This window comes from Roseomonas populi (genome assembly GCF_024594815.1).
Lineage (GTDB): Bacteria > Pseudomonadota > Alphaproteobacteria > Acetobacterales > Acetobacteraceae > Roseomonas > Roseomonas populi.
This window is the reverse complement of sequence record NZ_JANJOU010000012.1, coordinates 1-110,885: the sequence shown is the minus strand read 5'-3', so window position 1 is coordinate 110,885 and position 110,885 is coordinate 1. Positions and strand designations below refer to the sequence as shown.

Here is a 110,885-nt window from a genome sequence, read left to right as displayed (position 1 = left end):
TGAAGGTCAACGCGCCGGAGGAAGTGGCCTGGCGCATGGGCTTCATCGACGACGCCACCCTCCGCGCCCTGGCCGCGAAGCAGAGCAAGAGCGGCTACGGCACCTACCTGGAAGGGCTGCTGAACCAGCGGCGCTGATAGGGTAACGGGGGCCGGGCGCTACCAGCCCGGCATCGCCCTGCCATCCACGGGATTGCCGGCCGGCAATGGCACGGCGGCGATCCGCCGCGCCACTTCCGCCGCCTCGGCGGGGTCGCCGCGCCGGATGTCGTAATCCGCCCCGCCGGGATAGGCGCCCACCACCTCGAAATCGTCGCTCGCCCATTCCCGGCAATGCCCAACCCCGGCCGGGATCACCAGGGCATCGCCCGCGCGCAGCTCCACCACCTCGCCCGAAGGCCCGCCGAAGCGCACCCGCGCGGTGCCGCGGGAGACGCCCAGCACCTCATGCGCGTTGCTGTGGAAGTGATGGTAGCCGAACACGCCGTCCGTCCAGGCGTTGGACCAGCCATGCCCCGCGAAATGCCGGGCGATGGCCCCGGCATCCGCGCCCAGCGCCCCGCGCCAGACCACAAGCGGCAACCGGGAGTTCGGGATGCCGCCGTCCGGCGCGAAGCGGTGCGCCTCAGTCATCCGCCCCCACCCGCTGCAGCACCTCGCGCTTGCCCACATGGTTCGCGGGCCCCACCACGCCCTCGCGCTCCATCTGCTCGATGAGCTTCGCCGCGCGGTTGTAGCCGATGTTGAGGTGACGCTGGACGAAGCTGGTGCTCGCCTTGCCCTCGCGGGACACGAGCGCGACGGCCTGCTCGTAAAGCCCCTTCTCGCCGCCGTTGGCGGTGGCGTCGAAGACGGGGCCGGAATCCTCCTCGTCCTCGGTCTCCGTGACCTCCTCGATATAGGCGGGCTCGCCCTGCTCGCGCAGGTACTCCACCACGCGCTCCACCTCCTCGTCGGAGACGAAGGGGCCGTGCACGCGGTTCACGCGCCCGCCGCCGGCCATGTGCAGCATGTCGCCCTGGCCCAGCAGCTGCTCCGCCCCCTGCTCGCCGAGGATGGTGCGGCTGTCGATCTTCGACGTCACGGCGAAGGAGATGCGCGTCGGGAAGTTCGCCTTGATGGTGCCGGTGATCACGTCCACCGAAGGCCGCTGCGTGGCCATGATCACGTGGATGCCGGCCGCGCGCGCCATCTGCGCCAGGCGCTGCACCGCCGCCTCGATCTCCTTGCCCGCCACGATCATCAGGTCCGCCATCTCGTCGATCACCACGACGATCATGGGAAGCGAGACGAGGTTCAGCGGCTGCTCCTCGAACACGGGCTTGCCCGTCTCGGGGTCGAAGCCCGTCTGCACGCGGCGGGTGATCTGCTCGCCCCGGGCATTTGCCGCCACCACCTTCTCGTTGTAGCCGCCGATGTTGCGGACGCCGAGCTGGGACATCGCCTTGTAGCGGCGCTCCATCTCCCGCACCGTCCACTTCAGCGCGCCGATCGCCTTCGGCGGCTCCGTCACCACGGGCGCCAGCAGATGCGGGATCCGGTCATAGACCGAGAGCTCCAGCATCTTCGGGTCGATCATGATGAAGCGGCACTCGTCCGGCCCGAAGCGGTAGAGCAGCGAGAGGATCATCGTGTTGATCCCCACCGACTTACCGGAACCGGTGGTGCCCGCGATCAGCAGGTGCGGCATCCGCGCCAGGTCCGCCACCACGGGCGCCCCGCCGATGTCCTTACCCAGCGCCAGCGGCAGCTTGCCCGGGTTCCGCGCCCAGTCCTCCGCCTCCATCATCTCGGAGAAGAACACCATCTCCCGCTTGGTGTTCGGCAGCTCGATGCCGATCACGTTGCGCCCGGGCACGGTGGCGATGCGCACGGCCAGCACGGACATGCTGCGCGCGATGTCGTCCGCCAGCCCGATCACGCGGGCTGACTTGGTCCCCGGCGCCGGCTCCAGCTCGTACAGCGTCACCACCGGGCCGGGGCGGATATCCGCGATCCGCCCGCGCACGCCGTAATCCTCCAGCACGGATTCCAGCATCCGCGCATTCTCCTCCAGCGCCTCGCGGGAGGGGCCGCTGTCCCGCCGGGGTGGCGCCGGGGCGAGCAGCGAGAGAGGCGGCAGGCGGAACTTGCCGTCATCGCCCTTCTTCACCGTCTCCCCGATCGGCAGGCGCCGCGGCGGCAGCACCCGGTCGGCGATGCGCGGGCTCTCGCTCCCCGTCTTGTCGCCCCCGATCTTGTCGCCCTTCATCTCCTCCGCCGCGCGCCCGGCCACGACCTCCGGCTCAAGCTTCGGCGCCTTGCGCGGCGCGGGGCGCGAAGCCGGCGCCTCCTCGGCCGCGGCATCGGCCGCCCGCAGCAGCTGAGAGAGCTGGGGCGAGGGCTCCTGCCGCCGCCGGATCATCCCGGCCAGGGATTCGCCCAGGCGCGTCGGCGCCCCGAAGACCCGCGCCAGCAGCCCCTGCGGCTCCGCCGGCTCCTCATGCCCGTGATGCAGCCGCGCCCGCGCCATGCGGGCCTCCGCCGCGCGCGCCCGCGCCTCGGACCGGCGGCGCAGGATGTTCCCGGCCAGCCCATGGCTCCGCCGCGCCGCCACCCCGCCCGCGCGCCGCCAGGAGGAGAGCGGGATGGCCAGCGCCAGCACCGTCGCCGCCACCGCCATGGCCGCCAGCGCCGAATTCCCCAGCGCCGATCCCAGCGGCCCGAAAACGGCGCCGATCGTCTCGTCCACCGCGTCCCGCATCAGCGGCCCGACAGCACCGCCCGCCGTGCCGCCCGGGAAGGGCGCCGGCAGCGGCGTGGTGGAGAAAACGGCCGCCAGCAGCGGCAGCCCCGCCAGCAGCGCAGCCACCCGCAGCGGGAAGGGCGAGAGCCCGCGATGGGTGGAGAGCCGCAGCGCCCAGGTCAGCAGGCAGGCCGCCGGCAGCAGCCCCGCCCAGCCGAAGCCCTGCAACAGCACGTCGGACACCATGGCGCCGAAGGGCCCTGCCAGGTTCGCCGGCGCCCGGCTGGTCGCGGTGGAGAGGGAGGGGTCGCCCGGGTCGTGGCTGGCCAGCGCCACCAGCACCGCCAGCCCCAGCAGCCCCGCGATCATGCCGAGAAGCTGCCCGCCCCGCCGCATCAGCGCCGCCTTCACGGCGGGGGAGGCGAAGCGGCGGATCCCGGCCGGGGTGCCGAAGGGATTCATGCCCACCTCGGCCTCGACCGGAGTACTGGAGGCGGATCGGCTTGCGCGCGGCATGGTCTTCCCGGTCAAGTTAAGGGGCCGGGGTAAGGCTACACGACAAACCCTTGGTTTGTGCGCCACAGTCGGAAAACAAAAAGAGCCCGGGGGGAGTTCCCTCCCCCCGGGCTCGAACCAGGGCTCGCGCCCGGCTCAGTAGCGGTACAACTCGGCCTTGAAAGGCCCCTGCTGCGCCACGCCGATATACTCGGCCTGCTGCTGGGTCAGCTTCGTCAGCTTCGCGCCCACCTTCTCCAGGTGCAGGAAGGCCACCTTCTCATCCAGGTGCTTCGGCAGGGTATAGACCTGCTTCCCGTAGGCCGCGCCGTTCGTCCACAGCTCGATCTGCGCCAGCGTCTGGTTGGTGAAGGAGGCGGACATCACGAAGGAGGGGTGACCCGTGGCGTTGCCCAGGTTCACCAGCCGCCCCTCGGAGAGCAGCGTGATCTTCTTCCCGTCGGGGAACTCGATCTCGTCCACCTGCGGCTTGATGTTCGTCCACTTGTAGTTGCGCAGCGCCGCCACCTGGATCTCGCTGTCGAAGTGGCCGATGTTGCAGACGATCGCGCGATGCTTCATCGCGCGCATGTGGTCGGCGGTGATCACGTCCACATTGCCGGTGGCCGTCACGAAGATGTCGGCGCGCGGGGCGGCCTCCTCCATCGTCACGACGTCATAGCCCTCCATCGCCGCCTGCAGCGCGCAGATCGGATCGACCTCCGTCACCATCACGCGGCAGCCCGCGTTGCGGAGGGAGGCGGCCGAGCCCTTGCCCACGTCGCCGTAGCCGGCGATGCAGGCGATCTTGCCGGCCATCATCACGTCCGTGCCGCGGCGGATGCCGTCCACCAGGGACTCGCGGCAGCCGTAGAGGTTGTCGAACTTCGACTTGGTTACGCTGTCGTTCACGTTGATCGCGGGGAAGAGCAGCTTGCCCTCCTTCGCCATCACGTAGAGGCGGTGCACGCCCGTCGTCGTCTCCTCCGACACGCCCTTGATGGAGGCCGCCAGCTTGGCGAACCAGCCCGGCTTCTCGGTCAGCGTGCGCTTGATGAGGGCGAAGAACACCGTCTCCTCCTCGTTCGTCGCCTTGTCGAGGAAGGCGATGTCGCCCTGCTCCGCCCGCAGCCCGTAATGGACCAGCAGCGTCATGTCGCCGCCATCGTCCAGCAGCAGGTTCGGCTCCCCGCCGTCCGCCCACTCGAGGGTGCGGCGCACGTAGTTCCAGTAATCCTCCAGGCTCTCGCCTTTGATGGCGAAAACCGGGGTGCCGGAAGCGGCGATCGCCGCCGCCGCATGATCCTGCGTGGAGAAGATGTTGCAGGAGGACCAGCGCACGTCCGCGCCCAGCGCCTTCAGCGTCTCGATCAGCACGGCCGTCTGGATCGTCATGTGCAGGCAGCCGGCAATGCGGGCGCCCTTCAGCGGCTGGCTGTTCCCGTACTCGCGGCGGGTCGCCATCAGGCCGGGCATCTCATCCTCGGCCATCTCGATCTCCTTGCGGCCCCACTGGGCGAGGGAGAGGTCGGCGACGACGTAGTCAGTCTTCGGGGGCAGGGTATCGGGCATGTCTGGCGGGCCTTCCGGAATCGGGAAGGCGCGTATCACGGGAGGGCACCCCAGGCCAAGTGGATAAGCCATATCAGGATATGTTTATGTCATTCTGAATGCACTGCACCAATCCGTGTTTTTCATGGCCTGAACCTCATCCGTTCGCCCATGGAAGCGTCATCCGCCGCTCCCCCCATCAGGACGGCACGGCCGCGGGCCGCGCACCGAGAACCTGAACAGCGAGCGAAAGCGACCCCCAATGACCGATCCGGTATCCCGCCGCGCCATGATCGCCAGCGCCGCCGCGGCGGGAGCCCTCGCCCCGGCCCTGGCACGTGCCCAGAGCCCGGACGGCGCCCCGCAGCCCAGCCGCGGCCCCGGGCGCGGCGGCACCGATCCCGGCCCGCGCAACCTCGCGCGAGACCGGGCCAACCCGGACATGCTCAACCCGCCTGCCACCGATCACGGCACCCTGCCCAACCTCCGCTTCTCCTACGCCGATGCCCATGTGCGGCAGGAGAGCGGCGGCTGGACCCGCCAGGTCACGGTGCGCGAGCTCGGCGTTTCCAACGACATCGCCGGCGTGAACATGCGCCTCAACGCCAGCGGCGTGCGGGAGCTCCACTGGCACAAGGAAGCGGAGTGGGCCTACATGCTCTACGGCCGCGCCCGCATCACCGCCATCGACGCGCAGGGTCGCCAGTTCGTGGACGATGTCGGCGTCGGCGACCTCTGGTACTTCCCCGGCGGCACCCCGCACTCCATCCAGGGCCTCGGCGAGGACGGCTGCGAGTTCCTCCTCGTCTTCGATGACGGCCATTTCGACGAGGACAGCACCTTCCTCATCAGCGACTGGTTCCGCCGCGTGCCGCCCGAGGTGCTGGGCAAGAACTTCGGCGTCCCCGCCAACCTCTTCGGCCACACGCCGAGCCCCGACGAACTCTACATCTTCAAGGCCCCGCTCCCCGGCCCGCTGGACGCGGACCGCATGCCCGTCCCGCAGGTTCCCTCGGACGCGAACTTCAGCCACCGCATGCTCGCGCAGGACCCGATCCGCACGCGCAGCGGCACCGTCCGCATCACCGACTCCTCGGTCTTCAAAGCCTCCAAGACCATCGCCGCCGCGCTGGTGGAGCTGGAGCCCGGCGGCCTGCGCGAGCTGCACTGGCACCCCAACACGAACGAGTGGCAGTACTACATCGAAGGCCAGGGCCGCATGGGCGTCTTCGCCGCCTCCGGCCAGGCCCGCACCTTCGACTTCGCGGCGGGCGACGTCGGCTACGTCCCCTTCGCCACCGGCCACTATATCGAGAACACCGGCACCACCCCGCTGCGCTTCCTCGAGATGTTCCGCAGCGACTATTACGCCGACTTCTCGCTGAACCAGTGGATGGCGCTGACGCCACCGCAGTTGCTCCAGTCGCACCTGAAGCTGGACGACCAGGTCATGAAGGCGCTGAAGCGCGACAAGTCGCCGGTGGTGCCGGCCTGATCCTGCGATGGTGGTCCGTGGCCAGGGAGAGGAAGAAGGAATTCTTCCTCTCCCCGGACCCCTCACCATCATCTTCTTTTGGAAGTTGGAATCACTTCGCTGACGGTGCGCCTCGGCTCATGGAGCCGAGGCGACTGCAAGGGCAGGAAAGAGCCCTTCACGCCGAGACCCCGCGTCAGGACGGCGCAGCGGTAGCCAGATGGGGATACAAGGGCCTCAGGCCCTTGGCTCGGGACAAACGCTGCGCGTTTGCCCGAGGGTCCAGGGGGCAGCGCCCCCTGGGGCCACCCGGAACCTACCCGATCGTCTCTCCGCCGCGCTCCCGAAGCAGCGTCCGCAGGTTGCGGATCACCGGGAAGACCTCCTGGTTCCAGTCCTCCCCCTGCGCGTCGTGGGCGGCCTGCTCCATCTCCACGATCTCGCGGTCCTCCTTGAAGATCCGCTCGGTGAAGAGGATCAGGATCGGCCAGCCCGCCTCCAGCAGCCCGGGGATCTTCGGCTTCTTGATGGAGAGCAGGCCGAAGGTGCGGTTCCGCTTCTGCTCCGCGTCGGTCGGCACGTAGGAGATCCACAGATCCATCACCGGCGCGTCGTCCCCGGTCTGGATGCGCAAGGTCTGGTACGGATACTCCGTCCGGATCGTCATCAGGTCCTTCTGCGCGGTGGAGGCCTCGGTCCCGACCGCCCGGCGCTCCCCGAAGATCGCCGCCTCCGCCCAGGGCTGCTTCCCGCCGACGCGGGAAAAGGTGTAGCGCGCCTCGACGAAGTCCTCGCCCTTGGCCCCGCCCATGTAGCGCGGGACCATGTTCCCCATCTGCTTCCGGTGCAGGAACTGATGGTTCATGTCCATCAGGTTCTCATGCATGAAGCTGTAGTGGCAGCCCACCTCGCGCCCGAAGCGCCGCGTCTTGTAGGCGGGGTTCGCGACCGAACCGAGCCCGGGCAGCGGCACGGAATCCGCCAGCGCCGGATCGCCGGGGAAGACCAGGATCAGCCCCTCCACCTCGCGGCAGGGATAGGCGCGCACGCCGTTGGGCAGCTTCCCCTTGCCGAGATAGGGAACGTCCGTGCACTGCCCGGACTGGTCATAGGCCCAGCCGTGGTAGCCGCAGCGGATCGCGCAGCCCTCCACCACCCCCTTGCTCAGCAGCACCTGCCGGTGGGCGCAGCGGTCCTCCAGCGCAAAGACCGGCCCCTGCTTCGGCCGCACCAGCACGATCGGATCGCCTGCGAAGCCCACGGCCAGCGCCTTGCCCGGCTTCAGCTCCGTGGACCAGGCCAGGGGATACCAGTAGTCCCTGTGCACGCCGACGCGTCGCAGGTCCCGTTCCCGGTCGCGCCCGTTGCGGGCCTCCGGGACGACAGACAAGCCCTGATCCATTGAACCTCGCTTCCTAGGACCCGGCCGGGGCGCCCCGGCCCCGCGATCCAGGCCCCGAAAGTGGCACGGATCGCGCGCGGCGTCAGGGCACTAGGCCATCGTTGCCCCGTCAGCCCTTCTCCCCGGGCAGGAACTCCATCACCAGCTCCTGGATCCGCTTCGGGTCGCTCTGCTCCATCACCCGCCGCGCGAAGCGGGCGCAGTCGTCCACGTTCAGGCTCCGCACCATCTGCTTCACCCGCGGGATGGCACTGGCGTTCATGGAAAGGCTGCGCAGCCCCAGCCCCATCAGCAGCGGCACCAGCCGGGGATTCCCCGCCATCTCCCCGCACACAGAAACCGGCATCCGCAGCCGCAGCGCCGCCTCCGTCGCGAACTGGATCAGCCGCAGCACAGCCGGGTGCAAGGGGTCGTACAGGTGGGCGACCTCCGCCTCCGCCCGGTCCACCGCCAGCGTGTACATGGCCAGGTCGTTGGTGCCGATCGCGAAGAAATCCGCCTCCAGCGCGATGGCGTCCGCCGCCAGCGCCGCGCCCGGCGTCTCGATCATCGCGCCCAGCGGCGGCAGCTTCTCCGGCAGGGCCACGCCGCGGCGCCGCACGCGCTTCACCACGCGGTCGTAGATCTCCCGCGCCTCCCGCACCTCCTCGGGGATCGTCACCATCGGAAGCAGCACACGCACCGGCCCCATGGCCGCCACGCGCAGGATGGCCGCGAACTGCACCTCCAGCAGCTCCGGCCGCCGCAGCAGCATGCGGATGCCGCGCAGGCCCAACGCCGGGTTCGGCCCGGCATGGAAGGGCTCCACCCCCTCGGCCAGCGCCTCCATGTCCTTCTCGCCGCCCCAGTCCAGCACGCGGATGGTCACGCCCGCCCCGTCCGTGCCCTCCACGATCTGGCGATAGGCCTCGAAATGCGCCTCCTCGTCCGGCAGGCCCTGGCGGTTCATGAACAGGAACTCGGTCCGCAGCAGCCCGATCCCGGCTGCACCGGCCTGGGCGATCAGCGGCAGCTCCGCCGGGATCTCCAGGTTCGCCTGGAGTTCCATCTCCTCGCCGTCGGTGGTCACGGAGGGCAGGCGCCGCAGCTTCCCCAGCCGCGTGCGCTCCCGCGCATAGGCCGCGATCCCCTGGCGCCCCTCGGCCACCGCCTCCCGGCCCGGCCGCAGCACGATCGTGCCCGCGCGCCCGTCCAGCACCGCCTGGTCGCCGCGCGCCAGCGCATTGGTCAGCCCGGGTAGCCCCAGCACGCTCGGAATGCCGAGCGCCCGCAGCATGATGGCCGTGTGCCCGTCCGCCCCGCCCTCCTCAGTCGCCACCCCGGCGATGCGGGAGGGATCGAGCAGCGCCGCATCCGCCGGCGTCAGCTCCTCCGCCACGAGGATGGAGCCCTCCGGCACCTCCTTGAAGGAGCGGAACCCGGATTGCGTGAGGTTGCGCGTCAGGCGGCGCGCGATCTCGTGCACCTCGCCCGCGCGGCGCCGCAGCCCGGCCTTGTCGTCGTCCTTGGCGGCCAGGATGGCGCCCGCGATCGCGTCCGCCTCGTCGCTCACCGCCGTCTCGGCCGAGAGCAGCTCCGCCTCGATCCGCTTGCGCGCCCCGCGGATCAGCCGGCTCTCGCCCAGCATCATCGCATAGGCGTCCAGCAGCGGCTCCAGCTCCTCCTGCGCCTCCTCGGGCAGGATCGCCAGCCGTGACTTCAGCTTGCCCACCTGCTTGCGGGAGGTGGAGACGGCCTCTGTCAGCCGGTTCCTCTCCCCCTCCACCTGCGCCTCCTTGATGGCGCGGCGGGGCGCGGCCGCCGGGGCCGCATCCACGTCGAAGACCGGCCCGATGGCGACACCGGGGGAGATGGCGATGCCCTTGATCGTCAGCTCGCGCGCCCGCCGCCCGCTCTTGCGCGCCTCGGCCGCCTTCAGCTCGGCGGCCTTCTCGGGGGCCTTCCCCTCGGCGGACTTGCCGTCGCGCATCTCCCCGGACTTTCCGTCCGTGGGGCGCGGTGCGGCAGGTCCGTCCGTCTTCATCAATCCTCCATCCCGGCCTCCTGCCGGGGCTGGCCGCGCCAGCGGCCCTCAACAGCGGGCGCGAAGCCCGTCAGTCCTCGTGGAAGCCAGCCTCGATCAGCGCGGCCACCTCGTCCAGCGCCTCCCGCGCATCCCAGCCCTCGGCCTCCAGCACGATCGTGGCACCCTTGCCCGCGCCGAGCATCATCAGCCCCATGATGGAGCAGGCCGGCACCGTCTGCCCCCCATGCGAGACGGACAGGCAGGAGCAGTGCTTCTCCGCCAGCGTCACCAGCTTCGCGGCGGCGCGCGCGTGCAGGCCGCGCTGGTTGCGGATCACGAGGCTGCGTCGCAGCGGCATGGGCGCGCCCTCCGGCTTCGGTGCCCCCGAAAGCTTCGGCGCAGACGTGGTGTTCCCGCTCATCGCTTTCCTCTCCCCCTCAGCCCCGCCGCGCGCCGCAGAGCTCACCGGCGGTGGCCATGTACTTGCGCCCGGCATTCACGGCATGGTCCACCGCCTCGGCCAGCGGCTCCGTCCCGCGCACGCGGGCCAGCTTCACCAGCAACGGCAAATTCACGCCCGCGATCACCTCAACCTGGTGCCCGCCACAATCGGATCCGTTGCACAGGCTCTTCATGGAGGCGGCGAGGTTGGAGGGCGTGCCGCCGAACATGTCGGTCAGCACCACCACCCCGTCGCCCTGGTCAACCTGGTCCACCGCCGCGCGGATGTCGCCGCGGCGGCCCTCCATGTCGTCCTCGGGACCGATGCAGATGGTCGAGACGTGCTTCTGGGGCCCCATGACATGCTCCATGGCGAGGCGAAGCTCCTCGGCCAGGCGGCCATGGGTGACAAGGACGAATCCGATCATCGGCGGTCCAGCGCGGCCGCCCGCAGCAGGCGGGGTTGGGCCGAAAGGGGGATGGTCATGGGGGTGGGGGCCGCGGCAGGCGCGGCCGGAATGGTTTCGATCATGCTCTGAGCATCGATATGGTGTGCGGGTGGGCCCCTTGGGAGTCGGCGGCGGGGATCGCCTCCCGAATTCCCAGCTCCCGATGGGTCAGCTCCACCGGCCAGCCGGCCCCGGCCAGGTGCCGCGCCAGCCGCTCCGCCGCGAGGACCGAGCGGTGCTTGCCGCCGGTGCAACCCAGGGCCAGCGTCAGGTACTTCTTGCCCCCCGTTTCATAGGCCGGCAAGAGCGGGTCCAGCAGCGCCGTCATGCGCCCCCAGAATGGGCCCCACTCCGGATCCGCCTCGATATAGGCGGCCACCGGGGCATCCCGCCCGGTCATCGGCCGCAGCGCCGGGTCGTAATGCGGGTTCCGCAGGAAGCGCAGGTCGATCACCAGGTCCGCCTCCCGCGGCAGCCCGCGCGGATAGGCGAAGGACCCAACCGTGACGGACATCCCCGCCACCCCCGCCGCGCCGTAGCGCCGCTCGATCATCCGCCGCAGCTCCGGCAGGGGCAGGCCGGAGGTGTCGATCACCCAATCCGCCGCCTCGCGCAGCGGGGCCAGCATGGCCGCCTCCCGCGCGATGCCGTCCGCCACGCCGCCCCCCGCCGCGCCGGCCGGCGCCAGCGGGTGCCGCCTGCGCGTCTCGGAGAAGCGGCGCAGCAGCACCTCCTCGGCGGCATCCACGAAGACCAGCTCCGGCGAGGCCGCGCCCCGCGCCCGCAGCGCGTCCAGCCCGGCCAGCAGCGCGGTGGCGTCGAAGCCCCGCGTCCGCGTATCCACCCCGATCGCCAGCGGCCCCGTCCCGGTGCCGGAGAGCAGCTCGCCCAGCATGGCCAGCGGCGGGTTGTCCACCGTCTCCATCCCGAGATCCTCCAGCACCCGCAGGGCAGAGGACTTCCCCGCCCCGGAAAGGCCGGTGAGGACCACCACCGGGCGCGGCACCGAGTGTGCGGGCGCGATCAGGGTGCACGCTCCGGATAGGGCACCCGTTCCAGGGCGCCGGCGCGGCAGCCGATCCGCCCGGCGATCGCGTCCAGGGCCAGTTCGAGCTTGCGGGGCGCGGAGGCGTCCGGCGCGTGGATCGCGATCCGCGGCAGGGCATGGCCCAGCGCCTCGAAGCGGGCCGGCTCCGGCAGGCGGGGCACCTCCCCCCGCGCGACGCAGTCCACGGCGAGCGCCAGCGGCGCCTCCGCCTCCGAGTCCAGCCCTTCCATCAGCCCCAGGCCGCGCACCTCGATCATGCCCCGCAGCACCTCGGGCGCGGCCGCCCGCAGCGCGCCGCCCCCGTCCCGCAGCACCACCTGGTCATCGGCCACCAGCCGCCATCCCCCGCCCGTCAGGCGGAGGAGAAGGTCGGACTTGCCCGCACCCGGCGGGCCCAGCAGGAGCACCCCCTGGAGGAGGCCCCCCGCATCGCGTGCGGCACAACTGCCGTGTTGCAGCATGGCTGGACGGTGACACCCCGGACAGGCGCGGGAACGTGGCAGAAATCCGGCGGCGGCGGAAGCGGGACCCATGGGAGGGCCCAAGGGTGGCCCTAGGGTGGCCCGAGGGTGGACAGGCCGGCATCGCGGGGCCATGCCACCGGCATGACCAGCCGCCCCGCCATCGAAGCCGCCGCCGCCCGCATCGCCGCGCATATCCGCCGCACCCCCGTCCTCACCCTGCCTGGCGCGGCCCTGGGCGCCCCTTCCGACGTGGCGCTGAAGCTCGAGTCGATGCAGGTCAGCGGCTCCTTCAAGGCGCGCGGGGCCTTCAACGCCCTGCTCCAGGCCGGCAACCCCGCCCGGGGCGTCATCGCGGCCTCCGGCGGCAATCACGGCGCGGCGGTGGCCCACGCCGCCGGCGCCCTCGGCATCCCCGCGGAGATCTACGTTCCCGCCATCGCCGCCCCCGCCAAGGTTGCCCGCATCGCGGAGGCCGGGGCGCGGGTGGTCCAGGGCGGGGACACCTACGCGGAAGCCTTCGCCGCCAGCGAGTCCCGCCGCGCCGAGACCGGCGCCCTCTCCGTCCACGCCTATGACCAAGCGGAGGTCCTGGCCGGCCAGGGCACCGCCGCGCGCGAGTTCGAGGCCGATTTCCCCGGCCTGACCCATGTTCTGGTGGCGGTCGGCGGCGGCGGCCTCATCGGCGGCGTCGCCTCCTGGTTCGCCGGAACCGGCGTCGCCGTCGTGGCCGTGGAACCGGAAGGCTGCCCCACCCTCCACGAAGCCCTTGCCGCCGGGCACCCCGTGGACGCACCCGTCGGCGGCCTGGCCGCGGACAGCCTCGGCGCCCGCCGCGTCGGGGGCCTCATGTTCCCCATCGCCCAGGGCGCGATCCGCGAATCCGTCCTGGTGACGGACGAGGCCATCCGCACCGCCCAGCGCCGCCTCTGGTCCGCCGCCCGCGTGGTGGCGGAACCCGGCGGCGCCACGGCCCTGGCCGCCCTCCTCTCCGGCGCCTGGACCCCACCCCCGGGGGCGCGGGTCGGCGTGCTGGTCTGCGGCGGGAACTGCGACCCCGGCTCGGTGGCCTGATCCGGCGGCCTGTCCCTGGCCGGGCGAGCCCGGGCGAAGGAGGACCGCCCTAGTCCGCCGGCGCGGCCGCCTCCACCACCCGGGGCCGCATCACCACGGGCGGCACCAGGAACCCTACCACCAGACAGCCCAGCGAGAGTGCCAGCACCGCCCAGAAGGTCAGGTGCAGCGCCCCGTCCAGCGCGGCCCGCACCGCCGCATCCCCCACCGCGCCGCCCCCGCCCTCCAGCAGGCGCCGGAGGGCCTCGGAGTCCATCCCCCCGGCCAGGCTGCGCGAGAGGCTGAGGTTCAGCACCCCGCCCAGCACCGCCGCCCCCAGCGCGCTGCCCAGGTTGCGCGAGAAGATGGCGGAGGCCGTGGCCGCCCCCCGCTGGGACCAGCCCACCACCTCCTGCACCATCACCACCGCCGCGGTGTTCAGGAAGCCCATCCCCAGCCCGATCACGAAGGACCCCGCCCCCGCCAGTACCGGGGAGGAGCCGGGGCCGAGCAGCACGAAGGCCACCGCCCCCACCGGCATCAGCGCGGCCCCCAGCAGCAGGCACCCGCGCAGCCCCAGCCGGCCGAAGGAGCGCGCGCCGACCGCGGCGCCCACCGGCCAGCCCAGCACCGTCATCGTCAGCGCGAAGCCGGCGGTGAGGGCGGAGCGTCCGAGCACGCCCTGCACGTACATCGGCAGGAAGGTGGTCAGCCCGATCAGCGCCGCCCCGCCGAGGAAGACGACGATGTTGTTCATCGCGATCGCCCGCCGCGCCCAGAGCGCGATGTCCAGCACCGGGTCCGCCGCCCGCGTTTCCCACCACAGGAAGGTCGCCAGCGCCGGCAGGAACACGGCCGCGGCCGCGATCGAGAGCGGCGTGCCGGGATCCGTCACCGCCGCCATCAGCGCGGCGACCGCAAGGGTCAGCAGCGCCGCCCCCGCCACGTCCACCGGGCGCCGCTCCCGCCTCACCGTCTCCTGCAGGAAGCGCGCGAAGCCCGCGGCGGCGAGGATGCCGATCGGCAGGTTGATCCAGAAGATCCAGGGCCAGCTCGCCCTCTCCACGATGATGCCGCCCGCGAGCGGCCCGAGCACGGAGGAAAGCCCCCAGACGCTCGCCAGGAATCCCTGGATCTTCCCCCGCTCCTGCGCGGAGTAGAGGTCGCCCACCACCGTCTGCGCCATCGGCAGCACCGCCCCCGCCCCCACCCCCTGCACCAGCCGGAAGACGATGAGCGAGGGGATGGACCAGGCGAAGCCGCAGAGCAGCGATCCCACAAGGAAGATCCCGATCCCCACCAGCATCACCGGCCGGCGGCCATAGAGGTCCGCCAGCTTGCCGAAGACCACCGTCGTCGCCGTCTGGGTCAGCAGGAAGGCCGCGAAGACCCAGGAGTAGAGGTGCACGTCCCCCAGCCGCCCCGCGATCTGCGGCATGGCCGTGGAGACGATGGTGGACTCGATCGAGACCATGAACAGCGCGACCATGACGGAGGCCAGGATCAGCGGTCGGCGCGGCGGCGGGGCGGTCATGCGGCCGGGTTACGCCGTTTCGCAGCCGCGAGAAACCCGGAAGCCCTCACCTTCGGGAGAGGCGCGTTACCCCACCTCCATCACCGCGCAGTAGCTCTGCAGCGGGTGCCGGGTCAGCCGGCAATTCCCCAGGCCCAGCACCTCCGCCACCGCCGCCGTCTCCCCGGGAAAGAACGGGCAGTTCAGCTCGTCGAAGACAAGAAGCGATCCCTTCACCAGCCGGGGCCGGATCGCCTGCAGCACGTCCCGCGTCGGCCGGTAGAGGTCCATGTCGAACAGGGCCAGGGCGACCACCGCGTGCGGGTTCCTCTCCAGCCACGGCCCGATCGTCAGGGAGGCGTCGCCCTTCACCAGCGCGTGCCGCCGGTGCTCCGGGAAGGCGTTGATGGACTGGTGGTAACCCAGGATGTCGTCCAGCCCTTCCTCATGCCCGGGCCGGGCGCGAAAATCGCCCTCCCGGACCCCCGCCCCGTCCTCGGGATCAACCGCCGCGAACCCCTTGAAGGTGTCGAAGCCGTAGATCATGCGGGATGCGTTGTAGGGCTCGTGCAGCGCCCGCAGGTTCAGCAGCGTCGCCAGCGTCGCGCCCCACTGCACCCCGAACTCGAGCACCACGCCCGGCACGGGCAGGATGCGCCGGTACAGATCGTCCAGGTACAGCACCCGCGCCAGCGCGTTCCGCTTCGTCACGGCCAGGGCGTGCACCGCCCAGTTCTCCCCGGACTCCTCGATCAGCCGCAGTGCCGTCCTCTTGAAGCGCGCGTCGCGCTCCACCTGCGCACCGGTCCGCAGCCCGATGAACTCGCCCGCCTCGTTCTTCCGCACCGCCCCCTCCGTCATCGCAGCAGGAACTCCACCGCATCCACGTCCAGCACCGGGATGCCCCGCGCCGCGGCCACCGCCGCGCGCTCGGGGAAGTGGTTGTCCACGAAGATCGCCCGCTCCCCGATCACCCCCGCCTTCGGCTCGCCCGCCCGCAGGTGGTGGATGGCGTCGAACAGCCCCGGCGCGATCCGCGCCCGCCGCAACGCCTCCTCCGGGTCGCCCGCGTGCCGGGTGACGAGGTGCAGCCGCTTCCCCTCCCCCGCGCACTGGTAAAGGAAGGCCACCACGCCCGGCACCGCCCGCCCGTCGGCCACCAGCGTGTCGTCCAGGTCCACGAAGACCTCGTCGAAGGCCCAGTCCAGCCGCGCCCGCGTGGCGATCCGCCGCTCCACCAGCCGCACATGCGGGCTGGGCAGCGGCACCACGTCGCGCCCCATGAAGTCGTGCACCGCCATCAGCGGCAGGTTCACCCCGCGGGCCCGCTGCGCCACCATGGTGCCCGCCACGCGGCAGGCCACCTCCAGCAGCTTCCAGCGCCCATCGCGATCCTGCCGCAGCTGGAAGAACCAGGGCCCGCGCATCACCAGCCGCGCGTTGATCCTCTCCGCGATGCCGGTGATCGCCTCGTCCGGCTCCACCGCCTCGGACCGCATCGCGATCCCGGCCCGCACCCGCTCCCGCGTGCGGGGCCCGGCCCAGACCAGCCGCCGGTGGCGGTCCGTGAAGCAGTCCACTGTCACCTCCGCGCCCGGCAGGTGCTCCATCACCACGGGCTCCTCCAGCGCGGCCATGGCCAGCCGCGCCTCCCAGATATCCCGCGCCACGGCCACGCCCTGCCCGCCCTGCCCGCGATCCGGCTTCACCACCGCCGGCCAGTCCGTGACCGCCTCCGGCGTGTCGAAGACGCGCGGCGCCCAGCCGCAATCCGCGAAAAGGCGATAGGTCCTGCTCTTCCGCCGCGTGACCGATGCCGTCTCCGGGTCGCCGTTCACCAAATGCGTGCCCATGCCCTGCACGCGCGGCGCCAGGTACTCCGCCACCGTGTCGTGGGTGGCGAAAACCATCCCCACGCCTTCCCGGCGCAGCAGCGCGGAAAAGGCCTCGTCGAACCCTGCCTCCCCGATCCGGGGCAGCCCGCCGAAGTAGCGCGGGAATCGGAACCGGCCGTGATCCTCCAGGCTGGAGGCGCCGATCATATCGACATGCAGGGAGTGCCGCAGCGCGTCGTGGATCTCTCCCCCATTCTCCGTCCCGCAGGGAAAGACCAGCGCCTTGATTCGCGCCCCCATCTCAGCCGGCCCCAGTGCCGGCGGGGAGGGGCGGATCCCTCCGTCCCGACCGGAAGCAGGCCGCCGCGAAGGCATGGCCGCTCATTCCCGGGAAGAGGGCGCTCCCCCTCGGCGCCCTGCCCGGCCAGAACTCAGGCCGGACAGGGGCTTCACACAGCGCGGCATCTGGCATGCGGGCCTCCGGCAGGCGCTTTTGCCTGCCCTCGCCCGCAAGTCTGCCGAGAAGCCCTTAAGGCGCGATGAATCGCAGGGCCGCCACCTCGCGCCAGAATCCGCCCTTACGGCGGGGCGCCGGACACTCCTCCGCCCCGCCCGGCCGCCTCACTGCACGCGGATGTTGCGGGCCCGCACGAAGTCCCGCCACTTCGCGTTCTCCGCCGCGAAGTAGGCCGGCCATTCCGCCACGGGCCGCACGTCGGGCGTGACGGCGATCGCGTCCAGGCGAGGCTTCAGTTCCGGCGCCGCCAGGGCCTTGGCGCAGGCGGCGTTCATGCGCTCCAGGATCGCGGGCGGCGTGCCGGCGGGCGCCAGCAGGCCGGCGTGCTCCACCACCTCGAAGCCCCCGTAGCCGAGCTCCTCGAAGGTCGACACCTCGGGCAGGAGGGGGCTGCGGACCCGCATGGTATTGGCCAGCGGGCGCAGGTCGCCCGATTGGATGAAGGACATCACCGCGGCGGCGGGCATGAAGAACATGTCGGCCTCGCCGGCCATCACGCCCTGGATCGCGGGGCCGCCGCCGCGATAGCCCACCTCGGTCACTTGGATGCCGGCCATCTGCAGGAAGAGCTCCGTCGCCAGGTGCGACGTCGCGCCGACGCCGGCATTGGCATAGACCTTCGGCGTGCGGGACGCCTTCACCTGGGCCACGTAGTCCGCGACGCTGCGCACGGGCGAGCTGCGCGGCACGAGCATGAGGAGCGGCATGGAGCCGAGCAGGCCGACGCCCACGAAGTCGCGCTCCTGGTTATAGTTGGTCTGATAGAGATGCGGCGCGACCGCATAGGTGGAGTTCGGCGCGAAGACGAAGGTATAGCCGTCCGGCCGCGCGCGAGCGGCGCTGCCCATGCCGATGGTGCCGTTGGCGCCGCCGCGGTTGTCCACCACGAAGGACTTGCCGGTATCCTGCGAGAGACGGGCGGCGAGGACGCGCGCGAAGGTGTCGGTCGGCCCGCCCGCGGGCCAGGGCACGATGATGGTCACGGGGCGGCTGGGCCAGTCGGCCTCCTGCGCGCGGACAATGGCGGGGGCGCCGAGGGCGAGCGAGGCCAGGCCGAGGGTGCGGCGGGTGAGCATGGGCGATCCTCCAGTGTTCGTTTGCTTGCCGCGGCCGCCCATCACGGCTGGCCGCGGCGGGGTGTTGCAGTCAGGGCCGCGTGCCTGCGCCCCGCGGGCCGAAGCGCTCGGCGCCGAGGAAGGCAGGTAACGGGCGGCCCTCGGCGGCGGCCAGCGGCAGCACCAGTGCGGCGAGGAGGAAGCGCATCACGACTCCTCGCCGAAGTCGGGCAGCGGGTCCGGAAGCGGCGGCGTGCCGTGGGTGTGGAAGCTCTCGATCGTCTTCAGCCCCCAGGCCTGGCCCTTCCGCCGCTCCGTCTCCGTCCAGGTGATCGTCTTCCAGTCCGGCGCCAGGATCAGCCGCGCGCCGGCATGGGCCACCTCCACCCGGTTGCCACCGGGCTCGTAGACGTAGAGGAAGAAGGTCTGCTGCACGGCGTGCTTGTGCGGCCCCGTCTCGATATGCACGCCGGCTTCCAGGAAGGTGTCGGCGGCCTGCAGCACCGCCTCGCGGCTGTCGAGCGCGAAAGTGACGTGGTGGAAGCGCCCGGGCACGCCGTGCGCCTCCTTCGTGAAGGCGAAGTCGTAGGACTTGTTGTTGGAGGTGAGCCACATGCCCGCCTCCTCGCCGCTGTCCAGCTCGATCCGCTCCGTGCAGCGAAGGCCGAGGTTGCGCTGGAAGAACTCGCGGTTGGCGCGCACGTCCACGGCCAGGCAGTTGAAGTGGTCGATGCGCCGCACGTTCACGCCGCGCGCCGGGTAGCGCTCCGCCTGGTTCTTCAGCGAGGGGCGGCGATCCGCGGGCGGGTCGTACCACTCCGTGTCCCAGTAGAGCTCGAAGACGTGGCCGTCCGGGTCGCGGAAGTGCCAGCCCGTGCCGTGGCCGAGATTGTCCTCATGGGCCACCACCTCCACCCCGTCCGCCCGCAGCGCGGCCAGGCGCCGCTCCAGGGCGGCCGCGCTGCGCGTGCGGAAGGCGGCATGGCCCAGGCCGGAGGTGTTCGAGGCGGTGAGCTGGAGGGAGTAGCGCTCGTAGTCGTCCCAGCCGCGCAGGAAGACGCTGTCGCCCTGCCGGCCGCTCTCGGTCATGCCCATCACCTCGGTGAAGAAGCGCAGGCTCTCCTCGGGCTTCGGCGTCAGCAGCTCGACATGGCCGAGATGCGCAACATCCATGACCGGCTCGTCGGCCCCCATCGCTTCCTCCATTTTCCACCCTGGACGGGGCGGAACCTAGGCGGGCCGGGACAGGCGCGTCGTATCAAATCCTCTTTCTCGGCTATGCCGTCCGCTTATAGCCGGGACGGCATGGCGGACCGGGCAGCGCACCCCCTCACGCTTGCAGGCGGCCATCCCCCGTCATCCCGCCGCGCCGGAACCGCCGGAGCTAGTTCCGCCGCCGCCGCTCCGAAGCCTCCGCCCGGCGCATGTCCACGAACACCGCGTAGTCCTCGTGCCGCGTCGGCTGCCAGCCCACCGCGCTGCCCCGCTCCACCGCGCGGTGGATGTCCGGGTGCGCCGCCGGCAGCGCCAGGTGGAAGTCCACTATGTCCTTCTTGAAGGCCGCCGGAAGATCGCTCCGCACCACGATCGGCCCGTTCTGGATGGGGCGGGACCGCCAGATGATGCGGATGTCCTTCATGTCCAGCAGCTGCTTCTCCACCGCCGCCGTCAGCACCCCGCGGGAGAAGCCCTTGCTCTCATCCCCCTGGCCGGAGGACCAGCACACCCCCGCGTCGTACTGCTTCTGCAGCACGGCCACCAAGGCCTGGTCGTGCCCGCCCGCGAAGCCCGTGCGGCCGAAGAAGCTCTCGGGGTTGATCCCCGCCGCCCGCAGTTCCGCCCGCGGGATCAGGTAGCCGGAGGCCGAGTTGGGATCGGACCAGGCCATCGCCTTGCCGCGCATCTCCTCCAGCCTCGTGATCCCGGAATCCGCCCGCACATACATCAGCGCCACGTAGCTCGTGGTGCCGTCCGGCTCCTTCGTCACGAGGATCGGCTCCACGCCGCCATTCGTCTCCAGCCACACGCCGGCATAGGCGGCCGGCGACATGTTCGCGATCTCCAGCTGCCTCGCCCCGAAGGCCTGCTGCACCCCCGCGTAGTCGGAGGCGAAGAACATGCGCGCCGGCACGCCGAAGGTATCCTCGAACAGCTTGCGGTAACCCTCGTAGCGGCCCAGCCGGTCGCTCTCGGATTCGCCGCCCAGCACGCCCAGCCGGATCTGCGGCACCTGCGCCGCCCAGTCCCGCCGGCCCGGCGCCGGCATGGCCGGCGCCTGTGCTGTCCCTTGGGCCCGCGCCGCCAGCGGCAGCAGGGCACCGGCCGCGACGAGGGAACGGCGACGGATCATCGGGCGGCTCCGGCAGGAATGGCCCGCCAGCCTCTCACGGCGCGGCGCGCCCGGCCAGAAGCGCTGTCATAAAGTGGTAGGTTGCACATACCCGGCCGCCCCATCACCCTGCGGCCATGGCAAGGCGACAGGAAGGCGCGCCAGGGAAGGAGGCGCGGCACGCGGCCATCCTCCAGGCGCTGAACACGGACCCCACGGTGCGGATCAGCACCCTGGCAACCCGCTTCGGCGTCTCCGGGGAGACGGTGCGGCGGGATATCGAGGCCCTCTCGGCCAAGGGCGCGGTCCGCCGTACCTATGGCGGCGCCTCCGTCACCCATGCTGGGGTGCAGCCCGACCTCCTGGCGCGGGAAGCCATGGCGGGGGCGGAACGCGCCCGGATCGGCGCCGCGGCCGCGGCCCTGGTGCAGCCCGGCGCCGTGGTGATGGTGGATGCCGGCAGCACCACCGCCCGCTTCGCCGGCGCCCTCGCCGCCCGCGGCACGGCCGCCACCCTCATTACCAATTCCCTGCCCGTCGCCGCCGTGGCCGGCGACGCGCCGGCGCTGCGCGTGCTCGTCGCCCCCGGTGAGTTCCACGCGCCGGAGCGCGCCCTCTACGGCGCGGAGACGGACGCTTTCCTCCGCCGCTTCAGCGCGGATGTGGCGATGATCGGCGCCTCCGGCCTCACCCTGGAAGGCCCGACGGATGCGGAAAGCCGAGCCGCCTGGGTGAAGCGCGCCATGCTGGACCGCTGCCCCCGCCGGATCCTGCTCCTCGATTCCGGCAAATTCGGCCGCGGCTACCTGGAGCGCGTGGCCGACCTCTCCACCATCACCGACCTCGTCACCGACACCGCGCCACCCCCGCCGCTCGCCGCCGCCCTGGCCCGGGCGGGTGTGGCGGTGCATGTCGCAGAGAGTGTTTGACCTTCCACATCTCACTTGGCATCCTCCACACCAATTGGAGGACGCTTCTTGGCCCAGGCCCCAGCCCGGCAGCCCATCCCGCAGCCCCTGCAGCAGGCGCCCAGCGCGCGCCTGACCGCGCTGCGCTACGTGCTGACGGATATCGACGACACCCTCACCGAGGAAGGCCGCCTGCCCGCACTGGCCTACGCCGCCATGGAGTCGCTGGCGGAGGCCGGCCTGCACGTCATCCCCGTCACCGGCCGCCCCGCCGGCTGGTGTGACGCCATCGCCCGCCAGTGGCCCGTCTCCGCCGTGGTGGGGGAGAACGGCGCCCTCTGGTACGCCGAGGATCGCGCCAACCGCCGCATGATCCGTTGGCACGCGCAGGACGACGCCGCCCGCCTCGCCAACCGCGATCGCCTGATGGAACTGGCCGCGCAGGCCATGGAAGCCGTCCCCGGCACGCGCATGGCGGCGGACCAGCCCTTCCGCCTCTTCGACGCCGCCGTGGACTTCGCCGAGGATGCCGGCCCCCTGCCCCTGGACCAGGCCGCCCGCATCGCCGCGGTGTTCGAGGCGGGCGGCGCGCAGGCCAAGGTCTCCTCCATTCATGTCAACGCCTGGTTCGGTGCCTGGGACAAGCGCGCGGGGGTGGAATCCCTCTTCACCGCCCGCTTTGCCCCGCTGGAGAGCGTGATCGGGGAGGTCGCCTTCCTCGGCGACAGCCCGAACGACGCCCCGATGTTCGCGGCTATCCCCTTCTCGGTCGGGGTGGCGAACGTGCTGCCCCACCTGCCGGGGATCGCCGCCGCGCCGGCCTATGTCACCCGCGCCCCGGGCGGGCGCGGCTTCGCGGAATTCGCCAGCGCGCTGCTCGCCGCGCGAGGCAACGGAATGGAGGAGAACGCCGCATGAGACACCTGCTTCTGGCCACGATCCCCGCGGGGCCCCTGGCCCTCGCCGCGGGGCTGCTCGCCCTCGCGGCCCTGCCCGCCGCCGCCCAGGCCCCCACCGCGCAGGCCCCCACCGCCAACCCGGGCGGCTGCTTCCGCGGCCAGCTCGACGAGGGCTACTGCGACACCAACCGCGACCTCGTCGCCGACGCGCCGGAAGCGTCCCGCCAGCGCGACCCCTCCACCCTCGTCTTCGCCTATACCCCGGTGGAGGACCCCGCCCTCTACGCCAACCAGTTCCGCCCCTTCGTCGATCACCTGACGCGCTGCACGGGCAAGCGCACCGTCTACTTCCAGGTCACCAGCAACGCGGCCCAGGTGGAGGCCATGCGCTCCGGCCGCCTCCATATCGCCGGCTTCTCCACCGGCCCCACCGCCTTCGCCGTGAACCTCGCGGGCGCCTTGCCTTTCGCCATCAAGGGCGGGCCGGAGGGCTTCGAGAGCTACCGCGTGGTGATGCTCGTGCGCGCCGACAGCAACATCCGCACCATGGCGGACCTGAAGGGCCGGCGCGTGGCGCATACCTCCGCCACCTCCAACTCCGGCAACCTCGCCCCGCGCGCCTTCTTCCCCGGCCTGGGCCTGACGCCGGACACGGATTACCGCGTGGTCTATTCCGGCGGGCATGACCGCAGCGTGATGGGCGTGAACGCCGGCGACTACGATGCCGCGCCGGTGGCCTCCGACGTCTACTCCCGCATGGTCGCGCGCGGCCAGGTGAAGGGCGAGAACTTCCGCGTCATCTGGGAGAGCGACCCCTTCCCCACCTCCTCCTTCGCCTATTCGCACGACCTGAAGCCCGAGTTGCAGGCGAAGATCCGCGAGTGCTTCATGAGCTACCGCTTCCCGGAGGCCATGGCGCGCGACCTCGGCGGCAATGACCGCTTCTGGCCCGCCACCTACGCGGAGCAGTGGGCGCCCGTGCGCGCCGTGGCCGATGCCGTGAACGCCCCCTATAGCCGCGCCGCCTTCGACGAGGAGAGCCGCAAGGAACTGGAGGCTGAGGCCCGCCGCAACGCGCAGCGCGCCCCGCAGACCCAGAGCGGCGGCGTGCACAACGTGCCCCAAGCTTCTGGTGCTCAGGGCGGGGCCCGCCCGTGAGCGCTGCCCTCGACATCCGCGGTCTCACCAAGGAATACACGGCCGGCAAGCCGGTGCTGCGGAGCCTGGACCTGTCCATCGGGGCGGAGGGGATCACGGCCATCATCGGCCCCTCCGGCACCGGCAAGTCCACGCTCCTCCGCTGCATCAACCGCCTCGTCGAGCCCACCCGTGGCGAGATTCGTCTGAAGGGCGGTGTCGGGGGCGACGTCGACATGGCGAAGCTGAGCGGGCGGGCCCTGCGCCTCGCCCGCCGGCGGATCGGAATGGTGTTCCAGGAGTACAACCTCGTGGAACGCCTCTCCGTGATGGAGAACGTGCTGTCCGGCCGCCTGGGCTATGTCCCGCTCTGGCGCGCCTGGCTGCGGAAGTACCCGGAAGCCGACATCGAGCGCGCCTTCCAGCTGCTCGACGCGGTGGGCCTGCCCGAGCACGCCACGCGCCGCGCCGATGCCCTCTCCGGCGGCCAGCGCCAGCGCGTCGGCATCGCCCGCGCCCTGATGCAGCGCCCCGACCTGCTGCTGGCGGACGAGCCCACCTCCTCCCTCGATCCCCGCACCTCGGTGGAGGTGCTGGAGATGCTGACGCGCCTCGCCGCGGCGGAGGGCGTGCCCGTCATCATCAACATCCACAACGTGGCCCTCGCCAAGCGCTACGCCCGCCGCATCGTCGGCATGTCCGGCGGCAGCATCATCTTCGACGGCAAGCCCGAGGACCTGCAGGACAGCCACCTCAGCCAGATCTACGGCGGTGAGGACTGGCTGTGAGCGACGCCACCCTCCCCGCCCCCGCACGCCGGGCCGCCTTCGCGCCCGACTGGGGCATGCGGATCTTCGGCCTGCTGGTCGTCGCCTACCTGATCTACGCCGCCTCCCAGCTCGATCTCGGCCTCGGCCGCCTCGTCACCGGGCTGGGCGAGGGCGCGCGCTTCCTGGCGCGCATGGTCCCGCCCAACTTCGAGCGCTGGGAGCTGCTGGTCGAAGGCCTGCTGGAGAGCATCCAGATCGCCGTGCTCGCCACGGTGATCGGCCTTGTCCTCTCCCTTCCCGTCGGCCTCATGGCGGCGCGCAACATCGCGCCCTGGTGGCTCTCCGGCCCCGTCCGCGCCTTCATCGCGGTCTGCCGCAGCCTGCACTACGTGATCGTCGCCATCCTCTTCGTGAAGGCGGTCGGCTTCGGCGCACTCGCGGGCGTCTTCGCCCTCGTCATCGCCTCCGTCGGCTTCGTCTCCAAGCTCTTCGCGGAAGCGGTGGAGGAGATCTCCATGAAGCAGGTGGAGGCCGTGCGCGCCACCGGCGCGGGAACGCTGGCCGTGCTGCTCTACGCCGTGCTGCCGCAGGTGGCCTCCCGCTTCGTCGGCTTCAGCCTGTATCAGCTGGACAGCAACCTGCGGAACTCCACGCTGGTCGGCATCGTCGGCGCGGGCGGCATCGGCGGCACGCTCTTCGCCGCCTTCAAGCGCTTCGACTACGACTTCGTCTCGGCGATCCTGATCGCCATCATCGCCCTCATCCTTCTGGCCGAGCTGATCTCCGGCCGCATCCGGGCCGCCATGCGATGAGCGCCACGACTCATGACACCCTCGCCCCGCTCCGGCGCGAGTGGATCCGCCACACCCCTGCCGAGCGCCTGACCCGCTGGCTGGCCTTCCTGATCATCGTCGCCGCCGTGGTCTGGGCGGTGCAGACGATCGAGATCATCCCGGAATTCCTGGCCGACGCGCCGGAGCAGATGGCGGACCTGCTGGTGCGGATGTGGCCGCCCGACCTCGCCGCCTATCCGAAGACCGTGCACGCCGCGCTGATGGAGACGCTGCACATCGCCTCCCTCGGCACGGTCTTCGGCTTCGTCCTCGCCATCCCGCTGGCCCTCATGGCCGCGCGGAACATCTGCCGGATCAAGGCGCTGAACTTCCTGGCGCAGGTGCTGCTGGTTGCCTCCCGCTCCGTCAATTCCCTTGTCTGGGCGCTGATCTTCGTCGCCGTCTTCGGCCCGGGGCCTGCCGCCGGCGTCTTCGCCATCGCCTTCCGCTCCATCGGCTTCGTCGGCAAGCTGCTGGCGGAAGCGCTGGAGGAGATGAACCCCGGCCCGCGCGAGGCGCTCCGCGCCGCCGGCGCCCCCTGGGGGGCGGAGATGCTGAAGGCCGTCTGGCCGCAGGTCCGCCCGGCCTTCTGGGGCGTCGCCCTCTTCCGCTGGGACATCAACGTCCGTGAATCCGCCGTGCTCGGCCTCGTCGGGGCCGGCGGCATCGGCGTGGTGCTGGAGGACGCGATCAACTTCTTCCAATGGGACCAGGTGGCGACGATCCTCCTCGCCATCCTAGCCGTTGTCCTCGTCGCGGAAGTCGTCGTGACCCGCGTGCGCGCAAGGCTCCTCTAGAATGGATACGAACGAAAGCGTCGATCTCCTCGTCATCGGCGGCGGCGTGAACGGCTGCGGCATCGCGCGCGACGCCGTGGGCCGCGGCCTCTCCGTGATGCTGGTGGAGAAGAACGACATCGCGGAGGCCACCTCCTCCTCCTCCTCCAAGCTGATCCACGGCGGCATCCGCTACCTCGAGACCTACGAGTTCCGCCTGGTGCGCGAAGCCCTCGCGGAGCGCGAGGTGCTGATGGGCATCGCGCCCCACATCATCTGGCCCATGCGCTTCGTCCTGCCCCACCGGCCGGAGATGCGCCCGCGCTGGATGATCCGCGCCGGCCTCTTCCTCTACGACAACCTGGCCCGCCGGAAGTCCCTGCCCGCCAGCGAGGCGCTGAACCTCGACGCCCTGCCCCAGGGCGAGCCGCTGAAGCAGCCCGAATTCTCCCGCGGCTTCGCCTACTCGGACTGCTGGGTGGAGGACAGCCGCCTCGTCCTGCTCAACGCGCGGGACGCCGCGGACCGCGGCGCCACCGTGCTCACTCACACCGAGTTCCTGCGCGCCAGCCGCGCCCCGGACGCCTGGACCTGCACCCTGCGCGGCCAGGACGGCGCGGAGCGGGTCGTGCGCGCCCGCGCCATCGCCAATGCCGCCGGCCCCTGGGTCATGCCCACGCAGCAGGAGACCGGCACCGCCCTGCGGGGGCGCGTGCGCCTCGTCCGCGGCAGCCACATCGTCGTCCCCGCCCTCTATGACGGCCCCCAGGCCTACATCCTGCAGAACGACGACCGCCGCGTCGTCTTCGTCATCCCCTACGAGGAGCGCTACTCCCTCATCGGCACCACCGACGTGCCGCACGACCCCGCCATGGGCCGCCCCCACTGCACGCCGGAGGAGGCCGCCTATCTCTGCAAGGCCGTCTCCCGCCAGTTCCGCGCGCCCGTGACCCCGGAGGCGATCGCCTGGACCTATTCCGGCGTGCGGCCGCTGCATGACGACGGCTCGGACAACCCCTCCGCCGTCACGCGGGACTACACGCTGCAGATGGACCGCGCCGGCGCGCCGCTGCTCTCCGTCCTCGGTGGCAAGATCACCACCTACCGCAAGCTGGCCGAGGACGCGGTGCAGCAGATCGGCCAGGCCCTGGGCCGCACCGCCCCCTCCTGGACCGGCGGGGCCAGCCTGCCCGGCGGCGACCTCGGCGGCCTGACCCGCGCTGCCTTCACGGAGAGCATGGCCCGCGCCCATCCCTGGCTGCCCCGCCCCCTGCTGGACCGCCTGATCCGCACCCATGGCGGCATGCTCGAGCGCATGATCGACGGCGCCACCTCCATCGAGGCCATGGGGGGCGACCTCGGCGGCGGGATCACCGCCCGCGAACTCGAGTGGATGCGCGCCCGCGAGTGGGTGACCCAGCCGGACGACGTGCTGTGGCGCCGCACCAAGCGCGGCCTGCACATGACCCCCGCCGAGCGCGAGGCCTTCGCCGCCCGTTTCGGTAGCCTCGCCGCGGCCGCCTAGCCAATCCGGCCGGCGTCGCGCATCACCCCCCGATGCGCCGACGCCGCCTTGCCCTCCTCCTCGCCGCGCTCCCCCTGGCCGGCGCCGGTCCCGCCGAGCTGGACCTGGCCCGCGACTACATTGCCTGCTACCGCGCCACCCTGCCCGACCTGCGCCGCCTCGCCCTCGGCGCCGCGGCGGGCGGCGACGCGCCCGAGGCCGCCGAAGTCCAGGCCGCCATCGACGCCGAGCTGGCCACCGCCGAACCCGCCTACCGCGAGGCCATGGCCCAGGCCCTGGCCGAGGGCCTGCCCCCAGAAGCCCTGCGCCGCGCTGTTGCCAACGGCTCCATCCGCGCGGAAATCGGGGCCAGCCCGAACGCCGCCCGCCTGAGCGGCACGCTCAACCGCCTGACCTTCGAGGCGGTGACGGGGATGGCGGAACGCGCCCTCAGGCCGCGCTGAAGCGGTGCTCCGATTCTGAACTGTCCGGAGCAAGGGGACTGGTTGGACCTATCGATCCAACCCTGGACCTGCATCGGGCTGCCGCGGGACTGACTTGAGGCGTTGCGCCGAAGATCGGGTCCCGTCCTGCCCTTGCAGTCGCCTCGGCTCCACGAGCCGAGGCGCACCATCAGCGAAGCCCAGACCAACCGATAGAAGAAGATGATGGAGAGGGGTCCGGGGAGAGGAAGAATTCCTTCTTCCTCTCCCCGGGACAGACCATCAGCCGAGGCTCAGGACGAAGCCTTGCCGCCGTCCCGCGCCAGCATCGCCCGCGCCAGCGCCTCGAACTCCGCGACGGAGAGCGTCTCCGCCCGCCGCGTCGGCTCGATCCCCGCGGCCGCCAGCAGCGCCTCCGCCTCGCCCAGGGACTTCAACGATCCCCGCAGCATCTTCCGCCGCTGCCCGAAGGCCGCCGCCGTCACCCGCTCCATCGCCCGCGCCAGGACGGAATCCGGCTGCACGGCGCGGGGCACCAGGTGCACCACGGCAGACCACACCTTCGGCGGCGGGCTGAAGGCCCCGGGGGGCAGGCGCAGCACCATCTGCGCCTCGCAGCGCCACTGGGCCGCCACGGCCAGTCGGCCATAGGCGGAGGTGTCGGGCGCGGCCACGATCCGCTCCGCCACCTCCTGCTGGAACATTAGCGTCATGCTCTCGAAGGCGTCCGCCTTCGCCAGCCAGCCGATCAGCAGGGGCGACCCGACATTGTAGGGCAGGTTCGCCACGATCCGCCGGGGCGCCGGCATCATCGCCACCGGGTCCACCCCCAGCGCGTCCGCCTCGGTCACGGTCAGCCGGCCGGGATAGGCCGCTTCCAGCTCCGCCAGCGCCGCGATGGCCCGGGAATCCAGCTCCACGGCGTGGACATGATCGGCCCCGTTCGCCAGCAGGGCCCGCGTCAGCCCGCCCGGCCCCGGCCCCACCTCCAGTACCTGCCGGCCGGAGAGATCCCCCGCCAGCCGCGCGATCCGGCCGCACAGCGCCTCGTCCAGCAGGAAGTGCTGGCCCAGCGCCTTGCGCGCGGCCAGCCCGTGGCGGTGGATCGTCTCGGAGAGGGAGGGCAGCCCGGCCGGGCCCGCGCCCGGCCCGCCGGGGCCTGCCGGATCCACGCCCCCGGCCTCCCGGCTCAGCCGCGCATCTCGATCGTCGCGCGGCGGCGCAGGTCGCGGCTCTGCTGGCGGGAAAGATTCTCCGCCCGGTCGCGCATGATCTGCTGCTTCGCCATCTCGGGCGTGAAGGTGGCGAGGTTCTTCGTCTCCTTCGCGCAGACGGCGATCACCAGGATCCCGTCCGGCGTCACGATGGGCTGGCTCGTCCGCCCGGGCGCCAGGCCCGCCACCAGCTGCCGCAGCGCCGGCGGGCCCAGCGTCTCCAGCCGCACCTCCCCGCCCGGATCGGCCGGGCGCACGTTGCCGGCGGCGCGGTTCGCCGCCTCCACCGCGTCGCAGCCGCCCTTGATCGCCTGGGCGCGCGTCAGCACCGCCCGCTGCTGCTCCGTCGGGTTCTGGGGATCCAGCGGCGTGGAGAAGGGCAGGAAGGCCTGGCGCAGCGTCACCATCGTCGCGTTCTCGCGCCCCGTCTCGCGCTTGGCGCGGAGCTGGACGATCTGGTAGCCCCCCGGCACCTCCACGGCGTTGGAGACGGCGCCGGGCGGCATGCGCTGCACCACCGCGGCCACCTCCGGGTCCAGCTGGTTCGCGCTGATCCAGCCGAGGTCGCCGCCCTGCAGCGCCGTCTGGCTCTGGCTGAACTGGGTGGCGGCCAGCGCGAAGGGCAGGCCCTGGCGCAGCCGGGTGATCACGTCGTCCACGAAGCGCTTCGTCTCCCCGGCGGAGGAAGGGTTCTCCACGGGCACGAAGATCTCGGACACCTGGTACTCCGGCTGGCCCACCCGCGCGGCATGGGCCGCCACCGCCTCCTGCACCGCCTCCGGCGAGGGCTCGGCGTTCGGGCCCAGCATCCCGCGGATCAGCCGGCCCCAGCCCAGCTGGGACCGGAGCTGGTCGTACAGCACCCGCGGCTCGATCCCTGCCTCGCGCAGCTGGGCCCGCAGGCCCCCGGGCGGCAGGCCGTTGCGCTTCTCGATGTCGCCGATCGCCTCGGCCACCTCGTCGTCGCCCACGGGGATGCGGCGGCGGCGGATGTCCTGCAGCCGCAGCCGCTCCTCGATGATCTGGCGCAGGATCTGCGGCCGGATCCGGGCCGTCAGGTCCGGCGCGGGCTGCAGCCCCACGTTCAGCGCGAAGAGCCGGGCGCGGGACCGCACCTCGGCCTCCGTCACCACGTCGCCGTTCACCACGGCGACGATCCGGTTCGTCTCCGCGGGCGTGGGGGCGGGCGCCGCGGCGCTCCCCGGGCGGGGCGCGGGCTGCCGGGCCGAGGGCTGGGCCAGGGCCGCGCCGCCCGCGAGGAGAAGGGCGGGCAGCGCCATGACGAGACCGGCAGAGGCCGGGCGGAGACGGGGGAAACGTCGCATGGCCGGGTTCCTAGACCATGCAGCCCGGGGTTTGAAGCGACCCGGTGGGCGCACGGCGTGGCATTTCGTTTCTGTGGGCGCCCTGAAGGCATCCCTTGAGGGCATTCACAGCGCAGGGCTCACAGGGCCCGGGCCGAGAAGTCGCCCACCGTCTTCAGCGAGATGCGGAAGATCAGGGTGGTGGCACCGGGATAGGTGGTGCCCGTGACCGCGTTCTCCGCCAGGGAACGGAAGAAGCGCCCCTCGAGGATGAAGCACTCATCCTCGTAGGCCGCGCTCGTGCCGTAGGAGACGCCGCGGTCCAGCTCCAGGTCGTAGCGCCCGAAGGCGCTGGCGCGCCAGTACTTGCCGAACCGCGTGCTCGCCCCCGCATAGACCTCGCGCGTGTAGCGGGAGGGCGACTGGAGGGGGTTGGGGATGTGGTAGATGTAGCCCGTGGTCAGCCGCGTGCGCGGCAGGCCGATCGGGTCCAGCCCGAAGCCCGCGGCGGTGTCGATCATCCGCCGGTCCCCCGTGTCCCCGTCGAAGCGCCCGCGGGCGGTCAGGTCGAGCCAGGGGGTGGGGGCGACCGTGACCCGCCCCACCCAGTCCGAGGCGCGCTTCTCCAGCCCGGAATTCTCCGTGAACAGCGCCTCGTCCGAGGCCCGGAAGGACCGCCCGGCGAGGCCTTCCAGCGAGCCGCCATTGGGGAAGAACCAGGCGCCCCGCATCGCCGCGTCCACCCGCGTCCCACCCTCCTGCCGGTCCCGCCCGTTGAAGCGGTTGAGGGAGAAGAGGTTCGTGTCCGTGAACTCGAAGTCCAGGCTCTCCTCGTTCGGGATCCGCGTCTGTCGCCCGGTATTCGGCCCCGTCACCAGCTGCACCCGCGGCTCGATGAGCTGGCTGCCCAGGCTCCCGGCGGAGCGCACCAGGGGCAGCCGCCAGTCCAGCGCCACGCGGATGTTGCCGGTGGCCGTCGTCACGCTGCTGACATCGCTGAAGTTCGGCACCTGGTCCAGCTTGTCGGCGTTGTAGCCCAGCCCGTCCGCCTGCATGCGGAAGGTCCACTGCGCGCCCAGCCCGTCCGTGCGCGGCAGCTCGTAGCGCAGCCGCGTGCCGGCCCGGCGGGTCCGCGTGCCCTCGCTGCGGTAGATCGAGAAGGCGGTGGCGTCCGCCACCAGCGTGCCGCCCAGCGAATCCCGCCCGAACACGTGCTCGTAGTACAGGTTCGGCAGCACGAAGGGCGTGCGCCCCACGTCGTCCGTCTCGCGCAGGCCCTGGAAGGCCAGGGCGTTGATCCGGGCGTAGCTGTTGTAGCCCCAGTACCCTTCAGCATAGGCGGTGCTCGCCAGCACCGCCGGGGAGGGTAGCCGGAAGGAGCGCAGGTAGGTCTGGCTGGAGGCCCGGTTGATGCTGAAGCCGGCGTTCCAGTTCTCGTCGATCGTGAAGTTCCCGCGGGAGAAGATGCTGCCGCCAAGCCCCTTCTCCGGGCTGTTGCCCCGCTCCTCCAGATAGGCGGCGGAGGCCGCGATGTTCACCTCGCCGAAGTTGAAGCGCTGCCGGTACACGCCGTGCGCGAAGGGCGCGGTGTTCGTGGTCACCACCGGGGTTACGGTCAGGTCGCTCGAATCGTTGATCGCCCAGTAGTAGGGCGTCTCCAGGAAGCCGCCGAGGTACTTCGTCTGCCCGAAGGAGGGCGAGAGGAAGCCCGAGGACCGCGGCGTGGAGGGGTCCGGCATGGACATGTAGGGGGTGTAGAAGGCCGGCACCCCGCTGAAGTCCACGGTCGCGTCGCGGAAACGGATGCGCCGCGCCTCCCCGTCCTGCGTCGCCAGGCGGGAGCGGAGCTGCCACAGCGGCGGCTCCATCGGGTTCTCCTCGCAGAGATCGCAGGAGGAGTACACGACGCGGGACAGGTCCATCACCACCGCCCCGCCCTCCAGCGTGCGGCGCCGGGCGCCGTTGGCGGCCAGGCGGCCGTTCTGCGCCAGGAGCCCGCGCAGCCCCTCCACGATGGCGTCCCGCATGCCGCCCTGCAGCTCCGCCCGCTCGGCGAACAGGACCTGCCCGTCCGCTTCCAGCAGCTGCACGTTGCCCTCAGCGGTGGAGACGCCGGTGTCGCGGTCGTAGGTGAAGCGGTCGGCGCGCAGGATGCGCTCGTTCTGCCAGGCCTCCACATGGCCCCTGGCGGTCACCCGGTTCTCGTTCTGGTCGTACTCCACCTCGTCGGCCGTGAAGGTCACGGGCGCGCTGCGGTCCACCGGCGCCACGCCGCCGCGCAGCACGCCGGCCGTGGTGGGGGCCGCCGGGCCGGCGGGCGAGGACGGGGTGCCGCGCGCCCCGCCCGGCCCGACCCCGGAACCGAGCTGGTCCGGCCGGATGTCCATCGGCCCGCCCTGCGCCGCGGCGGGCACGGGAAGGGCCGCCGGGATGACGAGCGTGGCCGCCAGCGCCACGCCGCCGAGCAGCCGCGCGCGGCGGGACACCGCGCGGCCCGGCATCCGCCCCCGGGAGCCCCACTTGCCTCCGGTCACGTCGGTCATCCGTCCTCCAGGTGAAGCAGCAGCGCGACCGCGCACATCAGGCCGGCCATGGCGGGCGCCCAGGCGGCCAGGACCACGGGCAGCGTGCCCGTCTCGCCGAACTCGCCCGTCACGCGGTCCAGCAGGAACAGGGCGAAGCCCGCCGCCACGCCCGCCCCCAGCATCTGGGCGACGCCGCCCTTGCGGGCCTCGCGCATCGAGAATCCGGCGGAGAGAAGGGCCATGGCGACCGCCAGCATGGGCAGGGCCAGCAAGGAATGGAACTGCAGCCGGTGCCGAACCGCCGAGAAGCCCGAATTCTCCAGCACGGCGATGAAGTCCGGCAACACCCAGAAGGAGAGGGTGTCGGGGCTGGCGAAGCTGTCCTCGATCCGCTCGGGCGTCAGCTCCGTGGGGAAGCGGACCGTGCGGGCGGGGCTGGCCTGCCGGTCGGGCCCGAAGGCGATGGCATCCTCCAGCACCCAGGCGCCGTTCGTCAGTGCCGCCCGCGGCGCCTCCACCCGCCCGAGGAAGCGGTCCCCGGAGGAGATGCGCCAGAGCGAAACCTCCTCCAGCCCGAAGAAGCCCGGCGTTCCGCCGGTCCCGGGCGCGCCGCCGCTGCCAGGTGCCACCGGCCGGCCGGTGAGGATGGCCACCCCCTGCGGATCCAGCTCCCGGTCCGCCTGGCGCAGCCAGAGCCGCCCGCCCGCCAACGCGCTGGTGCCGGACTGGTTCCGCAGCACCGCCGCGTCCAGCCGCTCCGCCCGCGCCAGCATGGCGGCCGAAAGGGGGGAGAGGCCGGCCGTGGCCCCCGCGCCGATCAGCGTGGCCACGATCACCGGCCCCGTCAGGAAGCCCCAGGCGGAGATCCCCGCCGCCCGCGCCACCACCAGCTCCGAGGAGCGGGCCAGGCGCCAGAAGGCCAGGATCCCCCCCAGCAGGATGGCGAAGGGCAGCACCTGCGTGGCCACGAAGGGCACGCGCAGCCCCGCGATGGTGGCCACGGTCGCAAAGCCCACCTCGCGCGTGGCGGCGCGGCGCAGCAGTTCGATGAAGTCGAACAGCGCCACCAGCCCTGTCAGCGCCGCCAGCATGACGAGGCACATGACGAAGAAGCGGCGGGCGACGTAGAGCCCGAAGGTGAAGGGAAAGGTCACTCCGCGGCGGCCCCTCGGGGCAGCACGATTCCCGCCGGCCGGGCCGCGGGCATGGGCGGGGCGCGGCGCGGCCAGCCCGGCGCGCCGGAGAGCACCCAGGCCGCCGTCAGCCCCGGCCCGATCGCGTGGATCCAGATCAGCGGGATGAAGCGGTTGTCTCGCGCGGCCAGGTTCCCCACGGCCAGCCCCAGGGCCAGCAGCCCCACCACCGCGCCCACCGCCACCATCGCGGTCATGCCCCCGCCATGGCGCCGGAAGGCGCTGGCCAGCGCCGCCGCCAGCCCCACCATCGCGAAGGACAGGGCGGTGAAGGGCGAGGCGAGGCGGCCATGCCCCTCCGCCCGGAACTTGCGGATGTCCCGCTCCTGCAGCCCCTCCTCGGGGTTGGGGTTCAGCAGCTCGCCCACGAAGCGCTCCCGGCTGTCGCGGTTCCGGGAATCCTCGGTCCGGTTGCTGCGGGCCAGGTCCACGCTGTTCTCCCCGAAGGCGAGGACCGTGAGGCGTGGCTGCGCCGGGGTTCCCGGCGGGGAATTCGGCGGCACGGCCCGCTCCATCTGCTGGCGCTGGCCGTTCAGCAGGATCACGCGCGGCCCGTTGTTGCTCGGCAGGATCACCCCGCGCTCCGCCAGGATGGTCACGGGCGCCCCGGGCTCACGCATGTCGTGGATCAGGATGCCGCGCAGGGTCCCGTCCCGCTCCCTCGCCCGCGCATAGACGGTCAGGTCACTGGAGACGCTGCTGAACACCCCCTCCTGCACGAGGATGGCGGCCATCTGATTGCGGATCTCGTACTGCCACTCCCGGAAGGCGGCGTGGGAGATCGGCACCAGCCAGGTCTGCAGCACCAGCCCCACCACGGTCGCCAGGGTGGCCACGAGCAGGGCCGGCCGCGCCAGCCGCCAGTCGGACAGCCCGGCCGCCCGCATCACCACAAGCTCCCGGTCCGAGGAGAGGCGGACATAGGTGAAGAGCGTCACCACGAAGGTCGTGATGGGCAGGATCACCGCGAAGAAGGAGGGCAGCAGCAGCCCCGTCAGTTCCAGGAAGACGGCGAAGGACAGGCCGCGGTCCAGCACCAGCTCGATGAAGCGGAGCGACTGGGTCAGCCAGATCAGCGCCGCCAGCCCGACCGTGACGGCCAGGAGGGAAAGGGCGATCTGCTTCGAGATGTAGCGCGTGACGCGGCTCATGGGGCGCGCAAACTATCCATCCGTCCATCCCGGGGCAAATGGCCTGATGTGACGAAGGGCGGCGCCCGCCCCCCTCACCATCATCTTTTTCTATCTGCTTGAAATAATTTACTTCACGGCACGCCCCGAACCCAGGTCCCGGGGCGACCGCGAGGGCAGGAAAGGGGAAGTCCCCACGGGGACATCGCGTCAGGACGGCGCAGCGGCAGCCCGATGCAGGTCCAAGAGGCTCAGCCTCCTGGCGGGGGTTCAAGGGGGCGGAGCCCCCTGGGGGCTCCACTGGGGCTCCCGCTGGGGCCGGACAGGTCCGCCACCCCCTCCGCCCCCAGGAAGGTCCGGATGGTGCTGGCGGGAACGATGCGGGAGTGGTCGGGCGTGGAATCCGGCCGGTGGCTGACGATGCCCAGCAGGCAGTTCGTATCCGGGTCGAAGACCCCCGCCCCGGACTCCCCCTCGGCCATGGGCAGGGCGATGTCGGCATAGGCGCCGTCCGCCTTCCGGGTCTCCGGCACCATCGCCCCCGCCTTCGCCAGCCCCTGCTGGGAGGAGGAGGAGATCCGCACGGCCTGCCCCGGCGCCGGCCCCGCCCCGCAGGGCCGCGCCGCGGGCCCGGGCGGGCTGGCTGAGGCCTGGAGCAGCGCCAGGTCCTCCCCCCCCTTGTAGAGGGGCCCCACGCCGGGCTCCAGATAACCCTCCCCCACCCGCAGGGGCCGCACGGCCAGGGTACGGCCGGCGTAGCGCACGGTGGTGGGGATGGGGGTGCCCCCGCAGTGGCGCAGGCGCGGCACGATGCCATCCACCAGATGCGCCGCCGTCAGGAAACGCCCATCCCCGAGATAGACGGCGTTGCCCCGCAGGGGGCAGCCGGGCGCGTGCCCGCCGCGCAGCTCCGCGCGGAAGGCATCGGGCAGGTCGGGCAGGCGCTCGCCCGGCTCCGGCGTCCGGGTCGGCGTGCTCTCCGTCCAGGGCCGCGGCGCCCGCTCCGCGCAGGCGGAAAGAAGAAGGGCGACCAGGCTGGCCGCCCCGAACGCCGTGGCGATGCGCATCAGGCCGGCAGCACCTTGCCGGGGTTCAGAAGCCCCTTGGGGTCCAGCGCCGCCTTGATCCGCAGCATCGCCCCCAGCTCCGCTCCCCCGCGCCAGTCGGCCAGCATGTCCGGCTTCAGCCGGCCGATGCCGTGCTCCGCGCTGAAGGAGCCGTCCAGCTCCCGCACGATGGCGTTCACGCAGTCCATAATGTCGTGGGATCGCGCCAGGAACTCGGCGGGATCCATCCCCTCCGGCTGCTCCAGGTTCATGTGGATGTTGCCGTCGCCCATATGGCCGAAGGGCACGGGGCGGCTGCCCGGGATCAGTTCCCGCAGCGCATCGCTGCAGCGGCGGATCATCTCCGGCACCTTGGAGACGGGCACGGAGACGTCGTTCTTCACGCTCGCCCCTTCCCGCTTCTGCGCCTCCGGGTGCTCCTCGCGCAGGCGCCAGATGGCGTGGCGCTGGGCCTCGCTCTCGGCCAGGGCCGCGTCCAGCACCTCGCCCGCGTCCAGCGCCTCCTCCAGCACCGCCTCCATCAGCCCGCGCAGGTCGGCGTCGGGGCGGGAGGAGGCAAGGTCCACCAGCACGTAGTGGTCGGCCCGCTCGGAGAGCGGCAGGGTCGCCCCCTCGATGTGCTTCAGGGCGAAGTCCATCCCCGTGCCGGACATGTACTCGAAGGCCCGCACCGCGGTCTCGTCCCGGTCCCGGAAGCGGCGGAACAGGGAGAGGGCGGCATCCTCGCTCTCCACGGCGCAGAGGGCGATCGCCTCCGCCCGCGGGCGTGGAAACAGCCGCAGCACCGCGGCCGTGATGATCCCCAGCGAACCCTCCGCCCCCACCATCAGGTGGCGCAGCGCGTAACCCGTGTTGTCTTTCCGCAGCCGCCGCAGCCCGTTGATCACGCCGCCATCGGGCAGCACGATCTCCAGCCCCAGCATCAGCTCCCGCGCATTGCCATAGCGGACCGTGGTGTTGCCCCCGGCATTGGTGGAGAGCACGCCGCCGATCGTCGCCGTGCCCTCGGCGCCGAGGGAGAGGGGGAACAGGCACCCCGCCCCCGCCGCCGCGTCCTGCGCCGTCTTCAGCACCACCCCCGCCTCGGCCACCATCGTCATGTCCACGGGGTCGATGTCGCGGATCCGGTTCATGCGGGACAGCGACAGGATCACCTGCCGCCCGCTCTCGTCCGGCATGGCCCCGCCGACCATGGAGGTGTTCCCGCCCTGCGGCACCACCGGGATGTCCGCGTCGTAGAGCAGCTTCAGCGCCGCCGAGAGCTCCTCGGTGGAGGCCGGCCGGATCAGCGCCGGGGAGGCGCCGCGATAGAGGCCGCGCCAGTCCGACAGGTGCGGCTCCAGGTCCGCGGGATCGGTGATGATGCCGCGCGGGCCGAGGATGGCCCGCAGCGCCGCCATCAGCGGCTCGGCGAGGGGGGCGACCTCGTGGGGCATGGCGGTTCGGGGCGGGATCGTATCGGGCATGGCAGGGGGACCAAACGCCGCCCCGGGGGGCCGGGTCAAGGGCGGATACAGCCTGTATCGAAGCCGGCCCGCCGGCCCCCTTCAGCGCGGCGCCGCCGCCCGCCGCAGGCGGTCGTTCACCGCCTCCCCCAGCCCATCCTCCGGCACCGGCATCGCCGCGATCCCCCGCAGCCCCAGCCGCGCCCCCTCCGCGTCCAGCCAGCGCAATCCGGCGAAGAGCCGCGCCGCCGCCTCCGTCGGATCCCCGGCCTCCGAGAGGTTCCACACGGCCCCCGCCCCCGGCGGCGGCGCCCCGAAGGCCAGCAGCCCCTCATCCGCCGCCGCGGACCGTGCCCCCAGCCGCACCGGCAGCCCCGGCGCGTAGTGGGAGAGCATCATCCCCGGGGATCGCAGCGTCGCCGGCTCCGCCGCCTCGGGCCGCGCCACGGGGCCGAGCACCTCCTCCAGCGCCGCCACCGTCAGCCCGCCCGGCCGCAGCAGCAGCGGCGCGGGGCCGGAAAGGTCCAGCACCGTGCTCTCCACCCCCACCGCGCAGGGCCCGCCATCCAGCACCGCCGCGATCCGCCCGGAGAGCCCGGCCAGAACGTGCTCCGCCGTCGTCGGGGACACGCCGCCCGAACGGTTGGCCGATGGCGCGGCCAGGGGCACCCCCGCCGCCCGCAGCAGCTCCAGCGCCAGCGGGTGCGCGGGCACCCGCACCGCCAGCGTATCCAGCCCCGCCCCCGTCAGGTGGTCGATCCGGCTTTCCGCCCGGCGCGGCAGCACCAGGGTCAGCGGCCCCGGCCAGAAGCGCGCCGCCAGCGCCCTTGCCCGGTCGTCCGGCACCACCTCGGCGAAGGCCGCCTGCGCATCGGGGAAGTGGGAGATCAGCGGGTTGAAGCTCGGCCGCCCCTTGGCCGCGTAGATCGCCGCCACGGCCCGCCCGTTCCGCGCATCGGCGCCCAGGCCGTAAACCGTCTCCGTCGGGAAGGCGACCAGCTCCCCCGCGCGCAGCAGCTCCCCCGCCCGCGCCACCTCTCCCGCGCGCAGAGACAGGGTCATGCCGCACCCAGGGCCAGGAAGGCATGGTTCTCGAATTCCGCCTTCCCGTAGCGCAGCGGCGCCCCCTCGAAGGACACCACGCGGCCGCCCGCCGCCTCCAGCACCGCCTGGGGCGCGGCCGTGTCCCACTCCATCGTGCGCCCGAAGCGCGGGTAGAGGTCCCCCGCCCCCTCTGCCAGGCGGCAGAACTTCACGGCGGAGCCAATCTTCTGGACCTCCGCGACGCGCCGCCCGTCCAGGAACCGGTCCAGCCGGGGGTCGTCGGAATAGTGGCGGGAGGCCAGGACCGTCGCCCCCGCCTCCGGGATGCGCCGCGCCCGGATCGCCCGCTGCCCGGCCGCGTCCCGCTTCCAGGCCAGCCCGGCCGGCACGATCCCGCCGAAGATCTCCATGCTCGCCGGCACCGCCACGGCGCCGAGATGCGCCCGATCCCCCTGCACCAACCCGATATTGACCGTGAAGCTGTCCCGCCCCGCCGCGAATTCCCGGGTGCCGTCCAGCGGGTCCACCAGCCAGTAGCGGTCCGCCAGCGCCGTCACGAGGCCCGCCGCCACCTCCTCCTCCGCCACCACGGGGATGTCCGGGGTGGCCGCGCGCAGCCCCTCCACGATCAGCGCCTCCGCCACCCGGTCCGCCTCCGTCACGGGGGATTCGTCGGTCTTGCGCTCCACGGCGAAGCCGGCGGCGCGGATGGCGTTGATGGCGTGGGCGGCGCGCTCGGCAAGTTCTGCCGCGAGGGCGAGAAGGTCTTCGTCGGTCATCGCCCGGCAATAGCGGCGGGGCGCCCCGAAGGGCACCCCTTCCGTCACCCCGCCCCCGCGCGCGCCAGCACCCGCCCCGTCCGCACGGCGTGCGCGGCCTCCGGCCGCCCGTTCGCCTCCGCCTGCCGCGCCGCCCCCTCCCAGTCATAGGGCACGGCGCGCAGCTCCACCGCCCAGCCCGCCGCGCCGCGCGTCAGCAGGGCGTAGCGCGCGTGCGGGCTGCCCGCCTCCATCGCGTGCGGCACCGGCGCGGTGTCGCGATAGGCGGGGAAGCCGACGCTGCCGGGGTTCACAACCAGCACGCCCCGCACCCACACCGCGCGCTGGGTATGCGTGTGCCCGCAGAGCACCAGCCCCGCCTCCTCGATCCCCGCCAGCTTCGGCGCGATGGCGTCCTCCGCCGCCAGCACGGCGCGGCCGGAGGAGACGTCCTCCAGCAGGTAGTCCAGGTCGCCCCCGGCGGGGCTGCCATGACAGGCGAAGACAGCCCCATCGAGCAGCGAGAGGGTCTTCGGCAGCCCCGTGATCCAGTCCCGGTGCGCGGCGCTCAGGCACCCCCGCGCGAAGATGTCGGACGGCCCGCCGCCGCTCAGCACCTGCCGCTCGTGGTTCCCCGCGAGCGTCGGGCAGCCCAGCGCCATTTGCGCCTCCGCGGCGCCCGCCGGATCGAAGGGGCCGGAAACGAGGTCGCCAAGGTTCACCACCAGGTCCGGCGCCGCCGCGCGGATGTCCTCCAGCACCGCTTCCAGCGCGAGGCGGTTTCCGTGGGCATCGGCAATGGCGGCGATTCGCATGGGTGCAGCCTGGGGCGCCCCGCCCTGTCCCTCCAGCCCCGTCAGGGAATCGTCAGCTTTCACAGATACGTGAGAAGGCCCGCACTCGAAGTCCACGCCATGCCGATGCCAGCCTGCCCCATCCGCTCCGCCCTGCTCTCCCGAGCGCCGACGCCAGCCAAGCCCTGGCTCGCCCGGCTGACGCGGGACGTGGCGCTCTGGCTCCGCGCCCCCGCCGGCAACCGGCCGGACTGGGGCACGCGCTGAAGCTTACCCATCGGCCAGGCGGTAGGCCCGCAGCCGGTGCCCGTCCGGGTCCAGGGCCACGGCGCTGCGGCCGAAATCCAGGTCCCTCGGCGGCATCAGCACCCGTAGCCCCTGCGCCACCCACGCCGCGTGGGTGGCGTCCACATCCTCCACAGTGAAGGCCAGCTCCGCCGCGCCAGCCACGGCCTCCGGCGCAGGCTCCACCGTGCGGCGCGACCAGAGCGCGATCCGCCCGCCCGGCGTGACGAAGAGGGCGAAGGTCGGCGAGGCCTCCACCGGCTCGCGCCCGAGGAGCGCGGCGTAGAAGGCGGCACTCGCCTCCGGGCTGTCCACGAGGAGGATGGTGAGGCTGAGGTCGAGCATGGCGCGGGGTCTCCGTGTTGCCCGCCCCTTCTCGCGCCCTGGCGCGACAGTTCCTGTCAGGAGCCCTCCATCTCCTGCGTCGCCCGCCACGCCGCCAGCAGCGCGCGGCGGCGGCGGGGGTAGCGCCCGCCCTCCGGCACGGCGGCGGCGATCCGGTCCAGGCGGAAGTGGCGGAAGTCCCGCCGCGTCTCGCACCAGGCCACCAGAACCTCGGCCGTCTCGAAGAAGCCGATCCCGACCGGCCAGACCACGCGATCCGTCCGCGCCGCCTTCCCATCCATATAGTCCAGCCGCAGCCGCTGCTCCGCCGCGATCGCCCGGCGCAGAACCGCCAGGTGCGGCGCCTCCCGCGCTGGGCCGGCCATCAGCCCGCTCGCGGCCGCCTCCTCCGCGGCCTCCGGCGGCAGCACGGCCTCGATCTTCGCCAGCGCGCCCGCCGCCGCCGCCTCCAGCTCCCTGCCGCCCCGCCGCGCGACCAGCCGCAGCCCGAGCATCAGCGCGTCCACCTCGTCCTCCGTGAAGGAGAGCGGCGGCAGGAAGAAGCCGGGGCGCAGCACGTAGCCGATCCCCGCCTCCCCCTCGATCCGCGCGCCCTGCGCCTGGAGGGTGGCGACGTCGCGGTAGATGCTGCGCGCGGAAACGCCCAGCTCCTCCGCCAGCGCCGCGGCGGTCACGGGGCGCCGCCGCCGGCGCAGCGCCTGGAGCAGCTCAAGCAGGCGGGCGGCGCGGGACATGGTGACCATCCGGTGGCGAGAGCGCGGGGGCCGCCATGGCGCTTCGCGCCCCGGATGCTATCTCTGGAGGGTTCGGTACCGGAATCCCCCATGCTCGACATCGCCTTCGCCAAGCCCACCCTGCCCGAGAGCGGCGCCCTGGTCCTTCCCCTCGCCGAGGACGACCTGGGCGGCGGCCTCGTGGCCGAGTGGGACCGGCTGCTGGGCGGGCACCTCGCGCGCGGGATCTCGGCGGCGGAGTTCAAGGGCCGCAAGGGGCAGAGCGCGACCCTCTATGCCCCGGGCGGCGGCCTCTCCCGCCTCGTCCTCATCGGCCTGGGCAAGCGCGACGCGCTGGACGCCACCGCGGCGGAGGCGGCGGGCGGCGCGGCCGTCACCGCCCTCGGCAAGGAGAGTCTCGCCGCCATCGACGCCCGCGCCCTGTCCACGAATGGTGGCCCGTCCAGCGGCAAGGGGGCCGCGACACCCGCCGACATCGCCCTCGGCGCCGTGCTGCGCGCCTGGCGCTTCGACCGCTACCGCACCACGGAGAAGGCCGAGGACAAGCCGCGCCTGACCGGCGTGAAGGTGCTCTGCGAGGACCCCGCCGCCTCCCGCGCCGAGTGGTCCTCCCGCAAGGCGGTGGCCGAGGGCGTGTTCCTGACGCGGGAGCTGGTGAGCGAGCCCGCCAACATCCTCAACCCGCCGGAATTCGCCGACCGGCTGCGCAAGCTGGAGAAGCTCGGCGTGGAGGTCGAGGTCTTCGGGCAGAAGGACCTGGAGAAGCTCGGCTTCGGCTCCATGCTCTGCGTCTCCCAGGGATCCGCGCAGCCGCCGCGCATGGTGGTGATGCGCTGGAACGGCACGGACCAGAAGAAGAAGGACAGCAAGCCGCTGGCCTTCATCGGCAAGGGCGTGACCTTCGACACGGGCGGCATCTCCATCAAGCCTGCGGGCGGGATGGAGGACATGAAGTGGGACATGGCCGGCGCCGGCGTCGTCTCCGGCCTCATGGCGGCCCTCGCCGGGCGCAAGGCGAAGGTCGATGTCGTCGGCCTCGTCGGGCTGGTGGAGAACATGCCGTCCGGCACCGCCACCCGCCCGGGCGACGTCGTCACCTCCTATTCCGGCCAGACGATCGAGGTGATCAACACGGACGCGGAGGGCCGCCTCGTCCTCGCCGACGTGCTGTCCTACTGCAAGAAGCGCTTCGACCCCGCCTTCATGGTGAACCTGGCCACGCTGACGGGCGCGATCATCGTCGCGCTCGGCAACGAGCACGCCGGCCTCTTCTCCAACGATGACGGGCTCGCGCAGCGCATCCAGGAGGCCGGCAAGGCGGTGGGGGAACTGGCCTGGCGCATGCCGCTGGGCGATGCCTATGACCGCGCCATCCGCTCCGACATCGCGGACATGAAGAACGTGGGCGGCGGCCGCGCGGGCGGCTCCATCACCGCCGCCCAGTTCATCCAGCGTTTCGTGGATGGCTGCCCCTGGGCGCATCTGGACATCGCGGGCGTGGCCTGGAGCGGCAAGGACCAGCCCACCGTGCCGAAGGGCGCCACGGCCTGGGGCGTTCGCCTGCTGGACCGGATGGTGGCCGAGCACCACGAGGGCCGCAGCCTCGCCGCCGCCCCCGCGCCCGAGCCGGCCGAGGAGGAGACGGCGCTGGTGAGCGGCGCCGACAGTGCCTCCCCCGCCACCCTCTCCGAGGGAACGCCGGCCTCCGAGCCGCTGGTGCCCACGCCGGACGCCGTGACCCGCCCGGCGGAATCCGGCGCCCCTGTCCCGCGCGCGCCCCGCCGCCCGGCCACGCGCCGGCCGCGCCGCTAGGGCGTGAACGGCGCGCCCGAAGCCCCCGCCCGATGCTGAGGCCGGCATGCTGAAGCTCCGCCTCGCCGAATTGCCTGATGCCCGGGCGGAGGGTGGCGCCCCCCTCGCCCTTCCGGTCCGGCCCGGGGCGGCGCTGCCGGACCGCTACGCCGCCGCTGCCGCCGCGGCGGGCTTCGATCCCACCCGGGGCGAGGCGCTGCGCCTGGACGGCGCGCTGGGGGACCGCACCGCGTGGCTGATCGGCGTCGCCCCCGGCCCGATGGGGATGGAGGCCGCAGGCGCCCTGGCCGCCGCCTCCCTGGCCGCCGTTTCCCTGGCGGGAGAGGAGCGGTCGGGCGAGCGGCGCGGGGTGATCGACGCGCGCGGCCTGCCGCCCGGGGATGTCGCCGCCCTCGCGATCGGCGCGGGGATGCGCGCCCACCGCCTGCCCTTCTACGGCGCCACCCCGCCCCCCGCCCTGCGGCGGCTGGAATTGCTGGTGGAGGACGCGGCGGCGCACGAGCCGGGCATCGCCCGCGCGCGGGCGATGCTGCGCGGCGCCGGCCTGGCGCGGGACCTGGCGGCGGAGCCCGCCAACCGCCTCACGCCCCAGATCTTCGTCGAACGTCTCTGGGAACTGGAATCCCACGGGATCGAGGTGACCGTGCGCGGCCGCCGCTGGCTGGAGCGGCACGGCTATGGCGGGCTGCTCGCCGTCGGGCGCGGCTCCGCCCACCCGCCCCGGCTGGTGGAGCTGCGCTGGCCCGGGCATTCCGACGCGCCGCCCGTCGCCTTCGTCGGCAAGGGCATCACCTTCGACACGGGCGGCGTCTCCATCAAGGGCGCCGCCGGGATGGAGGCGATGAAGGCCGACATGGCCGGCGCCGCCGCCTGCGCGGGCGCGATCCTGGCCCTGGCCCTGCGCGACAGCCCCGCCCCGGCCACCGCCGTGCTCGCGATCGCGGAGAACATGACGGACGCCGATTCCTACCGCCCCGGCGACGTGCTCCGCATGGCCTCCGGCCTGACCGTGGAGGTGGTGGACACGGATGCGGAGGGGCGGCTGGTGCTGGCGGACGCCCTGCACCACGCGCGCGGCCTGAACCCGGCGGCCATCCTGGACCTCGCCACGCTCACGGGCAGCATCATCTCCGCCCTCGGCCACCACCGCGCCGGGCTGTTCGGCAACGACGACGCGCTGCGCGACGCGGCGATGGCGGCGGGCGAGGCGGTGGGCGAGCCGCTCTGGCCCATGCCCATCGGCCGCAGGCATCGCGAGGACCTGGCGAGCGAGATCGCCGACCTTCGCCACTGCCTGCCCCCGGGCGGGGGCGGGCCGGGCTGGGCGGGGAAGTTCCTGCCGGATGCCTGCCACGCCGCCGCCTTCCTGCGCGACTTCGCGGCGCCGGAAGGCGGAGGGACGGTTCCCTGGGCCCATCTGGACATCGCCGGCATGGACCTGCGGGAGGAGGGGCGCGAGGCCGGCTCCTACCCTCTCCCGCCCGGCCCCAGCGGCTACGGCGTGCGCCTGCTGGACCGGCTGGTGGCGGACCGCTTCGAATGACCGAGATCGGCTTCTACCACCTGACCCGCACGGCGCTGGAGGTGGCGCTGCCGAAGCTGCTCGGCCGCGTGCTCGCCACCGGCGGCCGTGCCGTGGTGCGGGTGGGCGGGCCGGAGCGACTGTCGGCGCTGGACGCCGCCCTCTGGACCTGCCCGGACCCGGACTGGCTGCCCCACGGCACCCCGGCCGCAGGCGATCCCGACCTGCAGCCGATCTGGCTGACGGTGGAGGACGACGCCCCCAACGGCGCCCGCCACCTTTTCCTGGCCGATGGCGCGGAGACGGCGCGGCCGGAGGCCTATGACCGGGTCTTCGACCTGTTCGACGGCAACGACCCCGCCGCGCTGGAGGCGGCACGGGACCGCTGGCGCCGGGCCCGCGCCGCCGGCCACGCCCTGACCTACTGGCAGCAGGGCCCGAACGGCTGGATGAAGCGCGAATAACCCGCGCCCGCCCTTGCCGCGCCCGCCCGGGCCTGCCACATCGCAGCGGCCCTCAGGAGCGCATTCCATGTCCGACGATACCCAGGCCACCGAGACCATGACGGTCGGCGCCCTGATCGCCGAGCTGCAGAAGCTCGATCCCTCCCGCCCCGTCGCGCTCGGCATCATGCTCGGCGGCGACGAGGGCGAGGAAGGCGAGATCGACATCTACGGCATCGACCTCATCGAGGAGATGGAGGCCGAGGACGGCTCCCCCGCCTATGTCATCGCCTGCGACCTGCGCGGCGTGGACGACGAGGAGGAGGGCTGAGCCCTCCGGGCAGCCGGCGGACCTCCCTCCCGCCCCCGGGACGGGGCCGTGACGGAGGCCGCGCGGCGCCCATCCGGCGCGCGACAGGCGCCGTGACCGACGCCCGCGGCGCCCCTGGCGCCGGGGCCATCGGGAACACCCCGCGGGAGAGCCGCGGCCCGTATCCGCCGCGCCGGATGCGGGACCTCAGGCGGCCATGCCCCGCCGCCTGACCCAGCCAAGGCCGATCAGCCCGGCGGAGAACAGCGCGAGACCTGCGGGCTCCGGCACGGTGACGATGCTGTAGCCCGTGATGGTGCACCCGAAGCGGCACCCGCCACCTCGATCGGAGGCGGTGGCCGCGAAGCCGAACGGGTCGCCGAGGGTGAAGCGGAAATCCGTCTCGGTGTTGTTGTAGGCGACAACGCCCGTCGGCAGCCCGCCGGGTGCGCTGGTGAGCCGCAGCTCGTAGCGCGGGGCGACCGCGCTGAAGGGCGGCGGGTTGAGGAATTCGTAGAGCGAGGCGGCCAGGCCGACGCCGCCGAAGCCCGTGGCGAACCGCATGTCCACCAGGCCGTCCACCCGGACCGGCGACGGCCCGAAGGAGCCGTCCACTACGAGCAGGTCCACCCCATCGGCGAAGGCCTGATCGGTCAGGACCAGGTAGCCCGAGCCGTAGACGCCCTGGAACGGGCCCTGCGGGCTGCCGGGGTTCTGCGCCCCGCCGGTCTGCACGAAGGTCACGATCCGGTCCGCCCTCGCCGGGGCCGCGCCGGTCCAGGCCGACAGGACAGCGGCGCCGATCGCGATGATCCAGGACTTCATGGCCGCTCTCCCGCTTCGCTGAGGTGTCCTCAGCGGGAGCAAGCCGCGGGCCATAACATAAAGCATTGTTAATGGGAGGGATTGCGCCCTCGCGCCTCCGGCGCCGTCAAGAACGCCGACATGGCGCATCCATCCCGCCCCCGGCTCGTTTGCGCGAGGGAAGCAGGACGGGACGCGCAGCCATGATTCCCACCCGGATCCACGGGATGATCGATTACGGCGTGGCCGCCCTGCTGGGCGGCCTCTCCACCCATCGCGGCCTGCACCCGGCGGCCCGGCGGGCGCTCGGCACGGCCAGCGCCTTCCACACCGGCTACGCGCTGGTCACGGATTACGAGGGCGGGGTGAAGCCGGCGCTCTCCATGCGCCAGCACCTCGCCCTGGACGCGCTGGGCGGCCTGGCCCTGGTCGGGCAGGGGCTGGCGCTGCGGCACGGCCCCTCCCGCAACCTGCTGGTCGGCCTCGGCCTCGCGGAACTGGCCGTGGTCGCCCTCAGCAGCGCCGAGCCGAAGCGCGGCCCGGGCCAGGGCTCAGGCCCGGTGGGGCGGCTGCTCGGGCGCGATGACGAGAGTCATGCGCGGCAGGTGGGCTACCCGCCGCTGGACGTGCCGAAGCCGGTCGCGCAGGACGTGTGGATCGTGGACAGCGTCATGCCGGGCGCGCCGATCGGCGTGCGGATGACGGTGGTCCGCCTGCCCGATGGCGGGCTCCTCCTGCACTCCCCCACCCCCTTCACCCTGGCGCTGAAGGCGGCGCTGGAGCGGATCGGGCCGATCCGCCACCTCGTGGCGCCCAATATCGCGCACTGGATGTTCCTGAAGGACTGGAAGCAGGCCTGCCCGGAGGCGGCGAGCTGGGCAGCCCCCGGGTTGCGGGAGCGCGGGCAGGTGCGCCGCAGCGGCGTGCGGCTGGACTACGATCTGGGCGAGACCCCGCCCGAATCCTGGGGCGGCGTGATCGAGGTGGTGGGCATCCCCGGCGCCATCGGCTTCCACGAGATGGCGATGTTCCACCGCCCCAGCCGCACGCTGATGATGACGGACCTGGTGATGAACCTGGAGCCCTCGAAGCTGCCTGCCCCCCTCCGCCCCATCGCCCGCCTCTTCGGCATCACGGCGCCGGACGGCATGCCGCCGCCCTATCTGCGCGCCGTGGTGAAGTGGCGCCACGCCGAGCTGGCCGAGGCCGCGGGGCGGCTGCTGGCCTGGCAGCCGGAGCGGGTGGTCTTCGCCCATGGCCGCTGGTTCGAGCGGAACGGGGCGGAGCACCTGCGCCGGTCGCTCCGCTGGGTCTGGACGGGGGGCTATCGCGAGCCGGAAGTCCGGCACGGGGTGGAGCCGCTGCTGGCGCATGAGGGGCACACGACGATCGCGATGGACCCGCTCTAGGTCACGTCCGCCCGAACATCCGCGCCAGATCCCCCGGCCCCAGCCGCAGGAAGGTCGGGCGCCCATGGGAGCAGGTGGCGGCGCGCGGCGTCGCCTCCATCTCCCGCAGCAGGGCCGCCATCTCCGGGGCGTTGAGCCGCCGCCCCGCGCGCACGCTCCCGTGGCAGGCCAGCCGCGCCACGGCGGCGTCCAGCCGGCGCTCCAGCGCCGTGCTCTCCTCCCATTCCGCCAGCTCGGCGGCGATGTCGGCCAGGATCGGCCCCGGCTCCGGCGTGCCGAGCAGGGCGGGCAGCGCGCGGACGAGGATGGCGCCCGGCCCGAAGGCCTCGATCTCGAGCCCCAGCCGCGCAAGGTCCTCCGCCCGCTCCGCCAGCCGCGCGGCGTCCCCCGCGGGCATGTCCACCACCGCCGGCAGCAGCAGGGGCTGGGACCGCACGCCCCCGGCCACGAGCTGGGCCGAGAGCCGTTCATGCGTCAGCCGCTCATGCGCCGCGTGCTGGTCCACCAGCACCAGCGCGCCGTCCGGCGCCTCTGACAGGACATAGGTATCGAGGATCTGCGCCAGCGGGCGGCCCAGCGGCCCCTCCCCCGTTCCATCCGGCAGGGGCGGCGCCTCGGCGGGCACGGAGAGGGCGCCGGGCGGCAGGGCGAAGCGCGGCTGGAAGGGCTGGGCCGGTGGCGGGGCGGTGAAAGCGAAGCCGGTCTCCGCGAAGCCGCGCGGGGCGGCGGGGGCGGAAGCGGCCGGCCAGGGGGCCGGGGCCAGCCCGTCCTCCAGAGCCTGCCCGGCGCGGCTAGGCCAGGCAGGATCGGGCGCCCCCTCCGGCGCCGCGCCGGCATCCCAGCCGCCGCGCGCCATCCCTACCCCGGCCCCGGTGCCGAGCGCCCGGCGCAGAGAGGCGATCAGCGCCCCGCGCACCCCGCCCGCGTCGCGGAAGCGCAGCTCCGTCTTCATGGGGTGCACGTTCACGTCCACCCGGTCCGGCGGGATCTCCAGGAACAGCGCGGCCACGGGGTAGCGCCCGGAGGCCAGCACGTCCCGGTAGGCCACGCGCAGCGCCGCGCGCAGCAGCGGGTCCTTCACCGGCCGCCGGTTCACTACGAGGTGCTGCTCGGCGGATGTCGCGCGGTGGTGCGTGGGCAGGGCCGCCAGCCCCTCCAGCACCAGATCCGGCCACTGTCCCTGCACGGCCACGCTGGCCGCCGCGAAATCCGGCCCCAGCAGGGCGGCGGCGCGGCCGGCTCGGTCCGCGGGGGGCAGGTCCAGTGCCGTGCGGCCCTCCACCGTCACGCGGAACCCCACCTCCGGCCAGGCCAGGGCCAGGCGGCGCACCGCTTCCACGGCGTGGGAGGCCTCGGTGCCCGGGGTCTTCATGAACTTGCGGCGGGCAGGCGTGGCGAAGAACAGGTCCCGCACCTCCACCCGCGTGCCCGGGGGGGCCGCGGCGGGCGCCACCTCCCCCACCCGGCCCGCCTCCACATGGATGGCGTGCGCCTCCCCCTCCCTCGGGCGCGAGGTGATCGTCAGGCGTGAGACGGCGCCGATCGAGGGCAGCGCCTCTCCCCGGAAGCCAAGGGTGGCGATGCGGAACAGCGTCTCCTCGTCCGGCAGCTTGGAGGTGGCATGGCGCTCGATGCAGAGCGCGAGGTCCTCGGGCCCCATGCCGCGCCCGTCATCCTCCACCACCAGGCGGTCGATACCCCCGCCCTCCAGCGTCACGGCGATGCGGCGGGCGCCGGCATCCAGCGCGTTCTCCACCAGTTCCTTCACGGCGGCAGCCGGGCGCTCCACCACCTCGCCGGCGGCGATGCGGTCCGCGGTGGTGGGGGGCAGGCGACGAATGACCGAGAGGCTCACGCCGGGAGGGATGGGGCTTCCGCAGCGCCGGCACAAGCCGCGGGGGGCGACCCTCTCTCATTTCCGTAAAGAAATGGTGAGTGATGCTGCTCCTTTTCCCGGACACATTCTGGTAACGGAAAGTTGTGCGCAGCCCTGTCACACGATTCGCGCGGTTCGTCGCGCTGCTGCTGCTCCTGCAATGGGTCGGGGCGGCGCTGCCGCACGCGCGCGCCCTGGCGGCACTGGCCAGCGCCACGCGGGTGGAGCTCTGCACGCACGAGGGCACGCGGACCGTCCTGCTGGACGATGAGGGGCGGCCCGTCCAGGCCGCGCCGGACCTCACCTGCTGCGACCTGCACGCCGCCCCGGCGGCGCTGGCGGCGCCGGAACCCGCCGTGCTGGCGCTGCGCCCCTCCCATCCCGCCCCGCCGCCGGAACCCACGCGGGCCGGGCTGCCGCCCCTTCCCCCGCGCGCCCCGCCGCAACAGCCACGGGCACCGCCCGCCGCCTGAACGCCATGCCCCCGCCGCCGCGCCCCTGCCGGCGCGGCCCCGTCATGCCGTCAGGATTTCCCTTCCATGTCCCGCCCCAATGCCGGCCCGCTCGGTGCCGCGCTGCTCGCGGCCGCGCTGCCGCTGTCCTCCGCGCTCGCCCAGCCCTCCCCCATCCCTGTCCCCGAGGTCGCCGTCAGCGGCGCCCCCGGCGCGCTGACCGCCCGCGACACCGCGGATGCCCAGGCGGCGCTGCGCCAGGTGCCCGGCAACGTCTCCGTCGTGCCCGCGGAGGACATCCGCATCCGCGCCGGCGTCACCACGCTGCGCGACGTGCTGGAGTTCGAGCCGGGCGTCTTCGTCCAGCCGAAATGGGGGGAGGACTCGCGCCTCTCCATCCGCGGCTCCGGCATCGCCCGGAACAACCACCTGCGCGGCGTGCAACTGACGCAGGACGGCATTCCGCTGAACCAGGCCGACGGCTCCGGCGACTTCCAGGAGCTCGATCCCCTCACCCTCGACCACATGGAGGTCTATCGCGGCGGCAACGCCTTCGGCTTCGGCGCCGCGACGCTCGGCGGGGTGCTGAACGCCGTCACCCCCACCGGCCACAGCGCCCCGGGTGCCCTGCTGCGCGGGGAGGCGGGAAGCTACAGCTTCTACCGGGCGCAGGCCGCCTACGGCGTGGCATCCGGCGCCTTCGACGCCTGGGCCAGCCTCTCCGCGCTGAGCCAGGAGGGCTTCCGCGACCACTCCAACGGCAACAGCCGCCGCTTCAACGGCAATGTCGGCTGGCGCATCACGGACGACGTGGAGACCCGCTTCTACTACGGCTACAACAACATCGAGCAGCGCATCCCCGGCACGCTGACGCGCGCCCTGGCGCTCTCCGACCCGCGCCGGGCGGCAGCGGCGAACCTGGCCCTGGACTACCAGCGCAACATCGAGAGCAACCGGGTGGGCAATCGCACCACCTGGCGCATCGCACCCGGGGTGGCGCTGGAGACGGGGATCTCCTTCGTCCACCGGGAGCTGGACCACCCGATCTTCCAGTACATCGACCAGCGCACGGACGACGTGAACGGCTTCGCCCGGCTGACGCTGGAGGGCACGGTGGCCGGGCTGCGGAACGTCGGCCTCGTCGGCGGCACCTTCGGCCTCGGCACCCATGACAACCGGCGCTACGTCAACCTCACCGGCCACGCCGGGCGGCTCACCTACGCCTCCACCGACCGGGCGCGCACGAACACGGTTATCCTGCAGGACACGGTCTATGTCCTGCCGAGCCTCGGCCTCGTGGCGGGGATCCAGCTCGGCGAGGCCTACCGCGCCAGCCGGGACAAGTTCCTCTCGGACGGCGACGGCTCCGGCTCCACCACCTACCGCTACTCCAACCCCCGCATCGGCGCGGTGTGGGACGTGACGCCGGCCTGGCAGGCCTTCGCCAACCTCACCTGGTCCACGGAGCCGCCGACGATCAGCGACCTCACCCCGCTCGCCTCCTCCGGCTTCTCATCCCTCAAGGCGCAGCGGGCACGCACGCTGGAGATCGGCACGCGCGGGCGCACCGGCACCCTGGGCTGGGAACTCGCCCTCTATCGGTCCTGGATCCGGGACGAGATCCAGCTCTTCGATCCCACCGGCACGGGCGCCAGCTTCGCGCTGAACGCCGACCGCACGATCCACCAGGGCATCGAGGCCGCGGGAAGCTGGACCGCGCTGCGCGGCGCGCTGGCGGAGAACGACAGCCTGACGCTCCGCGGCGCCTACACGCTGAACGACTTCCACTTCGACGGCGACGCGCGCTACGGCGACAACGAGCTGCCGGGCGTGCCGCGCCACCTGCTGCGGGCGGAGCTGCGCTACCGCCACCCCGCCGGCGCCAGCATCGCGCCGAATGTGGAGTGGGTGCCGCGCGGCCTCTTCGCGGACAATGCCAACACGGTGCAGGGCAATTCCTACGCGCTGCTCGGCCTGCGCGGGGATTGGACGTTCAGCAACGGGCTGTCCGTGTTCCTGGAGGGCCGGAACCTGACGGACAAGCGCTACATCTCCAGCGCCTCCGTCGCCCCGATCGCCACCGCCGCCTCGGCGATCTACGAGCCGGGCTTCGGGCGCAGCGTCTATGGCGGGATGCAGTTCCGGTTCTGAAGGCGGGACGGGGCGGCGCGGCCGCCCCGCACGGCCCTCAGAGGTTCCAGACCTCCAGCTCCTCCGCCCGCACCACGGGCACGACGCGGCGCGGGCCGCCCTCGCCCCCGAGCAGGTTCACGCCCTCCCCGCCGGAGGCCACGGCCTGCCAGGCCCCGCCTTCGTCGGAGGATGGCACTCCCGTCCGTGCGAAGCTGGACCAGCCCTGCATCATCGCCTTCGCCAAGGCCACCTCGGCAGGCCCCGTGCCGGACTTGGCGGCGAAGTAGGGATCGGTGTGGGTGCCGAAGACGAAGGGGATCTCCGCGCAGTGCGGCACGCCCCGCGCCTTCCCGGCCAGGGGATGCACGAACTCGTAGAGGAAGGCCGGCTGGCCGGAGGCGGCGTGGCGCCGCGCCGTCTCCAGCGCGTCCAGGCGGAAGCGGAGATCGGTGTAGGCAGCCATCCACAGGGCATTCGGGTCCGTCGCCCCGCCCCGCCCGGCGGCGGCGCGGCGATAGGCCTCCACCACTGCCTCCGCCGTGGCCGTGGCGCGCGGGCGGCTGCCCTCCTTCAGCGCGCCCACCATGCGGAGCAGCGAGGCATCGTCGGTGGGGGATGGCAGGCCGGGAATCCGGCGCCCCTCAGGGTCCAGCAGGTCGTACCAGAACACCGCCTCGTCCCGCGTGGTGCCGATCAGCAAGGGCATCGCGGGAAGCCTCGCGCCGCGCGGCACGGCGGGGATCACCACGCCGTCCGCGATCGGCAGCACCGGCACGCGCCCGCCATTCTGCGCGCCCCATTCCCGCGCCAGCGCCAGCTCCGCCGTGTGCAGCCCCTCCGCCGGCGCGTCGCGCAGGCCGGGCACCGTGGTTCCCAGCCTTGCGGCCAGCGCCTCGGCATAGGCGGCGGCCCCCGCCACGTCCGGCAGGTCGGGCGGGCCCAGGAAGGCGCCGCTCTGGATGATCATCTTGTGGATCAGGCCGCGGTTCGCCGGGTTCGGCGCGATGTTCGCCACGCTGGTGCCGCCGGCCGACTGGCCGAAGAGGGTGACATTGTCCGGATCGCCACCGAAGGCCGCGATGTTCACTTTCACCCAGCGCAGCGCCGCCACCTGATCCTGCACGCCCCAGTTCGCCGCCGCGCGCGTTTCCGGATCCTTCAGCGCGGGATGGGCGAGGAAGCCCAGCGCGCCCAGGCGGTAGTTCACCGTCACCACCACCACGTCGCCCAGCCGGGCCAGCGCGGCGCCGTCATTGCCGGCCGCCACGCCCTCCCCCGTGCGCCAGGCGCCGCCATGGATCCAGACCATGACCGGGCGGCGCCCCTCCAGCGCGGGCGTCCAGATGTTGAGGGTGAGGCAGTCCTCCCCCATCTGGGCCGGCCTGTCGTAGAGCCAGGTCGCCCAGGGCGGGATGGTCTGGATCGGGGCGGCGCCGGCCCGGGTCGCGTCCCGCTCCCCGGCCCAGGTGGGCAGGCGCTGGGGCGAGCGGTAGCGCAGCGGCCCGACCGGGGGCGCGGCGTAGGGAATGCCCTTGAAGGCCAGCACCCCGTCGGGCGCGGCGCCGCGCAGCGCGCCGGCCGGCGGGCGTGCGACCGGGCCGTCCTGCGCCGCGGCGGTGCCCGCCCGCAGCAGGGCCGGTGCGGCCAGCGTCGCCAGCCCGAGCGGCCACATCGCCCGACGTCCGAAACCCGCCATCACCCGCCTCCCCCCTGCGGCACCACCCGGGCGCACGGCCGGAAGTCTGAACCCGCCTTCCGCGGGCGCCAAGGGTGCGGCCCCCCCGAGATGCCGCCCGCCCGAAGGGGCCCGGCCTCCTTCCTCACGGCCATGTCACCGCTGCCGTGTCAGCAGCCTGCGCATCCTCCCGAAGGCGTTCGTTACGGCGCCCAAAAAACGGGAGGGTAGGTTCATGAAAGGGAAGGCGTTTCTGCTCGGTGCGGGCCTTTTGATGGCCTCGGTGGCGCCGATCGCACTGGCCCAGCAACAACAGCCCCTGCCGGGCCGCGGCACCCCGTCTAACACGGGCGGTTCCATGCCGGGCGAGACGCCGCCCTCCGTCCGGCCGCCGGCGCCAGGGCCCGTGCCGGGCCGGGCCCAGGGAGCGGGACAGGGCCAGGCCCCGAATCAGGCCCAGGGGCAGCCCGACAACCTCGACCGCCTGCAGCAGTTCCGCACCACCGGCACCTCCCTGCAGATCGAGACGGTGCCCCAGGAAGGCCGCCGCGCGGACGCTCTGCGCCGCAATCTCGAGCGCATCCGCCTGCCGGAGGGCTTCCGGATCGACCTCTACGCCGTGGTGCCGGATGCCCGCCACATGGCGGTCGGCGCCTCGGGCGTGGTCTTCGTCGGCACCCGCAAGACGCGGGTCTGGGCGCTGACGGACCGCGACCGCGACCGGGTGGCGGACGAGGTGAAGGTCTTCGCCCCCTCCGTCGGCTTCTCCGTGCCGAACGGTCTCTGCTTCTCGCCGGACGGCATCCTCTACGTGGTGGAGCACAACCGCGTCGTCGCCTTCCCCGCGGCGGAGTTCTTCTACGAGAGCCCGGACGTGGCGGCGGAGGTGGTGGTGCCGCAGGGCGGGCTCGTCCCCACCGCGGAGGAGAGCTTCAACCACGGCGCCCGGGTCTGCCGGATCGGGGCGGACAACAAGCTCTACATCGCCCTCGGCCAGCCCTTCAACGTGCCGCCCGCCGCCAAGATGGAGCTCTACAACCGGGTCGGCATCTCCGGGATCATCCGCATGGACCGCGACGGCAAGAACCGCGAGGTCTATGCGCGCGGCATCCGCAACTCCGTGGGCATCGCCTTCCGGCCCGGCTCCGGCGAGCTGTGGTTCACCGACAACCAGGTGGACGGCATGGGCGACAACACCCCGCCCGGCGAGATCAACCGCATCACCGCCGCGGGGCAGAACTTCGGCTTCCCCTGGTATGGCGGCGGCCGCGTCCGCACCCGGGAATACGCGGAGGCGCAGCCCCCGGCCGATGCGGTCTTCCCGGCGGTGGAGACGCAGAACCACGCCGCCGACCTCGGCATCACCTTCTACGACGGCCGGATGTTCCCGGAGGAGTACCGCGGCGCCATCTTCAACGCCCAGCACGGTTCCTGGAACCGCACGGAGCCCGTGGGGGCGAGGGTGATGGTGACCTTCCTGAACCCGGACGGGTCGGTGAAGGAGCAGAAGCCCTTTGCCGAGGGCTGGCTGGACGAGGAGACGAACGAGTATCTCGGCCGCCCCGTGGACGTGGCCGTGCTACGCGACGGATCGCTGCTTGTCTCGGATGACATGGCGGGCGCCGTCTACCGCATCTCCTATGACCGCAGCAGGCGGTGATGCGACGGGGAGCGGTCCTGGCGGTGCTGCTGCTGGCGGGGGCGGCCACCGTCCCCGCCCACGCGCAAGGCCAGGAGGGAAATCCGCGCGCGGGCCGGCGGCTGGCCGCCGGCGTCTGCTCCAGCTGCCACGGGCAGGACGGCATCGCCACCCTGCCCGAAGCCCCGAACCTGGCCGGGCAGAATGCGGCCTATGTCGCGGCGCAGCTCCGCGCCTATCGCGCCAGGGAGCGGGAGAACGAGCAGATGAACATCGTGGCCAGGGAGCTGACGGACGGGCAGATCGCCGATCTCGCCGCCTGGTACGCGGCGATCGAGGTCACGGCGACAGTCCCAGGCCGGTAACGCGCCCCGGCCGGCGGATCATGGGGCGGGCGGCCCCGGCGATATCGCCGGCGAGCCTGCCCCGATCCTCTCGGGCGGCCAGGACCTAGGCGTGCAGGCCGGGTGCCTCCTGCCCGGTATGCGCCACGTACTCGGTGTAGCCGCCGTCGTACTGGTGGATGCCCTCCGGCGTCAGCTCCAGCACGCGGTTGGACAGCGCGGCCAGGAAGTGCCGGTCGTGCGAGACGAAGAGCATCGTGCCCTCGTAGTCCGAGAGAGCCGCGATCAGCATCTCCTTCGTCGCCATGTCCAGGTGGTTGGTCGGCTCGTCCAGCACCAGGAAGTTCGGCGGGTCGTACAGCATGCGCGCCATCACCAGCCGCGCCTTCTCCCCGCCCGAGAGCACGCGGCAGCGCTTCTCCACCTCGTCGCCGGAGAAGCCGAAGCAGCCGGCCAGCGTCCGCAGCGATCCCTGCGCGGCCTGCGGGAAGGCATCCTCCAGCGCCTGGAACACGGTGCGCTCCCCGTCCAGCAGCTCCATGGCGTGCTGGGCGAAGTAGCCCATCTTCACGCTGCCGCCGAGCGAGACGGTGCCCGCATCCGGCGCGGTGGAGCCCGCCACCAGCTTCAGCAGCGTGGACTTGCCGGCGCCGTTGGTGCCCAGCACGCAGCAGCGCTCCTTCCGGCGCACCAGGAAGTCCAGCCCCTCGTAGATCACCTTGCTGCCGTAGCGCTTGTGCACGCCCTTCAGGCTCGCCACGTCGTCGCCGGATCGCGGCGCCTGGCCGAACTCGAATACCACGGTCTGCCGGCGCTTCGGCGGCTCCACGCGCTCGATCTTGTCCAGCTTCTTCACGCGGCTCTGCACCTGCGCGGCGTGGGAGGCGCGCGCCTTGAAGCGCTCGATGAACTTGATCTCCTTCGCCAGCATCGCCTGCTGGCGCTCGAACTGCGCCTGCTGCTGGCGCTCGTTCATGGCGCGCTGCGCCTCGTAGAACTCGTAGTCGCCGGTGTAGGAGTTCAGCGCGCCGCCATCGATCTCCACCACCTTGTTGATGATGCGGTTCATGAACTCGCGGTCGTGCGAGGTCATCAGCAGCGCGCCGTCATAGCCGCGCAGGAACCCCTCCAGCCAGATCAGGCTCTCCAGGTCCAGGTGGTTGCTCGGCTCGTCCAGCAGCATCACGTCCGGGCGCATTAGCAGGATGCGCGCCAGCGCCACGCGCATCTTCCAGCCGCCGGAGAGCTTGCCGACATCGCCCTCCATCATCTCCCCGCTGAAGCCCAGCCCTGCCAGCACCTCCTGCGCGCGGCCCTCCAGCGCGTAGCCGCCCAGCTCCTCGAAGCGCCCCTGCACCTCGCCGAAGCGCTCGATGACGGCGTCCAGGTCCTCCGTCTCCGGGTCCGCCATGGCGGCCTCCAGCGCGGCCAGCTCGGCCGCGACCGTGCTGACATCGCCGGCGCCGTCCATCACCTCCGCCACCGGGGTGCGGCCGGACATCTCCCCCACATCCTGGCTGAAGAGGCCGACGGTGACGCCACGGTCCACCAGCACCTGGCCCTCATCCGGCTGCTCGGCCCCGGTGATCATGCGGAACAGGGTGGTCTTGCCCGCGCCGTTGGGGCCGACGAGGCCGATCTTCTCGCCGCGCTGGAGCGCGGCGGAGGCATCGATGAAGAGAAGCTGCTGGCCGCTCTGCTTGCTGATGGAATCGAGGCGGATCATGGGTACTCGGGGCCTGGGATCGGCGCGGCGCGCCGGCATCGGGAAGGGGCGTCCGAGAACACGCCCGATGCCCAGGCGTCAACCGCCGCCGGGAAGGCCGCCCCTCCCTCGAACGCCCTATTCCCCGCGCAGCCGGTGGATCTCCGCGATCAGCGCCGTGGTGGAGGGATCGTGCGCCCCCGGCTTCGCCCCTGGCGCCAGTTCCGGCACCAGCACCCCCGCGAGCTGCTTGCCCAGCTCCACCCCCCACTGGTCGAAGGCGTTCACGTTCCACAGCGCGCCGAGGCAGAACACCTTGTGCTCGTAGAGCGCGACGAGCTGCCCCAGCGTGCCCGCATCCAGGTGCGGGATCAGCAGGGTGGTGCTGGGACGGTCGCCGGGGAAGAGGCGGTGGGGCAGCAGCGCCGCGATGGCGGCGGCGTCCATCCCCTTCGCCTCCATCTCCTCCCGCACCTCCGTCGCGTCCCGGCCGCGCAGCAGGGCCTCGGCCTGGGCGAGGCCGTTGGCGAGAAGCTGGCGGTGGTTCTCCTCGAAGCCGTGGTCGGGGTTCGCCACCAGCACGATGTCGGCGGGAACAGGCGTGGTGCCCTGGTGCAGCAGCTGCATGAAGGAGTGCTGCGCGTTGGTGCCGGGCTCGCCGAACACCACCGGGCCGGTCGGGCGGGAAACGGGCAGCCCGCCCAACGTCACGCGCTTGCCCAGGCTCTCCATCTCCACCTGCTGGAGATGGGCGGGGAAGCGGCCCAGGCGCTCGTCATAGGGCAGCACGGCGCGGGTGGGGTAGCCCAGCATGTCCACGTGCCACACCTCCGCCAGCGCCATCAGCAGGGGCAGGTTCTCCTCGGCCGGGGCCGAGAGGAAGTGCTCGTCCATCCTCCGCGCGCCGTCCAGCAGCGCCTGGAACACCTCCCACCCGCAGGCCAGCGCGACCGAGAGCCCTATGGCCGACCACATGGAGAAGCGCCCGCCAACCCAATCCTTGAAGCCGAAGACCTGCCCTTCCGGCACGCCGAAGGCGGCAGTGGCCTTCAGGTTGGTGGAGAGCGCGACGAGATGCGCCCCCGCCTCCGCCTCGCCCAGCCCCGCCCGCAGCCAGTCCCGCACCAGGTGGGCGTTGGCCATGGTCTCGGCGGTGGTGAAGGTCTTGCTCGCCACCAGAACCAGGGTGCGCGCCGGGTCCAGCCCGTGGCGCATCGCCTCCCAGGCATGGCCATCGACGTTGGAGAGGTAGTGGGCGCGCATCGGCATCCCCGCGCGCCACAGCGCCCGCGCCGCCATCTGCGGCCCGAGGTCGGAGCCACCGATGCCGATGTTCACCACGTCGGTGAAGCGCTGTTCCCCATGCACCCGGGCGCAGAAGGCGCGCATGGCGTCCAGCGTGTCGTGCACCTCGGCGGAGGCGTCCTCGCTTCCGGCCTTGAAGGCCCCACGCGGCCCGCGCAGCGCCATGTGCAGCACGGCGCGGCCTTCGGTGGTGTTGATCGCCTCGCCGCGCGCCATGGCGTCCCGCGCCGCCAGCACGCCGCGCTCCCCGGCCAGGGCCAGCAGCGCGTCCAGCACCTCGGCGGAAAGGGAGGTCTTGGTCAGGTCCGCCAGCACGTCCCCCGCCCGGCGGGTAAGGCGCGCCGCCCGGGCCGCATCGGCCATCAGCGGGCGGATGGCGCCCGCCCCGGGGGTGCGCGCCAGCTCCGCAACCCGGTCCCAGGCCGCCTCGATCCCGTCCGCCATGTTGGCCCCCTCCGAATCGGGCGGAGGTTACGGAGGGCCGCTCCCGCGGGAAAGCCGGGGGCCCATCACCTCCGCGCGGGACTTCCCCGGCCCCTCCCACGGGGCGGCATGGGCGATGCGACGGGATCGCGGGGCCGCCCCGGCACGATCCTCGCTAAACCCCACCCATGATCCCTGGCGCGGCCCTCATCCTTCTCTGCCAACTCGTGGGGGAGGCGCTGGTGCACGGCACGGGCTGGCCCCTGCCCGGCCCCGTGGTCGGCATGGTGCTCCTGCTCCTGTTGCTGCTCGGGAATGACCTGCTGGCAGAACCGCTGGACACCCGCTTCGTCACCGGCCCGGCGGACGGGCTGCTGATGAACCTCACCCTCCTCTTCGTCCCGGCCGGGGTGGGGGTGGTGAACCGGATGGACGTGCTGGCGGCCCACTGGTTCGCGCTCGCCGCCTCGCTGGTGGTCTCCACCCTGCTCGGCCTTGTCGTCACCGCCCTCGTCTTCGTCGCCGTCGCCCGCATGACGGGCCGCGGCAGCAAGGAGGAGGCCGGCGCATGAGCGACCCCGATTTCTCTCTCTGGGTCTATCTCTCCCGCACGCCGCTCCTCTGGCTGACGGTCACGTTGCTGGCCTACCTGGCGGCGGACCGGATCTCGGCCCTGCTGCGGCGCCACCCCGTGGCGAACCCCATGCTCATCGCCGTGGTGATCGCGGCGGGCGTCCTCTACGCGACCGGCACGCCCTACCGCACCTATTTCGAGGGCGCGCAGTTCGTGCACTTCCTCATCGGCCCCGCCACCGTCGCGCTGGCCGTGCCGCTCTACCGCAACCGGCACACCGTGCTGCGCTCTCTCCTGCCCATGGCGGCGGCGCTGCTGGCGGGTTCCATCACCGCCATGCTCTCCGCCCTGCTGATCGCCCGCGCCCTCGGCGTCTCCGGCCCCGTCCTCGCCTCGCTCGCGCCGAAATCGGTGACCACCGGCATCGCCATGGGCATCGCGGAGAGCCTGGGCGGGGATGCGGCCCTGGCGGCCGTCCTCGTCCTCATCACCGGCGCCATCGGGGCGGTGATCGTCACCCCCGTGATGAACGCCATGGGGATGAAGGACATGCGCGCCCGCGGCTTCGCGGCGGGGCTGGCCGCGCACGGGCTGGGCACGGCCCGCGCCTTCACGGTGAACCCGGTGGCCGGCACCTTCGCCGGCATCGCCATGGCGCTGAATGCCCTCGTCAGTGCCCTGCTGGCGCCGGTGCTGCTGCGGGCCCTGCTCTGAGGCCGCGGATGGCCGGCTCCCCCGCCATCCCGCTCCCGCCCTCCGGCGGTCTAGCGCCCGCCGGGCCTCTGCACGTAGAGGCGCTGCTCGGCATAGGAGAGCCAGAACCGCCGCCCCCCGATGTAGTCCTGCCCGAGAATGAGGTCGAAAGGGGCGGAGGCCGGCAAGGGCCCGAGGAGCAGTGACGCACCGGCCATCCTCTCCGCCCCGATCCGGACCGTGACGCCCCGGAGCAGGCGGACCTCCACGCCCCCCGTCCCGATCCCATGGGCGGTCCCCATCGGAAGCCTCGTCACTTCCTGCTCCGTCACCCCGATCGCGGGCGCCAGGGAGCGCCGGAGCAGGCTGGCCTCGGCCCCCGTGTCGAAGAGGGCCCGCATCGGCTGCCCGTTCACCTCGACCGGCAGCACCATGAGCCCGCCCCCCACGAGCGCGACGGGGATGGCGTCGTAGGCGCCCTGCCCGGGCATCGCCGCCAGGCGGCACCGGCGCCCGTCATGCAGGGTCACGCGGCGGGCCGGCATGTCCAGCTCGACCTCGGAGATCCGCAGCAGGTCCGCGCCGAGCAGCCCCGCCACGCGCGCCCCGCCCGGCCGGGAATAGGCGGCGACCGGGACCGACAAATTCCGCAGGTCGTGCCCTCCCACCCGCATCCGGGAGAGCAGCACGTTCTGCGCCCGCGTCTCGCCGGCGATCCCCACGCCGCTGGAGAAGCGCAGCCGGTCCACGGGCAGGCCCAGCACGGCCACGCCCTCCGGCAGGAGGGTGGTGAGGGAGGCCCCCGTGTCCATCACGAAGGGAACTGGCCTGCCGTTCACCTCCACCGGCATGACGGGAAGGCGGTTCTGCAGCGCCACCCCCACCGTGGTGCTCGGCCCTCCATCGCAGGGAGCCACGCAGGCCGGGAGGGCGAGCGGAAGGGCCGCGACAAGGCAGGCGCGAAGGCGGCGGAGGGCTTGCCTGAGCATCGGACGGGAATGCCACGCCGCCGTCCATTCCGGAATACGCATGAACATCGCCGGGAGGCCGGCCGGGAAGGCGCCCCCCCCGCGCCCGCGGTTCCACTGCCGGGAAATCGGCTCTAGCCTCCCGCCAAACCGGGAGGACCGCCATGATCCACGCCTCGCGCCGCGCCCTGCTGCTGGGCGCCGCCGCCCTGCCCTTCCTCGCCCGCCGCGCCGCGGCGGCGGAGGTGGTGGTGCTGACCTCGGGCGGCCTCACCGCCGCCTACCGCTCCCTGATCCCGGGCTTCGAGAGCAGCACGGGCCACAAGCTCACCACCCACCAGGGCGCCTCCATGGGCGCGGCGCCCGATGCCATCCCCCAGCGCCTGGCGCGGGGGGAGCCGGCGGACGTGGTGCTGCTGGCGGCGGACGGGCTGGAGGCGCTGATCGCCAAGGGCCAGGCCCAGCCGGGCAGCCGGGTGGACATCGCCCGCTCCCTCATCGGCATGGCCGTGCGCAAGGGCGCGCCGCGGCCCGACATCTCCAGCCTGGAATCCTTCCGCCAGGCCCTGCTGGCCGCGAAGTCCATCGCCTACTCGGCCAGCGCGAGCGGCGTCTACATCGAGACGGAGATGTACCGGAAGCTCGGCCTGCACGACGAGCTGATGGCCAAGAGCCGCCGCATCTACAGCGAGCGCGTGGGCACGGTGGTGGCGCGCGGCGAGGCCGAGATCGGCTTTCAGCAGGTGAGCGAGCTGCTGCCGATCGAGGGGATCGACTACCTAGGCACCATCCCGGAGGCCGTGCAGCAGCCCACCATCTTCTGCGCGGGCATCGCGGCGAACGCGCGGGAGCCGGAGGCGGCCCGCGCCCTGATCCGCTACCTCGCCTCCCCCGAGGCGGCGCCCGCGCTGCAGAAGACGGGGCTGGAGCCGCTGGTGCGGGCCGCCGGGTAACCGCCGCGCGCCCGGGGCCTTTCCGGGCCTGCCGTCAGGAGCGGGACGCCCGCGCTTCCCGCTCCTCTCCGGTGATCTCGCGGATGATGCGGCAGGGGTTGCCGGCGGCGAGAACACCGGCCGGCACGTCGCGCGTGACGACGCTGCCCGCCCCGATCACCGCGCCCGAGCCGATCGTCACGCCCGGCAGGATCAGCGCCCCGCCGCCGACCCACACGTCCGCGCCGATGTCGATCGGCCTGCCGTACTCCTCCTTCCGGCGCAGCGCCGCGTCGAGCGGGTGCATCGGCGTGAGGATCTGCACGCCCGGCCCGAACAGCGTGAAGTCGCCGATGCGGACCCGGCAGACATCGAGCACCACGCAGTTGAAGTTGAAGAACACGCGCTCGCCCAGCTCGATGTTGGAGCCGTAGTCGCAGTGGAAGGGCGGCTGCATCCAGACCGTGTCGCCCCCCTTCCCGAAGATCTGCCGGCAGAGCCCGCGCCGCATCTCCTCCTCCGCATCGCTGGAGGCGTTGAGCTGCCGGCAGAGGTCCCGGACCCTGTACCGGTCCGCGACGAGGCCGGGGTCGAGGGCGTCGTACAGCTCCCCGGCCAGCATCTTCTCACGCTCGCTGCGCATCGCCACCCTTCCAGCACCCGGCCCGGGCACCCGCCGGTCCACAAGGACCCCGTCCAGGCCTCTTGCGACGATGCGTACAGGCGTACATATCGGGTGGGAAGCCCGGCAGCCCAGGCGCCACGGCGGATCACCGGAACGTGCGACTTGACCACCAGGCCCCGCCGACACGACCCCGAGCGACGCGACCGCATCATCGAAGCCGCGCTGGACGTCATCGCCGCGCACGGCGTGGCGGGAACCACCCACCGCAGGGTCGCGGAGCGGGCGGACGTGCCGCTGGGATCGATGACCTACCACTTCGCCGGGCTCGAGGACCTGCTCCACACCGCCTTCACACGCCTCGCGGAGAGCATGTCGCGGCAGTTCGCCGGGCGCCTCGGCGCCGCGCGCACGACGGAGGAGGCAGAGGAGGCCGTCGTGGACATCATCCTCGGCGAACCCGGCTCCAACGAGCGCACCCTCCTCCTGAGCTACGAGCTCTACGCCTTCGCGGCCCGCCACCCGCCGCTCCGCTCGGTGATGAGGGACTGGATGGAGCGCAGCCAGGCCGCCCTGCGGCAGCACTTCGAGCCGGGCACGGCGAGGGCGCTGGACGCGCTGATCGAGGGCCTCATGATCCACCGCTCCGTCGATCCGGCGCCGCTCGGGGCGGCCGGGATCCGGGCCATCGTGCGGAAGCTGGCGCGGCCCTGACCCGGCCCTGCCGCGCCGCGCGGGTCACGGCACCCCGCCCCAGCCCCGCCCGGAGAGGCGCTCGGCCATGAACGCCGCCAGCGCCTCCACCTTCGCCGGCCGGTTCCGCGCCGTGGGGGTGACGAAGTAGAGCCCGCCGGAGGCAAGGCGCCAGCCCGGCAGGATCGCCTCCAGCCGCCCGTCCGCCAGGTACTCCGCCGCGATGAAGTCCGGCAGTTCCGCGATGCCGAGCCCGGCGAGCAGGGTGGGCAGCAGCGCCTCCACGTTCGTCACCCGCAGCGGGCCGGTGGGCGTCACCGCCTCCTCCGCCCCACCCGGCCCGGCGAAGCGCCAGGAATCGCCCCGCGCGCGATAGGCGTAGCCCAGGCAGTGATGCGCCACGAGGTCGCCGGGGTGCTGCGGCCGCCCGTTGCGGGCAAGATAGGCGGGTGCGGCGACGACGAGCCGCGACACCGGGCAGAGGCGCCGCGCCACCAGCGAGGAATCCTCCAGCACGGCGATGCGGAGGGCGGCGTCGAAGCCCTCCCCGATCAGGTCCACGCTCGCGTCGCTCAGGTGCAGGTCCACGGAAATCTCAGGGTAGCGGCGCAGGAACTCCGGCAGCAGCGGCGCCACCCAGCGCAGCCCGAAGGACATGGGCACGGCCAGCCGCACCAGCCCGCGCGGCCGGCTCGCCAGCTCCCGCGCCGCATTCTCTGCCTCCTCGGCCTCCCACAGCACGCGCCCGGCCCGCTCCGCCAGGCCCCGGCCCAGGTCGGTCAGCGCCAGGCGGCGGGAGGAGCGGTTGAACACCCGTCCGCCCAGCCGCTCCTCCAACCGGGTGACGGCGCGGGAGACGGTGGCGACGGAGACGCCCAGCGCGCGAGCGGCCCCGGCGTAGGACCGCTCCTCCGCCACCTTGGCGACCATGGCCAGAGCCTCGAAATCCGGCAGCCGCGACATCGACAATCCTGCAAGGATAAATTGCATCCCTTTCTATTTTGAAAGGACGCTCCTGGCGACATCTTCGGGCCATCGGATCAACCAGCACGGAGTTCTCCAGATGGCCCGCAAACTTGAAGGCAAGGTCGCCGTCGTCACGGGTGCCACCAGCGGCATCGGCCTCGCCACCGCACGGCGCTTCGCCGCCGAAGGCGCGCGCGTCTTCATCACCGGGCGCCGGCAGGCGGAGCTCGACGCCGCCGTGGCCGCGATCGGCCCCAACGCCACCGGCATCCAGGCGGACTCGTCGAAGTCCGCCGACCTCAACCGGCTCTATGAGCGGGTGAAGGCCGATGCGGGGCGGATCGACGTCCTCTTCGCCAATGCCGGCGGCGGCTCGATGCTCCCGCTCGGCGAGATCACGGAGGAGCAGTACGAGGACACCTTCGGCCGCAACGTGAAGGGCGTGGTCTTCACCGTGCAGAAGGCCCTGCCGCTGCTGGTGGACGGCGCCTCCGTCATCCTCACCGGCTCCACCGCCGGCACGGTGGGCACGGCGGCCTTCAGCCTCTACAGCGCCTCCAAGGCCGCGGTGCGGAACCTCGCCCGCAGCTGGACCCTGGACCTGAAGGCGCGCGGCATCCGCGTGAACGTCATCAGCCCCGGCCCGGTCCGCACCACCGGGCTGGTGGAACTGGCGGGCCCGGACGCGGCGCAGCAGCAGGGCCTGCTGGACTACATGGCGAGCCAGGTGCCGCTGGGCCGCGTGGCGGAGCCGGAGGAGATCGCCAGGGCCGTGCTCTTCCTCGCCTCCGACGACAGCAGCTTCGTCGCCGGCGCCGAGCTCTTCGCCGATGGCGGCCTGGCCCAGGTCTGAGCCAGGAGGGATGACGGAAATGAGCGAGGACACCGGAATCGCCGCCCTGCTGAGGCGCAACCTGCACGAGGTGTTCGGCGAGCGCGACGCGGCCAGGCGCCGCGCCGCCATCGCGGAACTCTACGCGGAGGACCTCGTCTTCGCCGATCCACACGGCACCCAGCACGGCCAAGCGGCCCTGGACAAGGCAGTAGAGCGACTGCACGAGGAGCTGCCGGGCTTCGTCTTCACGGAGACCGGCCCCGCCCAGGCCGTGGAAGGCGCCGGGCGCCTCGCCTGGGGCTTCGGCCCGCCGGGGCAGCCGCCGCGCGTCACGGGGCTGGACGTGGTGCTGGTGCGGGAAGGCCGGATCACATCCCTCTTTACCTTCCTGGATCCAACAGCGGGGTGAGGACGGCGGGAAGCGCCCGGCGCCGCTCGCGGAAATCGCGGCCTAGGGGCCCGGGCAGAGGAGCGGGCGGCACGGAACCTTCGGAGTGCCGCCTCGCGGTAACGGGGTAGGCCGAGGGTGACGTTCCGGCGCACGGCGGAGGCTGGTCACAGGCGGGAGTTCCACGTCGCCCGCCGCATCGGAGCCGGGGAGCAGCCGCTACTTCTGCACCTTCCCTGCGAGGACAGCCACGACCTCGGTCAGGAAGTGCAGGGCCGCGCTTCGCTGATCCCTGGCGAAGATGACTAGTTCGGCCAGCATCTGGTCGACAGCCTCCACCTTCCCTTCGGTACTATCGTTGTCCGGCGAACGATCGTCAGAGAAAACCGGCATTGCTCACCCCTGGCAAACCTTGCCCTGAGGTGGACATTCTTCAGGAAATGAGTAGGCCTGCACCCGGCACAGGGACATGTTTTAATTCCACTTTTGCGAACCAAGTGATCGGAAAGCCCTGATACCTAAACGCATTTCAGAATGCATTATTGTAAGTACGAATGAATGCGGCCATCATGATTTTGAGACACCCTGCGATACTTCCGGTTTCGGAGATCGACGCGGCAGTCGGTGCCGTTGTCCGCAGGACCCTGAGAGACGTTGTGCCGCATAAGCAGGACGACATCCTCGACCGTCTCCGGCAGGAGATGCAGCGCTGCCTCACGGGAGCGCCGATCAATGGAGAGGTGGTGGGGCAGCTAGAGCTGCGGGCCGAACTCGCGGCCAGCCTCAGCCGGCACCTCGGCCCCCCGGACGAAGAGGGCTGAGAGGTGCTGCCCTGGGCGCGGGGCGGCGGCCGAAGCCACAGCCCGCACGCCATCCGACCCGGTGTCCGGCCTCCACCCCGGAAAGCACCGCGGCGCAGCGCCGGAACACCTTTCAGGCCCTGGCCTCCAGCACGAGGTTGAACGGCGTCTCCGTCGCCAGCCGCACGCGGGTGAAGCCGGCCCGGCGCAGCACGCCCTCCAGCCGCTCCGGCCCCGCCTGGGCACCAAGGGCGGCGGCGCCGGGCTGGTCGAGGGAGACAGGCGTGCAGATCATGGTGGAGGCGGCGTAGAACAGGCGGCCGACGGGGTTGATGTTCTCCTCCAGCCGGTTCCCCGCTTTCGGCTCCACCAGCATGAAGGTCCCGTCCGGCCGCAGCGCGCGGCGCACCCGCTCGGCCACGCCCACCGGGTCCCCCATGTCGTGCAGCGCGTCGAAGCAGGCCAGCAGGTCGTATTCCCCCAAATTCGCCTCCCCCGGGGTGAAGTCGGTGGCGCCGGCCACGTCGAAGCGCGTGTTCGCGGCCACGCCGGCCCGCCCCGCCGCCTCCCGCGCGCAGGCGATGGAGGCGGCGTGGTAGTCCAGCCCGGTGAAGTGCGAGTTGGGGAAGGCCTCGGCCATCAGGATCACGGTGGCGCCGTGCCCGCAGCCGAGATCCGCCACCCGGGCCCCGCGCCGCAGCTTCTCCTCCACCCCCTCCAGGGCGGGCAGCCACTCGCCCAGCAGGTGCGCGACATAGCCCGGCCGGAAGAAGCGGGAGATGCCGCTGAACAGGCAGGCGCAGCGCGTGTCGTAGCCGGCGCCGCGGCCCGTGGGCCGGGTGAAGGCCTTCGTCACCTGCGGCTGATCCAGCAGGTTCGCCGCCGCGATCTCGAAGGCGCCGAGCATGAAGGCGGGGCTCTCCGGCCGCGCGAAGACCATGGCCTGCTCGGGGTTCATGGAGAAGCGGCCGGTGCCGGGATCGTAGTCAAGGTAGCCGGCGGCAGCATGGGCGGAGAGCCACTCGCGCAGCAGCCGCTCGTTCGTGCCGGTGCGCCCGGCCAGCTCGGCCGGGGTGACGGGCCCCGCCCCGTCCAGCGCGGTGTAGAGGCCGAGCTCGTCGCCGATGCGGACGAGCGGCACCGCCATGGCGCCGCCGAGGTCGTCGAGCATGCGGTTGACGAAGCCCTGCAGCCTCGTGGGGTCGGGAAGGCCGAGCGGGGCGGTCTGCGTATCCATCTTGCACCTCCTCTGCAGGCTGATTGCTAGAGGATGCGGGTGGGCGGCTGAATGACGCGCCTGCCGATCCGTTTGACCGATCGTCCGGATGCTCGTTACGATTCCCGCCCAATCCGGATCGGTGGGGCCCTGCCATGCGGGGCCGGCCGCGAAGGAGGTGCATGGGCCAGGATGCGCTGTCCGAGGTGCTGCGCGCCGTGCGGCTCACGGGGGCGGTGTTCTTCCGCGTCGAGGCCCGGGAGCCCTGGGCCGCGGAGGCGCCGCCGGCCGCGGCCTGCGCGCCCCATGTCATGCCCGGCGCCCAGCACGTCATCGAGTACCACCTGATCCACCGCGGCGCCTGCTGGGGCGGGCTGGTCGGCGCCGCGCCGGTGCGGCTGGAAGCGGGGGACATCATCGCCTTCCCCCAGGGCGACGCGCACGTGCTGTCCAGCGCGCCGGGGCTGCGGCAGGTCCCGGACCTCGCCCTGTACCGAGAGGCCGCGGCGGCCGCCCCCCTCTCCCTCCGGCTCGGCGCGGCGGGCGAGCCGACGGCCTGCGTGATCTGCGGCTTCCTCGGCTGCGATGCGCGCCCCTTCAACCCGCTGCTGGAGGCGCTGCCGCGCATGCTGCACCACCGTGCCGGGCGGGATGGCCCCTCCTGGATGGGGCAGCTGGCGAGCGCCACGATGGCCGAGGCCGCGCGCCGGCGCATCGGCGGCGAGGCCATCCTGGCGCGGCTGAGCGAGCTGCTCTTCGCCGAGCTGGTGCGGCGCCACGTGGAGGACCTGCCGGCGGAGGGGCGGAACTGGTTCGCGGCGCTGCGCGACCCGCATGTCGGCCGCGCGCTGAACCTGCTGCACGGCCGCGCGGCCGAGCCCTGGACGCTGGACGCGCTGGCGCGCGACGTGGGCCTCTCCCGCTCCACCCTGGCGGAGCGCTTCGCGCGGCTCGTGGGGTGCCCGCCCATGGGATATCTCGGGCGCTGGCGACTGCAGCTGGGGGCGGGGCTGCTGGCGGGGGGCGGGCTGCCGGTGGCGCAGGTGGCGCTCCGGGTGGGCTATGAGTCGGAGGAGGCGTTCAGCCGCGCCTTCCGCCGCATGACCGGCGTGCCGCCCGCGGCCTGGCGGCGGGCCAGCCGCGAGGGGCGCAGCGGGCCGCTCCCGGAGGCGCGGCAGGGTCCGTGAGGCCGGTCTGCCCCGCTGCGCCGGAAGCCCCGGAGCCGCCACGCGGCAGCCGCGGAGCCGGCAGGATTTGTGACCGGAGCGAACTCCGATTAAACCGGCGCCCCATGTCCCGCCGCCCGGCTGTTGCCGATCCCGAGCCCGTCCTCATCACCACCACGGAGCAGCTCGTGCCGCTCTGCGAACGGCTCCGGCAGGAGCCCTTCGTGACCGTGGACACGGAATTCATGCGGGAGCGGACCTACTGGCCCGAGCTCTGCGTCGTCCAGCTCGGCGGGTCGCAGGACACGGCGGTGGTCGATGCCCTCGCCCCGGGCCTCGACCTCTCCCCCCTCGGCGCCCTGCTGGCGGACGAGCACGTGGTGAAGGTGTTCCACGCCTGCCGGCAGGACGTGGAGATCTTCCTGCTGCGCTACGGCGCCACGCCCCAGCCCCTGTTCGACACGCAGATCGCCGCCATGGTGGCCGGCTTCGGTGACCAGGCGAGCTACGACAGCCTCGCCCGCGCCCTGGCCAACGCCCAGATCGACAAGGCCCACCGCTTCAGCGACTGGTCCGCCCGCCCCCTCTCCCCCGCCCAGATCGCCTACGCGGCCGCGGACGTCACGCATCTCCGCCGCATCTACGTGGCGCTGCGCGACCGGCTGGCGAAGGAGGGGCGGCTGGACTGGGTGGGCGAGGAGATGGCGGCCCTGACCGACCCCGCCACCTACCGTACCGACCCCGAGGCGGCGTGGGAGAAGCTGCGGCCGCGCACCACGAACCGCCGGTTCCTCGGCGTGCTGCGCGCCATCGCCGCCTGGCGGGAGCGGGAGGCGCAGCGCGTCAACATCCCCCGCCAGCGCCTGCTGCGCGATGAATCCCTGCTGGAGGTGGCCGCCACGGCGCCGGCGGACGCCGCCTCCCTGGCCCGCGCCCGCGGCGTGACGGAGGGCTTCGCCCGCGGCAAGTCCGGCGCTTCCCTCCTCGCCGCCATCGAGGCCGCGAAGGACCTGCCGGAGGCGGAGCTCCCCGAGCCCCCGCGCGAGAGGTCCGGCCCCGCCGCCTCCCCCGCCCTGGTCGCGCTGCTGAAGGTGCTGCTGGCCGCCAAGGCCGAGGAGCACCAGGTGGCCCCCCGCCTGCTGGCCAGTTCCGACGACCTGGACCGGCTGGCTGCGGAAAGGCCGGAGGACCTGCCCGCCCTCCAGGGCTGGCGCCGCAAGGTCTTCGGCGCGGACGCCCTGGCGCTGCGCGACGGCAACCTGGCATTGGGCGTGGAGGGGCGCCGCGTGCGCCTGGTCCGCCCGGCCTCCGGCCCCGCGCGCGGGGCGGCGGACTGACCTCCCCTCCCCGGGGATTGAAGCCCCGGCCTATCACGGCCGCTTGCGCCCCGGCGGTGGCTGGTTTAGCGCCCTTGTCCGGCCCGCCTTACGGCCGGCCCTATTATCCGGACCCAGAACGCATCATGGCGCCGCCCCTGCCCGATCTCACCGCTGATCCGTCCCGCGACCACAAGCGGGCGGTGCTGGATGCGGGCGCGGTTCGCGATGCCTACCGGCGCTGGGCGGGCGTGTACGACACGGTCTTCGGCGGTGTCTCCTCCTTCGGGCGCAAGCGGGCGGTGGCGGCGGTGAACCGCCTGCCCGGCACCCGCGTGCTGGAAGTGGGGGTGGGCACCGGCCTCGCCCTGCCCCGCTACCGGCGGGACAAGCGGGTGGTCGGCGTCGATCTCTCCCGCGAGATGCTGGAGAAGGCGCGGGAGCGCGTGCTGGCCGAGGGCCTCTCCCACGTCGAGGGGCTGATCGAGATGGACGCGGAGCGCATGGCCTTCGCCGACGACAGCTTCGACCTGGCGGTGGCCATGTTCACCGCCAGCGTGGTGCCGGACGCCAAGCGCCTCTTCGCGGAGATGTCGCGCGTGGTGCGGCCGGGCGGGCAGCTGCTGTTCGTGAACCACTTCGCCGCGCAGGACGGGCCGCGCTGGTGGGTGGAGCGGACCATGGCCCCCCTTTCCCGCATCCTCGGCTGGCACCCGGACTTCGCCCTCTCCGACCTGCTGGACGCCGAGGCGCAGGTGGAGGCGCTGGAGCCCTGCCCGCCGGGCGGCCTCTTCACCCTCGTGCAGGTGCGCAACACGCGCGCGGTCCAGGCCCTGGCGGCGTGAGCCGCGGGGGCCGGCCGGCACGGCACGGCTCCCCCTCTTGCGCACTCGCTGTTCGTGCCGATCTGCGCCCGGTGTTGTACCTTCGAGATCCCCGGAACGACGCATGAACGACGACGCCGAGCCGGCCCACCGGGGACCGGCCGCCGCAGGGCATCTTCCCACCGGGCGGCCCACCGTGCAGGGCGGCGCCGATAGCGGGTTCTCCAGCACCCATTCGGACATCTTCTTCGCGGCCGTCGAGATGACGCGCATGCCGATGATCGTCACGGACCCCAACCAGCCCGACAACCCGATCGCCTTCGCCAACCAGGCTTTCCTGAAGATGACGGGCTACGAGCCGGAGGAGATCGTCGGCCGCAACTGCCGCTTCCTGCAGGGCCCGGACACGGACCGCGAGACGGTGGCGGAGGTGCGGCGCGCCGTCGAGGCGCGGCGGGAGATCGCGACGGAGATCCTGAATTACCGCAAGAACGGCTCCACCTTCTGGAACGCCCTCTTCATCTCTCCCGTGCTGAACCCGCAGGGGGAGCTGATCTACTTCTTCGCCTCGCAGCTGGATGTCAGCCGGCGGCGGGACGCGGAGGACGCGCTGCGCCAGGCACAGAAGATGGAGGCGCTGGGCCAGCTCACGGGCGGCATCGCGCACGACTTCAACAACCTCCTCCAGGTCATGCGCGGCTACATGGACCTGCTGGACAGCGCCCTGGGCAAGCCGGAGCCGGACCGGGCGCGGATGCAGCGCAGCCTCGGCGCCGCCCGCGCCGCCGCGGACCGCGCGGCCACGCTGACCTCGCAGCTCCTCGCCTTCTCCCGCAAGCAGCGGCTGGAAGGGCGGACGGTGAGCCTCAACGCCCTGGCCGAGGGCATCCGCGAGATGGCGGCGCGCAGCCTCGGCGAGGGTGTCGCGCTGCACTTCGAGCTGGACCCCGCCATCGGCACCTGCCGGCTGGACCCGACCCAGGCCGAGGTCGCGCTGCTGAACGTGCTGATCAACGCGCGCGACGCCTTGGCCGGGCGGGCGGACGGGGCCGTGACGATCCGCACCCGCGCCCTTCTCGTGGAGCCTGATGATGCGCTGATGGCCAACCGCCTCACGCCCGGGCGCTACGCGACCATCAGCGTGATGGACAATGGCAGCGGCATGCCGCCCGAAATTCTGTCCCGCGTGATGGAGCCCTTCTTCACCACGAAGGAGGAGGGGCGCGGCACCGGGCTGGGCCTCTCCATGGTCTATGGCTTCGCGCGGCAATCCGGTGGCGCCGTGCGGATCGAGAGCGCGCCCGGCCAGGGCACCACCGTCCACCTCTACTTCCCCGAGGCGGAGGCGGACGCCACGGACCGCCCCGCCTCGCCCCGCGCTTCCGAGCGGCCGGGCACGGAGACGATCCTGGTGGTGGACGACCGGCCGGAGGTGGCGGAACTGGCCCGCGCCATCCTGGAGGAGTTCGGCTACACCGTGCACATCGCCCATGACGGGCACGAGGCGATGCGGATGATCGCCGGCGACGCGCCGCTGGACATGCTCTTCACCGACCTCATCATGCCCGGCGGCATGAACGGCGTGATGCTGGCGCGCGAAGCCCGCCGCCAGCGCCCCCGCCTGAAGATCCTGCTGACCACGGGCTACGCCGACGACAGCATGAACCGCGACGAGGTGGGCGGCACGGAGTTCGACCTGATCCACAAGCCCTACGGCCGCGCGGATCTGGCGCGGCGCGTGCGCATCGTGCTGGACGGGCCGACGGGAGTGGGGTGAGGCGGCCCCCAAGGGGCTCCGCCCCTTGGATCCCCGCCAGGAGCCTGAGGCTCCTGGACCTGCATCGGGCTGCCGCGGGACTGACTTGCGGCGTGGCGCCTGACGATCGGGCACCATCCTGCCCTCGCAGTCGCCTCGGCTCCACGAGCCGAGGCGCACCGTTAGCGAGGTTCAAACCAACCCATAGAAAAAGATGATGGTGAGGGGTCCGGGGAGAGGAAGAATTCCTTCTTCCTCTCCCTGGCCACAGACCGCCAGCCGCGAACCCGGCGCTACTGGACCTTGATCTCCCGCTCCCGGATCACCCGCCCCCACTTCGCGTTCTCCGCGGCGTTGTAGGCCGCCCACTCCTCCGGCCGCTGCGTCTCCGGCGTTACGGCCAGGGCCGCCAGGCGCTCCTTCGTCTCGGGCGCGTTCATGGCGGCGCGGGCCAGCTCGTTGATGCGCGCGACGATCGGGGCCGGCGTGCCGGCGGGGGCGAGGAGGGCGATGTGCTCCACCGCCTCGTAGTCCGGGAAGCCCTGTTCCCGGAAGGTCGGGATATCCGGCGCGACAAGGCTCCGCTCGCGGGAGGAGATGGCCAGCGGGCGCAGCTCGCCGGAGCCGATCAAGGGCAGCAGGCCGGAGGCGGCCTGGATCGCCATGGACACCTCGCCCTGCATCGTGCCCTGCACGGCCTGGGCGCCGGCGCGGTAGCCCACGTCGCTCATGGTGATGCCGGCCTCGCGCAGGAACAGCTCGGTTGCCAGGTGGGTGGAGCTGCCGGTGCCGGAATTGGCATAGGTCATGCGGCTGTCCGGCCGCTTCGCCGCGGCCACGAACTCCGCAAGGCTGCGGTAGGGCGAGGCTTTCGGCACCACCAGGATCATCGGCTGCGCCGCGATCAGCCCGATGCCGGTGAAGGCCCGGTCGTTGTCGTAGGGCAGGGAGTAGAGGTGCGGCGCCATGGCGTAGGTGCTGATGGTGCCCACCAGCAGCGTGGTTCCGTCCGGCCGGGCGCGCGCGACGGAGGCGAAGCCGATGGTGCCGTTGGCGCCCGCGCGGTTGTCGATGACGAAGGACTTCCCGGTGTCCTGGCTCAGCCGCGCGGCGAGGATGCGCGCCACCGCATCGGTGGAGCCGCCCGCCGCCCAGGGGACGACGAGGGTGACGGGGCGCTCGGGGTAGTTCGCCGCGCCGCCTGCCTGGGCCATGGCACCGCGCGGCGCGGCGAGGGGGAGCAGGGGCAGGCCGAGCGCGGCTCGGGCGAGCATGCGGCGGGTGGTCATCTCTGGGGTTCCCTCCGGCCCGTTCCGCCGGACCGTTCCGGATCTGCATCCCACAGGGCGCGCCATGCCTGCAAGACGCGGGCGATCCCGCCCCGCTATGCTTCCCGCCCAGCCGCAGGAGACGACGCCATGCCCGACGAGAAGACCCCCGAGAAGGCCTCCGAGAAGCCGCCCACGGCGCCGGCCGCGCCGCCGCAACCCGCCCCGGAAGGTCAGGCGGCGCATGACGAGGCGGAGCTGGACGAGGCGCTGGAGGAGAGCTTCCCCGCCAGCGACCCGATCTCGACCCTGCGGGAGAACTAGGCCCCGGCCATCGCCCCGGGCGCGTGCGGGTCCATCGCCGCGTCCGGCAGCGGCATGACGTGGCCGGACCAGGTCCAGACCAGCGCGCACTCCACCCGCCGCCCCGGCCAGGCGGCGCGCAGCACGGCGCGGTAGGCGGCCATCTGGCGCAGGTAGAGCGCCGGCACGGCAGAGACCTCGGCCGGCGGCGGGCGGTTGGTCTTGTAGTCCAGCACCAGCACGCGGTCCGGCATCACCAGAAGCCGGTCCACCTGGCCGGCGATGGGGATGCCCTCCACCACCCCGGCCAGCGGGGCCTCGGCGAGGCTCTCCGGCCCGAAGGCCCCGTCCAGGGCGGGGTGGCGCAGCACGGCCAGGGTCTCGGCCAGCGTCGCCGCCTGCTCCTCCGGGTCCAGCCCATGGCCAGGGCGCGCCAGGTGGCGGCGGGCGATGCCCTCCCAGGATGCGGGGTCATGCTCCGGCAGGTGCTGCAGCAGCCCGTGGATCAGCAGCCCGCGCCGGAAGCGGCGCCCCGTGGGATCGCCCGCACCGTGCGGGGCGGCGGCGGGGGGCTCCTGCTCGCCCTCCAGGGATGAGGGCGCGATGGGGTCGCGGCTCGCCTCCGCCGGGGCGGGCTCGGTGGCCCAGTGCGGCAGGATGGCGGCCTCGGCGCGCAGCACCGCCGGGTCGGGCCTCGGCTCGGCGCTCTGCGGCGCAATCACCTCCCAGCCCTCCTCCCCGAAGCCGCAATCCGCGGGCAGGCCCAGCGTGGTGGGGTCGAAGGGCACGCGCGCGAAGCCCTCTCGCCCGGCCTCCAGCCCGCGAAAGAAGCCCTCCTTCACCAGTTGGTGCCAGGGCGGATGGGCGGGCGCCCGGCGCGGCGCCAGGCCGCAGACCAGCAGCCGGTCCTCCGCCCGCGTCAGGGCCACGTAGAGGAGCCGGTTCTCCTCCTCCGCCTCCGCCGCCTCCCGCGCGCTGCGGGCGCGGGTCCAGGGCGCGGCCTGGAACTCCTTGCGCGGCGCCCAGAGCGGGACTTCCGGCATGTTCGCGCCCGCGGCCCGCGCGCCGCTCCAGAGCAGCGTGTCCCGCGCGCCGCCGCGGCCGATATCGGGGATGATGACCACGGGCGCCTGCAAGCCCTTCGAGCCGTGCGCGGTCATGATCCGCACGGCGTCCGCCGCGTTCTCCATCTCCCGCTTCACCTGGGCGCCGCCGCGCCGCAGCCACTGCACGAAGCCCTGGAGCGAGGGCGCGTACTTGTTCTCGTGCCGCAACGCGGCGGAGAGCAGCTCGTCCAGCGCCTCCGCCGCCTCCGCGCCCAGCCGCGCCAGCAGCTTCGCGCGGCCGCCATGCTCGCCCAGCACCTCCGACAGCAGCGCGTGCGGCGTGATGAGGTCCGCCCGGTCCGCCAGCCCCGCGATCCATTCCGCCGCGCGGCCGATGGCCGAGTTCTCGCCCCGCCGCTTGACGAAGACGTGCCAGAGCGGCCCCTCGCGCCCGTGGGCGAGGTTCAGCAGGTCTTCCTCGGAGATCCCGACCAGCGGCGACTTCAGCAGTGCGGCGAGCGAGAGGTCATCCTCCGGCAGCAGCAGCACGTCGCAGAGCGCGAGCATGTCGCGCACGGCGATCTGCTCCACCAGCACCATGCGGTCCACGCCACCGACATGGATGTTCTTCTGCTTCAGCTGCCGCACCAGCAGCTCGATCAGCCGCGTGCGGCGGCGCACCAGCACCATGATGTCGCCAGGGCGGATCGGGCGGTCGCCGCGCGCGGGCAGGGTCTCGTTCGCGATCATGCCCGCGATGCGCGCGGCCAGGGCCTGGGCCAGCAGCGCCTCCGCGTCCTGCGCGGCCACGGGCTCGCGCGGGACGATCCAGGGCTCCGGTGTCGCCGCATCAGCATGTTCGAGAAGCGGCCAGATCTCCACCTTGCCGGCCTGGCCCGCACGGTCGGCGGAGTGCTCCAGCACCGCGTGCTCCCGCACCACGCCCTTTCGCGCCGCGCCATCCGCGAACACCTGGTCCACCAGCGCCAGCACGGGTGCGCAGGAGCGGAAGGAGACGTTCAGCGGCACGCGCTCGAACACCGCGCCGCCGCGCGTCACCTGCGCGTCGAAGCGCGTCTCCCACTCCGCGAAGCCGCGGGCATCGGCGCCCTGGAAGCCGAAGATGCTCTGCTTCTCGTCGCCCACGACGAACAGCGTGCGGTCGCCCGGCTCATGCGTGCCCTTGCCCGCGAAGAACTCCTCCGCCAGCGCCTGGGCGATGCCCCATTGCGCGGGGTTGGTGTCCTGCGCCTCGTCCAGCAGCAGGTGGTCCAGCCCGCCATCGAGCTTGTAGAGGACCCAGGCCGATCCGGGATCGCGCAGCAGGGCCTGGGCGCGGTGGATCAGGTCGTCGAAGTCCAGCGCGCCGCGGCGGGTCTTGCGGGCGGTGTAGTCCTCCAGCACCGGCCGCGCGGCGGAGAGCAGGGCACCGGTGGCGGAGAGCAGGCGATGCGCGGACTGCCGGGCCAGGATCTCCTCCACCCGCTCCATCTCGGCGAGAAGGGCATCCTCCTTCGCCAGGGCCGCGCGCTTCTCGCCCTTCTGCGTGAACAGCGCCATGTGCCAGGAGGCCCAGCGCGCGGCGCGCACCTCCTCCGGCTCGGAGAGGATCGCCAGCAGCGTCGCCGCCGCCTCGCGCGGGCCCTTGTTCTTGTGCTGGGCCAGCGTCGCCAGCGCCTCGCGGAAGGAGTCCGGCGGGCAGGTGATCCGCGCGCAGAGCGAGGCCTCGTCCTCGTCCTCCGGGATGTCCAGGCAGTCGCGCAGCGCGCCGTCGCAGCCATCCACGCGCGCCATCAGCGGCGCCAGCCGGTCGCGCTTGCCCACCAGCTCGCGCAGCGCCTTCGCCAGGCTGTCGGCGGAAACCAGCTTTGCCAGCCCCGCCAGCGCCTCCTCCGGGATGGCGCGCCCGGCCAGCGCGGCCTCCCGCGCCTCGGCCAGAAGCGTGGCGCTGTCCGCATCCTCCAGCAGGGTGAAGGCGGGCGGAAGGCGGGCCTCCAGCGGGAAGCTGCGCAGCAGCGACTGGCAGAAGGCGTGGATGGTGGCGATCCGCATCCCCCCGGGCTGCTCCAGCACGCGGCAGAACAGCTTGCGCGCCGTCTCCACCTCGTCCCGCGTCGGCGGCTGCCCGGCCAGGTCCTCCAGCGCCACGCGCAAGGCGGGCTCCGGCATCACGGACCACTGGCCGAGGCGCAGCGCCAGGCGCGTCGCCATTTCCGCCGCCGCGGCCTTGGTGAAGGTGAGGCAGAGGATGCGGCCAGGCTGCGTGTCCCCGCGCAGCAGCAGGCGCAGCACGCGGTCCGTCAGCACCTTTGTCTTGCCGGAGCCCGCGGAGGCGCCCACCCAGGCGGAGAGGCGCGGATCGGAGGCGGTGCGCTGGGACAGGACGGCGCGAAGGCGGGTGGAAAGCGCCTCGTTCACAGATCCCCCTCCCCCGCGCCGCCCCATTCGGCAATACGCGAGAGGTGGTCGTATTCATCCCCCTTCGGCGTGCGCCCGGGATGCGGGCGGGCCAGGAAGGGGCGCTCGCCCAGCAGGAACTCCTTCGCCAACTCGTTCAGCGCCTCGAGCGCCTCCTCGCTCACCTCTTCCAGGGTCGTGTCCTTCGGCCGGAACTCCATCCGCGTGCCCGCCTCCCAGCCGCCGGAGACGTGCCAGTGCTCCAGCCCGGAGACGGCGGCGGCCGGGATGCCCGCGAAGCCGCCGCGCGCGGCGATGGCGGCCTCCAGCGGCATCTGCGGCGCGCGGCCATCCGCCATCTCGGCGCTGGAGGGCGGGCTGCCGGTCTTGAGGTCGATGAGGACGAGGCGCCCGTCCTTCGTCACGTCCACCCGGTCCGCGCGGCCTTCCAGCCGCACGCCGCAGGGCAGGTCGATGCCGCCGGTGATCTCCGCGTGACGCGTGGCGACACCGTCGCGCCCGCGCTCCGTCTCCAGTACGAATTCCGCGATGCGCGAGAGGCGCGGGCGCCAATAGGCAACGAGGCCGGGGCGCGGCGCGAACTCCGCCAGCGCCTCCTCCGTCGCCACCTCGAAATGCGCGGCCGCGTCGATGCAGTGCGGATCGCCGTCGCAGAGCGTCAGCCAGCGCGAGACCATGTGGTGCACGATGTTGCCGTACTCCGCCACATCCGCCTCGGCGTCCAGGTCGTCCAGCGGGCGCAGCCGCAACACGCGCTTGGCGTACCAGGCATAGGGGTCGGACTTCAGCAGCCACACATCGGTCACGCCGATCTTGCGCGGGCGCATGTCGGCGGGCGGCGCGGGGGCGGGGCGCGCGCAGGGCTCCGGGCGGTCCGGCACGTCCAGCAGCCCCGCCCATCCCGTGGCGGGGGAGGATTCCAGCCCGCCCAGTTCCTGCCCACGCAGGAAGGTGTCGATCCGCGTCAGCCAGCGCGCGGCCACCGTGGGCGATCCACCCCGCTTGCGCGCGCGCGACAGGGTAGCGCGCGGCGCGGCCAGGGCGGAGAGCAGGAAATCCGCGCAGACGCGGCCGATGCGCGCCTCCGGCGCCGGCAGGCCGAACTGGGTTCGCATCGGGCGGCTCATCCAGGCGCCGGGATCGGTGGCGATCGGCCACACGCTCTCCTCCAGCGCGCCGAGCACCACGCGGTCGAAGCTCTGCAGCCGCGCTTCCAGAAGCCCGAGGATCTGCACGCGCGGATGCGACCCGCCCTTGCGCCCGCGCATGGTCCGCACGCCCGGCGCCAGCGGGCCTTCCAGCAGCGCGTCGAACAGCGCGGGCCAGGCGGCGGCCTCCAGCGGCGGCAGCGTCCGCATCGCCGGCTCCAGCCCGGCGAGGTGGACCGCCAGCGGCTCACCCTCCTCGCCGCGATAGAGGCGCAGCCCGCCCGGCAACTCGTCCGTAGAAGACAGCGCCTCGGCGGCGGAAAGATGATCGGCCAGCAGGTCGGCGGGCGGCCGCACGTTGCGGTCCAGCGCGCGGAACTCGCCCAGCGCCCGGTCCAGCGCATCCAGCATCGCCAGCACGCGCCCGCGCGGCGCCTCGTGCCGGATCGCCTCGGCGGCGCGGCGCAGCCCGTCCAGCCCGGCGGCGGGGCGCGGGCCGCGCAGCGCGTAGCGCTCCAGCTCCCGCACCGCCTGCATCCAGGCGCTGCGTGACATCCCGCAGGCCGCCATCGGGTGCTTCAGGCAGGACAGCGTGGCAACGGGTGCGAAGCCCTCCTCCACCATGCGCGCGATCAGCCGCAGGAAGGCGCCGGCGGGCGTCATCCCCAGGGGCTGGCCGGCGGAGTCATCAGCCTGGATGCCGTGGCGCAGCAGCTCCACCGAGACGCGCCGGGCTAGGTCCCGGTCCGGCGTCACCAGCGCGGCGCGGGCGCCGGGCGTCTCCAGCGCCTCGCGCAGCAGCAGGGCGATGGCGGCGGCCTCCCCCGCCTCGTCCGGCGCGGTCAGCAGGTCGAGCCCCGTCAGGGCGGGGCGCCAGCGCTCCGGCTCCTTGTCCTGCCAGCAGGAGATGGCCTGCTCCGGCCGCAGCGCGCGGGCCAGCAGCGCCGCGCGGGCCTCGTTCGGCGCGGGGGCGTCGCGCGCGCAGCCCGGCCAGGGGCGCAGGTCGGCGGCGGTGGCATCCATGCCGCGCAGCAGGCGGGCGGTGCCGTTCAGCGGGTGGCTGTGCGCGTCGCGCAGCGCCTCCCACAGCTCCACCTCCATCTCCTCGCCGGCGCCGTGCAGCACCACCGCGCCGTTCGGCATGCGCGCCACCTGCCGCAGCAGGTCCACGGCGGCGGGAATGGTGCCGCCGATTCCAATGCCCGCGGCGATGATCGGGTCCTTCGGCGGGTTGTCACGCCACGCCGCCGCCTGGGCGCGCAGCGAGGCCACGCGGCGCGCGCCGATATCGGAAAGGCCCTGCTCCTCCAGCCACTCGTTCCAGGCGCTGATCACGCCGCCCAGGAACTTGTGGGTAATCTCCCAGTGCTGCGCGAGGTCGCCCGTGACGAGATCCGGGATGCCCGCGGGATCGCAGCCCTCCAGCGCCATCTCGTCCAGCAGCGTCGCCAGCTCCAGCGCCAGGCGCCAGGCCTGGTCCGGGCTGCCCGGCCCGCCGAAATGCGGGGGCAGGCGCATCACCATCCCCGTCAGCACCGCCAGCCGCCGCGCCGGGTCCACCGCCGGGGGCTGGTCCATCAGGGCAGGGAGGGAGAGCTCCTCCGCATCTTCAGTGGACAGCCCGGCCAGGGCGCGCAGGCGCGGCAGCAGCAGGGCGGGCTTGCCGGAGGCGCGCAGGAAGGACTCGCGCAGGCTCCGCGCCGCGCGGCGGGTGGGCAGGAGGATGGTGACGCGCGCCAGCGCCGCGGGGTCATCCCCCTTGCCCCCTTGGGCGGCCATGGCGACCACGCCCTGCGCGAGATCGTCCAGGAAAGGACGATGCGCGGGAATCTCATACAGATTCATGCAGCGTCCCCCTCGCCTCCGCCGCCCCCGTGGCGGAGAACGGGGCTAGAACAACTTCACAAGCCCTTTGTCCAGCGCTTCTTCCGCCCGTTGCAGGTCCGGCGGCGTGGAGAGGTGGAACCAGGCCCCGTCATGCACCAGCCCGTAGAGCCGCTCGGCCTCGATGGCGCGCATCCACGGCCTCATCATGCCGAAGCGGCCGGGTTCGGTGCCGTCCAGCAGCCGGGGATGGACGATCTGCACCCCGGCAAAGAGGTAGGGCGCCACCTCCCGCTCCTCCGGCCGGCGGACATGGCCCACCGGGTCCAGCAGGAAGTCGCCAAGCCCCACCTCGCCATCCACCGTCGCCGCGCGCACCATCAGCAGCAGCGCGTCCATCCGCTCCGGGTCGAAGGCCGCGGCCAGGCGGGCCAGGGCGGGGGTGGGGCCGTCGAGCCAGTAAGCGTCACCGTTCACCACGGCGAAGGGCGCATCCCCCAGATGCGGCAGCGCGTTGCGCACGCCGCCGCCGGTCTCCAGCAGCACCTCCTCCACCAGCACGGTGCAGCGCGGCGACTTCCGCGCCTCGCAGGCGGCCACGACCTGGGGGGCGAGGTGGTGGGCGTTCACGACGACGTCGTGCACCCCGTTCTCGTCCAGCCGGTCCAGCGCGTGGTCCAGCAGGGACCGGCCGCGCAGCGCGAGCAGGGGCTTCGGCACGGCCTCGGTCAGCGGCCGCATGCGCGTGCCAAGCCCGGCCGCGAGGACCATGCCGTGGGTGAGACGGATCATGCGGCGTGTTCCATAAGCGGGTTCCCGCGCTTCTCGCGCGGGACGTGTTCATCGAGGAAGGCGGCCAGGGGCGCGGTGGCGGGGTGGCGCAGCGCCTCCTCCAGAAGCCGCCAGCAGCGCGGGCCGTGGACCAGGTAGTGCGGCTTGCCGTCCCGCCGGTCCAGCCGCACCCAGAGCGCGGCGACGCGCAGGTGGCGCTGCGCGGCCATGGCGGCGGTGGCGGCCTCGAACCCGGCGCGGTCCAGATCCGGGCGGGCGGCCATGTAGCGGGCGGTGGCGGCCTCGCGCACATCCTCCGCCACGTCGCGCCGGGCGTCCTGCAGCAGGCTCACCAGGTCATAGGCCGGGTGGCCGTGCCCGGCATCCTGGAAGTCGATGATCCCCACCCCAGCCGGGCCTTCCCGGTCCACCGGCAGCAGGTTGGCGGGGAAGAAGTCGCGGTGGACGAAGCCGCCCGCCCCTTCGAAGGGCGCGAGCATCGCGCGCATCGCCGCGCGGAAGCCCTCGCGCTGCGCCGGCGTCGGCTCCGCGCCCATGGCGGCGGGCCACCACCAGTCGAGGAAGGTGGCGGCCGCCGCGCGGGCCATCGCCTCGCCCTCCCAGGCCGGCAGGCCGGGCGGCGGCGGGGCGGCGTGCAGCGCCGCCAGCGCCCCGGCGGCGGCAAGGTAGAGCGGCATCGGATCCGCGCCCGCATCCAGCAGCGCGGCATGGGTTAGCTCGCCCAGGTCCTCCAGCAGCAGCAGGCCGGAGGGCGGGTCGGCCGCGATCACCTCCGGCGCGGAAAGGCCAAGGCCCCGGATATGCGCCGCGATCGCCATGAAAGCCCGCAAATCCGCCTCGGCCGAGGGCAGCCCGACGGCGGCGGCGCCGGAACCGTCCATCAGCAGCGCCGGGCGCGGCCCGCCGGAGAGGCGCAGGTAGCGGCGATGCCCCGCATCCCCCGGCAGGGGCGCGCGGCTGGCCCCGGCATAGCCGTGGGCGGCGAGGAAGGTGTCAGGCGTCATGCGGCAACGGGTGATCCGGCAAGGGCGGCGAGGCGAGCGGCGTCCCAGCCCGAGAGGGTGGCGGTGCGGGCATCCGGATCGTCCGCCTGCGCCAGGGCCAGGCGCAGAGCGTCCCGCGGGGCCCAGGGGCCGAGGCGCTCCGGCCATTCCACCAGCACGATCCCCTCCCGCATCTCCTCCCAGCCCAGCTCCGGCAGGGCGTCGGGCCCTTCCAGACGGTAGAGGTCCATGTGGTGCGCCGGCCCGCCCGGCAGGTCGTAGGATTGCACCAGGGTGAAGGTGGGCGAAGGCACTTCCAGCGCCGGATTCCCCGCCGCGGCCCGCAGGAAGGCGCGGGCGAAGGCGGATTTCCCGGCCCCCAGCGGCCCATCTAGCAGGATGGCGTCCCCCGGGCGGGCCAGGCGCGCGGCCCGGGCGGCGAGCGCGGCGGTGGCCGCCTCGTCCGGCAGGGAAAGGGTGATCGGGGCGGTCATCTGGGGGCCCAATCTGCCCTCCCGCCCCCGGCCGGGGCAAGCGCCGGAAACCGAATGGCAGCCCGGCCGGTTAGGGTCCCGAAGGCCGGCCCGAAGGGGGCCGCGCCACCAGAGGAACCTTCCATGCGCCTTCTCCGCGCCGCCCTGATGCCGATGCTGCTCCTCGGAACCCTCGCTGCCTGCACGGGCGGGAACCGCACCTTCGGCGAGAAGGTCCGCGACACGGTGGATCCGCCGAGCGGCCCGGTGGAGAGCACCGGCCGCGCCGTGGACCGCGCGATCGACCGCGTGCGGCCGAACTGACCGAAGGGCGAGGGCCTCCACCATGCCGAGCGCGTCCGAGCTGAAGCTGTTCGAGGCCCTCGCCACCGTCAGCCGCGCCTGCGGGGAGGGCGGGCTGCCGGGGAGTGGCGAGGCGCAGGGGGAGGCCGCCGTCATCGAAGCCATGGACCCGGAGAGCCGGGTCGTGCTCGGCGAGGCGGCGCTCGCCGTCGCCTACGGCGCCTTTGCCCGGGAGAGCGGCGAGTCCGGCCCCATGCACATGCTAGTGGGCGCCATCGGCCTGATGGCGATCGGCGCCGGGGAGGAGCCCGACCCGCCCGCCGAGATCATGGCCGTGCTGGCCGATGGCGAGCGGGTGGAGGCCGAGATCGACCGCGCCGGCGAAGCGGTGGACGCCGAGTTCCCGCGCGATGCCGCGCCCGAGGCCCTCTCCGCCGCGCTGGAGGCCCGGATCATCGGCAGCGCCATCACCCTCGCCGGCTGCACCCTGCCGGAAGGGGCCGGCGGGCAGGCCGCCGTGCGCCTGCACGCCGCCCGCTACCTGGCGCGACTGGCGGCGGGGCTGCTGGCCATGAACGGGACCGGCGGCGCGGCTTCCGACACTCCGGCCGCCGCCGGGGCCTGACGGGAATGGCCAAGGAAGCCCCCAGGGAGCCGGGGGCGGAGCTGCGCTCCACCGAGATCCTGTCGCAGGCCCGCTACCCGCTGGAGACCTACGAGATCGCGCAGCGGCGCCGCGACGGCAGCGAGCAGACCGTGACGCGCGAGGTGTACCGCGTGGGAGAGGGCGCGGCCGTGCTGCTGCACGACCCGCTTCGGGGCAGCGTGGTGCTGGTCCGCCAGTTCCGTGCCGCCCCCTTCGTGAACGGCGACCGCGCCGTGCTGGCCGAGGTCTGCGCGGGGGTGGTGGAGAGGGGCGACACGCCCGAGGAAACCGTGCGGAAGGAGGCGGAGCAGGAAACGGGCTTCCGCCTCCGGGACCCGCGCCACGTTTTCACCCTCTATCCCAGTCCCGGCGCCACCTCGGAGAAGCTGCACCTCTTCACCGCCCTGTACGACCCCACGGACCGCGCCGGCCCGGGCGGCGGGGAGCCCGGGGAAGGCGAGGACATCGAGGTCCTGGAACTTTCCCTGGATGACGCCTGGGCGATGGTCGGGGCGGGAGAGATCACGGACGCCAAGACCGTCCTGCTGCTCCAGCACCTCCGCCTGGAACGGGCCGGAACCCCCTAAGCTTCCCCCCCTCCTCCGCCCGCTGTATCACCCCTCCCCTCATCGCCAAACGGGGGACGGGCCGACGCCATGACCGCGCATATCGAGACCGACGTCGCCATCATCGGCGCCGGCCCCGCCGGGCTCTTCGCCGTCTTCGAATGCGGCATGCTCCGGATGAAATGCGTGGTGATCGACGCGCTGGAGGCGATCGGCGGCCAGTGCTCGGCCCTCTACCCGGAGAAGCCGATCTTCGACATTCCCGCGCACCCGCGCATTGCCGGCGGCGACCTTATCCGGGGGCTGGAGACCCAGGCCCAGCCCTTCGCCCCCATCTACCTGATGGGCCGGCGCGTGGAGCGGCTGCTGGAGGAGGATGGCGACTTCATCCTCGGCACCAGCGAGGGCGACAGCGTGCGCGCCAAGGCCGTGATCCTCGCCGCCGGCGCCGGCGCCTTCGGCCCGAACCGCCCGCCGCTGGAGAACCTGCCGCAGTACGAAGCCTCCGGCGCCGTCCGCTACATGGTGGCGCGGCGGGAGGACTTCCGGGGCAAGAAGGTGGTGATTGCCGGTGGCGGCGATTCCGCCGTGGACTGGGCGCTCTCCCTGAAGGAGCTGGCGGCGAAGGTGACGGTGGTGCACCGCCGCCCGAAGTTCCGCGCGGCGCCCGAGAGCGCCGCGCAGATGGAGGCCGCCGCCGCCAAGGGCGAGCTGGAGATGGCCATCCCCTACCAGCTGCACGCGCTGAAGGGCGACGGCGCCAAGCTCACGCACGTCACCCTGGCCACGCTGAAGGGCGAGGAGCGCGACGTGGAGGCGGACCACCTGCTCGCCTTCTTCGGCCTCTCGATGGAGCTCGGCCCCATCGCCGAATGGGGCCTGGGGATGGACCGCAGCCACGTGACGGTGACCCCCGCCACCTGCGAGACCTCGCGCCCCGGCATCTACGCCATCGGCGACGTGGCCACCTATCCCGGCAAGCTGAAGCTGATCCTGCAGGGTTTCTCGGAGGCCGCCATGGCCGCGCACGCCATCCACCCGCGCGTGCATCCCAACGAGGCGCTGCATTTCGAGTACTCCACGTCGAAGGGGGTCCCCGTTCATGGTTGAGAAGCAGGGGGCTGACAGGCTCTTCATCGGCACGAAGCGCTACTCCTCGTGGTCGCTGCGCGGCTGGCTGGCCGTGCAACTCGCCGGGCTGGAGGTGGAGGAGGTGCTGATCCCGCTGGCCGGCGGCGGCGGCACCACCGCCATCAAGCAGGCCACGCCCGCCGGGCTGGTTCCCTATCTGGAGCACCAGGGGGCGCGGGTCTGGGAAAGCCTCGCCATCTGCGAGTACTGCGCGGAGATCGCGCCCGCGATGTGGCCGGGGGATCGCGTGCAGCGCGCCCTCCTCCGCAGCGCCGCCAGCGAGATGCACGCGGGCTTCCGCGGGCTGCGCCAGGCCATGCCGATGAACCTCGGCGGCAACTTCCCCGGCCGCGGCGGCACGCCGGACGCGCTGGCCGACATCGCGCGCATCGAGACGATCTGGGCGCAGTGCCTGGACGCCAGCGGCGGCCCCTTCCTGCACGGCGCGGAAATGGGCGTGGCGGACTGCATGTACGCGCCCGTGGTCGCGCGCCTGATCACCTACGCCCCCGCCGTCTCCCCGCGCGGCCGCGCCTACATGGCCGCGGTGCGCGCGCACCCGCTGGTGTCCCGCTGGTACGACGAGGCGGCGCAGGAGCCGAAGGAGTGGCAGCTCGCCCACTACGAGGCCGGGCCCGCCGCTTGAGAGGGGCTGCCTGATGGCTTCGTCGAGCGGCCTGGACCACGTCGGCGTCTGCTCGCGCGACGCCGCGGCGCTCTGGGGCATCTATGAGCGGCTTGGCTTCGCGCTGACGCCAGTGGCGCGCCAGTCCCGCGGGGACCAGCCCCTGGGCACCGCGAACCGCTGCGCCATGCTGCGCCGGGGCTATATCGAGCTGCTGGCGGTGGTCGATCCCTCCCTGCCCGACAACGGCCTGGGCGCGCTGCTGGACGTGTTTGAGGGGGCCCGGATCCTGGCGCTGGGCATGGCGGATTCGGAAGGCAACCTCGCCCGCCTCCGCCGCGCCGGGCTGGAGATCCCCGGCATCTCCCCCCTCTCCCGCCCCGTGGAGCCCGGCGGCCCGACCGCCCGCTTCGAGCGCCTGCCCCTGCCGGACGCGCCGGAAGGCCGCGTCCAGCTCGTGCGGCACCTGACGCCGGAGGCCATCTGGCAGCCCCGCTGGATGGAGCACCCCAACGGCGCCACGGAGCTTCGCGCCGCGATCGTCGTGGCGGACCGCCCCGCGGAAAGCGCCGCCCGCCTCTCCCGCCTCTCCGGCCTGCCGCTGGAGCCCGACCCGGCCGGCGGCTTCGCCCTGCCCCTGCCGGACGGCGCCCGTGTGCGCGTGCTGGACCCGGACACCGCCGCCGCCCTCCTCCCCGGCCTCACGCCCCCCGCCCTGCCCGCCGTGGCGGCGGTGGTGCTGGGCGTGGAGAACCTGGACCGCACCCGCCGCGCCCTCTCCGGCGTGCTGCACCTGGAGACCCCCGCCGGGCTGTTGGTGCCGCAGGCGGAAGCCGCGGGCTGCGCCGTGGTCTTCGCGGCATGAGGCCCGCCAGCCCCCTTCGCCGGTCCGTGCAGACCTACTACGCGCCCGGCCGTGAGGCGGCGCTGGACGCCTTCCAGTCCCGCTTCCTCTCCCCCGGCGAGCTCGGCTTCGACATTGGCGCCCATGTCGGCGACCGCAGCGCCGGCTTCCGCCGCCTGGGCGCCCGCGCCGTTGCGGTGGAGCCCCAGCCCGCCCTGGCCCGCCTGCTGCGCCGCTGCTTCGGCGGGGATCCCGGCGTTACGATCGTCCCCGCCCTCGTCGGCGCCGCGCCGGGCGAGGCGGTGCTGCGCCTGAACACCCGCAATCCCACCGTCGCCACCGCATCGGATGCCTTCCTGGCCGCCGCCGACGGCGCGGCGGGCTGGGAAGGCCAGGAATGGGACCGCGCCATCCCCCGCCCCGTCACCACGCTGGACGCCCTGGCGGCCGCGCACGGCACCCCCGATTTCATCAAGCTCGACGTGGAGGGCTTCGAGGCGGAGGCCCTGGCCGGCCTTTCCTTCGCCCCCCGTGCCCTCTCCTTCGAGTTCACCACTATCCAGCGAGACGTGGCGGCGGGGTGCCTGGCGCGCCTGGCCGCCCTCGGCCCCTACCGCTTCAACGCCGCGCTGGGGGAGAGCATGGAGCTCTCCCTGCCAGCCCCGGTGGAGGCCGGCGCCATGCTCGCCTGGATCGAGGCCCTGCCCCACGCCGCCAACAGCGGCGATGTCTATGCCAGCCCTGACGCGGGCCGGATCACCCCCTGATGCGCGCGGAAGCCTTCCTCCCCCATCTCGGCTTCGCCGCGCTCCTCGTGCTGCTCTCCGCGGGCATCGTGCGCCTGCTCATCGCCCACCCCATGCTGGACGACCCGGCGCGCCGCGCCGCCACCGCCCACACCGTGCCCACGCCGAAGGGCGGGGGCCTGGGGGTGGTCGCGGCCTTCGTGGCGGGCATGGTGATGCTCTACGGCACCGCCCGCTTCGCCCGCATCGCGGAGCCGGAGTTCATCGGCACCATCCTCGCCGCCCTCGCCATCGCGGGCGTGGCGCTGCTGGACGACCTGAAGGATTTCCGCTTCGTCGTGAAGCTGGCGGCCCAGGCCGGGGCCGCGCTGGTGGCCATGGCCAGCGGCCTCGTCGTCACGCGCCTCGCCATCCCCTGGGTGGGCGTGACCGAGCTCGGGTTCTGGGGCCCGGTGCTGACGCTGTTCTGGATCGTCGCCTGCACCAACGCCGTGAACTTCATGGACGGGATGGACGGGCTCGTCGCCGGCTCCCTCCTCGTCGCCTGCGCCGCCCTCTCCTTCATCGGGGCGGAGCAGGGCGCCTGGTTCGTCTATGCCGCCGCCCTCTTCCTCACCGCCGGGCTGCTGGGCTACCTGCCCTACAACCTGCACCCCGCGCGCATCTTCATGGGCGATGTCGGCAGCCAGTTTCTCGGCTTCGTCCTCGCCGTGCTCGCGGTGGCCTGCGCGCGCTTCGACACGGAGCAGCTCTCCTTCCTCATCGTCCCGCTGCTGCTCTTCGCGCACCTCTTCGACACGGGCTTCACCCTCCTCCGCCGCGCCCTGATGCGGGAGAGGATCAGCGCGCCGCACCGCACGCACCTCTACCAGCTGGCCCAGCGCAGCGGCATGCCCGTGCGGTGGGTGGCGGCGGTGCACGGCGCCTTCGTGCTGTTCCAGGCGATGCTCGCCCTCGCCTTCCCGCACCTCCACTCCTGGGCGAAGCCGCTCGTCGTGCTGCCCGCCCTCGGCGTGCAGCTCCTCTGGCTGGCCTATGTCGCGTGGCGGGTGCGGCGGGCCGGCCTCAGTTGGCGGGCGGGCTGAGCACCTCGATCGTCATCGGCCGGTCCTCCATTCCCACCCACTGCTCGGACCGCCACACGGCCCCCGTTTCCGCATCCGCCCAATAGCGGTTCAGGAAGCGCGCCCCGCCGCCGCAGCGCTCCTCCACGTACAGCCCTTCGGCCACCCGCGCGGCGCGCATCCGGCACTCCAGGGAGACGCCGAAGCGCATCCGCCCGGGGTCGCGCTGCGCCGGCGCTAGGTCCACCACCCGCCGCGCCATCGCCGGGCGCTCCAGCAGCGCCGTCACGTCGTCCAGCGGGTCCGGGCTGTCGAAGCGCGTGGCGGAGAGGTTCGTCTGCGTGCCCGCCGTCGCCACCACGCGCGCGCCATCCGTCGCCACCACCGTACCGTCGTCGGAACGCCACATGCGCTGCTCGCCCTGGCCCTGGATCATCGTCATCACCTTGCGCTGCCGCCCGTAGCTGACCAGCAGGGTGGGGCCGTTCGTCACGGCCACCTCCGCCTCGTCCAGGGCGCCCGCCGGCGCCTCGTGGCGTCGCGGCGCCAGCCCGTCCTTGATGGGCGGCAGGAACACGCTCGCGCGCAGGGTGTTCGTGGCCGCGCGCTCCAGCTCCGGCATGTCCGGAACCGCGCAGGAGGTCAGGAGAAGGGAGGCAAGAATCAGGGCGCGGCGCATCCCCGGCAGGATAGGCGCGGCGGGGAGAGGGCGCATCACCGAATCGTGAGGCGCCGGCCTTCTCCCCTTCCGTGGGCCACTCAGCGCCGCGGCAGGCAGGCCTCGGAGAGGAGCCGGAAGGCGGCCGCGCGATGGCTGATGGCGTGCTTCCGGGCCGGGTCCATCTCCGCGAAGCTCTGAGCCTCGCCGTCCGGGACGAACATCGGGTCGTAGCCGAAGCCCTTCCCGCCGCGCGGCGGCCAGACCCATTGCCCGTGGGACTCCCCGAGGAAGGATTCCACGTGCCCGTCCGGCCAGGCGAGGACGAGGGCGCAGGAGAACCAGGCCTTGCGGTCCGGGGAGTGGCGGGCCAGCCGCTCCACCTTCGCCATGGCGGCTGCGTAGTCGCGCGTCCCGTCCGGCTGCTCCGCCCAATCCGCGGTGTAGACGCCGGGGGCACCCTCCAGCGCCGCGACGGAGAAGCCGGAATCATCGGCGAGCGAGACCATCCCGCTGGCGCGGGCGGCTGCCAGCGCCTTGATGGTGGCGTTGCCGATGAAGCTGGTCTCCGTCTCCTCCGGCACGGGCAGGCCGAGGCTGCCGGCCGTGACCACCTCGATCGCATGGTCCGCCAGCAGGGCCGCCACCTCCCGCGCCTTGCCGGCATTGTGGGTGGCGAGGACGAGGCGCTTCTCAGTCAGGGGGCGCGTCACAGGCCGACGGCCTCGCGCTGGGCGGCGAAGAGGGAATCGGTGCCCTTGCGGGCGAGGGCGATGAGGGAGGTCAGCTCGGAATCGGTGAAGGGCGCGCCCTCGGCGGTGGCCTGCACCTCCACGATGCCGCCGCGGCCGGTCAGGACGAAGTTGCCGTCCGTGTGGGCGGCGCTGTCCTCCGCGTAGTCCAGGTCCAGCACGGGCACTCCGCCATGGATCCCGCAGGACACGGCGGCCACCTGGTCCACGAGCGGGTTGCGGGCGATGATGTTGTTCCGCATCAGGTGCTGGAAGGCCAGGTGCAGGGCCACCCAGGCACCCGTGATGGCCGCGCAGCGCGTGCCGCCATCGGCGGTGATCACGTCGCAGTCCAGGGTGATCGTCATCTCGCCCATCGCGGCGCGGTCCGTCACGGCGCGCAGGGACCGGCCGATCAGGCGCTGGATCTCCTGCGTGCGGCCGGACTGCTTGCCGCGCGCCGCCTCGCGGTCGCCGCGCTTGTGGGTGGCGCGGGGGAGCATGCCGTACTCGGCCGTCACCCAGCCCTCGCCCTTGCCGCGCATGAAGGGCGGCACGCGCCCTTCCACGCTGGCAGTGCAGAGGACTTCCGTGATCCCCATGCGAATGAGGCAGGAGCCCTCGGCGTGGCGGGCAACGCCGGGCTCGAGCTTCAGCTCCCGCAACGCGTCGGGGGCGCGGCCAGAGGGGCGATCGGAGGGGCGATCGGAGGGGCGATCGGAGGGGCGATCGGAGGGGCGGAGTCCGGTGGAGGCGGCGGACATGCGATAGCACTCTCCTGCGAGGGAGGCGGGAGGAACACGCCCGACCCCTCGGCTGTCAACGTCTCCACTTGCAGCTCGACCAGGGCCTGCTCCCGCGCCACCTCCGCGGCGGCCAGGTCGCCGGGGGGAAGCCAGAGGGTCAGCATGGCGGCCCAGGCCCCCACGGAGGGAAGGCCGCGCCGGGGTGCCGGTCCTTTCCGCGTCTCGCCCATGCTGGCCTCCTCATCCCCTGGTGGCATTGGGGCAGGGGGGTGAGACCGAAGCATGTCCGACCCGTGACCGATTGTGGCAGCGCCGCCTTACGGATGGCTGACCGCGAAGGCGTGAGCGGCAGCGACCTTCGTTGACGCAACGGGGTCCGCTCCCTAGCTTTTCGGGTCCACTCTCCGCGGAGACAAACCACCGAATGGGCGCCCAGCCCAACCACCGCCCCGGGCCCGGACCGATCCGGGCCAGCGCCGCCCGGCCCGCATCCGCGGGCACCATCCTGCCGGGCCTGGACAACCGCAGCGCCTCCATCCTGCGCCAGGTGGTGGAACTGTACGTGGAGACGGGGGAGCCGGTGGGCAGCCGCACCCTGTCCCGCCGCCTGCCCACGGCCCTGTCGCCCGCCACCATCCGCAACGCCATGGCGGACCTGGAGGAGGCGGGGCTGCTCTACGCCCCCCACACCTCCGCCGGGCGCCTACCGACGGAGCGCGGCCTGCGCCTCTTCGTGGACGGGCTGCTGGAGTTCGGCGACCTGACGGATGAGGAGAGGGAGGCGATCGCGGCCCGCTGCGCCGCATCCGGCCGCTCCATGCAGGACACGCTGGCGGAAGCGGGGCAGATGCTCTCCGGTCTCGCCGGCGCCGCGGGGCTGGTGGTGGCGCCGAACGCCGAATCCAACCTGCGCCACATCGAGTTCGTGGCCCTCGGCCCCGGCCGCGCCCTGGTGGTGCTGGTGGGGGAGCGCGGGCAGGTGGAGAACCGCATCATCGAGGTGCCGGCGGGCCTGCCGGCGGGCGCCCTGGCGCAGGCGGGCAACTACCTGAACACCCGCCTGAACGGGCGCACGCTGGAGGACACGCGGGCGGTGGTGGAGGCCGAGATCTCGGCCAACCGCACGGCGCTGGACGCGCTGACGAACCAGGTCGTGCAGTCCGGCCTCGCCACCTGGGCCGGCGGCGGCGGCGGCTCCCTCATCCTGCGCGGCCAGTCCCGCCTGCTGCAGAACCTGGACCAGGCGGCGCGGGTGGCGGAGATCCAGTCCCTCTTCGACCGGCTGGAGGCGCAGGAGACGATGCTGCGCCTGCTGGAGCTGGCCCAGCGCGGCCAGGGCGTGCAGATCTTCATCGGGGCGGAGAGCGGGGTCTTCGACACCGCCGGCCTCTCCATGGTGGTGGCGCCCTTCCGCAACGGGCAGGAGCGGATCGTGGGCGCGATCGGGGTGATCGGGCCCACGCGGATCAACTACGGGCGGGTGATCCCGGTGGTGGACTACACCGCGCAGGTGATCGGGCGGATGCTCGGCTAGGCGGTCCGCCCCCGCAGCAGTTCCGCGTTGCGGCTCAGCAGCGTGGCCTTGCGGTACCGGGGGTCATGCGTGACCTCCTCCCCCGCCCAGGGCGGCATGGGGATGGGCTGCTCGGGATAGTCCAGCTCCACCTCGGCGAACTCGATGCCGGAGAGCGCGCCCTGGTGCACATCGATCGCCCAGGTCAGCCCCTCATAGGGGACGATGTGGCGGACCTTCTCCACATGCGGCATGTCGCAGAGGGAGAAGATCTCCTCCGCCTCCGCCAGCGGAATCTCGTACTCGAACTCGGCCCGGCTGATGCCGTCTCGCGGCCCTTTCACGGTGATCCAGGCCCGGTCCCCCCCGTGCCGCACCCGGACCTTCCCCTCGCCGAACCGGGCCAGCAGGCCGTCCCTCAGAACGAGCGTCTCGACCACCCCGACCTTCCAGGCATCGCCCACGATGAGGAACTTGCGCTCGATTTCCATAGCCATAGCGAGGGGCCCTGTTTTCGGAGGCCCGCCATGTAGCGCAGGGGCGGGATGATGAAACCCCCGCCCCGTGGAATCGGGGCCGGGGATCGGGCAGGGCTAGCGCGCGCGCACCCAGCCCGCCTCCGCGAGCTCCGCAGGGCAGGCGCGGGAGGAGCCGTTCCTCAGCAGCGCCGCCGACAGGGAGGAATCTCCCGCCGGCACCTCGCAGCGCGCGAACTGGCCGGTGGCGGTGTTGTGCACGTCGATCATCTCCACCCCGCCACACCCCGCCGCCGTCAGGGCGAGGAGGGAGAGAAGGGCCGCGCGCCCCACCCCGGCCGTCCTGGAAGCCATGGCCGGATCAGTCCACGAGGCCGGTCAGGGGCGGCGCGTCCCGCTCGGCCCCGGGCTTGATCTCACTCGCCTCCTTCACGCCGGGGGTGATCACCGTCCCGACCCCCGTATCCGGTTCCGACTTGCCCGGGCCGGCATTGCCCTCATTGGTGCCGGGGCCGGGCTTGTAGCCCGCCTCGGGCTTGATGCCCGGCCCGGAATCATCCCCGTTCTTGTCGCGCAGGGGATCGTGCTGGCCAACGCTGGCGGGGCGGGCGTTCTTCGTCTGCGTCCCCCAGTTCTCCAGCATGCCCGGCACTTCGCTCTTCTCGCCCTCGGCCATGATGCGGGTCCTCCGTATGTCAGCGGGGGAACGTCCGGGGGCGGGGGAGGTTGTGCGGGCGGCCCCAAGGGAGGGGAGAAGGAATTCTCCCCTCCCTTGGAACCCTCCCCTCATCTTCTTCTGGCTGGCTGCCGCGGAATGCCGCCCAGGGGTTTCGCCGAGGGTCCATGACCCTCGGCGCGGGACATGCCCCCGTGCCCAACTGAAATGAGGAAGCCGCGGCGCGACAGCGATCCGGGGCATCCGCGGCAGCCCGATCGCGGGGTCCGGGGTGGCCGTTGCCACCCCGGTGGGGGTTCCAGGGGGCAAGGCCCCCTGGGGGCCACCCGCACTACCCCCGCCGATATGCCAGCCGCCCCGCCACATAGGTCGCCCGCACCGCCCGCTCGTCCCCGAGTGCCATGAGGGCGAAGAGGCGATCCGCCGGATCCCGCGCCCCCTCCGTCCGCAGCGCGAGTTCCGGGGTGGCGGCGGGATCCAGCACCACCAGGTCCGCCTCCATGCCGGGCGCCAGGGTGCCGATCCGGTCCTCCAGCCGCATCGCCTCCGCGCCGCCGCGCGTGGCCAGCCACAGCGCCTGGGCGGGGTGCAGCCGCGCCCCGCGGAGCCGCGCCACCTTGTAGGCATCGCCGAGGGTGCGGAGGGTGGAGAGGCCCGTGCCCGCCCCCACGTCGCTGCCCAGCCCGATCCGCACGCCGGCGGCGGCCATCTCGTGCGCCGGGAACAGCCCGCTGCCGAGGAAGAGGTTGGAGCTCGGGCAATGCGCCACCCCGCACCCCGTCTCGCGCAGCGCGTCCAGGTCGCCCTCCGTCACGTGGACCGCATGGCCCATCACGGCGCCCGGCCCGGCCAGCCCGGCGGCGCGGTACACGCCGAGGTAGGAATCCGTGGCCGGGAACAGCTCCCGCACCCAGGCGATCTCCGCCTCCGTCTCGCAGAGATGGGTCTGCACGAGCGTGCCGGGATTGTCGCACCACAGCCGCCCGGCGGCGCACAGCGCGTCATCCGTGCAGGAGGGCGCGAAGCGCGGCGTGATGGCGTAAAGCAGCCGCCCGCGCCCGTGCCAGCGGTCGATCAGCCGCTGCGTCGCGGGGATGCCGTGGTCCGGCCCGTCCAGCAGCTCGTCCGGCGCGTGGCGGTCCATCAGCACCTTGCCCGCCGCGATCCGCATGCCCAGCCGCTCCGCCTCCGCGAACAGGGCGTCGGCGGAGTGCTCGTGCACCGTGCAGTACACGCAGGCCGTGGTGGTGCCGGCGCGCAGCAGCGCGGAAAGGAAGGCCTTCGCCACCCGCTCGGCGTGCGCGGCATCGGCGAAGCGCGCCTCGGTGGGAAAGGTGTAGCGCCGCAGCCAGTCCAGCAGCGTCTCCCCGAAGGAACCCGCCATCTCCAGCTGCGGGTAGTGGACATGCGCGTCCACGAAGCCCGGCAGGATCAGCCCGTCGGGATGGTGGTGCACCGGCATGTCGCCCGGATGGCGCGGCCGCTCCGCCGCATGGTCCCCGAAGCCGGCGATGATCCCGCCCCGCATCACCACCAGCGCGTCGGGCCAGTGCACCAGCGCCGTGTCGGCCTCGCCCCGGAACGGATCGTGGCGGAAGGTCAGGGCGGGGCCGCGCAGGCCGAGGGTGTCCTGGGTCAAGAAGCGCTCCGTGGTCGCGGGCGCATCATGCCACCCCGCACCGATCCTTGAAGGCGGGCCGCTTGCCGCCGGGTCGCGTCCATGGCCATTTCCGATCCCTATCGAAAGGACCCCACCATGCGGCGACGCCACCTCCTGCCGCTCCTCGCGGCGCCCGCCCTCATGACCCGCGCCTCGGCCCAGGGCCAGGGCCGGCCCATCACCCTCGTCGTGCCCTATGCCGCCGGCGGCGGCACGGACATCGTGGGGCGGGAGCTCGCGCCCATCCTGATGGAGCAGCTCGGCCAGAACATCATCGTGGAGAACCGCGGCGGGGCCGCGGGCCATGTCGGCGCCACCTCCGTCGCCCGCGCGCGGCCGGACGGCACCACCCTGCTCTTCGCCGTCTCCACCAACATCGTGGTCAACCCGCACCTGCAGCGGAACGACCGCGTGAACCTCTCCACCGCGCTCACGCCCGTCACCAAGGCCAGCTCCTACCAGTACGTGCTGGTGATCGACCCGAAGGTGCCCGCCAACACCCTCCAGGAGCTGATCGCGGCGGGCAAGAAGCCGGGGGCGGGCTTCACCTTCTCCTCGGGTGGCGTCGGCTCCAACAACCACCTCGCCGGCATCCTCTTCTCGGAAGCGTCCGGGGTGGAGATGGAGCACATCTCCTACCGCGGCACCGCCCCCGCCCTGCAGGACGTGGTGGCCGGGCGCGTGACGATGAACTTCTCCTCTCCGCCCCCCGCCGTGCCGCTGGCCAAGGACGGCCGGCTCCGCGCCATCGCCGTCACCGGCGACCACCGCCTCCCCTCCCTCCCCGACGTCCCGACGCTTTCAGAAGCCGGCCTGCCCGGCATCGTCATCCTCGGCTGGCACGGCATCTTCGCCCCCGCCGGCACGCCGGAGGCGGAGCTGAGCCGGCTGGAGGCCGCCGCCAACAAGGCGATCCGCGACCCGCGCTTTGCCCGCAGCCTGGAGCGCGACGGCCTGGAGGTCGCGGCCGAGCAGCCCCGCGCCGAATTCGCGAAGGCGATCCGCGATGAGTACGAGTTCTGGGGCAGGAAGGTGCGGGAACTGGACCTGAAGGCGGAGTAGGCGCCGAAACAACCCGGCGGGCCATCGGAAAAAGCCGAGCCCCGCCGGGCACTCTCAGATCGGAAGTTGCGCGAACCGGCGCAGCTGCAACCTAGAGCGACTTTTCCTCCTACGCAACATGAGGATCAGGTCAGAACCCCGCGAAACCGCGCAATATTTTGCGGTGCGAAGCCGAATGATGGCCAGCTGTCGGACAGTGTGAATTTAGTAAAGCGAAAACCAACCAATCCATTTCTGGAGCATTCGGCGGGGTGCGGGAAGAAGTGCCGCAGCCCGCCGGATACTCCGATCGGCGCGTAACCCGGCGCGCAATTTTTAACTTATGTGCAAAATCTGTTCGCGCGCAACATGATGACGGGCGCAAATAGACTAAACCTATGTGATACGGCCGCACCGCGCCCAGGCAACCGGCCCCGCTGCCCCCATACCTCCCCACGCCCGTCGAGCGATCCGCGAGGTCACACAAGGTTCACGCCGTGCGCGCCCGCCCCTGCGTAAGGACACGGCCGAATGGTCGATGCGGGCATGGAGCGAGATAGAGCGGCGATGTCGGCACGGGGAAATTCTCGGCTTGGGACCTGACGCGCATGGCTGCCATTGGTTGAACCCCCGCTGATGCGGCCCACGACGCCCACCCCGGCCGGCTTCGGCGCACTCGGCCGCGCCGCCGCCGGGCCACCCGCCCGCAAGGCCGCGGAACCGGCCGGCACCGCGGCGTCGGGCAGCGCAGCGCAGGGCACGGCGTGCCGGCATCCGATCGGCACGCCCCGGCCGCCCGCTCCCGAATCCCCGGCCCGCATCCTTATCGTCACGGATGCCTGGCGCCCCCAGGTCAACGGCGTCGTCCGCACCCTCTCCACCGTGGTCGAGCACCTCCGCGCCCGCGGCGACGTGGTGGAGGTGATCGGGCCGGACCGCTTCCGCACCGTCGCCCTGCCCTCCTACGCCGAGATCCGCCTCGCCCTCGTCCGCCGCCGCCACCTCGCGCGCATGGTGGACGCCTTCGCCCCCAGTGCCGTCCACATCGCCACCGAAGGCCCGCTCGGCTGGGCCGCGCGCGCCCTGTGCCGCCGGCGCGGCTGGCCCTTCACCACCTCCTTCCACACCCGTTTCCCGGAATACCTCCACCTCCGCGCCCGCGTGCCGCAGGTCCTCTCCTGGGCCCTGCTGCGCCGCTTCCACGCGCCCGCCGCCGCCACCCTCGCGGCCACCACCTCGCTGCTGGGGGAACTGGATGCGCGCGGCTTCCGCCACCTGCGCCGCTGGTCCCGCGGCGTGGACCTGGAGCGGTTCCCGCCCGCCCCGCGCGCCCCCTGGGCCGGCCTGCCCCGCCCGGTCTTCCTCTACGCAGGCCGCGTCGCCGTGGAGAAGAACATCGAGGCCTTCCTCTCCCTCGACCTTCCCGGCTCCAAGGTCGTGGTGGGCGACGGCCCCCACCGCGCCGCCCTCCAGGCCCGCTTCCCGGAAGCCCACTTCACCGGCTACCGGGAAGGCGCCGCCCTCGCCGCCTCCTACGCGGGCGCCGACGTCTTCGTCTTCCCCTCCCGCACCGACACCTTCGGCCTCGTGCTGCTGGAAGCCCTCGCCACCGGCACCCCCGTCGCCGCCTTCCCCGTCGCCGGCCCGCAGGACGTCATCGGCGGCGCGACAGAACCCGTGGGCGCCCTGAGCGAGGACCTCCGCGCCGCCTGTCTCGCCGCCCTCACCGCCGACCGCGAGGCCTGCCGCCGCCACGCCGCGAAATGGTCCTGGGCCGCCTCCGCAACCCAGCTGCGGGACTCCCTGGCCGCCCTTCCACAGGGCTGAAGCGGGGATGCCTCTTCTGACGGGTCCGGAACCAGGGGGCGCCGCCCCCTGGAACCCCCGCCAGGAGCCTGAGGCTCCTGGACCTGCTTTGGGCTGCCGCGGAACTGACCTGAGGCGTGGCGCTGACGATCAGAACCCGATCCTGCCCTTGCAGTCGCCTCGGGTCATGGACCCGAGGCGCACCACCAGCCGGACTCAGGCCAACTCGAAGAGAAAGATGATGGAGAGGGGGCCGGGGAGAGGAAGAATTCCTCCTTCCTCTCCCCGGGACATCCCGTCACCCCGGCAACCGCATCAACGCCTGCCCCGCGCGGATCGTATCCCCCTCGCGCACCCCTTCGTGCAGGCAGAACCCCGGCGGCGCGAAGACCACGATGGTCGATCCGTGCTGGAACCACCCCATCTCCTCGCCCTTCCGCAGCGGCACGTCGCAGGCGATGCGGCGTGGTCCGGCCTCGCGCAGGTCCAGTTCCGCGTCCAGGAAGCTCAGCCGGATGCTCGCCACCAGGATGGCGGCCACAGGCACCAGCGTGATGGCGTGCCCCGTATCGGCCAGCCGCGCGCGGATCGGCGCGCGCTCGTTCTTGCAGAACAGGCGCTCCACCCGCTTCAGCGCGATGGGGTTCACGTTCCATGTGTCGCCGGAGATGTAGGTCACGGACTCCACTCGCAGGTCATGCGGCGCGTGGAAGCGGTGGTACATGGCGGAGGTGAGGCGCAGCGTGACGTAGCTGCCCCCCTCGTACCGCGCTGCCTCCGCCTCATCGCCCAGCAGGTCGCGCAGCGGGTAGGGGAAGCCCTTCACCTGCAGCACCTGCCCGCGCTCGACCGTGCCGTGCGCGCCGACGATCGCGTCGCTGGGGCTGGCCAGGATCGCCGGGTCCGGGTCGGCCGGGCGCACGCCCTCCTTCAGCTGGCGGATGAACATCTCGTGCAGGCTGCGGAACCGCGCCTGCCGCGCCTCGCTGAGGTCGATGTCGGTGAAGAGCCGCCATGTGGCGATCGAGAGGTCGCGCACCACCGGGTTCTCGATCCGGCTGAACCAGCCGATGAAGCGCGTCGCCAGGCGGCGCGGGATCCTGTTGGTCAGAAGGAAGTTGATGTCCTCCTGCTGCGCCACCCGCGCGAGGGTGGAGCGAAGTGTCGGCATCGTTGTCAGCCCTGTCTGGGAAAACTGAAATGTTGAGCACGCAGATCGGCGCCTTCGCGCCCTACGCCGCGGGGGCGGGCGCGCTCGCCGCGCTCTTCGTGAAGGGCCGCGCGCGCCTCGCCCTCTCCCGCGCGAAGCACCGGTCGCTGACCGGCCACGCCCGGATGGCGCGCCGCGTCGCCTCCCTCATCCCCTTCTACGAGTACGGGGAGGACCGCTTCTTCTCGTCCGACGGCGCGGCGAATGAGGTGGTCGCGCGGCGGCGGAAGGGCTTCCACGAGCTTGCCGATCTCTACGCCACCCGCTTCCCGCGCACGGCGGCGCTGACGGAGGAGGCGAAGGCCGGCCTGTCGGACCTGCAGTTCACCTCCGCCTATCGCGTGCCCTTCCAGTACAGCCGCTACCTCCGCCAGCACCTCTCGGGCGGCAGCTTCCTCGCCTCCTCGGCGGGCGTGACGGTGACGGACCTGGACGGCAACACCCTCTACGACCTCACCGGCTCCTACGGCGTGAACCTGCTGGGCTACGACTTCTACAAGGACTGCATCGAGGAAGGCGCCGCCCGCGTGCGCGACCTCGGCCCCGTCCTCGGCGCCTACCACCCGGTGGTGGCGGAGAATGTCGCGCGGCTGCGCACCATCTCCGGGCTGGACGAGGTCTCCTTCCACATGTCCGGCACGGAAGCGGTGATGCAGGCCGTGCGCCTGGCCCGCTACCACACCGGCCGCTCCCACCTCGTCCGCTTCTCCGGCGCCTATCACGGCTGGTGGGGCGAGGTGCAGCCCGGCATCGGCAACCCCGTGCCGGCGGACCGCACCTACACCCTGGCCGAGATGTCGGAGCGCACGCTGCACGTGCTGCGCACCCGCAGCAACATCGCCTGCGTCCTCGTCAACCCGCTGCAGGCGCTGCACCCGAATTCCGGCGCGCCCGCCGACTCCTCGCTGGCCGACAGCGGCCGCCGCGCCGCCTACGACCGCGCCGCCTACACCGCCTGGCTGCACAGGCTCCGGCAGGTCTGCACGGAGCGCGGCATTGTCCTGATCTTCGACGAGGTCTTCATGGGCTTCCGCCTGGCCCCGGGCGGCGCGCAGGAATACTTCGGCGTGCGCGCCGACCTCGTCACCTACGGCAAGACTCTCGGCGGCGGCCTGCCCATCGGCGCGCTCTGCGGCACGCGGGCGCTGATGCGCCGCTACCGCGACGACAACCCCGTGGATGTCTGCTTCGCCCGCGGCACCTTCAACTCCCACCCTTACGTCATGGGCACGATGGACGCCTTCCTGCGCCGCCTGGAGACGCCGGAGGTGCTGGCCCTCTACGAAGGGCTGGAGGAGCGCTGGAACAGCCGCGCCGCAGCGCTGAACGTGCGGCTGGAAGCGGAAGGCCTGCCGGTCCGCGTGGCCAACATGTCCACGGTCTGGACCGTCCTCTACCCGCGCCCGTCTCGCTACAACTGGATGCTGCAATACTATCTCCGGGCGGAGGGCCTGGCGCTGAGCTGGGTAGGGACCGGCCGGCTGATCTTCAGCCTGAACTACGGAGACGCCGAGTTCGCCGCCGTGGCCGATCGCTTCCTGGTCGCCGCGCGGGCGATGGAGCGGGACGGCTGGTGGGCCGGGCCGGAGACCACGAACAAGGCCATCCGGCGCGGCATCCTCAGGGAGATGCTCCGTCACTGCGGGAAGCGGGCCGCGAAACCGGCCTGATCCCCGGCGCCCTCCCCGCGCCGCGCAGCGCGGGGAGGGCGTGGCCTCAGGCCTTGCGCTCTTCCGGCTCGGCCACCCAGTCCTCGTCCTCCATCCTATCCTCGTCCGGGTGGTGCCGGCCATGGGCGGGATCGATCAGCTGGCCCCGCAGCAGGTAGCCAGGCGCGCGGTGGTACAGCTTGATGTCGTGGAACGGGTCCGTGATGATCTTCGTCGCCCAGACCAGCGCCGTCTGCACGTCGCGGATGATCATCAGCTGCGCCACGCGGAACAGCAGCCCGGCGATGCCGACGAAGAACCACAGATAGCCCACGTTGTGCACGAAGCCGCCGAAGCTCTCGTGCGGCGTCATCAACCCGAACAGGGTGGGGTCCAGAACCAGCAGCAGCGGGGAGGCGGCCCAGAACGCCATGAGGACGATCTTGCGGTTCAGGTTGTACCCGACCTTGATCTCCTCCTTGTGCTCGTGCGTCGCGTGGTTGACTTGGTCGTAACCCCGCGGCTCGAAGAAGAAGTGGCCAGCCTGGCGGCTGTTCATCGAGACGAGCCACGCGATCAGCGCCGCCGTGGCGGGGTCCTTGAACGCCATCATATAGGCGCAGAGAAAGCTGATCGCGCTGAGCAGGTGCAGGCTCTGGTTGATCCGGCTGTGGTGGTAGTAGCGGTGGTCGTCCCACCGCTGTTCCCGCAGCTGCTCAAGAAATCCGGTCATCACGAATCCTTCTCGGGTGACGAGGCCATGCGCTGCGCCACCGGCCCCCCGCCGGTGGACGTGGCCGTGCCGGCCATGAGGTTGGCCGCCTCTGGTTCCCGCCCGTCCTTGCTGATGCGGACAAGCGAGAAATGGCCGAGCGGCGGCAGCAGGCGCCGCTCGAGAAGCTGCGCGCCGGCGGCGCCGGCGATCCAGTCCGCGTAGCGGCTCCAGGGGAACTCCGTGCGCCAGCCCAGCCGGCTGGTCACGGGCATCAACGCCCGCTCGATCGTGCCGCGCAGCCCCGTCTCCGCGCCCACGCGCGTGGCGATGATGATCTCGCCGCCCGGCCGCACAACGCGGAGGAACTCGTCCAGCGCCCGCTCCGGGTTCGGCACGGCCGTCACGACGTACTGCGCCACGATCACGTCGAAGCTGTCATCCGCGAAGGCCAGCCGCTCCGCATCCATCACGGCCAGGCCGCCGACATGGCCCAGGCGCTGCCGCTCCACGCGGCCGCGCGCCTTCCAGAGCATCGGGGCGGAGATGTCCATCCCGAAGATCGTGTTCTCGCACCGATAGCCGGCGAGCGAGAGCCCCGTGCCCACGCCCACCTCCAGGATGCGCCCGCCGACCCGCTCGGCTGCCTGCGTCGCCACGCGGCGCCCCTCGCGGAACACCGGCCCGAAGACCAGGTCGTAGACCGGCGCCCAGCCGTCATAGGCAAGGGCGACGTTGTCCGCCCGTTTCCCGTCCGTCAAATCTCGTGATCCTCAGCGATATCCGGGCCCCAGGAACCCTTGGGCGGGCGCGAGGCGGCGTGCGGCAGGGCGCGGGGAGGGGATCGTCTCGGGGCCACTTTCGCCAACCGTCTCTGGACGGCTGGACGAAGTGTCACGGAACGGGCGGTCATGCCAGCGACGGAATTCCGGCAGAAACGTTGCGGCTCCATGACAGGGGCGGCCAGGGCAACCGCGCGGCGCCAGCGGCCCGCCCCCTCCGGCGGAAAGGCGCCGCGTCCGGCCGGCAGTTCGATAGGTGTTAACGATCGATCAGATCGATAGCTCCACTATAGGCAACGGCCCTCGCAACCGGCATGGATGCGCAACCGTCACCTTAAAGGAAATTCCTTATGTCGCAGCAGCCCCTCGGCCCCGACGCCCTCAGGAAGGCTGTCGGCGGCGCCCACGTCACGGGCACGGAGGGCAGCGACTTCACGATCGGGACCGACGCGCCCGACGCCATCATCCTCGGCGCCGGCAACGACTACGCGGAAGGCCGCGGCGGCAATGACTACATCGAGGCCGGCGCGGGGAACGACGAGGTCTACGGCGACGCCGGGGACGACACGATCATCACCGGCGTGGGCAACGACTTCGCCGCCGGCGGCACGGGCAACGACTACATCGAGGGCAACGACGGCGACGACGTCATCCTCGGCGATGCCGGCAACGACGCCCTGGTCGGCGGCGCGGGCCACGACATCATCGTCGGCGGCGACGGCGCGGACTACCTCCAGGGCGATACCGGCAACGACACCCTGATCGGCGGCCACAACGACCGCGCCTCGGATGTCGCCCTGGGCGGCGAGGGCAACGACACCTACGTCTGGGGCCTGGGCGGCGGGAACGACTACTTCGACGGCGGGAACGGGCATGACACGCTGTCGCTGACGGGCATCTCCATGTCCGACCTGCGGCAGGGCCTGCAGGTCTACACCCCCGGGCTGCAGATGACCGAGATGAGCAACGGCAGCATCCTCTTCGTCAACGCTCAGGGCGAGGCGCAGCCCTTCAGCGGCCAGATCACCATCGGCGGCGAGACGGTGCGCTTCGACAACGTGGAGACGGTTCGCCTGGCCTGACCGGCGGGCCCGGCGGGGCGGGGCCCATATCCCGCCCCGCCGGCCGGGAAGGCTCCCCCGCCACGGAGCCTTCGAAGAGACCCGGGGCAGGGCGATTGACCAGAACGTATCCACCATTCCTTTAGCGTTCCGGCGCAGGCATAGTCACGCAGGGGGCCAGGATCGCCGGGCTCTCCCAACAAGGTTGAACACCCCGGCATGTCCACGCCTCCCCTGTTCCGCCGCCAGGCCGTCGCCGAGGCCGCGGCCCCGGACCGCTACGACGAACCCCTCCGCGTCATGCGCCCCTGGACCTGGGCGGTCGGCGGGGCGCTCCTCGCCCTCGCCGTCATCGGGCTCGTCTGGGCCTGCCTCGTGAACGTGCCGCTGAAGGTCACGGGGCGGGGCATCCTGCTGCCCTCCGGCGGCGTGGTGGACATCGTGGCGGACACGGATGGCCGCATCGACCGCCTCCTCGTCCGCCCGGGCGACCGCATCCGGGCCGGCCAGTCCATCGCGGCGGTGGACCAGTCCGAGATCCGCCTCCAGCTCGCCCTGGCGGAAGGCCAGGCCGCCGACGCCCTGCGCCACCGCGCCGAGCTGCGCGCCTTCCACGGGCGCGAGACGGCGGCGGCCGAGGCCTTCCGCACCGCGCGGGACGCGGCCCTCGCCGGCAACCTGCGGATGCTGGAGGAGCGCCTGGGCATGATGACCCAGCGCGAGGAGGTGATGCGCGGGCTGATGCAGCAGAACCTCATCAACCGCGACCGCGCCCTCTATGCCCGGGTCGAGGTCTTCCAGGTGCGCGAGCAGATGGCCTCCTCCCGCAACGAGCGGGAGCAGCTCGTGCTCGACCAGGCCCTGAAGCGCACCCAGCAGGAGCGCGAGGCGCTGGAGGCCGAGCGGCGCGTGGACGAGACGACGCGCCAGGTGGAGGCCCTCCGCGCCCGCCTCGGCCGCCTGGGCGAGGTGCTCGCCCCCTATTCCGGCACGGTGGTGGAGCAGAAGGCGAATGACGGCCAGGTGGTGCAGCGCGGCACCGCCCTGCTGACGATCGAGCGCGACCCGGAGGGCGGCGCCGGCGCGCTGGTGGCCGTGGTCTACGTCACCGCGCAGGATGGCAAGCGCCTCGCCCCCGGGCTGGAGGTGGAGGTCTCCCCCTCCTCCACCCGGCGGGAGGAGGACGGCTTCATTCACGGCCGCATCACCCGCGTCGCCCACGCCCCCTCCTCCTCCGCGGGGCTTCTGCGGACCCTTCAGAACGACCAGCTCGTGCGGAGCTTCACCACCGATCTCGGCGCGCCCTTCGAGGTGGAGGTCGCGCTCTCCCCCGATCCCGCCACGCGCAGCGGGCTGCGCTGGTCCACCGCCACCGGGCCGGACTTCCCCATCGAATCCGGCACCCTCGCGGGCGCCGACATCACCGTCCGCTCCGTCCGCCTCATCGGCCTCGCCTTCCCCGCCGTGCGGGGCTGGCTCACCCGCAACGCCGAGGCCGCGGCGCCTTGAGCGCCACTGCCGCCGCGGCCCCGCCGCGCCCCCGTGCCGGGCGGGCACGCACGCCGACGCTCCTTCAGATGGAAGCGTCCGAATGCGGCGCCGCCGCCCTCGGCATCGTGCTCGGCCACTTCGGCCGTTGGGTCCCGCTGGAGGAGCTGCGCGCCGCCTGCGGCGTCTCGCGGGACGGCAGCCGCGCCAGCCACGTCGCCGCCGCGGCATCGGGGTACGGCCTGGCGGTGGAGGCCTACCGGGTGGAGCCCGCCGACCTCCCGGGCATGGCCATGCCGCTCATCGCCCACTGGGGCATGAACCACTTCGTGGTGGTGGAGGGCGTGGACCGCGCAGGCGCCCGCATCAACGACCCCGCCACCGGCCCCCGCCGCGTCACGGCGGAGGAGCTGGACCGCAACCTCACCGGCGTCGTCCTCTCCCTCCGCCCCGGCGAGGGCTTCCGCCGCGGCGGGGAGCGCCCGCGGGCGCTCCGCGGCATCCTCCGCCGCCTACGGGGCAACGGCGCTGCCTTCGGCTTCCTCCTCGGCCTCAGCCTGCTGATGACGATCCCCGCGCTCCTCGTCCCCGCCTTCTCCCAGGTCTTCGTGGACGACGTGCTGGTGGGCCGCTTCGACACCTGGCTGGAACCGCTGCTCTGGGGCATGGCCGGCACCGCCCTCATCATGGGACTCATCACCTGGCTGCAGCTCAACCTGCTGCTGCGGCTGGAAACGCGTCTCTCCGTCTCCGGCTCCGCCGCCTTCCTCGATCGCCTGACGCAACTGCCCGTCGCCTTCTTCGCCCAGCGCCACCCCGGCGACATCGCCGGGCGCGTGGCGCTGAACGACCGCGTCGCGCGCCTCGTCTCCGGCGATGTCGGCCGCGGCCTGCTCGGCCTCGTCACGGCGCTGGCCTATGCCGCCGCCATGCTGCTCTACGATCCGCTGCTGGCGGGCGTCGTGGTGCTGGCCGCCGCCGTCAACCTCGCCGCCCTCGCCGCCCTCGGCCGCTCGCTCAGCGACGACAACGGGCGCCTCCTCTCCCGCAGCCTGCGCACGGAAGGGCTGGCCCGCGGCGGGCTGCGGATGATCGAGACCTACCGCGCCTCGGGCGGCGAGGACCTGCTCCTCGCCCAGCTTGCGGGCACGCGGGCCAGCGCCGCCAACGTCACTCAGCGCTTGGCCCTGCGCCGCGCCCTGCTGGAGGGGCTGCCCGCCTTCATCGCCATCCTCGCCTCCGCCGCCGTGCTCGTCCTCGGCGGGCGCCGCATCATGGAAGGCACGATGACCGTCGGCCAGCTCGTCGCCTTCCAGGCGCTCACGGCCGGCTTCATGGGCCCGGTCGCCCAGCTCGTCGGCGTCGCCACCCAGATGCAGGACGCGAAGGCGAACCTCACCCTGCTGGAGGACACGCTGCACCACCCGCTGGCGCCGGAATTCGCCGCCTCGCCCGAGGCCTCGCCCGCCCGCCTCTCAGGCGCGCGCCTGGGCGGCCATGTGGAGCTGCGGAACGTCGTCTTCGGCCACAGCCGCCTCGCCCCACCCCTGCTGGACGGCGTCTCCCTCACCCTGCAACCCGGCCGCCGCCTCGGCATCGTCGGCGGCTCCGGCTCCGGCAAGTCCACCCTCGCCCTCCTGGTCGCCGGCCTCTACCGCCCCTGGTCCGGCGAGGTGCTGATCGATGGCCGCCCGATCGAGGGGATCCCCCGCGCGGAGCTTCGGCGCGAGGTCTCGGTCATGGACCAGCAGGGCTACCTCTTCGACGGAACGGTGCGCGACAACATCGCCATGTGGGACCCGACCCTGGCGGACGAGCGCCTGGTCGAGGCCGCGCAGGACGCGATGATTCACGACGAGATCCTCGCCCGCCGCGGCGGCTACGCCGCCCCCGTGGCCGAGGAAGGGCGCAACCTGTCCGGCGGCCAGCGCGCGCGCATGGAACTCGCCCGCGCCATCGTCACCGACCCCGCAGTGCTCGTGCTGGACGAGGCGACGGCCGCGCTCGACAACCGGACGGAGGCCGCCGTCATGGCCAACCTGCGCCGGCGCGGCTGCACCATGGTCGTCATCGCCCACCGCCTCGCCCTGGTGCGGGACTGCGACGAGGTGATCGTGATGGAGGCGGGCCGCATCGTGCAGCGCGGCCACCCCGAGGAGCTCGCCGCCGCCCCCGGCCCCTTCCGCACCATGCTGGCGAGTGGCTGAGCCGTGCCCGACGACATCGCGCCCCCCCTGCCGCTCCAGGCCCTGGCCGAGGCCTCGCCGCCCCCCCAGCCCATCCCCCTGCCCGCCCACGCGCCGCTGCTGCTGGACGACCCCTCCATCCGCTGGATCGTCGCCGCCGGCACCGTCACCCTCTTCGCCGCCCTCCCCCCGCGCCCCCCGGCCACCGAGGGGCCGCGCCGCTACATCGGCACGATCCGCGCCGGCGGGATGATCTGCGGCGTCGGCACCGCCCTCACGGGCGCCAGCCTCCTCGCCGTGGGTGGCGCCGACACCCGCCTGCTGCCCCTGCCCGAAGGGGAGGAGGCCGCCCCCCGCCTGGCCGCCGCGCTGGAAGGCTGGGCCCAGGCCCTCGCCTCCGGCCTCGCCCGCCCCATGTCCCCCCGCCCGCGCGTGGACATCCCCGTCTCCGGCGGCATGGGCACGCTCTACCCTCCCGCCGGCCTCGTGATCGCCGCGCGGGGCGCCCCCGCCTGGGCCCGGATCAACGGCGATGGCTGGCTGCTGCTGGGCCTGGAACCCGTGCGCGGCCTCCTCCCCCTGCCCGCCGGGTCCTGGCTTGTCTCCGGCAAGGGCAGCATCCAGCCCCTCGCGGCCGAGGTGGCGCTGGCCGACCCGGAATGGGAGCCCGGCCTCGCCGCCCTTAACGACGCCCTGCTGGACGCCCTGCCCGCCGCCCTCGCCCTCGACGCCGCCGACGAGCTGAACCGCCGCCGCCTGCGGGAGGAGCGCGACGAGGAGGCCGGGGCCGACGGGCGCGCCGCCTTCGCCGCCATCCTCGGCAACCCCGTGGAGCGCCCCGAGCCCGCGAACGCCGACCCGCTGATGCCGGTGTTCCGCGCCGTCGCCGCGCATTTCGGCCTCCGCGCCCGCCGCCTCGTCCGCGTCCGCAGCACCGACGTGGACGCCTCCTCCTCGCTGGAGGAGCTGGCCCGCGCCTCCGGCCTGCGCCTCCGCCCCGCCCATCTCGAAGGAAACTGGTGGGAGGAGGACCAAGGCCCCCTCTTCGTCACCCGGCCCGACGGCGCCACCGTCGGCCTGCTGCCGGACGGGCGCGGCCACCGCCTCGTCACCCCCGAACGCCCGGGCGGCGCGCGGCTGGACCCCGCCACGGCCCGCACCCTCTCGCGGGAAGCCCAGGCCCCGATCCTCCCGCTGCCCCGCAAGTCTCTCACCCTCTCCGACCTCGTCGGCGCCGGGATGCGGCGCGCGGGCGGCGACGTGGCGGCCATCTTCGTCACCATGCTGATCGGCGCGGCCCTCGGCCAGGCCGTGCCGCTGGCCACCGGCGTCGCCTTCACCCTGCTCATCCCCGGCGGCCACCTGCCGGAACTGGCCCAGCTCGGCCTCGCCATGGCCCTCGTCGCCGCCGTCGCCTGGGCCACGCGCCTGGGCGGCGAGATCGCGCGCCAGCGCATTGAGGCCCGCGCCGGCCCCGCCCTGCACGCCGCGATCTGGGACCGCGTGATCCGCCTCCCCCTCTCCATCCTCTCCCGCCAGACGGTGGGCGAGACCGCCGGGCGCGCGGCCTCCGCCATCTCCCTCGCCGCGCAGCTCCGCGCCTTCTCCTTCGCCGCGATCTCCGCCGTTTCCGTCATCCTCTCCGCCGGCACGCTGATGCTGCTGTCGCAGCCCCTCGCGGCGGCGATCGGCCTCGGCCTGCTCCTCCTGCAGATCCTCGCGGCCAACCTCGCGGGCTGGCTGCAGGCGCGCGCCTTCGCGAGCGGCGAGGCGCTGTCGGGCCTCGCCGACGCCATGGTCTTCCAGATCGTCTCCGGGCTCGTGAAGCTGCGCCTGGCGGGCGCCGAGCACCGCGCCGGCGCCGTCTGGGCCGCCCGCTTCGCCGGCATGCGCGCCCGCCTGGCCGCCGCGCGGCGCGTGGGCAACGGCTACGACGCCTTCGCGGCCGGCTTCGCCGTCCTCTCCACCGCCGCCGCCTTCCTCGTCATCGCCCTTCTCCAGCGCGTCGAGCCCGGGCAGCCGCCCCCCTCTATCTCCTCCGTCATGACCTTCCTCTCGGCCTACGGCCTGATGGCCGGCTCCGGCACGCAGCTCGCCAAGACCGTCTTCTCGCTTTGGTTCCTGATGCCCACCCGGCGCTTCGCCCAGCCCCTGCTGGAATCCCTGCCGGAGAGCGAGGGGGGCCGCGTGGACCCCGGCCGCCTCAGCGGCGCGCTGGAGCTCTCCAACCTCGCCTTCCGCTACGGCCCCGCCGACCCCTGGATCTTCTCCGGCCTCAGCCTGCGGGTGGAGCCCGGCGAGTTCGTCGCGATCGTCGGCCGCTCCGGCGCCGGCAAGTCCACCCTCGTCCGCCTCCTCCTCGGGCTGGAGCAGCCCGCCAGCGGCGCCATCTTCATGGACGGCCACGACATCCGCGGCCTGGACCTCGGCGTGCTGCGCCAGCAGGTCGCCACCGTCCTGCAATCCGGCCGCGTCCCCCCCGGCAGCATCCGGGACGCCGTGCGCGGCCTGACCCCCGCCAACGACGCCGCCGTCTGGGCCGCGCTCGAATCCGCTGCCCTCGCCGCCGACATCCGCGCCATGCCCATGGGCCTGGAGACCGTGCTGACCGACGCCAGCCGCGTCCTCTCCGGCGGCCAGGCCCAGCGCCTCCTCCTCGCCCGCGCCCTGCTGCAGAAACCCGCCCTGATGATCCTGGACGAGGCCACCAGCGCCCTCGACAACGTCACCCAGCGCGCCACCATGCGCGCCATACGCACCGTCTCGGCCACGCGCCTCGTCATCGCCCACCGCCTCTCCACCATCCGCCACGCGGACCGCATCATCGTGCTGGACAGCGGCCGCATCGCCGAGAGCGGCAGCTTCGACGACCTGATCCGGCGCAAGGACGGCCTCTTCGCCCGCCAGTTCGCGGAAGAAGCCCGCTGGCAGGCCGCCGCAGGCCCGGCACGCCGTTCCCGCCAACCCCCGGGGGCTCCGCCCCCTGGACCCCCGCCAGGAGGCTGAGCCTCCTGGACCTGCATCGGGCTACCGCCGGACTGATTTGAAGTGTGGCGCCTTACGGCGGGTCTTATCCTGCCCTTGCAGTCGCCTCGGGTCATCGACCCGAGGCGCACCGCCCGCGGAACCAGACCAACTCGAAGAAGAAGATGATGGTGAGGGGGCCGGGGAGAGGAAGAATTCCTTCTTCCTCTCCCCGGGACAGACGGGAAGCGCAGAACCACCCACCCTTGATTAACCCTTGTGCCG

General features: G+C 72.9%; 100 protein-coding genes. 48 read left to right on the top strand and 52 right to left on the bottom strand.

Annotation, left to right across the window (positions count from 1 at the left end):
• Positions 1–158: 158 nt before the first annotated feature.
• The 3 genes from NRP21_RS15515 to ahcY all read right to left on the bottom strand — a co-directional run bounded on the left by NRP21_RS15515 (position 159) and on the right by ahcY (position 4,791).
• A complete protein-coding gene (locus tag NRP21_RS15515; protein ID WP_257717130.1) occupies positions 159–632 on the bottom strand; it encodes a cupin domain-containing protein in 474 nt (157 codons plus the stop codon).
• A complete protein-coding gene (locus tag NRP21_RS15510; RefSeq protein WP_257717129.1) occupies positions 625–3,240 on the bottom strand; it encodes an FtsK/SpoIIIE family DNA translocase in 2,616 nt (871 codons plus the stop codon). Before NRP21_RS15510 ends, NRP21_RS15515 begins: the two co-directional genes overlap by 8 nt.
• 135 nt (positions 3,241–3,375) lie before the next feature.
• On the bottom strand, positions 3,376–4,791 hold the full coding sequence (ahcY, locus tag NRP21_RS15505; RefSeq protein ID WP_257717128.1) for an adenosylhomocysteinase: 1,416 nt from the start codon (positions 4,789–4,791) through the stop codon (positions 3,376–3,378).
• Positions 4,792–5,032: 241 nt separating this feature from the next.
• On the opposite strand from ahcY, the gene NRP21_RS15500 reads away from it, so the two are divergent.
• The gene (locus tag NRP21_RS15500) at positions 5,033–6,265 is read left to right on the top strand and encodes an oxalate decarboxylase family bicupin (protein ID WP_257717127.1); all 1,233 of its coding nucleotides are present in this window, start codon (positions 5,033–5,035) and stop codon (positions 6,263–6,265) included.
• Positions 6,266–6,560: 295 nt separating this feature from the next.
• On the opposite strand, the gene NRP21_RS15495 is transcribed toward NRP21_RS15500, so the two are convergent.
• The 6 genes from NRP21_RS15495 to NRP21_RS15470 all read right to left on the bottom strand — a co-directional run bounded on the left by NRP21_RS15495 (position 6,561) and on the right by NRP21_RS15470 (position 11,996).
• Positions 6,561–7,646, bottom strand: a complete 1,086-nt coding sequence (locus NRP21_RS15495; protein ID WP_257717126.1) for an aromatic ring-hydroxylating oxygenase subunit alpha — start codon at positions 7,644–7,646, stop codon at positions 6,561–6,563.
• Positions 7,647–7,755: 109 nt separating this feature from the next.
• Positions 7,756–9,615 carry a phosphoenolpyruvate--protein phosphotransferase gene (ptsP, locus tag NRP21_RS15490; RefSeq protein WP_408639634.1) on the bottom strand — a complete coding sequence of 620 codons (1,860 nt, stop codon included), beginning with the start codon at positions 9,613–9,615 and terminating at the stop codon, positions 7,756–7,758.
• A gap of 124 nt (positions 9,616–9,739) precedes the next feature.
• Positions 9,740–10,009 (bottom strand): HPr family phosphocarrier protein, encoded by a 270-nt coding sequence (locus NRP21_RS15485; protein WP_257717124.1) that lies wholly within the window; start codon positions 10,007–10,009, stop codon positions 9,740–9,742.
• Between the two features lie 79 nt (positions 10,010–10,088).
• Positions 10,089–10,520 (bottom strand): PTS sugar transporter subunit IIA, encoded by a 432-nt coding sequence (locus NRP21_RS15480; protein WP_257717123.1) that lies wholly within the window; start codon positions 10,518–10,520, stop codon positions 10,089–10,091.
• A gap of 100 nt (positions 10,521–10,620) precedes the next feature.
• Entirely contained in the window at positions 10,621–11,547 is a 927-nt protein-coding gene (gene rapZ / locus NRP21_RS15475; RefSeq protein WP_257717122.1) for an RNase adapter RapZ, read from the bottom strand.
• A gap of 17 nt (positions 11,548–11,564) precedes the next feature.
• The gene (locus tag NRP21_RS15470) at positions 11,565–11,996 is read right to left on the bottom strand and encodes an HPr kinase/phosphorylase (protein WP_257717121.1); all 432 of its coding nucleotides are present in this window, start codon (positions 11,994–11,996) and stop codon (positions 11,565–11,567) included.
• A 198-nt stretch (positions 11,997–12,194) separates the two neighbouring features.
• On the opposite strand from NRP21_RS15470, the gene NRP21_RS15465 reads away from it, so the two are divergent.
• Positions 12,195–13,124 carry a serine/threonine dehydratase gene (locus NRP21_RS15465; protein ID WP_257717120.1) on the top strand — a complete coding sequence of 310 codons (930 nt, stop codon included), beginning with the start codon at positions 12,195–12,197 and terminating at the stop codon, positions 13,122–13,124.
• A gap of 49 nt (positions 13,125–13,173) precedes the next feature.
• On the opposite strand, the gene NRP21_RS15460 is transcribed toward NRP21_RS15465, so the two are convergent.
• The 6 genes from NRP21_RS15460 to phnD (NRP21_RS15435) form a co-directional block, all read right to left on the bottom strand.
• The gene (locus NRP21_RS15460) at positions 13,174–14,637 is read right to left on the bottom strand and encodes an MDR family MFS transporter (protein WP_257717119.1); all 1,464 of its coding nucleotides are present in this window, start codon (positions 14,635–14,637) and stop codon (positions 13,174–13,176) included.
• Positions 14,638–14,703: 66 nt separating this feature from the next.
• Positions 14,704–15,477 (bottom strand): TylF/MycF/NovP-related O-methyltransferase, encoded by a 774-nt coding sequence (locus NRP21_RS15455; RefSeq protein WP_257717118.1) that lies wholly within the window; start codon positions 15,475–15,477, stop codon positions 14,704–14,706.
• The gene (locus NRP21_RS15450; RefSeq protein WP_257717117.1) at positions 15,474–16,751 is read right to left on the bottom strand and encodes an ATP-grasp domain-containing protein; all 1,278 of its coding nucleotides are present in this window, start codon (positions 16,749–16,751) and stop codon (positions 15,474–15,476) included. Before NRP21_RS15450 ends, NRP21_RS15455 begins: the two co-directional genes overlap by 4 nt.
• 321 nt (positions 16,752–17,072) lie before the next feature.
• The gene (locus tag NRP21_RS15445) at positions 17,073–18,044 is read right to left on the bottom strand and encodes a Bug family tripartite tricarboxylate transporter substrate binding protein (RefSeq protein ID WP_257717116.1); all 972 of its coding nucleotides are present in this window, start codon (positions 18,042–18,044) and stop codon (positions 17,073–17,075) included.
• A gap of 186 nt (positions 18,045–18,230) precedes the next feature.
• Complete coding sequence (locus NRP21_RS15440) at positions 18,231–19,217, bottom strand: catechol 2,3-dioxygenase (RefSeq protein ID WP_257717115.1); 987 nt, start codon at positions 19,215–19,217, stop codon at positions 18,231–18,233.
• Between the two features lie 190 nt (positions 19,218–19,407).
• Entirely contained in the window at positions 19,408–20,373 is a 966-nt protein-coding gene (gene phnD, locus NRP21_RS15435; RefSeq protein WP_257717114.1) for a phosphate/phosphite/phosphonate ABC transporter substrate-binding protein, read from the bottom strand.
• Between the two features lie 116 nt (positions 20,374–20,489).
• On the opposite strand from phnD (NRP21_RS15435), the gene NRP21_RS15430 reads away from it, so the two are divergent.
• The 8 genes from NRP21_RS15430 to NRP21_RS15395 are packed head-to-tail and all read left to right on the top strand — an operon-like array spanning position 20,490 to position 27,643.
• Entirely contained in the window at positions 20,490–21,281 is a 792-nt protein-coding gene (locus tag NRP21_RS15430; protein ID WP_257717113.1) for a DeoR/GlpR family DNA-binding transcription regulator, read from the top strand.
• A 48-nt stretch (positions 21,282–21,329) separates the two neighbouring features.
• Complete coding sequence (locus tag NRP21_RS15425) at positions 21,330–22,178, top strand: HAD-IIB family hydrolase (protein WP_257717112.1); 849 nt, start codon at positions 21,330–21,332, stop codon at positions 22,176–22,178.
• Positions 22,175–23,317 carry a phosphate/phosphite/phosphonate ABC transporter substrate-binding protein gene (gene phnD / locus NRP21_RS15420; RefSeq protein ID WP_257717111.1) on the top strand — a complete coding sequence of 381 codons (1,143 nt, stop codon included), beginning with the start codon at positions 22,175–22,177 and terminating at the stop codon, positions 23,315–23,317. Before NRP21_RS15425 ends, phnD (NRP21_RS15420) begins: the two co-directional genes overlap by 4 nt.
• Entirely contained in the window at positions 23,314–24,084 is a 771-nt protein-coding gene (phnC, locus tag NRP21_RS15415) for a phosphonate ABC transporter ATP-binding protein (protein WP_257717110.1), read from the top strand. Before phnD (NRP21_RS15420) ends, phnC begins: the two co-directional genes overlap by 4 nt.
• Positions 24,081–24,878 (top strand): phosphonate ABC transporter, permease protein PhnE, encoded by a 798-nt coding sequence (gene phnE, locus NRP21_RS15410; RefSeq protein ID WP_257717109.1) that lies wholly within the window; start codon positions 24,081–24,083, stop codon positions 24,876–24,878. The genes phnC and phnE (NRP21_RS15410) overlap by 4 nt, the downstream gene beginning before the upstream one ends.
• Positions 24,875–25,696, top strand: a complete 822-nt coding sequence (phnE, locus tag NRP21_RS15405; protein ID WP_257717108.1) for a phosphonate ABC transporter, permease protein PhnE — start codon at positions 24,875–24,877, stop codon at positions 25,694–25,696. Before phnE (NRP21_RS15410) ends, phnE (NRP21_RS15405) begins: the two co-directional genes overlap by 4 nt.
• Before the next feature lies 1 nt (position 25,697).
• The gene (gene glpD / locus NRP21_RS15400) at positions 25,698–27,200 is read left to right on the top strand and encodes a glycerol-3-phosphate dehydrogenase (RefSeq protein ID WP_257717107.1); all 1,503 of its coding nucleotides are present in this window, start codon (positions 25,698–25,700) and stop codon (positions 27,198–27,200) included.
• A 32-nt stretch (positions 27,201–27,232) separates the two neighbouring features.
• On the top strand, positions 27,233–27,643 hold the full coding sequence (locus NRP21_RS15395) for a hypothetical protein (RefSeq protein ID WP_257717106.1): 411 nt from the start codon (positions 27,233–27,235) through the stop codon (positions 27,641–27,643).
• A gap of 272 nt (positions 27,644–27,915) precedes the next feature.
• Here NRP21_RS15395 and rsmA read toward each other — a convergent pair whose 3' ends face one another.
• The 10 genes from rsmA to NRP21_RS15345 all read right to left on the bottom strand — a co-directional run bounded on the left by rsmA (position 27,916) and on the right by NRP21_RS15345 (position 40,117).
• Positions 27,916–28,794, bottom strand: coding sequence for a 16S rRNA (adenine(1518)-N(6)/adenine(1519)-N(6))-dimethyltransferase RsmA (gene rsmA / locus NRP21_RS15390; RefSeq protein WP_257717105.1), 879 nt, complete (start codon positions 28,792–28,794; stop codon positions 27,916–27,918).
• Between the two features lie 17 nt (positions 28,795–28,811).
• Complete coding sequence (locus NRP21_RS15385) at positions 28,812–30,161, bottom strand: peptidylprolyl isomerase (protein ID WP_257717104.1); 1,350 nt, start codon at positions 30,159–30,161, stop codon at positions 28,812–28,814.
• Positions 30,162–30,280: 119 nt separating this feature from the next.
• Entirely contained in the window at positions 30,281–32,683 is a 2,403-nt protein-coding gene (locus NRP21_RS15380; protein ID WP_257717103.1) for an LPS-assembly protein LptD, read from the bottom strand.
• The gene (gene lptG / locus NRP21_RS15375) at positions 32,680–33,819 is read right to left on the bottom strand and encodes an LPS export ABC transporter permease LptG (RefSeq protein ID WP_308219901.1); all 1,140 of its coding nucleotides are present in this window, start codon (positions 33,817–33,819) and stop codon (positions 32,680–32,682) included. Before lptG ends, NRP21_RS15380 begins: the two co-directional genes overlap by 4 nt.
• Entirely contained in the window at positions 33,816–35,009 is a 1,194-nt protein-coding gene (lptF, locus tag NRP21_RS15370; RefSeq protein ID WP_257717102.1) for an LPS export ABC transporter permease LptF, read from the bottom strand. The genes lptG and lptF overlap by 4 nt, the downstream gene beginning before the upstream one ends.
• 230 nt (positions 35,010–35,239) lie before the next feature.
• The gene (locus tag NRP21_RS15365; protein ID WP_257717101.1) at positions 35,240–36,055 is read right to left on the bottom strand and encodes a serine protease; all 816 of its coding nucleotides are present in this window, start codon (positions 36,053–36,055) and stop codon (positions 35,240–35,242) included.
• Positions 36,055–37,521: an FAD-binding oxidoreductase gene (locus NRP21_RS15360; protein ID WP_408639633.1), complete on the bottom strand. Its 1,467-nt coding sequence runs from the start codon at positions 37,519–37,521 to the stop codon at positions 36,055–36,057. The genes NRP21_RS15365 and NRP21_RS15360 overlap by 1 nt, the downstream gene beginning before the upstream one ends.
• A gap of 81 nt (positions 37,522–37,602) precedes the next feature.
• Complete coding sequence (locus tag NRP21_RS15355) at positions 37,603–38,562, bottom strand: L-threonylcarbamoyladenylate synthase (RefSeq protein ID WP_257717100.1); 960 nt, start codon at positions 38,560–38,562, stop codon at positions 37,603–37,605.
• A complete protein-coding gene (cysQ, locus tag NRP21_RS15350) occupies positions 38,559–39,323 on the bottom strand; it encodes a 3'(2'),5'-bisphosphate nucleotidase CysQ (protein WP_257717099.1) in 765 nt (254 codons plus the stop codon). Before cysQ ends, NRP21_RS15355 begins: the two co-directional genes overlap by 4 nt.
• Before the next feature lie 44 nt (positions 39,324–39,367).
• Complete coding sequence (locus NRP21_RS15345; protein ID WP_257717098.1) at positions 39,368–40,117, bottom strand: metallophosphoesterase family protein; 750 nt, start codon at positions 40,115–40,117, stop codon at positions 39,368–39,370.
• A 99-nt stretch (positions 40,118–40,216) separates the two neighbouring features.
• Between NRP21_RS15345 and NRP21_RS15340 the strand changes: the two genes are divergently transcribed.
• The gene (locus NRP21_RS15340; RefSeq protein WP_257717097.1) at positions 40,217–40,363 is read left to right on the top strand and encodes a hypothetical protein; all 147 of its coding nucleotides are present in this window, start codon (positions 40,217–40,219) and stop codon (positions 40,361–40,363) included.
• A 3-nt stretch (positions 40,364–40,366) separates the two neighbouring features.
• On the opposite strand, the gene NRP21_RS15335 is transcribed toward NRP21_RS15340, so the two are convergent.
• Together NRP21_RS15335 and NRP21_RS15330 are read right to left on the bottom strand one after the other, a co-directional pair.
• Positions 40,367–40,726, bottom strand: a complete 360-nt coding sequence (locus NRP21_RS15335) for a VOC family protein (protein ID WP_257717096.1) — start codon at positions 40,724–40,726, stop codon at positions 40,367–40,369.
• Between the two features lie 56 nt (positions 40,727–40,782).
• A complete protein-coding gene (locus NRP21_RS15330) occupies positions 40,783–41,460 on the bottom strand; it encodes a helix-turn-helix transcriptional regulator (protein WP_257717095.1) in 678 nt (225 codons plus the stop codon).
• Between the two features lie 90 nt (positions 41,461–41,550).
• Here NRP21_RS15330 and NRP21_RS15325 point away from each other — a divergent pair, with 90 nt between their 5' ends.
• The 4 genes from NRP21_RS15325 (at position 41,551) to NRP21_RS15310 (ending at position 45,568) form a co-directional block, all read left to right on the top strand.
• Positions 41,551–43,272, top strand: coding sequence for a leucyl aminopeptidase (locus tag NRP21_RS15325; RefSeq protein WP_257717094.1), 1,722 nt, complete (start codon positions 41,551–41,553; stop codon positions 43,270–43,272).
• A gap of 46 nt (positions 43,273–43,318) precedes the next feature.
• Positions 43,319–44,815 carry a leucyl aminopeptidase family protein gene (locus NRP21_RS15320; protein ID WP_257717093.1) on the top strand — a complete coding sequence of 499 codons (1,497 nt, stop codon included), beginning with the start codon at positions 43,319–43,321 and terminating at the stop codon, positions 44,813–44,815.
• Positions 44,812–45,258 carry a DNA polymerase III subunit chi gene (locus NRP21_RS15315; RefSeq protein WP_257717092.1) on the top strand — a complete coding sequence of 149 codons (447 nt, stop codon included), beginning with the start codon at positions 44,812–44,814 and terminating at the stop codon, positions 45,256–45,258. The genes NRP21_RS15320 and NRP21_RS15315 overlap by 4 nt, the downstream gene beginning before the upstream one ends.
• 67 nt (positions 45,259–45,325) lie before the next feature.
• On the top strand, positions 45,326–45,568 hold the full coding sequence (locus NRP21_RS15310; protein ID WP_257717091.1) for a hypothetical protein: 243 nt from the start codon (positions 45,326–45,328) through the stop codon (positions 45,566–45,568).
• Between the two features lie 186 nt (positions 45,569–45,754).
• Here the strand turns inward: NRP21_RS15310 and NRP21_RS15305 are convergent, their stop codons facing one another.
• Positions 45,755–46,372, bottom strand: coding sequence for a PEP-CTERM sorting domain-containing protein (locus tag NRP21_RS15305; protein ID WP_257717090.1), 618 nt, complete (start codon positions 46,370–46,372; stop codon positions 45,755–45,757).
• A gap of 182 nt (positions 46,373–46,554) precedes the next feature.
• On the opposite strand from NRP21_RS15305, the gene NRP21_RS15300 reads away from it, so the two are divergent.
• A complete protein-coding gene (locus tag NRP21_RS15300) occupies positions 46,555–47,760 on the top strand; it encodes a DUF4336 domain-containing protein (RefSeq protein ID WP_257717089.1) in 1,206 nt (401 codons plus the stop codon).
• A 1-nt stretch (position 47,761) separates the two neighbouring features.
• On the opposite strand, the gene mutL is transcribed toward NRP21_RS15300, so the two are convergent.
• Positions 47,762–49,615 (bottom strand): DNA mismatch repair endonuclease MutL, encoded by a 1,854-nt coding sequence (gene mutL, locus NRP21_RS15295; protein WP_257717088.1) that lies wholly within the window; start codon positions 49,613–49,615, stop codon positions 47,762–47,764.
• A gap of 125 nt (positions 49,616–49,740) precedes the next feature.
• Here mutL and NRP21_RS15290 point away from each other — a divergent pair, with 125 nt between their 5' ends.
• Positions 49,741–50,109, top strand: a complete 369-nt coding sequence (locus NRP21_RS15290; RefSeq protein ID WP_257717087.1) for a DUF2946 family protein — start codon at positions 49,741–49,743, stop codon at positions 50,107–50,109.
• A gap of 66 nt (positions 50,110–50,175) precedes the next feature.
• Positions 50,176–52,239 (top strand): TonB-dependent receptor family protein, encoded by a 2,064-nt coding sequence (locus tag NRP21_RS15285; protein WP_257717086.1) that lies wholly within the window; start codon positions 50,176–50,178, stop codon positions 52,237–52,239.
• Between the two features lie 37 nt (positions 52,240–52,276).
• Here NRP21_RS15285 and NRP21_RS15280 read toward each other — a convergent pair whose 3' ends face one another.
• A complete protein-coding gene (locus tag NRP21_RS15280; protein WP_257717085.1) occupies positions 52,277–53,917 on the bottom strand; it encodes a carboxylesterase/lipase family protein in 1,641 nt (546 codons plus the stop codon).
• Between the two features lie 214 nt (positions 53,918–54,131).
• Here NRP21_RS15280 and NRP21_RS15275 point away from each other — a divergent pair, with 214 nt between their 5' ends.
• Both NRP21_RS15275 and NRP21_RS15270 read left to right on the top strand, forming a co-directional pair.
• The gene (locus tag NRP21_RS15275) at positions 54,132–55,556 is read left to right on the top strand and encodes a PQQ-dependent sugar dehydrogenase (RefSeq protein ID WP_257717084.1); all 1,425 of its coding nucleotides are present in this window, start codon (positions 54,132–54,134) and stop codon (positions 55,554–55,556) included.
• A complete protein-coding gene (locus tag NRP21_RS15270) occupies positions 55,556–55,900 on the top strand; it encodes a c-type cytochrome (RefSeq protein ID WP_257717083.1) in 345 nt (114 codons plus the stop codon). Before NRP21_RS15275 ends, NRP21_RS15270 begins: the two co-directional genes overlap by 1 nt.
• A gap of 85 nt (positions 55,901–55,985) precedes the next feature.
• Here the strand turns inward: NRP21_RS15270 and NRP21_RS15265 are convergent, their stop codons facing one another.
• Together NRP21_RS15265 and pgi are read right to left on the bottom strand one after the other, a co-directional pair.
• Positions 55,986–57,605, bottom strand: coding sequence for an ABC-F family ATP-binding cassette domain-containing protein (locus NRP21_RS15265; protein ID WP_257717082.1), 1,620 nt, complete (start codon positions 57,603–57,605; stop codon positions 55,986–55,988).
• 117 nt (positions 57,606–57,722) lie between these two features.
• Entirely contained in the window at positions 57,723–59,333 is a 1,611-nt protein-coding gene (gene pgi, locus NRP21_RS15260) for a glucose-6-phosphate isomerase (RefSeq protein WP_257717081.1), read from the bottom strand.
• A gap of 167 nt (positions 59,334–59,500) precedes the next feature.
• Here pgi and NRP21_RS15255 point away from each other — a divergent pair, with 167 nt between their 5' ends.
• Both NRP21_RS15255 and NRP21_RS15250 read left to right on the top strand, forming a co-directional pair.
• Positions 59,501–59,884, top strand: coding sequence for a CidA/LrgA family protein (locus NRP21_RS15255; RefSeq protein ID WP_257717080.1), 384 nt, complete (start codon positions 59,501–59,503; stop codon positions 59,882–59,884).
• Positions 59,881–60,600, top strand: coding sequence for an LrgB family protein (locus NRP21_RS15250; RefSeq protein WP_257717079.1), 720 nt, complete (start codon positions 59,881–59,883; stop codon positions 60,598–60,600). Before NRP21_RS15255 ends, NRP21_RS15250 begins: the two co-directional genes overlap by 4 nt.
• Positions 60,601–60,650: 50 nt before the next feature.
• On the opposite strand, the gene NRP21_RS15245 is transcribed toward NRP21_RS15250, so the two are convergent.
• Positions 60,651–61,568 carry a retropepsin-like aspartic protease gene (locus NRP21_RS15245; protein WP_257717078.1) on the bottom strand — a complete coding sequence of 306 codons (918 nt, stop codon included), beginning with the start codon at positions 61,566–61,568 and terminating at the stop codon, positions 60,651–60,653.
• Between the two features lie 143 nt (positions 61,569–61,711).
• On the opposite strand from NRP21_RS15245, the gene NRP21_RS15240 reads away from it, so the two are divergent.
• Entirely contained in the window at positions 61,712–62,500 is a 789-nt protein-coding gene (locus NRP21_RS15240) for a substrate-binding domain-containing protein (protein WP_257717077.1), read from the top strand.
• Between the two features lie 34 nt (positions 62,501–62,534).
• Here the strand turns inward: NRP21_RS15240 and NRP21_RS15235 are convergent, their stop codons facing one another.
• Positions 62,535–63,122: a sugar O-acetyltransferase gene (locus tag NRP21_RS15235; RefSeq protein WP_257717076.1), complete on the bottom strand. Its 588-nt coding sequence runs from the start codon at positions 63,120–63,122 to the stop codon at positions 62,535–62,537.
• Between the two features lie 144 nt (positions 63,123–63,266).
• Here NRP21_RS15235 and NRP21_RS15230 point away from each other — a divergent pair, with 144 nt between their 5' ends.
• On the top strand, positions 63,267–63,815 hold the full coding sequence (locus NRP21_RS15230; RefSeq protein ID WP_257717075.1) for a TetR/AcrR family transcriptional regulator: 549 nt from the start codon (positions 63,267–63,269) through the stop codon (positions 63,813–63,815).
• A gap of 24 nt (positions 63,816–63,839) precedes the next feature.
• Here the strand turns inward: NRP21_RS15230 and NRP21_RS15225 are convergent, their stop codons facing one another.
• On the bottom strand, positions 63,840–64,757 hold the full coding sequence (locus NRP21_RS15225) for a LysR family transcriptional regulator (protein ID WP_257717074.1): 918 nt from the start codon (positions 64,755–64,757) through the stop codon (positions 63,840–63,842).
• Between the two features lie 100 nt (positions 64,758–64,857).
• Between NRP21_RS15225 and NRP21_RS15220 the strand changes: the two genes are divergently transcribed.
• The 3 genes from NRP21_RS15220 to NRP21_RS15210 all read left to right on the top strand — a co-directional run bounded on the left by NRP21_RS15220 (position 64,858) and on the right by NRP21_RS15210 (position 66,804).
• On the top strand, positions 64,858–65,613 hold the full coding sequence (locus NRP21_RS15220; RefSeq protein ID WP_257717073.1) for an SDR family oxidoreductase: 756 nt from the start codon (positions 64,858–64,860) through the stop codon (positions 65,611–65,613).
• A gap of 19 nt (positions 65,614–65,632) precedes the next feature.
• Complete coding sequence (locus tag NRP21_RS15215) at positions 65,633–66,004, top strand: nuclear transport factor 2 family protein (RefSeq protein WP_257717072.1); 372 nt, start codon at positions 65,633–65,635, stop codon at positions 66,002–66,004.
• Between the two features lie 635 nt (positions 66,005–66,639).
• Positions 66,640–66,804 carry a hypothetical protein gene (locus NRP21_RS15210; RefSeq protein ID WP_257717071.1) on the top strand — a complete coding sequence of 55 codons (165 nt, stop codon included), beginning with the start codon at positions 66,640–66,642 and terminating at the stop codon, positions 66,802–66,804.
• 112 nt (positions 66,805–66,916) lie between these two features.
• On the opposite strand, the gene NRP21_RS15205 is transcribed toward NRP21_RS15210, so the two are convergent.
• Positions 66,917–68,020 carry a class I SAM-dependent methyltransferase gene (locus tag NRP21_RS15205; RefSeq protein WP_257717070.1) on the bottom strand — a complete coding sequence of 368 codons (1,104 nt, stop codon included), beginning with the start codon at positions 68,018–68,020 and terminating at the stop codon, positions 66,917–66,919.
• A gap of 161 nt (positions 68,021–68,181) precedes the next feature.
• Between NRP21_RS15205 and NRP21_RS15200 the strand changes: the two genes are divergently transcribed.
• From NRP21_RS15200 to NRP21_RS15185, 4 genes are all read left to right on the top strand, one after another.
• Positions 68,182–69,186: an AraC family transcriptional regulator gene (locus NRP21_RS15200; RefSeq protein ID WP_257717069.1), complete on the top strand. Its 1,005-nt coding sequence runs from the start codon at positions 68,182–68,184 to the stop codon at positions 69,184–69,186.
• A 104-nt stretch (positions 69,187–69,290) separates the two neighbouring features.
• A complete protein-coding gene (gene rnd, locus NRP21_RS15195; RefSeq protein WP_257717068.1) occupies positions 69,291–70,502 on the top strand; it encodes a ribonuclease D in 1,212 nt (403 codons plus the stop codon).
• 125 nt (positions 70,503–70,627) lie between these two features.
• Positions 70,628–71,326 carry a class I SAM-dependent methyltransferase gene (locus NRP21_RS15190; protein ID WP_257717067.1) on the top strand — a complete coding sequence of 233 codons (699 nt, stop codon included), beginning with the start codon at positions 70,628–70,630 and terminating at the stop codon, positions 71,324–71,326.
• Positions 71,327–71,429: 103 nt separating this feature from the next.
• Positions 71,430–73,082, top strand: a complete 1,653-nt coding sequence (locus NRP21_RS15185; RefSeq protein WP_308219900.1) for a histidine kinase famiy protein — start codon at positions 71,430–71,432, stop codon at positions 73,080–73,082.
• 272 nt (positions 73,083–73,354) lie between these two features.
• Here the strand turns inward: NRP21_RS15185 and NRP21_RS15180 are convergent, their stop codons facing one another.
• The gene (locus NRP21_RS15180; RefSeq protein WP_257717066.1) at positions 73,355–74,350 is read right to left on the bottom strand and encodes a tripartite tricarboxylate transporter substrate binding protein; all 996 of its coding nucleotides are present in this window, start codon (positions 74,348–74,350) and stop codon (positions 73,355–73,357) included.
• A 129-nt stretch (positions 74,351–74,479) separates the two neighbouring features.
• Between NRP21_RS15180 and NRP21_RS15175 the strand changes: the two genes are divergently transcribed.
• Positions 74,480–74,653 (top strand): hypothetical protein, encoded by a 174-nt coding sequence (locus NRP21_RS15175; protein WP_257717065.1) that lies wholly within the window; start codon positions 74,480–74,482, stop codon positions 74,651–74,653.
• Here NRP21_RS15175 and addA read toward each other — a convergent pair.
• The 5 genes from addA to tsaE are packed head-to-tail and all read right to left on the bottom strand — an operon-like array spanning position 74,650 to position 83,337.
• Positions 74,650–78,096 carry a double-strand break repair helicase AddA gene (gene addA, locus NRP21_RS15170; RefSeq protein ID WP_257717064.1) on the bottom strand — a complete coding sequence of 1,149 codons (3,447 nt, stop codon included), beginning with the start codon at positions 78,094–78,096 and terminating at the stop codon, positions 74,650–74,652. The two genes, NRP21_RS15175 and addA, sit on opposite strands and share 4 nt — an antisense overlap.
• Positions 78,093–81,089 (bottom strand): double-strand break repair protein AddB, encoded by a 2,997-nt coding sequence (gene addB, locus NRP21_RS15165; protein ID WP_257717063.1) that lies wholly within the window; start codon positions 81,087–81,089, stop codon positions 78,093–78,095. Before addB ends, addA begins: the two co-directional genes overlap by 4 nt.
• A 45-nt stretch (positions 81,090–81,134) precedes the next feature.
• The gene (locus NRP21_RS15160) at positions 81,135–81,860 is read right to left on the bottom strand and encodes a nucleotidyltransferase family protein (protein ID WP_257717062.1); all 726 of its coding nucleotides are present in this window, start codon (positions 81,858–81,860) and stop codon (positions 81,135–81,137) included.
• Positions 81,857–82,864 (bottom strand): aminoglycoside phosphotransferase family protein, encoded by a 1,008-nt coding sequence (locus NRP21_RS15155; protein WP_257717061.1) that lies wholly within the window; start codon positions 82,862–82,864, stop codon positions 81,857–81,859. The genes NRP21_RS15160 and NRP21_RS15155 overlap by 4 nt, the downstream gene beginning before the upstream one ends.
• Positions 82,861–83,337: a tRNA (adenosine(37)-N6)-threonylcarbamoyltransferase complex ATPase subunit type 1 TsaE gene (tsaE, locus tag NRP21_RS15150; protein WP_257717060.1), complete on the bottom strand. Its 477-nt coding sequence runs from the start codon at positions 83,335–83,337 to the stop codon at positions 82,861–82,863. Before tsaE ends, NRP21_RS15155 begins: the two co-directional genes overlap by 4 nt.
• 123 nt (positions 83,338–83,460) lie before the next feature.
• Between tsaE and NRP21_RS15145 the strand changes: the two genes are divergently transcribed.
• The 8 genes from NRP21_RS15145 (at position 83,461) to NRP21_RS15110 (ending at position 89,262) form a co-directional block, all read left to right on the top strand.
• Positions 83,461–83,640 (top strand): hypothetical protein, encoded by a 180-nt coding sequence (locus NRP21_RS15145; RefSeq protein WP_257717059.1) that lies wholly within the window; start codon positions 83,461–83,463, stop codon positions 83,638–83,640.
• Positions 83,641–83,662: 22 nt separating this feature from the next.
• Positions 83,663–84,244 (top strand): hypothetical protein, encoded by a 582-nt coding sequence (locus tag NRP21_RS15140; protein WP_257717058.1) that lies wholly within the window; start codon positions 83,663–83,665, stop codon positions 84,242–84,244.
• 5 nt (positions 84,245–84,249) lie between these two features.
• A complete protein-coding gene (locus NRP21_RS15135) occupies positions 84,250–84,852 on the top strand; it encodes an NUDIX domain-containing protein (protein ID WP_257717057.1) in 603 nt (200 codons plus the stop codon).
• 69 nt (positions 84,853–84,921) lie between these two features.
• Complete coding sequence (locus NRP21_RS15130; protein ID WP_257717056.1) at positions 84,922–85,941, top strand: NAD(P)/FAD-dependent oxidoreductase; 1,020 nt, start codon at positions 84,922–84,924, stop codon at positions 85,939–85,941.
• Positions 85,934–86,608 carry a glutathione S-transferase family protein gene (locus NRP21_RS15125; RefSeq protein WP_257717055.1) on the top strand — a complete coding sequence of 225 codons (675 nt, stop codon included), beginning with the start codon at positions 85,934–85,936 and terminating at the stop codon, positions 86,606–86,608. The genes NRP21_RS15130 and NRP21_RS15125 overlap by 8 nt, the downstream gene beginning before the upstream one ends.
• 13 nt (positions 86,609–86,621) lie before the next feature.
• Entirely contained in the window at positions 86,622–87,452 is an 831-nt protein-coding gene (locus tag NRP21_RS15120; RefSeq protein WP_257717054.1) for a VOC family protein, read from the top strand.
• Complete coding sequence (locus NRP21_RS15115) at positions 87,449–88,198, top strand: FkbM family methyltransferase (protein ID WP_257717053.1); 750 nt, start codon at positions 87,449–87,451, stop codon at positions 88,196–88,198. Before NRP21_RS15120 ends, NRP21_RS15115 begins: the two co-directional genes overlap by 4 nt.
• Positions 88,198–89,262: a glycosyltransferase family 4 protein gene (locus tag NRP21_RS15110; protein ID WP_257717052.1), complete on the top strand. Its 1,065-nt coding sequence runs from the start codon at positions 88,198–88,200 to the stop codon at positions 89,260–89,262. The genes NRP21_RS15115 and NRP21_RS15110 overlap by 1 nt, the downstream gene beginning before the upstream one ends.
• Here the strand turns inward: NRP21_RS15110 and NRP21_RS15105 are convergent.
• From NRP21_RS15105 to rph, 3 genes are read right to left on the bottom strand one after another with little or no spacing between them, the layout of a single operon-like run.
• Positions 89,243–89,956, bottom strand: a complete 714-nt coding sequence (locus NRP21_RS15105; RefSeq protein WP_257717051.1) for a YjbF family lipoprotein — start codon at positions 89,954–89,956, stop codon at positions 89,243–89,245. The two genes, NRP21_RS15110 and NRP21_RS15105, sit on opposite strands and share 20 nt — an antisense overlap.
• Positions 89,957–90,000: 44 nt before the next feature.
• Positions 90,001–90,612: a non-canonical purine NTP pyrophosphatase gene (locus NRP21_RS15100; RefSeq protein ID WP_257717050.1), complete on the bottom strand. Its 612-nt coding sequence runs from the start codon at positions 90,610–90,612 to the stop codon at positions 90,001–90,003.
• Entirely contained in the window at positions 90,609–91,394 is a 786-nt protein-coding gene (rph, locus tag NRP21_RS15095; RefSeq protein ID WP_257717049.1) for a ribonuclease PH, read from the bottom strand. The genes NRP21_RS15100 and rph overlap by 4 nt, the downstream gene beginning before the upstream one ends.
• Positions 91,395–91,800: 406 nt before the next feature.
• On the opposite strand from rph, the gene hrcA reads away from it, so the two are divergent.
• Complete coding sequence (hrcA, locus tag NRP21_RS15090) at positions 91,801–92,910, top strand: heat-inducible transcriptional repressor HrcA (protein WP_257717048.1); 1,110 nt, start codon at positions 91,801–91,803, stop codon at positions 92,908–92,910.
• Here the strand turns inward: hrcA and NRP21_RS15085 are convergent.
• The 4 genes from NRP21_RS15085 to guaD form a co-directional block, all read right to left on the bottom strand.
• A complete protein-coding gene (locus tag NRP21_RS15085) occupies positions 92,907–93,386 on the bottom strand; it encodes a CYTH domain-containing protein (RefSeq protein ID WP_257717047.1) in 480 nt (159 codons plus the stop codon). The genes hrcA and NRP21_RS15085 overlap by 4 nt on opposite strands.
• A gap of 96 nt (positions 93,387–93,482) precedes the next feature.
• Positions 93,483–93,719: a hypothetical protein gene (locus tag NRP21_RS15080; protein WP_257717046.1), complete on the bottom strand. Its 237-nt coding sequence runs from the start codon at positions 93,717–93,719 to the stop codon at positions 93,483–93,485.
• 7 nt (positions 93,720–93,726) lie between these two features.
• Positions 93,727–94,041: a hypothetical protein gene (locus NRP21_RS15075; protein ID WP_257717045.1), complete on the bottom strand. Its 315-nt coding sequence runs from the start codon at positions 94,039–94,041 to the stop codon at positions 93,727–93,729.
• Positions 94,042–94,372: 331 nt separating this feature from the next.
• The gene (gene guaD, locus NRP21_RS15070) at positions 94,373–95,680 is read right to left on the bottom strand and encodes a guanine deaminase (protein ID WP_257717044.1); all 1,308 of its coding nucleotides are present in this window, start codon (positions 95,678–95,680) and stop codon (positions 94,373–94,375) included.
• A gap of 117 nt (positions 95,681–95,797) precedes the next feature.
• Between guaD and NRP21_RS15065 the strand changes: the two genes are divergently transcribed.
• Both NRP21_RS15065 and NRP21_RS15060 read left to right on the top strand, forming a co-directional pair.
• Positions 95,798–96,763 (top strand): Bug family tripartite tricarboxylate transporter substrate binding protein, encoded by a 966-nt coding sequence (locus NRP21_RS15065; RefSeq protein ID WP_257717043.1) that lies wholly within the window; start codon positions 95,798–95,800, stop codon positions 96,761–96,763.
• 615 nt (positions 96,764–97,378) lie between these two features.
• Positions 97,379–98,569 carry a glycosyltransferase family 4 protein gene (locus NRP21_RS15060; RefSeq protein WP_257717042.1) on the top strand — a complete coding sequence of 397 codons (1,191 nt, stop codon included), beginning with the start codon at positions 97,379–97,381 and terminating at the stop codon, positions 98,567–98,569.
• A gap of 277 nt (positions 98,570–98,846) precedes the next feature.
• Here the strand turns inward: NRP21_RS15060 and asd are convergent, their stop codons facing one another.
• The gene (gene asd, locus NRP21_RS15055) at positions 98,847–99,719 is read right to left on the bottom strand and encodes an archaetidylserine decarboxylase (RefSeq protein WP_257717041.1); all 873 of its coding nucleotides are present in this window, start codon (positions 99,717–99,719) and stop codon (positions 98,847–98,849) included.
• A 29-nt stretch (positions 99,720–99,748) separates the two neighbouring features.
• Here asd and NRP21_RS15050 point away from each other — a divergent pair, with 29 nt between their 5' ends.
• On the top strand, positions 99,749–101,428 hold the full coding sequence (locus NRP21_RS15050; protein ID WP_257717040.1) for an aminotransferase class III-fold pyridoxal phosphate-dependent enzyme: 1,680 nt from the start codon (positions 99,749–99,751) through the stop codon (positions 101,426–101,428).
• Between the two features lie 46 nt (positions 101,429–101,474).
• Here the strand turns inward: NRP21_RS15050 and NRP21_RS15045 are convergent, their stop codons facing one another.
• Both NRP21_RS15045 and NRP21_RS15040 read right to left on the bottom strand, forming a co-directional pair.
• Positions 101,475–102,140, bottom strand: a complete 666-nt coding sequence (locus NRP21_RS15045) for a hypothetical protein (protein ID WP_257717039.1) — start codon at positions 102,138–102,140, stop codon at positions 101,475–101,477.
• Complete coding sequence (locus tag NRP21_RS15040; RefSeq protein WP_257717038.1) at positions 102,140–102,880, bottom strand: class I SAM-dependent methyltransferase; 741 nt, start codon at positions 102,878–102,880, stop codon at positions 102,140–102,142. The genes NRP21_RS15045 and NRP21_RS15040 overlap by 1 nt, the downstream gene beginning before the upstream one ends.
• Before the next feature lie 371 nt (positions 102,881–103,251).
• Here NRP21_RS15040 and NRP21_RS15035 point away from each other — a divergent pair, with 371 nt between their 5' ends.
• From NRP21_RS15035 to NRP21_RS15020, 4 genes are all read left to right on the top strand, one after another.
• Positions 103,252–103,983 (top strand): calcium-binding protein, encoded by a 732-nt coding sequence (locus NRP21_RS15035; protein WP_257717037.1) that lies wholly within the window; start codon positions 103,252–103,254, stop codon positions 103,981–103,983.
• Between the two features lie 198 nt (positions 103,984–104,181).
• Positions 104,182–105,471: an NHLP bacteriocin system secretion protein gene (locus NRP21_RS15030; protein WP_257717036.1), complete on the top strand. Its 1,290-nt coding sequence runs from the start codon at positions 104,182–104,184 to the stop codon at positions 105,469–105,471.
• Positions 105,468–107,657 (top strand): NHLP family bacteriocin export ABC transporter peptidase/permease/ATPase subunit, encoded by a 2,190-nt coding sequence (locus tag NRP21_RS15025; protein WP_257717035.1) that lies wholly within the window; start codon positions 105,468–105,470, stop codon positions 107,655–107,657. Before NRP21_RS15030 ends, NRP21_RS15025 begins: the two co-directional genes overlap by 4 nt.
• Positions 107,658–107,660: 3 nt before the next feature.
• Positions 107,661–110,642 carry an ATP-binding cassette domain-containing protein gene (locus NRP21_RS15020; RefSeq protein ID WP_257717034.1) on the top strand — a complete coding sequence of 994 codons (2,982 nt, stop codon included), beginning with the start codon at positions 107,661–107,663 and terminating at the stop codon, positions 110,640–110,642.
• Positions 110,643–110,885 lie beyond the last annotated feature (243 nt).

Bases quoted from the DNA above. Each gene is read 5' to 3' on its own strand.
- NRP21_RS15515 (WP_257717130.1), bottom strand. From the start codon at position 632: ATGACTGAGGCGCACCGCTTCGCGCCGGACGGCGGCATCCCGAACTCC.
- NRP21_RS15510 (WP_257717129.1), bottom strand. From the start codon at position 3,240: ATGCCGCGCGCAAGCCGATCCGCCTCCAGTACTCCGGTCGAGGCCGAG.
- ahcY (WP_257717128.1), bottom strand. From the start codon at position 4,791: ATGCCCGATACCCTGCCCCCGAAGACTGACTACGTCGTCGCCGACCTC.
- NRP21_RS15500 (WP_257717127.1), top strand. From the start codon at position 5,033: ATGACCGATCCGGTATCCCGCCGCGCCATGATCGCCAGCGCCGCCGCG.
- NRP21_RS15495 (WP_257717126.1), bottom strand. From the start codon at position 7,646: ATGGATCAGGGCTTGTCTGTCGTCCCGGAGGCCCGCAACGGGCGCGAC.
- ptsP (WP_408639634.1), bottom strand. From the start codon at position 9,615: ATGCGCGACGGCAAGTCCGCCGAGGGGAAGGCCCCCGAGAAGGCCGCC.
- NRP21_RS15485 (WP_257717124.1), bottom strand. From the start codon at position 10,009: ATGCCGCTGCGACGCAGCCTCGTGATCCGCAACCAGCGCGGCCTGCAC.
- NRP21_RS15480 (WP_257717123.1), bottom strand. From the start codon at position 10,520: ATGATCGGATTCGTCCTTGTCACCCATGGCCGCCTGGCCGAGGAGCTT.
- NRP21_RS15465 (WP_257717120.1), top strand. From the start codon at position 12,195: ATGACCAGCCGCCCCGCCATCGAAGCCGCCGCCGCCCGCATCGCCGCG.
- NRP21_RS15460 (WP_257717119.1), bottom strand. From the start codon at position 14,637: ATGACCGCCCCGCCGCCGCGCCGACCGCTGATCCTGGCCTCCGTCATG.
- NRP21_RS15455 (WP_257717118.1), bottom strand. From the start codon at position 15,477: ATGACGGAGGGGGCGGTGCGGAAGAACGAGGCGGGCGAGTTCATCGGG.
- NRP21_RS15450 (WP_257717117.1), bottom strand. From the start codon at position 16,751: ATGGGGGCGCGAATCAAGGCGCTGGTCTTTCCCTGCGGGACGGAGAAT.
- NRP21_RS15445 (WP_257717116.1), bottom strand. From the start codon at position 18,044: ATGCTCACCCGCCGCACCCTCGGCCTGGCCTCGCTCGCCCTCGGCGCC.
- NRP21_RS15440 (WP_257717115.1), bottom strand. From the start codon at position 19,217: ATGGGGGCCGACGAGCCGGTCATGGATGTTGCGCATCTCGGCCATGTC.
- phnD (WP_257717114.1), bottom strand. From the start codon at position 20,373: ATGATCCGTCGCCGTTCCCTCGTCGCGGCCGGTGCCCTGCTGCCGCTG.
- NRP21_RS15430 (WP_257717113.1), top strand. From the start codon at position 20,490: ATGGCAAGGCGACAGGAAGGCGCGCCAGGGAAGGAGGCGCGGCACGCG.
- phnD (WP_257717111.1), top strand. From the start codon at position 22,175: ATGAGACACCTGCTTCTGGCCACGATCCCCGCGGGGCCCCTGGCCCTC.
- phnE (WP_257717108.1), top strand. From the start codon at position 24,875: ATGAGCGCCACGACTCATGACACCCTCGCCCCGCTCCGGCGCGAGTGG.
- glpD (WP_257717107.1), top strand. From the start codon at position 25,698: ATGGATACGAACGAAAGCGTCGATCTCCTCGTCATCGGCGGCGGCGTG.
- NRP21_RS15395 (WP_257717106.1), top strand. From the start codon at position 27,233: ATGCGCCGACGCCGCCTTGCCCTCCTCCTCGCCGCGCTCCCCCTGGCC.
- NRP21_RS15385 (WP_257717104.1), bottom strand. From the start codon at position 30,161: ATGCGACGTTTCCCCCGTCTCCGCCCGGCCTCTGCCGGTCTCGTCATG.
- NRP21_RS15380 (WP_257717103.1), bottom strand. From the start codon at position 32,683: ATGACCGACGTGACCGGAGGCAAGTGGGGCTCCCGGGGGCGGATGCCG.
- lptF (WP_257717102.1), bottom strand. From the start codon at position 35,009: ATGAGCCGCGTCACGCGCTACATCTCGAAGCAGATCGCCCTTTCCCTC.
- NRP21_RS15365 (WP_257717101.1), bottom strand. From the start codon at position 36,055: ATGCGCATCGCCACGGCGTTCGGGGCGGCCAGCCTGGTCGCCCTTCTT.
- NRP21_RS15360 (WP_408639633.1), bottom strand. From the start codon at position 37,521: ATGCCCGATACGATCCCGCCCCGAACCGCCATGCCCCACGAGGTCGCC.
- NRP21_RS15355 (WP_257717100.1), bottom strand. From the start codon at position 38,562: ATGACCCTGTCTCTGCGCGCGGGAGAGGTGGCGCGGGCGGGGGAGCTG.
- cysQ (WP_257717099.1), bottom strand. From the start codon at position 39,323: ATGACCGACGAAGACCTTCTCGCCCTCGCGGCAGAACTTGCCGAGCGC.
- NRP21_RS15345 (WP_257717098.1), bottom strand. From the start codon at position 40,117: ATGCGAATCGCCGCCATTGCCGATGCCCACGGAAACCGCCTCGCGCTG.
- NRP21_RS15340 (WP_257717097.1), top strand. From the start codon at position 40,217: ATGCCGATGCCAGCCTGCCCCATCCGCTCCGCCCTGCTCTCCCGAGCG.
- NRP21_RS15335 (WP_257717096.1), bottom strand. From the start codon at position 40,726: ATGCTCGACCTCAGCCTCACCATCCTCCTCGTGGACAGCCCGGAGGCG.
- NRP21_RS15330 (WP_257717095.1), bottom strand. From the start codon at position 41,460: ATGTCCCGCGCCGCCCGCCTGCTTGAGCTGCTCCAGGCGCTGCGCCGG.
- NRP21_RS15325 (WP_257717094.1), top strand. From the start codon at position 41,551: ATGCTCGACATCGCCTTCGCCAAGCCCACCCTGCCCGAGAGCGGCGCC.
- NRP21_RS15320 (WP_257717093.1), top strand. From the start codon at position 43,319: ATGCTGAAGCTCCGCCTCGCCGAATTGCCTGATGCCCGGGCGGAGGGT.
- NRP21_RS15315 (WP_257717092.1), top strand. From the start codon at position 44,812: ATGACCGAGATCGGCTTCTACCACCTGACCCGCACGGCGCTGGAGGTG.
- NRP21_RS15310 (WP_257717091.1), top strand. From the start codon at position 45,326: ATGTCCGACGATACCCAGGCCACCGAGACCATGACGGTCGGCGCCCTG.
- NRP21_RS15305 (WP_257717090.1), bottom strand. From the start codon at position 46,372: ATGAAGTCCTGGATCATCGCGATCGGCGCCGCTGTCCTGTCGGCCTGG.
- NRP21_RS15300 (WP_257717089.1), top strand. From the start codon at position 46,555: ATGATTCCCACCCGGATCCACGGGATGATCGATTACGGCGTGGCCGCC.
- NRP21_RS15285 (WP_257717086.1), top strand. From the start codon at position 50,176: ATGTCCCGCCCCAATGCCGGCCCGCTCGGTGCCGCGCTGCTCGCGGCC.
- NRP21_RS15280 (WP_257717085.1), bottom strand. From the start codon at position 53,917: ATGGCGGGTTTCGGACGTCGGGCGATGTGGCCGCTCGGGCTGGCGACG.
- NRP21_RS15275 (WP_257717084.1), top strand. From the start codon at position 54,132: ATGAAAGGGAAGGCGTTTCTGCTCGGTGCGGGCCTTTTGATGGCCTCG.
- NRP21_RS15270 (WP_257717083.1), top strand. From the start codon at position 55,556: ATGCGACGGGGAGCGGTCCTGGCGGTGCTGCTGCTGGCGGGGGCGGCC.
- NRP21_RS15265 (WP_257717082.1), bottom strand. From the start codon at position 57,605: ATGATCCGCCTCGATTCCATCAGCAAGCAGAGCGGCCAGCAGCTTCTC.
- pgi (WP_257717081.1), bottom strand. From the start codon at position 59,333: ATGGCGGACGGGATCGAGGCGGCCTGGGACCGGGTTGCGGAGCTGGCG.
- NRP21_RS15255 (WP_257717080.1), top strand. From the start codon at position 59,501: ATGATCCCTGGCGCGGCCCTCATCCTTCTCTGCCAACTCGTGGGGGAG.
- NRP21_RS15250 (WP_257717079.1), top strand. From the start codon at position 59,881: ATGAGCGACCCCGATTTCTCTCTCTGGGTCTATCTCTCCCGCACGCCG.
- NRP21_RS15245 (WP_257717078.1), bottom strand. From the start codon at position 61,568: ATGCTCAGGCAAGCCCTCCGCCGCCTTCGCGCCTGCCTTGTCGCGGCC.
- NRP21_RS15240 (WP_257717077.1), top strand. From the start codon at position 61,712: ATGATCCACGCCTCGCGCCGCGCCCTGCTGCTGGGCGCCGCCGCCCTG.
- NRP21_RS15235 (WP_257717076.1), bottom strand. From the start codon at position 63,122: ATGCGCAGCGAGCGTGAGAAGATGCTGGCCGGGGAGCTGTACGACGCC.
- NRP21_RS15225 (WP_257717074.1), bottom strand. From the start codon at position 64,757: ATGTCGCGGCTGCCGGATTTCGAGGCTCTGGCCATGGTCGCCAAGGTG.
- NRP21_RS15220 (WP_257717073.1), top strand. From the start codon at position 64,858: ATGGCCCGCAAACTTGAAGGCAAGGTCGCCGTCGTCACGGGTGCCACC.
- NRP21_RS15215 (WP_257717072.1), top strand. From the start codon at position 65,633: ATGAGCGAGGACACCGGAATCGCCGCCCTGCTGAGGCGCAACCTGCAC.
- NRP21_RS15205 (WP_257717070.1), bottom strand. From the start codon at position 68,020: ATGGATACGCAGACCGCCCCGCTCGGCCTTCCCGACCCCACGAGGCTG.
- NRP21_RS15200 (WP_257717069.1), top strand. From the start codon at position 68,182: ATGGGCCAGGATGCGCTGTCCGAGGTGCTGCGCGCCGTGCGGCTCACG.
- rnd (WP_257717068.1), top strand. From the start codon at position 69,291: ATGTCCCGCCGCCCGGCTGTTGCCGATCCCGAGCCCGTCCTCATCACC.
- NRP21_RS15190 (WP_257717067.1), top strand. From the start codon at position 70,628: ATGGCGCCGCCCCTGCCCGATCTCACCGCTGATCCGTCCCGCGACCAC.
- NRP21_RS15185 (WP_308219900.1), top strand. From the start codon at position 71,430: ATGAACGACGACGCCGAGCCGGCCCACCGGGGACCGGCCGCCGCAGGG.
- NRP21_RS15180 (WP_257717066.1), bottom strand. From the start codon at position 74,350: ATGACCACCCGCCGCATGCTCGCCCGAGCCGCGCTCGGCCTGCCCCTG.
- NRP21_RS15175 (WP_257717065.1), top strand. From the start codon at position 74,480: ATGCCCGACGAGAAGACCCCCGAGAAGGCCTCCGAGAAGCCGCCCACG.
- addB (WP_257717063.1), bottom strand. From the start codon at position 81,089: ATGAATCTGTATGAGATTCCCGCGCATCGTCCTTTCCTGGACGATCTC.
- NRP21_RS15160 (WP_257717062.1), bottom strand. From the start codon at position 81,860: ATGATCCGTCTCACCCACGGCATGGTCCTCGCGGCCGGGCTTGGCACG.
- NRP21_RS15155 (WP_257717061.1), bottom strand. From the start codon at position 82,864: ATGACGCCTGACACCTTCCTCGCCGCCCACGGCTATGCCGGGGCCAGC.
- tsaE (WP_257717060.1), bottom strand. From the start codon at position 83,337: ATGACCGCCCCGATCACCCTTTCCCTGCCGGACGAGGCGGCCACCGCC.
- NRP21_RS15145 (WP_257717059.1), top strand. From the start codon at position 83,461: ATGCGCCTTCTCCGCGCCGCCCTGATGCCGATGCTGCTCCTCGGAACC.
- NRP21_RS15140 (WP_257717058.1), top strand. From the start codon at position 83,663: ATGCCGAGCGCGTCCGAGCTGAAGCTGTTCGAGGCCCTCGCCACCGTC.
- NRP21_RS15135 (WP_257717057.1), top strand. From the start codon at position 84,250: ATGGCCAAGGAAGCCCCCAGGGAGCCGGGGGCGGAGCTGCGCTCCACC.
- NRP21_RS15130 (WP_257717056.1), top strand. From the start codon at position 84,922: ATGACCGCGCATATCGAGACCGACGTCGCCATCATCGGCGCCGGCCCC.
- NRP21_RS15125 (WP_257717055.1), top strand. From the start codon at position 85,934: ATGGTTGAGAAGCAGGGGGCTGACAGGCTCTTCATCGGCACGAAGCGC.
- NRP21_RS15120 (WP_257717054.1), top strand. From the start codon at position 86,622: ATGGCTTCGTCGAGCGGCCTGGACCACGTCGGCGTCTGCTCGCGCGAC.
- NRP21_RS15115 (WP_257717053.1), top strand. From the start codon at position 87,449: ATGAGGCCCGCCAGCCCCCTTCGCCGGTCCGTGCAGACCTACTACGCG.
- NRP21_RS15110 (WP_257717052.1), top strand. From the start codon at position 88,198: ATGCGCGCGGAAGCCTTCCTCCCCCATCTCGGCTTCGCCGCGCTCCTC.
- NRP21_RS15105 (WP_257717051.1), bottom strand. From the start codon at position 89,956: ATGCGCCCTCTCCCCGCCGCGCCTATCCTGCCGGGGATGCGCCGCGCC.
- rph (WP_257717049.1), bottom strand. From the start codon at position 91,394: ATGTCCGCCGCCTCCACCGGACTCCGCCCCTCCGATCGCCCCTCCGAT.
- hrcA (WP_257717048.1), top strand. From the start codon at position 91,801: ATGGGCGCCCAGCCCAACCACCGCCCCGGGCCCGGACCGATCCGGGCC.
- NRP21_RS15085 (WP_257717047.1), bottom strand. From the start codon at position 93,386: ATGGCTATGGAAATCGAGCGCAAGTTCCTCATCGTGGGCGATGCCTGG.
- NRP21_RS15080 (WP_257717046.1), bottom strand. From the start codon at position 93,719: ATGGCTTCCAGGACGGCCGGGGTGGGGCGCGCGGCCCTTCTCTCCCTC.
- NRP21_RS15075 (WP_257717045.1), bottom strand. From the start codon at position 94,041: ATGGCCGAGGGCGAGAAGAGCGAAGTGCCGGGCATGCTGGAGAACTGG.
- NRP21_RS15065 (WP_257717043.1), top strand. From the start codon at position 95,798: ATGCGGCGACGCCACCTCCTGCCGCTCCTCGCGGCGCCCGCCCTCATG.
- NRP21_RS15060 (WP_257717042.1), top strand. From the start codon at position 97,379: ATGCGGCCCACGACGCCCACCCCGGCCGGCTTCGGCGCACTCGGCCGC.
- asd (WP_257717041.1), bottom strand. From the start codon at position 99,719: ATGCCGACACTTCGCTCCACCCTCGCGCGGGTGGCGCAGCAGGAGGAC.
- NRP21_RS15050 (WP_257717040.1), top strand. From the start codon at position 99,749: ATGTTGAGCACGCAGATCGGCGCCTTCGCGCCCTACGCCGCGGGGGCG.
- NRP21_RS15045 (WP_257717039.1), bottom strand. From the start codon at position 102,140: ATGACCGGATTTCTTGAGCAGCTGCGGGAACAGCGGTGGGACGACCAC.
- NRP21_RS15035 (WP_257717037.1), top strand. From the start codon at position 103,252: ATGTCGCAGCAGCCCCTCGGCCCCGACGCCCTCAGGAAGGCTGTCGGC.
- NRP21_RS15030 (WP_257717036.1), top strand. From the start codon at position 104,182: ATGTCCACGCCTCCCCTGTTCCGCCGCCAGGCCGTCGCCGAGGCCGCG.